This is a genomic window from Brevibacterium sp. SMBL_HHYL_HB1 (assembly GCF_018208375.1).
Classification (GTDB): domain Bacteria; phylum Actinomycetota; class Actinomycetes; order Actinomycetales; family Brevibacteriaceae; genus Brevibacterium; species Brevibacterium intestinavium.
In genome coordinates, this window is record NZ_CP062936.1 from 2,183,547 (window position 1) to 2,298,889 (window position 115,343).

Consider the following 115,343-nt stretch of genomic DNA (forward strand, 5'->3'; position numbering starts at 1 on the left):
TCTCGATGGGAGTTGAGGCACCGCTTTTCGCCGCGTATGCCCTCGAAGTGGCTCCTCCAGGCAGGGAAGCCTGGTACGCCGGAACACTTCAGGCATTCAGTCAGTTCGGGCTCCTGCTAGCTTCCACAGTTGCATTCGTCAGTTCGCTGGTCCTCGGAGGCGATCAGATGTCCGAGTGGGGCTGGAGGATCCCATTCATCTTCGGAGGACTGATCGGACTCTTCGTCATCTGGATGAGACGAGGTCTCCCCGAGTCTCTTCACGGAGATACTACGAATGAGAAGCCCCAGCAGTCGTCGAGAGACGTACTCCGTTCAACTGGCAAAAGCAAACTTGCCATCTGCACAATCATTCTCGTTGTTGGTGGAGCTCAGGTTTTGAATTACGGATGGGTCGCCGGTGTCCCTAGCGCCGCCGCGTCAGTGCTCAGCGAAGACGCTACTCTCATCTTCGGCCTGACGTCCGCAATGACGCTTGGTGTCCTGATCATGTCACCAATCGCCGGCCATATCGCTGATCGCTTCGGCGTCGGGCGAACCTTTGTGTGGTCTCGGTGGTTGTCAATTCCGTTCGTCTTCACTCTAGTGATCCTCTTCATGTGGCCATCAGGCGGCCGCCTCGCCGTCGTCATGGCAGCAGGAATCGTCCTACTGGCCTTCGCAATGGGAATCTTCAACGCAGTCACCAGCTCCCTTGTGCCTCAACACAGTCGTGTGACCAGCGTCGGCATCGGCCATGCTGTCGGAGTAGCCGTCTTCGGTGGCACAGCCTCCTACATACTCGTATGGCTGGCGTCGAAAGGAATCATTTGGGTTTTCCCGGTCTACGTTGCGCTGCTGTTGGCTGCAAGCGCCGTTCTCTACCGAATCACGTATAAACGCAACGGTCTCCACGGAGTTGAGTACGCCAAAACAGAATCTCGCAGTCAGCAAGACTCATCAGTGAACCATCAATTGAGTTCATAACCACGCCGACACCAGGGATTGAGAATATCGACTATGGGTGACTCAGAAAATCTAATTATCAATGGAATCAGTCTAGAAATTCGATAGGTAAAGACCCTTCAGTAGACCATCTCCATACAACCCCTACGATCCTGCGTCAGGATAGTCAGATACTATTCAATTTGGGCGCGCAGACAGGAAAGAACAGATGAAAGATATCACTGAAACAGTTACATGCCCACTCTCTGAAAGCGCTCGAGAAGCGTTCAAACACGTGAGTACAGCAACTCTAACCACACAGCTGTTTGGCCGGGGACTTCGCAATTCGCACCTCGAAGGATTGCGCGCGCTCAACCCTGCTAATCAGCGGATGGTTGGAGAAGCGTTCACTCTTCGCAGCATCCCCGCTCGCGAAGACATCGACGTCCTCGAAATATTCCAGGACTACGACCACCCGCAGAGAAAAGCCGTTGAGTCTGTCCCTGCCGGGTCCGTCCTCGTTGTTGATTCCCGTGGCAAAACACGAGCAGCGTCTCTCGGACACATCTTGGCAACTCGGCTCAAGACGCGAGGGGCTGCTGGCATCGTCACAGACGGAACGGTACGAGACGCGGAAGGGTTCGAAAACCTTGATCTGCCTACCCTTGCAAAAGGCGCGGCCGCAAGCACAAATTTGGCCATCCATCACGTCGTCGACATGCAAGTTCCTATCGGCTGCGCAGAGGTCGCCGTGTACCCCGGAGACATTATCGTCGGGGACAGAGATGGTGTTGTTTGCGTACCTCGGCACCTCGCCGAGGAGGTGGCAGCCGAAGCCCTGGAGCAGGAGAAGCTCGAGGCGTTCATCCTAGAAAAGATCGAAGCGGGCAACCCACTGCGGGGCACGTACCCTCCAGACCAAAACACAATGCAGGAGTACCGTGCCCAAGGTGAAGTCTAACCACAGGTTTCACTAACTAAACGGCAGAGCGCCCGGGCCAAACGGCTGCTGAAACCAGCAACTGGCCCGGGCGCTTTCTCGGAAGGTGTATCTCAAGTTAGTGACATCCGTTAAGCAAACACTTGAAAAGCAACGAACTCAACTTGGGCGATTCGAGAACTTGAGTGACACTCTAATTCCTCGAAGGCATCTTGGCACGGGCTCGCACTTCCATTAATCACAAACTTTGAGGGACGACATTCGACTGTCCGGAGGCGAAAAGCCTCACCTCACGACTGGCGGGCGACCCACACCGAAGTATGTGAGCCCTCGGACCACATCAGCCTGGAAAATTTGAGATATGAGTATACTGAACCTTGAGTGAGATGATCGAGACACTCGAACCATCTTCATGCACAGGGTGCCACTTTGACGTGCATCAGTAGAGAGCCCGACGGAGAAACTCATGACATCGGCACAACAACTTTTCGAACTTGGCCCGACGACCTCTAGTGTCGCGTTTCTGAAATTGGTTGAGGTTTCGCTTTCTCGAGGACTTGTTCAGGCGTCTTCGTCCACACAAAGGGGTGCTTGCGTTTGTTCCACCCAGTGATGAAAGCCCGAATCTTCGCGTTGAGATCCTTCACCGATGTGAACACGCCACGCTTGATCGCTTGGCGATCGATGATGCCGAACCAGACCTCCACGAGGTTCAGCCACGACCCCGACGTCGGGGTGAAATGCACATGAAACCGCGGATGCTCATTCAACCACTGACGCACTTCGACTGTCTTGTGAGTGGCGTAGTTGTCCAACACCAAATGCAGCTCCTGGTCCGGGTATGCTCGATCGATCTGACGCAGAAACGACAGAAACTCCTGCCGACGATGCCGAGGTTTCACCGCGCCGGTGACCTGTCCCGTAGCGACTTCGAGAGCGGCGAAGAGAGTTGAGGTTCCATGCCGGTGATAATCATGGGTGCGCTTCTCGGCATCACCCATGCGCATCGGCAGCAACGGTGCCGTGCGATCGAGGGCCTGGATTTGGGACTTCTCATCGACACTGAGCACCACCGCATTCTCCGGAGGCGCCAGGTACAAGCCGATGACATCGGTGACCTTCGCTTCCAGCTCGGGATCGGTGGAGAACTTGAACGTCTCGGCCTTCCATGGTTGGATCCCGTACTCGCGCCAGGCCCGAGCCACGGTCGCGTTGCCGACCTTCAGGTGTTTGCCCAACAGGCGCGATGACCAGTGAGTGACGCCGTACTTCTTCGGTGGCGGCATCAGGGTGGTCGTGACGATATCGAAGTGATCAAGCTGTTTCGGACGTCCTGAGCGAGGATCATCGCCGAGTCCGGCGATGCCAGATTCGCCATAGCGGGCCCGCCATTTCAGCACGGTCACCACGGATGCGCCGGTCAATTCGGCGATGCGTGTGTTCGCGAGTCCATCGGCGGCCAGCAACACGATTCGTGCCCGCTTGGCCAGGCCGGCCTTGATCGTCGAGGAGCGCACCCATTCCCGCAGGAGGTCCTCTTCGCCTTCGTGTAGAACAAGTGCTGGAGCAGGAGAATTCGCCATACCCAATTCTCGCAAACACACAACCATTCAGGAACTAACGACACGCGACACTAGGACGGACCTCGTCGCTGAAGCTATCAGGACAGCGATTCTTGATGGCACTTTTCGACCGGGTGATGTACTCGTAGAGCGGCAACTTGCCGAGCAGTACGGCGTATCGAAAACCCCTGTCCGTGAGGCACTGATCATGCTCGAGAGATCCCGCTTGCTGGTATCAAACCGCAATCGAGGCATGACAGTGCGGTCACTCGCGCTAAAGGAGATTCGGCACGTGTACGAGGAGCGCCTCCTCCTTGAACCATGGGCGCTATGCCGCGTTATCGATGACGGGGCAACTGACTTCTCTGATGCTTCCCGCGCACTGGAAGAATCGAACGTGCATGCCTCCGCCCGGGAACCGGGTGCCAAAGTCATCGCGAACCGTCGATTCCACCGCGCCTTATATTCCAAATGTGAGAACGAACTCGTGGTCGAAGCGCTCGACCGGCTGCAGGACCTCGTCGCATTCGCGGCGGTATCCGTCCTCTGGCCCGAGAAGGACACTAGCTATGACGAAGCCCAGGAGCACGAGAAGATTCTCAATGCGGCAGTCAGCGGGGACGGCGCTCTTGCCACGAAATTGTTGCGTGATCATATCCAGACGTCGATTACACGCGTTTCAGACACTGACTAGGCTGTTCGTATCTTCGGTACTGTGTACTGTCCGACATGCCAGCTTGCCACTTTTCTATGTCGCCTGACCGCCCAGGCCAAGAAGCAAACTGCTACTCCCCCTGTCCTCTGACTAGATTTGTCGGCCTAGAATGTAAAATCTGTGCCGACGGTGTCGGTTCAGATACCGTCGGCACAGACAGCCGAATACGTCAGCCGAACTGCTCCATCCACAGGTTGGCAATATCATCTCGGCGCGCGAACCAGACCTTACCCTTGCCCTGACAGTGCTCAATGAACTCTCGCAGGGCGTTCGTTCGTCCTGCCTGCCCGATGAGACGCGGATGGAGTCCGACCGACATCATCTTCGGAGCGCCTCGCTCCCCTTCGAGCCACAGCTCATCGAAACCGCGACGTGCGAACTCGAAGAAGTCGCCTGGCGCTTTCGTGCCCTGGATATCGTTGTAAGTCAGCGAGTACGGAACGACGAGATGGCGCTTTCCGTGCACTTCGGTGAAGTACGGAAGGTCATCGTTGTAGGCGTCTGAGTCGTAGAGGAAGCCGCCGTGCTCGACGACGAGTTCGCGCGTGTTCACGGAGGGACCGTAGCGGCAGTACCACCCATTGGGTGCCGACCCCCAGGTGGTCTTGAATGATTCGACAGCATCGTGAATGCGCTGCGCTTCTTCCTCGCGCGTCATCCTCCAGTGCTCTTCCCAACGGTAACCGTGAGAGACGAGGTCGTGGCCGAGATTACGCGCGGCCGTGGCGACGTCCGGGTTCATCTCGAACGCACGAGCGCAGGCGAAGAAGGTGGAGTTGATGCCGAACTCCTCGAACAATCTCAGCAGACGCCACACACCCACTCGGGAGCCGTATTCGTACATTGATTCGGTCGCCAGATCGCGGACTTCGTGTGGGAATGGATAGGCGACTTCAGCGATCGAATCGTTCTCGCCATCGCCGAGGAAGTGACTGTACTCGGATCCCTCTTCGTAGTTGACGACAAGGTTGACGGCCACATTGGCCTCTCCGGGGAACATGGGATGTGGTGGGTTCTCACCGTAGCCGACAAGATCGCGGATCGGGCCATTGGATTCGGTAGACATGATTCTCCTTGGTGTTCGGTGTGGTCAGTCAGTGGGGTCGAGTTCTTCGAATGAGCGATTGTGCGTCTCGGTGACGACGCGGGAGATGATGAGGATGCCGATGTAGATGATGACGACGATGCCGAAGGTCATGTATTCGTTGACATTCTCAAACAGGGCTGAGGCAGCCAGTGGGATCAGGGCTCCCCCGATGAAGCCGATGTTGACGACGACTGAGGTGCCCAGACCGCGGATCTTTGTAGGGAAGAGTTCAGGCGACCAGGTCCAGATTGTCGTGTTGACGACCATGACGCTGAAGTTGAACAGGAATCCGAGGAGCATGATGAGGAAGGGGCTCGTGGCGAAGAACGCGAAGAGGATAATCGTTACAGCCGCTAGGACTGAACCGATGGCGATCATACGTTTGCGCGGGAACGAATAGGCACCGATCGAAGCGAGGATCGCGCCGAGCAACCCGCCGATGTTCTGGACCATCGTGAAGGTCAGGCTGCCGCTGATCGAGTAGCCGCGGTCGACGAGGAGCAGTGGCATGACGAGCAAGATACTGAATTGAGCGCCCCAGGCGAGGAACGCCACGATCGAAAGCCCGATGGTGCGCTTGCGCTGCCCGGAGATGAACAAGTCGGAGACCCGACCGCTTTCCGAGACCTCAGCGGAAGCAGCATCCACTTCCGTGGCGCTGAAGTACTCGACCGCTTCGCCCGCAGTTCTCAAACGCATCTTGCCCTGCTCGAGTCGCGTCAGCGATGCGTTGAGTTCTGACGTCCGGTGCTTTTCCAGCAGAAACCGTGGCGTCTCGGGGAGATAGCGGCGGAAGAAGAAGACGAGCACTGCCGGGATGCCAAGCAGGCCGAATGCCCATCGCCACGCTTCATCTCCGGCTGAGATCATCGCGGCAAACGGTCCGAGAACGAAGATTGTGTAGGCGAACGCGATGAACATGCCGACGCCAGCGGAGATCGTGTTGAACAGAGAGACGAACAGTCCGCGAATGCGGGTGGGCGTCAGCTCTGATAAGTAGGTCAGTCCGACGGCGATCTCACCGCCGACGCCGATCCCCGTGATGATTCGGGCGACGGTGAGCATTTCGTAGTTCATCGAGAAAGCTGCGACAACTGATCCGAAAGAATAGATGCCGACGCTGACGGCGAGAACCGCACGGCGGCCCGCTCGGTCAGCGAGGTATCCCCCAGTGACTCCGCCGACGGCGATGGCCAGTAGGGTCGCGGTCGACAGCAGGGCGATGTCTTGGGCCGACGCGCCGAATGCTTCCTGCAGTGACGGGCCAAGTGAGGCAAGGATGAGCTGTTCCATGACCTCGAAGAGTCCGCCGGTCACGACCAGCAGCAGCGCGAGGTAATGGACTTTCGTCAGTTTGATTCCGTCGACTATGTCGCCTAATCGACTATGATTCTTATCGTGGTATGTCGTGTTCATGAGAACTCCATCGTTCGATTCAGTTGAATGCGATATATCCTCCCCGGCGGTACCCGGGGTTCCCCGAATAGCGAACTGGCAGGTTCGCTATTCGGGACCGGCACTTTCTTTCGATGTCCCGGCAGTCTGTGAATTCTGACAACCACTGACGCGGCCACCAATCGTTGCGATCTCGTGCGGATCCCCCGCACTGATCAGGTGTGGCGCTTCTCCGCGGAGGAGAAGACTTCAGTGTGGTGTGCTGCTGTCTGCCGGTCTGTTGGGGGCGGGAAAGCTGAAGACCGATACGAGAACCGACGCCCCCGTGTTACGCAGCGCATGTTTAAGGTCTGCCGGGATGTAGATCGCGTCGCCTTTGGAGAACTCCACAGTTCCCTCGGACGTGATCAGCTCGCCTTGCCCTTCAGCTACGAACATGACTTCCGCCGTGCTGTGAGCGAGTTCGGCCGTGGCTGGCTCACCTGCGTTCACCGCCGCAACGCCCAGGCATTGGCTAATTTCGGGAACGTTGATGTCGCTGAGTAGCATTGCAGATTCGCCGACCTGCCCCGAACTCGGGTCTAGTCCGGCAGAAGCCCGAACGGGCTGGTACTTCTGGTTCGTCATCGAACCTCCTCTTGTGTTGTGAATGCAATCAGGAGTGAGGCAGGATTCGTGATTTGTTCCTGCTCAGGTGGGTTTTCATGGTCGCGTAGGCAAGGTCGATATCTCCATTAGCAACTGTGTCGAGAACCTGCTGATGTTCTTCGTAGAGCCGGTGCCGATGATCGACATCTTGAAGTGAGAGCTGGTTGATCAGTGCCCAAAGTGGCTGGTTGTCGATGGAGATGACTTCGTAGGCGAGCTCTCCCAGCAGCTGATTGTCGAGAGCAGCGGCGAGTTCGAGATGAAACTGGAGCGCGAGTTGAGTGAACTCCGGTACGTTCTCGTCGACTTCGAGGAGCGCTCCGGCGTTTTCGTGAACCTTTCGTGCTCCGTCGATGGCGGCATGGCTGACGGCGAGTTCTCCGGCGATGCTCGGCTCGATGACCAAACGCGTATCGATGACATGTTCCGGGCGTGCACCGTATTGGAACTGTTCGGACGATTGCAGACGCTCGACTCTCGTCGAGATGTAGGTGCCGTCCCCGTGACGGACATCGATGACCCCGATCATGTCGAGGGCGAAGATTGCCTCGCGAACGGTGCTCCGGGAGGCGTTATAGCGTTCGGCAAGGTCTCGATCCGATGGCAGTTTCTTTTCCGTCCGACCGTCTTCGGCCTGAATTTCTCGTAGAAGATCCTGCGCGATCGGAATGTATCGCCGCTTCGGCTGCGCAACCTTGCTTGAGTGGTCGGATGACTTCATATCAAGAGGTTAGACCTATTCTCGAATGATCGTCAATAGCGCATGCGCGAACAACAGAAGCGACCCGCGACTGCGTGGCCCCAAACGCATGGGACACAATCGACCACCGTGCACCCCTGAAATGCCTTGCGCCCAAGCGCAATCGATCCTCAAGGACGTCCTTTGACTCCGAAGTCGAACTCCGCATAGGCTATTCAACGGATATACGAACTATCGTTTCTATATGCGAAAGACAGAGAGGTCATGTCGCGATACACAAGCTCGGGCACGCGCCCAAGACTCAAACGCTCATTGCTCCCATTGGCCGCCGGTGTGCTGCTGGCGGTCACGGCGACCGCTGGCTGTGCACCAGCGGAGAATCCGGGAAACCCAACCCTCAGCCTGGCCGACTCGTATTCGCCCAAGCACCCGTTCGGCAAGTACGGCGTCAGTGTCTTCCTCGACGAGCTCCAAGAAGGCGGCATCGACACCGAGTACTATCCGTCTGGTCAGATGGGGAATGCGGAAGATCTTGCCTCTCTCATTTCCACCGACAACATCGACATCGGTCCAGCGTCGGCTGCGTATCTGGAAGACAAACTTCCGCTGTCCAGCGTCGGCGACCTGCCGATGATGACGACAGATGCCTGCGTCGCCTCCGATTCGATGATGGACCTCCTCGACGAGGACGGGATCCTTTACAAAGAGGAGTACGAGGACCGCGGACTTCGACCGCTTTGGGTTTCGATCATTCCTGGATATGAAGTGATGACGGGCAATACCAAAGTCGAAGATCCCACTGACGTGCGTGGACTGCTCCTCCGCTCCTCGGGAGGTGCATTCGACGTCACGATGGAAGCCATCGGGGCATCAGCGGTGAGCATGTCGGCGGCTGATACCTACGAGGCGATGACACGTAACACCGTCGACGGAACGGCGATGCCATTCGTCAGCGTTCCCTCGTACAACCTCGAGCAGGTTGCAAGCTACTCGACCAAAGGCCTCAACCTCGGCTCAGTTGGCATCCCGTATGTCATTAGTGAACGCACCTGGGATGGGCTCACCTCGCAGGAACAGAGCAAAGTCACTGACGCCGCCGATCAGGCCCAGCAATCATTGTGCGCTGGTCTCAACAAGGAAAAGTCCGAAGCCGAATCACTGATGGAAGACGCCGGCGTCGAATTCACCCCGATCACCGGCGAAGCAAAAGATCAATGGACTGATGAACTGAGCCGCGCCAAGTCTGATTGGGCTAGCAGCCTCGATTCGGCTGGCCTCCCCGGCACCGAAGTACTGACCGAATTCGAGAAGGCGGTGACCAAGAATGAGCGAAATCGATCAAACTCCTGACCACTCCACTCATCGCTACGGCAGCATCCACACGGCGATCGTGTCCACATCAAAATGGTGTGCGATCGTCGCGCTCGCGCTGATCACTGTTCTCATGCTGGCTGAGGTCGTGCTTCGATACTTCGCTGGAAGCCCGCTGGGGTGGAACGTCTCGTTCATCGAAAAGGTACTGCTACCTGCCATCGTCTTCCTCGGCATGCCGTGGGGCTACGCGGTCAGCGCACACGTTGCCGCGGACATGCTGTATGAGCACCTTCCTGCCAATGTGCAATCAGCCGCACGTTGGCTGAGCCTCATCGTCGTCTTCGTGGGAATCGCCGCCCTGGCTATCGCAGGGACGATCACAATGTTCGAAGCGCTCAAGCACGGTGACATTCCGCCTCCGCTGTCATCCCAGCTGCCAATTTACAGCTGGATCTGGCAGGCATTCCTCCCGCTCGGGAGCCTGTTCACCGCTGTAGTCATTCTCTTGGAATCTAAGACCTTCCTCAAAGGCGGTGCAGCCTGATGCTAGTACTCACAATCACAGCACTCTTGCTGGCCCTCATCCTGCTCCGCATTCCGATCGCCTTCGCCATCCTGATCAGCGGAATCGTCGGCCTATTGGCACTCGGCGGACCTGCCGATGTCATCGGCGTCCTAATGACGATCCCACAAAGCGCAGTCAGCAATAATTCATTGGCAGCAATCCCGCTCTTCATCCTCATGGCGCAGTTCGTCCTCCACAGCGGCGCGCTCTCCAGCCTGTTCGACTCAGCAAAGGTCCTCGTTGGCCGAATGCGTGGCGGAACAGCACATGCAGCTGTCGGAGCCGGAGCGATCTTCGCTGCAGTCTCTGGATCATCCACGGCCGCGGCAGCGACACTTGCGCATACCTCAACCGGGGAACTCATTCGGCAGGGATACGACAAACGCCTCAGCGCCGGAGTCGTGGCCGCAGCAGGAACGCTAGCGGCCATGATCCCACCCAGCGTGCTCCTCATCTTCTACGCCATCACAGCCGAAGCAGGAGTCGGACCGACCCTCATCGCCGGAATCATCCCTGGCCTCCTCGTAGCCGTGGCACTTGTCATCACGATCACCATTTTGATCACCTTCAATTCGTCATCAGCTCCCCGAGGCGAAGCCAGCACCGGACGCGAGAAGTTCCGCAGTCTCGGCGGCCTCTTGCCGATTGCCGCACTCTTCATCCTTGTCGTCGGCCTCGTCTTCCTCGGTGTCACGACCGCAACCGAAGCCGCCGCAGTCGGATGCCTGGGTGCACTGGGACTGATGCTCGGCAAGAAGAAGCTCACGTGGGCGAACCTGACGAAATCGTTCGCTGAGGCGCTGAGCTCATCGATCATGATCTTGACGATCATCATGGCTGCCCACGTCTTCGGCCACTTCATCACTGAATCGCAGGTGACACCTCGTTTGGTCGATTCCCTTTCGGCGCTGCCCATTGCTCCGATCGTCATCGTTGCGATCATCGCCTTTGGCTACCTGATTCTCGGCTTCTTCATGGACCAGATGGCGATCATCGCGCTGACCGTGCCGGTGACTCTGCCGGTCGTGACAGAACTAGGATTCGATCCGATCTGGTTCGGAATCGTCGTCATTCTGCTGGCCGAAATCGGGCTGATCACTCCACCGCTCGGCCTCAATGTCTTCGTCGTCGCTCAAGCAGCCAGAATGCCGGTTGAGGATGTCTTCCGCGGCAGTGTTCCGTTCGTCTTCGCGATCTTGGCCGTCGGTGTCCTGCTCTTCGCCTTTCCGCAAATCGTCCTCATACTGCCAGAAATGATGGGAAGTCTATGACGCACACACAACCCGTGCAGAATACTCAGGTCAAAGGGCCGCTCGACGGACTGATAGTCGTCGAGATCGCCACGGTCATCATGGGCCCCCTGGCCGGAAGGCTCTACGCCAAACTCGGTGCAGAGGTCATCCACATCGAAGCTCCCAGCGGAGATGTCATCCGACGGTCCGGCCAATCCCGAAACCCCGGGATGACTGCCGCCGCGCTCAGCCTCGGAGACGGGAAGAAGAACATCACGCTCGACTTCTCAGACGCCGACGACCAGCACACGCTGAACGAACTCATCGGAATCGCCGACATCATCGTCACCAACTACCTCCCACGACAACGTCAGAAATATGGCTTCGACTGGGATTCCGTTGCTGAGATCAATCCGCAATGTGTTCTCATTACGGCACAAGGATTCTCTTCGAACAGCCCAGAACGTGACCGGCCAGCGTACGACGACATCATTCAAGCGGCCAGTGGTCTCAGCGATGTCTACCGCAAATCATTGGGCCGGCCTCAGTACGCTCCGTACGTCGTCGCCGACAAAGTCTGCGCCCTGTCGATGGTCTATTCCGGGCTCGCTGCGATCCACCGCCGCCATATCACCGGACTCGGACAGTGGGTCGATGTCCCCATGTTCGATGTCATGTCCGACTTCAACATGGTCGAACAGCTCAACGACTACACGTTCGAGCCTCCTCTGGGAGACGCTGGTTGGCACCGAACAATCAATCCAGCTCGGCGGCCGCACCCCACCACAGACGGATGGGTCTGCATACTGCCCTACAACGATCGACAATGGAGAGACTTCCTCGCCATTGATAATCCAACCGTCGCTGACGGAACTGTGCCTTATCCAACGAACCGCGACCGCAACGCCCATGTCGAAGAAACACAGACTCTCATTGCGGAATTCGCTGCTCACCGCTCGACAAGCGAAGTCATCAAGCTCTGCCATGACCACGACATCCCGGCCCAAGCAGTGAACAGGATCGAAGACCTCGTCGACGATGAATACCTCAAACGGCGCGGAACTGTGGAACGGGTTAATCACCCCACAGAAGGCAGCTATTGGCGAACCACACCAAACGTCGGCTATTCCGAGTCACCACTGCAGCCAGTCAATCTGGCGTCACCGGCCGACGGAGATCGCGAGGACATCATGACCCTCATCGAACAAAGGAGAAACAAATGACCAACAAATCGATCAAGCACTATGTCGGTGAGGAACTCGAAGCCTACACTCCGCCGCGCCACACATTGACATCAAATCTCAGGCTCTTGCCCGGTGACGATGCCAACGGCGCAGTCTCCGTCGTACGAGGAACAATCGAGCACGGCGGGTCTGCACTCCCCCACCGACATCTCAAGAGCACCCAATTCCTCCACATCCTCTCGGGCCGCTGCTCAGTCGAACTCGGTGCACAAACCCTCGAGCTGGGCGGAGGCGACTCAGTGCTGATCCCGACCGACGTCGTCCACCACGTCGAGGTCCTCTCATCAGAGCCACTGGAGCTCATCAACGTGTACTACCCCGCCCTTGCAGCCGACGACACGATCGAATGAACATGAAACGTCGGCCTGTGGCCGAGCGCGTCATCTAGGCTGGCTTCATGGTTGAGAAGCACCGGACGGTCAGCCGCGTCGTCGGCATCCTCGAGTTCGTCGTGCGTTCCCTCAACGGCGCGACACTTTCTGAGATCGCTGAGCATCTGGACGCTCCGAAGTCATCCGTCTACGGTTTCGTGCGCGGGCTCGAGGCAGAGGGCTACTTGAAGGAGAACGCGGCCGGGCACTTCGTCTTCGGCCTAGGCGCTCATACCCTGTTGGCGTCACAGGCGACTTCACTCGTCGAACTTGCGGCACCAGTGATGAACACGATCGGGAGCGAGCTCGGTGAAACCATCACCCTCGCCGTATTCCTCGATCACGAGCTGACCTACGTCCACTCGGTCCCGTCCAACCAGCGGATCGGCTACAACCCCGAGATGCACACCCGCCGACCGCTCTGGCCCACGAGTGCCGGCAAGATTCTTTTGGCTGCGTCTGATGCCCCAGAGCTAAAAACGCATGTCTTAGCGTCAGAAGACCTAAAGGCGGAGACCCTTGACGCCGAGATCGCATCAGTACGGAAAAGAGGCTACGGCCTCAACATCGGCGAAACAGTCGCTGATGTGTCCGCGTTCGCACTCGGGCTCAAAATCGGCTCGTCTTTGGCAGCTGCAATTACGGTCGGCGGTCCAAACGTCCGAATGCGGCCCCATATCGAAGAAATGGTCGATACTGTCCGTTCGGCAATCAGCAACAGCGGCCTCGATGTATGGGACTTTTCTATTAACGAGCCTGGGTAGGCATCGAAGTCCCCGTCGAACAGCACCAGTGCCGGTGGCAACAAGGTTTAACCATTGCAATGCATTATCGGGAACTCGATTCTCGAACCTGGAGATTCAGAGGAAAGGCTTGTGGATCGCTGGGAAGTCGATCTCCGCATATGCGCATCTCCAAAAGTTTGACGATTTGAGCCGCAGTCGCAGTTGTATCCATTCGAAGTCCTGTGATTGGTGGAGTTGCGTATTCCGCCAACGGCCCGTCCAATACTGTCGCCACCATAAAGTCCTTCGGAACGGTCAGCCCAAGCTCGGTGGCAGCGTTGAGTGCTCCAAGCGCGAACACACTAGAGGATGTCACAACCGCATCGGGACCATCACTCTGCAAGAGAAGTTCTCTGCACGCTTCTTCCGCCGCTACTTGACCCTTACGGTTATCGATCATGCGTAGCAGTGGCCTCGCTCCCCGTCGCGTTACTGTGCTCGTATACGTCCACAACAGAGATCGCCGGTAGTTGTTATCAGTCTGTCCGACGAGAGCAGCCAGCCGGCGGGCTCCGGCGTCAAATAGATGCTCAACAAGACTGGCAAATGATTTTGGATAGTCAAACCCTGCCCACCAGCGAAACTTTCGGCTTCCTGGATCAGGATCGAAAGCAACGGTTGGCGTACCGCGCCGTTCAAGTTCTTCCAGAGCCTCGTCCCTGAAGTTGGGATGCAAGACGACACAACCGTCTACCCGCGGACCGTGCTGTGCGAGCTCATCCACCTCCTGGCAAGTGAAAACTTTGAATCCCCTATTGAGACACGCGAGGGTGACTGAACCGGTAATCTCTGCAAATGAGGTCGTTCCGAACTGGAAGCCGCTCAGAGCCTCATCAGGGCGAACAAGCAGGCCCACAGTAGGTTTCCCTTGATGCGGTTTATAGCCGAGAGCCCATGCCGCTTCAAGGACGCACTGCCGGGTTGCATCCGAAACTGGACGATTTCCCGAATAGACCTGTGACACGGTCGCGGGCGAGACGCCGGCACGTCTGGCAACCTCGGTCATCGTCGATGACATCTGAATCTGGTCTTTACTAATCATCGTCCGAGTAGCTAGCTATTGATCTTATCCGTTGACATAAATGCTGTCTCTCGCAGGCCAAGCGAACATACTACAAGAACGAGCATTGCAAAGGACCCGTACAACGCGACGGAAATCGGATTCTGATCGCTGATGATCAGCAACCCAGTGGCGATGAAGGACGCCGATCCTCCACCTATGGCAGCACCGATTTGATACGACACAGACATCGCACTGTACCTGAATCGGGCCGGAAACTGCTCGCCGGTAAAGGCCGGGATCGGGCCCTGTGTAATTCCAGTGAGCAGGCCCGTGACGGCAAACGCAACGATCGCCCAACCGACATTTAGGGTTCCTACCAGGGGAAAGTACACGAAGAGGAAAGCGGCCGTAAGCACGCCTCCTGCAACCATGACCGGTTTACGCCCAATTCGGTCCGACAGAAGGGCGAAGGTTGGCGCACTCACGATGAGAACTGCACTGTAGGCGAGTTGGCCGGTCAGCGAGTCAGTCGAGCGATATCCGAGATTCGTAAGGTAAGAAAGGAAGAAGGTGAAGCCAATGTAGGCGATTGTGTTGTAGCCAAAACTGACACCCAGACCGAGGGCGATGGACTTAGGATCTCGTTTCACAGCCTCTACCAGTGGGATGTCTGCTTGAGACTCAGCCGCAGTTGGCTCGTGTGCGACGCTCGGCATCGACAGCCGAGCGAACAGACCGACAATCACAATTAGACCGCCGATCCAAAATGGAACTCGCCACGCGAATGAAACCAAGTCTCCATCAAATACGTAACTCACGATCGAAAAGACGCTTACTCCAATTAGTGTCCCTAAACCAATCCCCATGCTGGTGAAACTTCCCCAGAGGCCACGCTGGCCTTCTGGCGCATACTCCAAACCAAACAACGCGGCCCCGCCCCATTCACCGCCGGCAGCGAATCCCTGAACAAGGCGCAAGACAACGAGAAACACTGGTGCCCACAACCCCACGCTTTCGAAGGTCGGCAAGAGGCCGATTGCGAAGGTCGATACCCCCATAACAATCAATGTCATAATGAGCATCGATCGCCGTCCAATTCGATCGCCGAAGTGGCCGATGACGATACCTCCAAGAGGCCGTGCGACGAAACCAGTACCAAAAGCAGCGAATGCGTACAAAGTACCGATGAGCGGATCACTATTCGGGAAGAATACTTCGTTGAAGACTAGGCCAGCCGCGAGTCCGTAGATAAGGAAATCGTAGTACTCAAGAGCTGTACCGATTCCGGAGACGAGGAACGTCTTCACTGCGGACGGTCGCTTAACCGGTGCGGAATCATTCGTGGTTTCTAAATGAGACATCAGAGCCCTCCTTGGCCGACGATGGTCAATCGTTGTAGTGCTGACTAGTAATCGCTGAAGCGGGGTTGCCAGAATCGTCAAAGCCTGCAACATTTGGGCGCGCAAAATCCATTGTGAATGGCTCGTTTGATTGGGGTACTAGCTCAATGCCCAGATCAGTCAGACTGCTTGTCTTCTCGCCACACCCTTCGTGAACGAGGAGGCTCCGTCCGCTTGCGTCTATGCGCGGACGAGAAAGCGAATCAACCAGCGACAAACCACCATCAATTAGATTGATAATGATCTGGGCGACCGCGCTGATAATTCGTCGACCCCCTGAAGCCCCCACAGCAGCAATCGGCGTACCGTCGCGAGATAGAAGCGCTGGGCCCATATTCGCCAGAGCCCGTCCACCCGGGGTGATGCTGTTTGCCGCACCTGGTAATGCATTGAACCAGGCCATGGACGAGTCGAAAATGAGCCCAGTACGTGGGCACACTATTCCATTTCCAAAATGATTTGCAGCAGTGTGAGTGATTGCAACAGCTGTTCCGGCAGAATCGACAGCCGAGATATGAGTCGTTCCACTTGTCGGAGTTGTGGACGACCATGGCCGCCAGTCTGGCCGTGAATCCTCGTGGCCGCTATAAGGCCATGGATCGTGAATTGGCGTCGAGGCGAACGTCTGCCATGGAGCGCCATCACCCCAGCGGGCAACGTCAGTGCCTTTCAAGACTTCCATTGCCACAGCTTGACCATATTCAGCGCTGAGTAGACCGTGTGTTGGGACCGGTACTACTGCAGGGTCGCCCAACCAATGATAACGATCTGCAAAGGCGTGTCTCATCGTCAGAGCAAGAGCACGTAGGGATTCACCGCTTTCCCACGATCTTGTCTTTCGCGGATCGAGCGCTTGCCAGATGTTAAGGATCTCGAGTTCAGTAATTCCTCCCCCAGGCGCGGGAGGTACAGCGACGATGTGCCCACGGTAGTCAAGCGTCATCGCAGGTTTAATCTCGGGAGCCGCTGCACCAAGATCCGACATCGACAAGATTCCGCCCATTTCATTCGATGTTGCGACAAGACCTTGGGCGATCTCTCCATCGATCAGGGTTGCGGCACCCTTCTCTGCGACCGTGCTCAGCGTCGAAGCCAGCAACTCCTGACGAATCAGCGTGGCAGTGTCAAAGCTATGACCATAGTTGATACCTGATGAATGTCCCTTCGGCAGCCCTGCCCCGTCTAAGAAGATTTCTGCAGACATCGCGTCGCGACTTAGTCGTTGAAGGTCGCTAAGTGCACTGGTGAGAAACCATGAATCCGCCCGGAAACCGGCAGAGGCTGCTGTGATTGCAGGCGACAGCACGGCGTTCAAGGGGATTGTGCCGAATCGCTCGTGAGCGGCAACGAGGCCCAGTAGTGTGCGAGGGACTCCGGATGCCAAAGCGCCGTCAACATTGGCATTGTCTACCACCGGAGCAAGCCCGAGTACTGCTGAACTTGAAGCGCTAGGGTCAACATCGAACATCGTACTGGTGGCAGAAAGAGGCGCTTTGGGGCCAAAGTCAACAGACCACGGCTCTTCGCCCGGAGAGTGCACAAGCATGAACCCTGAACCTGCGAGGGTCGTTTCCGTCGGTTCAATTACGCCGGCGACAAGAGCCGCAGCTACAGCTGCGTCTACAGCATTTCCTCCCTTTTCCAACACACGCATTCCTGCCTGCACGCTCGTCTTACGAGGTGCGATTACGCTCCCAAGGGCATTTGCGTGCTCGGATACAGATACATTCGGTGGACGGTGAGTTTTCACGGAGTCACTTTCGATCGTCATTGACAGTGATGAACCTTGACTCTAGAAACGCCAGATACTGCGAACAACAGATTTTGCGTTTTTTGCGCACCTCTTCAGGCCCTGCAAGTTGCACGACAGACCTAGGCAGAGTTACGAGGGCAGTAAAATGCACCTTTAGCTAAGTTTCAATTTTGTTGTTCAGCGTCCAACGACGCCGGTCTACTCTACCTAGCCAAATAGTCGGTCACCTCGAAACCTCGAGTGAAAGTCGGCTTCAAACATCTGGGCGGGAAGCGTCAACATAAATGAACCCACTGAAACGAACTGCTGCCTACGATCTGCGCTCGGTGCGTTGGGTCGGCACTCACATGAAGTCGGTAGGGATTAAAAATCGCGGCGGCTCACGCGACACCTGGCACCGTCCATGCCCCGATAAGCGCAATTACCAGACACCCATTCGAGCCAGCGACCGCCCATCTCGTAGCCGAAGAGCGGGTGCTGGATTCCTGGGGCCACGGGCGACGCCAAGCACCCGCCACGCCTGCCGGTATCGTCTGCGCTACCCTGTGAGCTCTTCTACCCAGAGCCCGACGCCGAGCGGTCAAAACGCCAAGTGAGGTCTCGAACTCGCAGCGAGCGATACTAACCGCCCCACTCCTTTTGTGACACTACGGAGATTGTCGTCTTGCCTTCTCACGGCAGCTTGACTGTGAATGGCTGGCACGCTGACTCGCTCTACTCGATTGCGATCAGCATGACGTCCTTCGAAGTTCGAGCGTGCTCACCAGCAATATTGAGAATCTCGTCGAGTTCGTGGGTGACTCGAAAATCATCGACAGCGACTACCGCTCACAGTTGCATGTGCTCCTGGATGCTGAATTCGCAGGTGACCACTTCGAAGCGCGAGACATCGCTCTGAGTCCCATGGTCCGTCTGTCCGTGGTTCGGATTGTCGGCTCATCGTAATTGAGAGTGTAGAACCGGTCTGAAGCCACCGGACTCGAGCAGACACCTGGCGATGTAGTGGGTGATGTTACGGAACCCCAAAGCAGACCCGCGCAGATGTTCAAGCCTGCCGTTGATCGCTTCAGTCGGACCATTGGACGTTCCCGGTCGGGTGAAGAACGCCAGCACATCGGCAGCTCGGCGCTTCAGAGTCCGTCCCAACCGTTTGAGCTCGACCAGCTCTGTCGGCAGATTCGTCGTCAGTGCGTCGATGACCGTTCTCAAGAGCTTCTTGCCCTCGTTGCGGTCGGCGGTTCGGTAGGCGTTGACTATGTCTTGGTAAACAGCCCAGGTGACTTCGACTTCGGTGAAACTCGAATCGGCGAACAGGCCTGCGATCCTCTCCTGCTGCTTGGTCGTGAGCAGATCAGCGCCTGTGTGCAGAGTCCTCCTCGCTCGATACAAGGGGTCTTTCGCTCGTCCACGATGACCAGTGGTCTCCTGCTGAATACGACGACGAACATCATCGAGAGCATCACCGGCGAGCTTGACGACATGGAAGGGGTCCATGACTTCGACCGCATCGGGCAGTTCCTCGACCGAGGCTGTTTTGAAGCCGGAGAATCCGTCCATCGCGACGACGTCGATGCCATCACGCCAGTCCTTCGGACGGGCTTTCAACCACTGCTTGAACACCTGCTTCGACCGTCCGGGCATCATGTCGAGCAGACGTGCTGGGCCTGTTGCCTGGCTGATCGGGGTGAGGTCGATGATGACGGTGACGTACTTGTCGCCACGCCGAGTGTGCCGCCATACGTGCTCGTCGACACCAATGACGCTGACCCCGTCGAAACGCGTCGGGTCGTTGATCAACAACCGCTTACCTTCAGCGAGGATTGCGGAGTTCGCGGTGTGCCAGGACACGGCGAGTTTGCGTGCGATCACGGACACGGTGTCGTGGTCGATGACGAGGGCACGCAGCGCCCAGTCGAGGCCGGTTCGAGAGATCTTCGCTCGTGGGGGCGCCGCAGCAGTGGTGTCTTGACGCCATACGCGGTCGCACTCGACGCATTTGTAGCGGCGGAGGCGAATATGAAGCGTGGTCGGTCGGTGGCCGAAGGGTTCGTGGGCGAGACGGCGGACGACGGTATCGCGAACGATCCCGTGGCCACCACACCGTCGGCACCAGTCATCGGCAGTGTTGGGCCGGCATTCCAGGATGGCTTTGTGTCCGGTGATGTGTTGGCCGGTGCAGGTGAGGTCGAGGGTGTCGAGTCGGCAGAATGTCGTGAGGTCAGGGGTTGAGAAAGTAGGCTTGGCCACGTCGAGGTCTTTCGGATGGGTTGTGTGAGAACTTCCATCATCGGAAGACCTCGACATCTATCCGGGTAGCGACGCGCCGTGTCCTGGAATCACCGTTCTACACTCTCGTTTACGAAGAGCCGGATTGTCCGACCGAGGCTTCCGTACTACTTACAGCACCACGAATCTCAGCTAATCAAAACCCAAACCTCAGAAATCTTTACTTATGCATCAGTTCTCGGTAGCCTGCGTACAAAGGAGTTGATGTGATTCAAGACAACGATGTGGAATCCGAGCTCTCTGATTCGGGGACAGACTCGCCACGCATTGGAACTCGACTGCGCAAGAGACGTCAGGCTTTACGTATGACGCTCAAGCAAGTTTCCGAGAGCTCAGGACTTACCGAAGGATATCTGTCGCAGCTTGAACGCGGCGTGAGCACCGGAAGCATCAGCAGTCTTCAAAAGATCTGCGCTGCGACTGGGCTCGAAGTTGGGGAGCTCTTCAGCGAGCCGGACTCGACGGGCCCCAAAGTCACTCGGTTCCGAGATTCCGAAGGTTTCAGTTACGGCGTCAAGGGACGCAAGCTCCGGCTGACGCCGAATGAGTTCGACCACCTCGAAATGTTCGTCGGAGTGTTCGAACCCGGAGGTTCGACCGGAGCTGATCCGTACTCGCACGGATCGTCGGAAGAACTGATTCTTGTCATTGAGGGCCAAGTCGAGGTCACGCTCGGGTCACAAGTCTTTACACTTCACGCCCTCGATTCAATTCCCTTTTCCAGCAGCGTCCCTCACCGTGTCAAGGAAACGGGTGGCAACAAAGCCATCGTTCTCTGGGGCATGTCACCTCGCTCTTTCTGACTTCAAACAATCCGACCACAGTACAAGGAGGTACCCATGCGCATCGGTGTCGAATGCGGTGGTACGTTTACCGACCTCGTCGTCCTCGATGATGATGGACGACTGCGCTCAACCGACAAGGTATTTTCTACACCTGCCGACCCGTCAGAGGCAGTCAGAACCGCCCTTCATCGGCTTAACTCTCACCTGACCAACGGTGCAGAAATTCTCCACGGCTCAACAGTGGCGACGAACGCGCTGATTGAACGCAAAGGGGCACGAGTCGGGCTGATAGTCACCAGCGGCTTCAAAGACATCGTCTTCCTCCAAAGGCAAGACCGCGCACAGATGTACGATCTGAAGCTGGTCAAACCGGAGCCATTGGTCGCCAGAGCCGACATAATCGAAATCGACGAACGACTTAACGAAACGGGCGAACCGCTGCGGTCTATCGACGTCCAGCAAGCTCGTTCCGCAGTAAAGCGATTGATCGACCGTGGCGTCGACGCTATAGCCGTTTCACTTTTGCATTCCTACGCCAATCCTGATCACGAAGCAATCGTCGCCCAAATTGTCCATGAGCTTGCGCCCGAAATGACTATCGCACTTTCGTCGCAAAGCGCACGGGAGTTCCGAGAATATGAACGGACCACCACCACGACAATCGACGCGTTTCTACGACCACGCGTCGCTAACTACATTGACCGACTCACCGCTGATGTCGCCCAATTGGGTTCCCGCGCAATGCAGGTCATGCAATCTAACGGAGGAACGGTTCCTGCCCAGACTGCGAGCAGAAATCCCTTGACCATGTTACGTTCGGGCCCTGCTGCTGGCGTTGCGGGGGCTATTGCAGTTGCCGGTGCTATCGGGGAACAGAAGATCGTCACCATGGACATGGGAGGAACCAGCACCGATGTCGCTGTGATTCGGAACGGCGAGGCTGATCTCACAACTGAGACCGTTGCAGATGGTCTCCCAGTTCGAGTACCGATGGTCGACATTGTCGCGGTCGGGGCCGGTGGCGGTTCACTTGCAGACGTAGATAGCGGAGGACTTTTGACTGTCGGACCGCAATCGGCAGGAGCCGATCCGGGACCAGTCGCTTATGGGAGAGGCGGCACGCAACCAACTGTCACCGATGCCAATCTAGTGCGGGGCCTGCTTCGCCCCGAGACTTTCTTGGGCGGAAAGTCACAACTGAATCTCACCGCAGCCGAACAGTCGCTGGCTCAACTTGGAGAGCAATTGGGACGAACACCCAGCGAGGTCGCTGAAGACATCTTCCGCTTGGCATCAGTTCATATGGCCACAGCCATTCGAATGACAACAACCGAACGCGGACACGAAGTGTCCGAATATACATTGTGCGCATACGGCGGAGCAGGCGCGATGCATGCAGCGACAGTAGCCGATGAACTCAATATCAAGAAAGTCATAGTTCCGCCCTATAACGGACTCGCCTCCGCTTACGGACTACTGACTGCCGATTTTCGGCGAGAATTCTCTACCACACGCCTGACCAATCTCAGCCGGATTGATGACAACGGGCTCCGAAGCTTCCTCAACGATCTCAAGACCGAAGCCCTGGAACAATTGAAGAACGAAGACGCTATTTTGGAGTCAGCGACCTTCGTTTTCACTGCAGATATGCGATACGTCGGCCAAGGCTTCGAAGTTATTGTCCCCATCTCGGAGCCGGACTCGCCTAACGTCACACATCTGGCTGACTCATTCAGCGAAGTCCAAGAGCGGCGATACGGATTCGTCGACTCCAATAAGGACATTCAATTGGTAACTCTTCGCTTAACTGTCTCGGTGCCAGCTGAAAGCACAGCCCTACCGCGCGTCGAGATCATGAGCAATGACGATATGTACCAGCAGCCGATTGTCGAACACGGAAAGTCAGTATCAGCACAGTTCCGGAGGCGGAACGGACTTTCCATCGGCACCACAATTGACGGCCCGTCGGTCATTGAAGACGACACGTCAACGACCTACGTACCCACTGGCTGGGTAGCGACCGTTGACGACAATACCAATTTGATTCTGGAGCGTGATCACCGATGAAGTCCTCTGAAACTAGCCTGAACAGCGCACAGGACCTCAGCATTATCAAGGCGGGCATGGACGCCATTTGCCGAGAGATGGCAGTCAATTTGCGACGCTCAGCCATTTCGTCGATCGTCCGCGAAGCCAGAGACTTCTCCGTAGCTCTGACCGACGCACGAGGCGAAGTCGTTTCCCAAGCTGAATGTATTCCAATCATGACTGCCGGAATTGCGTTGGCGATGAAAGGCATAGACAAACGTTTCGACCTGTCGACGTTCACCGAGGACGACGCAATCTTGATGAACGATCCGTTTGACGGTGGACAACATCTTCAAGATATCTACCTATTCACGCCGATCATCGTCGAGGGTCAAGTCGTCGGTTTTGGCGCAACAACTGCCCACCACGTCGACCTGGGAGGAATGCATGCAGGAATCTCCACACAAGCCACTGAGATTTACCAAGAGGGCCTGAGGATACCCCTCTCAAAATTCTCAGTCTCCCGCGACTTCGAATCACCTCACGGATTCGTCCGTCAAGTCCTCGGTGCTAACGTACGAGTCCCAGACGCAGTGCTCGGCGACCTAAGAGCGCAATTCGCAGCCAATCAGACAGCGGTGCGCCGTCTCTCTGAACTTATGAACCGCCACGGGGTCGAAGAATGCTTAAACGCGATGGAGCAACTCAAGGATTACTCTGAACGACGATTCCGTGCTGCCATTGAACAGATCCCAGACGGTATCTATTCTAAGACGGAGTATTTTGACGGCACCGCCTATGGATTGAAAGACGTGCCGATCAATGCAACACTCGAAGTCGATGGAAGCGACATTCGCGTTAGCTTTGAAGGCACTGCCGGGCAGATCGCTGGAAACATCAACTGTCCCCTAGCCTCGACAATCTCCGCTGTTCAATCGGCAATTCGGTGTTCACTGCCGTCGACAGACATTGACTTCAATGAAGGATGCAATCGCCCGATCCACATTGATGTCCCCTACCGCTCGGTCCTCAATCCAGCGCCGCCAATGGCTGTGCGTTCGCGACTCACTCCTGCGTCTCGAGTATTCAATGCCATCACGGGAGCACTCGCGACAGCATACCCGGACAGCGCCACAGGAACAGGCTTCGACACAACAACTGCCATCACACTGGCTGCGCTAGATTCTCAAGGTAAGTATCAAGTGGCTCTCGAAATACTCGGCGGTGGCTGGGGCGGCTGTTCCGAGCACGATGGTGCAGATGCTCTTGACAACCCCATTTCGAATTGCGCGAATGCTCCAATTGAGGCCTTGGAAACTGATTACGACCACTTCTGGATTAGCGAATATGCGTTAGCCGACGGCTCTCAAGGCGGAGGACAATACTCCGGTGGAGCTGGAATTCGACGAACCTACGTAGCCAAACACGACGGTGTCAAGGTTGCAGGCTATTCGGATCGGCACCGACAAGGACCCGACGGAATCTTTGGCGGATTGTCGGGTGGAACCGGATCTCACACAATCATTCGAGCAGACGGAACAACGATGCGATTGTCGACGAACTATGAAGAAGTCCTCAACAAGGACGATCAGATCGTCGTCGTGACTGGAGGAGGCGGCGGTTACGGAACACCTGACTGACATATTGGCGGTCGACTAGTGGACCGTTGTGCCTTTCACGAACCTGCACCACGACCCTCATTGGAGAGGAAAACCATGACTTCATCGACTTCAACGAAGAAGCCGGTCTCGCTAAACCGAATCGGTATGTCGTCCTTCATCGGCACCACCATGGAGTGGTACGACTTCTTCATCTACAGTACGGCCGCGGCCCTGGTCTTTGACCAACTGTTCTTCCCGTCATTCGAACCACTCATCGGCTCGATTCTTGCGTTCTCCACTCTTGCTGGCGGCTATCTATCCAGGCCTATCGGTGCCATACTCCTTGGGCACTTTGGAGACAAAATCGGGCGAAAAGCTGTACTCGTCCTCACGCTCGTCGCTATGGGTGCCTCTACATTCCTCATCGGTCTTTTGCCAACGTTCGATACGATCGGCATTGCTGCACCCATCATTTTGGTAGTCCTTCGACTCATTCAGGGACTTGCAGTCGGCGGAGAGTGGGGCGGCGCTGTACTGATCGCCTCCGAAAACGCTCCGGAGGGCAAGAAGACGTTCTACGCTGCGTTTGCGCAGATGGGCTCGCCCGCGGGTTTACTGGTGGCCACATTCATCTTCACTCTTCTGCAAGACATCGTGCCGTCGGAACCCATGCTCAGCTGGGGTTGGCGCATTCCATTCTTGATTGCTGGCCTGCTCGTGCCAATCGGCCTCATCATTCGGCTCTCTGTCGATGACGCACCCGAATTCAAGGAAGCCTCACGTCGAGCTGAATCTAGCAAGATGCCTCTCCTCAAACTACTGCGTGAAGGATGGCGTGGACTCATCATCGGCACGGGAGCATTCCTCGGCGTATTCGCCACCTATTACCTGCTGACGACGTTCGTGATCACCTATGCAACCAAGACTCTGGGGATGAGTGCGGCAGTCGTCCTACCAGCAAACATCATCTCGGCAGTATTTGAAGCAGGTGGAATCGTGCTGGGAGTTTGGCTAGCAAAGAAGATCACAGCCAAGCACGTAGCTCTCTATTCAGCAATCGCGCTTGGGTTGTGGTCATGGCCGGCGTTCGCATTAATGAAAACCGCTGTGCCAATGAATCTATACATCGCTGTTGCAATCGCAATGATCTTTGTCGGGACGTCCTACGGTGTCCTAGCCGGTGAAGTAGCCGAACTGTTCACTCCAACACAGCGATACACCGGAATTGGCCTAAATTATCATCTATCTGGCGCACTCGGAGGAGGACTTGCTCCGGTAGCGGCGACGTCGATGCTCGCGGCAACTGGCTCGACCAACGGCGTGGTAATCGTGTGCGTGGTTGTCGCGGTCATCATGACTGTCTGTTGTGCGCTACTCCCCCAATCCAAAACAGCCAAAGTAGACCCTGTGGCGGAGTCCGAAGGAGCAAAAGCATGAATGGGACCATCAACGGTCAGCTCGGATTCTGGATGTCTAACCTGTCCGAAAGTTCTCGCCAAACGATTTCGCAATCGCTGCCGAGCACGACCGATTTGGCCATTGTCGGAGGCGGATACACAGGTTTGTGGGCAGCGTACTTCTATAAGACGCTCAACCCTGACCATGAAGTAACCATCTTTGAAGCAGAACAGATCGGTTACGGTGCGTCCGGGCGCAATGGCGGATGGGTCTCATCACTCGTGCCTGGCAATCGGTCGCGATTCGCGGCGAACAGCCCGCAGGGCCGAGGTGCCGCGATCGCAATGCAAAGAGAATTCATCCGAAGCGTTTCAGAAATCATGGAGACACTAGACCGGCTGGGTATCGAGGCAGATCAATCGTTCGACGGGATGTTGTCCGCAGCGCACACCGTTGCGGGCTTGAGCCGGCTACAGTCCAAACGAAAGGGTGACCTGGACTTCGGATACAACCCAGACGAAGTCATCGAGCTGACATCCGATGAGTTCCGCGATCGCATCAATATCGAGGGCGTACACGGAGGTCTCTACTACCCTGACGTCGCTTGCGTAGATCCCGCAAAACTAGTGAGGGGCCTAGCCAAGGTCGTGGAGGGCTTGGGCGTACGTATCGTAGAGCAAGCTCGAGTTACGCAAGTCCGCCGCCAGTGCATATCCGTCGACTCGACTCAAATTCTGGCGAAAAGAGTCTTTGTGTGTACCGAAGCATACTCTGGACCGCTGGTAGGAAATAGACGGCTCACTCCGATCAATTCGTCAGCGATTGCAACTCAACCTTTGCCGGCAGAAGCATGGGACAATATCGGTTGGAAGAAGAGATTCTGCCTCAACGATTCAGCGCACACCTTCATCTATGCGCAGCGAACCGCAGACGACAGGATAGTCATCGGTGGACGGGGATCTCCATACCGTTTTGCCTCGGGAACGGGCGGTCGGGGCGAGACGGCTCAAACGACCGTTGACCAGCTCTTGGGCAAACTTCGGAATTTCTTTCCATCCGTTGAGTTCCGTGCAGACTACGCGTGGTCTGGAGTTCTCGGAGTCACGCGGGATTGGAACGGATCCGTCTCGTTTGACCCGTCTACTGGCGTTGGACATTCTTTCGGCTACGCAGGGCACGGTGTCACTAGCGCATTCGTCGGCGGAAGGACCTTGGCCGAACTAGCATCGGGAGTGGAATCAGAAAGGACCGAGTTGGCTTGGGTGGACTACAGTTCTCGAAATTGGGAGCCGGAGCCAATTCGTTGGGCAGGGATTCATAGCATGTACTCGCTGTTCGGAATCGCGGACCGCTGGGAGGAGCGGCGCGATTCCACCAAGACTTCGCTGTTGGCTTCATTTGGCAGCCGATTGGCGGGCCTCCACGAATAGCGCTCCTTCGCGACCGACCTATACGACAAAACAATTGCAGTTTAGCCTTGATCCACCGATCTGCTTGATGTCCGGAGGTTCACTCGAATTTGAGCGCGGACGCGATGAGTGGGCAGGAGGCAGTGTCCCGGTCTCGCACCGGTCTCTTCCACACTGAGCTTCCCAGAGCCTCCTCCATGACTTTGGTCTCGGGCCCCTTTCCAAGGGCGGATCGGTCAGGCCGACATCGTCCGGGGCGGCCCCAACGCCGATTGCCATAACCGGGAGAATTCCCTCGCCCACGGCCAGGCTCTGGGCAGATGCAGGATCAGTTTCCTAGCCCGGTGAGCAATCCGGGCCGGAACCCCGATGATTCGTGTCCGCAGCGTCTGAGCGCGCACTTTGCTCATCCTGCCGCCGATGAGTCCGGCAGCAGCCCGCAGCAAGTTGTGAGTGATCGCTGCGATCGTCACCCAAGCGGCATTGGCGTTGAACACCCCGGAGGGCATATGCGCCAGCGCACCATTCTTCAGTTCCGCATTGATCTGCTCGATGATCGCGTGCTTGCGATGCATGCGATCAGCAACGACAGTGTCGAAACGGTCTTTGTCCACGGTGGTGAAGAACGCGTGGTGCCGGAACAAGTCGAACAGAGTGTCTTGTCCGGCAGCGCGTTTGGTTTCGTTGAGTTCTGGGATACGGCGGACCACCAGACGGCCCGTCGCCTGCAGGGACTTCTCCTTCGAAGTGAACGCGGTGAACGGGACTTCAGCGACTTCAGCCTTCGAAATCCAGACCCCGGACTCTTCGTCATAGAGGCTCATCGTAATTGAGAGTGTAGAACCGGTCTGAAGCCACCGGACTCGAGCAGACACCTGGCGATGTAGTGGGTGATGTTACGGAACCCCAAAGCAGACCCGCGCAGATGTTCAAGCCTGCCGTTGATCGCTTCAGTCGGACCATTGGACGTTCCCGGTCGGGTGAAGAACGCCAGCACATCGGCAGCTCGGCGCTTCAGAGTCCGTCCCAACCGTTTGAGCTCGACCAGCTCTGTCGGCAGATTCGTCGTCAGTGCGTCGATGACCGTTCTCAAGAGCTTCTTGCCCTCGTTGCGGTCGGCGGTTCGGTAGGCGTTGACTATGTCTTGGTAAACAGCCCAGGTGACTTCGACTTCGGTGAAACTCGAATCGGCGAACAGGCCTGCGATCCTCTCCTGCTGCTTGGTCGTGAGCAGATCAGCGCCTGTGTGCAGAGTCCTCCTCGCTCGATACAAGGGGTCTTTCGCTCGTCCACGATGACCAGTGGTCTCCTGCTGAATACGACGACGAACATCATCGAGAGCATCACCGGCGAGCTTGACGACATGGAAGGGGTCCATGACTTCGACCGCATCGGGCAGTTCCTCGACCGAGGCTGTTTTGAAGCCGGAGAATCCGTCCATCGCGACGACGTCGATGCCATCACGCCAGTCCTTCGGACGGGCTTTCAACCACTGCTTGAACACCTGCTTCGACCGTCCGGGCATCATGTCGAGCAGACGTGCTGGGCCTGTTGCCTGGCTGATCGGGGTGAGGTCGATGATGACGGTGACGTACTTGTCGCCACGCCGAGTGTGCCGCCATACGTGCTCGTCGACACCAATGACGCTGACCCCGTCGAAACGCGTCGGGTCGTTGATCAACAACCGCTTACCTTCAGCGAGGATTGCGGAGTTCGCGGTGTGCCAGGACACGGCGAGTTTGCGTGCGATCACGGACACGGTGTCGTGGTCGATGACGAGGGCACGCAGCGCCCAGTCGAGGCCGGTTCGAGAGATCTTCGCTCGTGGGGGCGCCGCAGCAGTGGTGTCTTGACGCCATACGCGGTCGCACTCGACGCATTTGTAGCGGCGGAGGCGAATATGAAGCGTGGTCGGTCGGTGGCCGAAGGGTTCGTGGGCGAGACGGCGGACGACGGTATCGCGAACGATCCCGTGGCCACCACACCGTCGGCACCAGTCATCGGCAGTGTTGGGCCGGCATTCCAGGATGGCTTTGTGTCCGGTGATGTGTTGGCCGGTGCAGGTCAGGTCGAGGGTGTCGAGTCGGCAGAATGTCGTGAGGTCAGGGGTTGAGAAAGTAGGCTTGGCCACGTCGAGGTCTTTCGGATGGGTTGTGTGAGAACTTCCATCATCGGAAGACCTCGACATCTATCCGGGTAGCGACGCGCCGTGTCCTGGAATCACCGATCTACACTCTCGTTTACGAAGAGCCAGGAAAGTTCAAGGATTGGGCGGCCGCCTTTGCCGCTACGGGGAACGATTCGTTTGTCGCCTACTCCACTCGATATGAGTCAACAGTGCCGCCGACTCCGCTCCCCTGGTCGAAATTCTGACCCCAGCCGGCCCCGTCGTTCTCCTGCCCTCGGTAGTGCGTCTCCACACCTGCCGAATGCAGAGCATTGATGAAGACGGATCCTGCGAACCCGGAGCCCGCCGTAGGGTCAGATGTTGACAGACGAAGCGGCTGAGCCGAGACGAGCCAGACGGCCGACAGAGAGGCCGCGGGCCAGCGAAAGGCTCGTGGTGTGGACGCCTGTAGCGATATCGCGCTGGTCACCTGCCGAAGACTCGTCTTCGCTGATGTTCCCCAGTACGTACTCGTGCGCAGGATGCGGAGAGTTCTGCTTTTGTGGTGTCGGTTTCACTCGCTTTCGTCCGGGCGCTCGACGTTCTCATCATCGCGTCCATCATCCATTCGAAGCCGCCGCGACTGGTAGAGGTACTGCCCGATCAGTCGGATGAACTCATCAGCGCGGTCGCTCTCACCAGTGAGCGCACCGGTGAGCTTGCCGAACGCGCCCTCGTTGAGCACAGCCGCATCTGTGAGCGTCTCGCGCAGCTCCGGCGATGCCATGAACTGGTCGAGAGCATTGTGGTCGATCTGATCAGCTATGCGGGGGTCCTCCTCGGCCATGCCGGCCGCGGCGCGGACGAACCCCTCGATCTGCGGGTCGGCGAACTCGGACCCGAACAGCTCGTTGATCTTCGACACCACCTCCGACAGCAGCACCTGCTGCGGGTCCTGGCGCGACACGTGCGATCCGAGACCCGTGATGCCCTGCAGGCCGGGCGTCTCCTGATCACCGGATAGCGCGATGTCGGCGCTGCCCTGGTCGATCTGTCTCACCCGCCGCAGCTCCAGACCGGACACGTCCACGTCCGCGTCAGCACCGTCGGTCGGCAACAGACGCACCAGCTGACGCAGGAACTCGGCGAGATTCTCGAGGTCGCTCGTGCCATAGTCGACTACCTGGGACATGAAGTCATACAGCCTGACATACGAGCCGCAGTCTTTCCGGAACGTGCGCAGCTCGTCGAGCGCTTCGCTGTCTTCGTCGGCCTCAGCCTCGTTCCAGCGGGCAACGAACTCGTCACGTGCCGGAGTCACAGCCGCAGCCAGCGCGGCATGCGACTGCTTCCGCGCCCACCATGCCTCCGCATAACGCTCGACATCGTTCGACGTGTAGATGCGCGCCTGAGCGAGCTTAGTCGCCAGCTGGTGGACGAGGTTTGGGTCGGTCTCCTTCTCCACGTGCGCCTCGAGGTAGTACGTCAGAAACGCCTCAAGGATGTCACCGGGATCGTTGACGAAGTCGAGGACGAACGTGCGGTCCTTCATCTCCCCTGACGGCGAACGGTACGTGCGGTTCAGGCGCGACAAGGTCTGCACGGCATGCACGTCCGGTAACTTTTTGTCGACATACATCGCGCACAACAGCGGCTGGTCGAAGCCAGTCTGGAACTTGTCGGCGACGATCATCAGCCGGTACTCGGGCCGTCGGAACTCGCGTGCGAGGTCGGAGCCAATGCCTGGATTCATCGAAGCCTCGGTCGCGTCCTCGATGCCGTAGTCCTCGTCGCTGAGTTTGCCGCTGAACGCAATGATCGACTGGTACGCGTACCCGCGCTGCTTGAGGTACTTGTCGGTCTCGATCTTGTACCGCAGCGCAGTCTGGCGAGAGTCGGTGACGACCATCGCCTTCGCATGCCCCTCTAGCAGATGCGCGACGTTGGCACGGAAATGCTCGACGATGATCTCGACCTTCTGGCCGATATTCGTCGGATGCAGTTTCGCGAACCGCATGATCTTCCGCGTCGCCGTCTTCGGATCCACAAGTGTGTCGTCGTCTGGGCCGATTCCCGTCGCGATGCCGGCAGCGCCCTGTTGCTCGATCTCAAACGCCGTCTTGTACGTCTGATAGCCGCGCAGGACGTCGAGGATGAAGCCCTCCTCGATCGCCTGCCGCATCGGGTAGACGTCGAACGAGACCGGCTTACCATCGTCACCGGGACGGCCGAAGAGCTGCTTTGTCTTCGCCTTCGGCGTCGCAGTGAACGCCACCAGCGATACGTTCCTCGCCCCGGCTCGTGCCGCCGTCTCCGCAGCGATCTGTCGTTCACGGTCGGCCTCGACGAGCTGGTTGATCACGTCCTGGCTGTCGAACTCGTCATCATCGGCGACCTCGCCACCTTCGGTGAGCACCTTCTTCAACTCCGCCGCCGTCTTGCCCGACTGAGAGGTATGAGCCTCATCGACAATCACCGCGAAGTTCTTCGTGCCCAGCGTCGTCTCCAGCAGGTCCTTGACGAACGGGAACGTCTGCAGCGTGACGACGATGATCAGCGACGACCCGGTCAGCGCGTCCAGCAGCGCTCGAGATTTCGAGCCCCCGGACCGGCGCACGGCGGCAGAGTCAATTACCGCAACGGCACTGCCGGTGTCATCGACCTGCTCGACAGCCTGCTGCAACTGGGCATCGAGGACACGGCGGTCCGAGACGATGATGACCTTGTCGAACACCTTCTCGTTCAACCGGTCGTGCAGGCGCGCGAGGCGATGGGCCGTCCACGCGATCGTATTCGTCTTCCCCGAACCGGCAGAGTGCTCAATGAGGTACCTGCGACCAGGGCCCTCATCGCCGATCGTGTCGACAAGCTTCTTCACCGCACGCCACTGGTGGTACCGCGGGAACATCAGCGCCGTCGAACGCTTGATCTTCCCCGTCGCCGGGTCCTCGTCCACGTCGGTCTTGAGGAACATCTGCGAACCGAGGACGGACAGGAAGTTCTCCCGCTGCAGCACCTCTTCCCACAGGTACGACGTCGCCGGTCCCGAGGGGTTGGCTGGGCTGCCTGCAGCACCGGTGTCTTCGTGGCCGCGGTTGAACGGCAGGAAGTGGGTCTTCTCCCCCGCGAGCCTCGTCGTCATGTGCACCTGATCGTCATCGACAGCGAAGTGCACCAGCGCACGAGTGCCGAAGCCCAGCAGCGGCTGGCCCGCCGGGTCACGATCCTTCCGGTACTGCGTGACAGCAGTTCGCCACTGCTGCTTGAAGAACGACTTCAACTCGCAGGTCGCCACCGGCAGACCGTTGACGAAGAAGACGAGATCAATCGACCGTTTGTCTCTTCGCTTCGGCGAAAAGTACACCTGCCGGGCGACGCGCAGCCGAACCTTCTGGTATTGCTCGGTCACCGTTTTGTTCAGCGACGTAGCCGGCTTGAATTGGCACATCCGGAAATGAGCAGTCGCCCCACGAGTGTGCGAGAACTTCCGACGCAGGACGTTGAGCGTTCCGCCGCCCGAACTCATCGGCGTGTCCAGCCTAGTGACAAGCGTAGACAACAGCGCCTCACGGTCAGCATGCTCGGCACCCGTACCGGCGCGCACGACCTTCGCGTACTCGTCCGGCTGGGTCTCGCTCAGCCACCAGAACACGTCCTCGGGCCAGACCGCTCGCTCAGCGTCGTAGCCGTCGTCGTTCGGGCTATAGAGCCAACCATGCGCACCGAGATATTCGGCGATCTCTACTTCGAGCGCTTCTTCGCGGGTTGCGTCTGGTGACGCCATTGTCTTCATCCAACCTTTCGTGCTGTACGTACGTCGAACTGCCCCGTCACTGCCGCCGTGATTAGCGCCGCACGGCGCTCCTTCGCCAGCACAATGTGTTCCTCGGCTTTGGCGATGAGGGAGTCGATGCGGGAGGCCTGATCTTCTATGTGCTTTACGATCGCCCGTTGTTCCTCGACTGGCGGCAAAGGTATGCGAATTCCAGCTGCGGTATGTTGATAGATCGTCTTATGGGTGGATCCGATCATCATGACACTGAACTCTTCTCGCATTGCACGAAAAACCTGCAACAAATACTCAGGAAGCAAAAGAGGGCTACAGATCCAGTTCCAGAAGTCTTGGCTCGTGGCCATGGGAACTGGCATGATACCCGAAAATCCGACTGACGCAGTTCTAGATAAAACGACTGTTCCAGAAGGAAGTAGTTCGGCAGCCGAATTCGAAAGCCCGAGAGAGCTGATCTGGCTACTCGTCTCACCAAGATAGGTTCGTTTTCCATCTCTGAGTTGCCAAACATCAGCCAAAGTAAACCACGGGATCGATGTGTTCTCCCAGTACTCAGGAACACTTCGACTCGGCGTATGCCCTGTCTTCATTTCAGCAACGCGTCGGATGTTCAAAACTTGCCAGGTCCTGGGAATCGCTTCTACCCAGGAAAGCCCGCTTGCCTTCAGCGAAGCACCATTCCGCAGTCCGCGCGTCACAGCGTGGAAGATCAGCCCGGCTCGCTTCTCCGCTAACAGCCCGATGAACTCCTCCTGCTTCTTCACGAGCGCGTCGATCTGGGCCGTCTCCTTGTCCAGGTAGTCGGCGATGGCGCGCTGTTCTTCAGCTGGCGGCCGCAACCAGGGTGCGGCGCTCAACTCCTCACGATTCACCTTGGGCATCTTTACGCGCATGGAGATCTGCGTTGTGAAATCTAGAAATGGACGCGAGAGCATGTAGTAGACCAGAAATCGAGAATCATCATTGGGATGCCGACTCGACATGGCATACATGTCTGCGCTACAGAGACAGTCCATCGGCGCTATGGCGACTTTGTTTAAGGCGGGTCGTATTTTGGAGTAGAGCACCTGCCCCTGGCGCGCAAAATATTTCCCGCTGTCCGCCCCTTGATCGCGCGCAGACACTATGTTCTTGATGCGTGCCGTTCCGCTTTCAATATGATTTGGTGCGATCAGTGGTTTAGATGCCCATGGTTCACTACGCGGATCGACAAGTCCGTCGTTAATTAGCATATGGCGTCCCATTTTGGAGCTCTGCCAGCTCTGCGTACTGTCGCTCATTCGAGTAGTACCACCGTTCAATTCCATACTCACGACTCAACCTCGCGTAGCAACCCCATGATTTCTCCAACAACGCGCTCGAGATCAGCGTCGATCTCTTTTAACGGCCGGGGCGGCACGTACTCGTAGAAGTGGCGCGTGAACGGGATTTCGTAGCCGGTCTTCGTCCTGTCCCAGGCGATCCACGCACCGGCGACATGGGGCTTCACTTCGGCGTCGAAGTACGCCTGCACAGTTTCCTCACACGCCTCGTGCGTCTTCGAGTGATCGCCCCAGCCGAAGGGGACGTTCTCGGTATCGCGCAGGTCAGGATTCGGCTCGAGCTCACCCTTGTTCTTGCCAGACTGAACTGCGCAGTAGTCGGCAGTCTCGTCGTGGACGCCGATGGTCTGCCACAGCTTCTTCCGCTGTGCCGGCGTGAGTCGAATGCCGTGGTCGCCGAGGTGGCGGCCGAGTTCCTTGTCGAACTTCTCCCTGTTCAGGTACACCTCGTCGCCGAACGCCTCGAGCGCAGCGGTGACCCCGTCGACCTTCGCCAGCGACTTCTGTTCAGCCACAGCACTGATCGCCTCGGGTGTGCACTGGAACCGCAGCTGCAACGGGCGTTCGACGGTGACCGTCCAGTACGCGAAGTCGCGCTTGTTGAACGTCTTCACCGGGACCTCGACGTCGTCCTCGCTGAGCGTGCCAGTGAAGGCACGGACAAGAGCGTCACGGTGCACGTCAGGGATCTCGTTCCTCTTTGACCCGATCGATTTGCGCAGCTTTGTGCCGAGCTTGGTCGCGTCGATCAGTTGGACCGTATCTTTGCGATCTGCTGGCTTCGCGTTCGACAGGATCCATAGGTAGGTCGCGATGCCGGTGTTGTAGAACATGTCGTTGGGCAGTGCCACGATTGCCTCTACGAGATCGTTCTCAAGCATGTAACCACGGATCTCCGACGGGCCGGAGCCTGCCCCGCCGTTGAATAGCGGTGAGCCGTTGAGGACGATGCCGGCCTTGCCGCCGCGACCGGTCTCGTCGACGTCGCGCATCTTCGAGGCCACGTGCAGGAGGAACAGCATCGCCGCATCGCCCACAGCCGGTAGTCCGGGTGCGAAGCGTCCTTGACCGCCGCAGGCATGCTCCGCCTTCACCTGGGACTCGACGGCTTTCCAGTCGGTGCCGAAGGGAGGGTTGGACAGGACATAGTCGAACTGACGGTCCTCGAACCGGTCTGTAGTTAGCGTGTCGCCCTGACGGACGTTGCTCGGGTCCTGGCCGGTGATGAGCAGGTCTGCCTTGCAGATCGCGTAGGTGCGCTTGTTGATCTCCTGCCCGTACAACGCAGTCGACGCGTCCGGGCTGAAACTGCGCAGGTGCTCGTCGGCGACGCTGAGCATGCCGCCGGTACCGACAGTCGGGTCATAGATTGACCGGACGGTTCCTCGACCACGAAGAGCATCCGCGTCATCGGCATAGAGGAGGTCGACGAGGAGGCGAACAACGTCGCGAGGCGTGTAGAACTGACCTGCGCCCTCGTTGGCCGACTCGGCGAAGCGGTAGATGAGGTTCTCGAACAGGTCGCCCATATCGGCGTTCGACACCGCGTCCGGCGACAGGTCAATGCCCTCGAAGTGCTGGGTCACCTGCGACAGTCGCTCGCGATTATCAAGCGTGCGGATGACGTTCTCGAAGTCGAAAGACTTGAACACGTCGAGGTTTGACGAGAACCCGCCGACGTAGTCGATGAGGTTTTCTGCGAGGTTGTCGGGGTCTTGGAGCGCTTTCTTCAGCGTGTAATTGCTCGTCGTCCAGAACGACAGGCCGGGGTTGTCGGTCGTGCGTGTCTTCAGCTTAAGGTGCGTGCGTCGCTGCTGCTCCCCTTCGTAACTGGCGACGATCTCCGCCATTAGGTCTCGATGCGGGGCCATGACGCATTCCAGCCGGCGGAGCACTGTGAAGGGAAGGATGACTGAGCCGTACTCGGATTCGGAATACGGGCCACGCAGAGTGTCGGCGACACTCCACACAAAACCTGAGAGAGCTGACACGATCTCGATTTCTCCTGGCAGACGAGACAAACGGGCGATTTGTCTCGATACTACCGGTGCGGTGTGACATGACGTCGAAGTAGCTCGGCGATGTCCTTGCGGCGGCCCTCTATAGCCTTCTCGCCCCCGGAAACACTGAGAGGCGACCTCCACGAAGCCACATCGTTTAGAGGACCTTCAGGCCATCAGCACCGAAAGCGTGGATGTGGAAGGCCCAGGCACGAGGGAAAGCTCTTCACGTGGGTAATCCAAGCTTGTCAAAGAAAGCTCTATTCCTCTCAGTGGCTGCGTTTATCAGCCCGTCGAAGCTGACGACTTCGATGTAAGCTTTGGCGGCATTGTTATAGCCGAAGTAACCAAGCCCATCGTGGGTGGGGCGCAGATCCGAGATCTCGCAACGCTCGATCATCTTCTCGGTTAGGTCGGCAATGATGTAACAAAATGCTGGCGGCTCTTGCGTCGGAGGGATTGGCCTTCCACTCGCGGTGGTCACCCCGCCCGCGCGAATCCGTTTGACGTAGTCGAGGCACTGCTGAATCGGGTTCTTGTCCTCGGTTGCGTCCTTGCGCATAGGCCGTTTGATCTCGACCACAACGATCGACGGCAGCGGCAGTTTCTGCCCCTCAGCAGCAAGCACAGGCGAGTCGATCAGCCGAGTCGCGAGAATGTCGGGCTCCTTCGTCGACTGGGACCCGGTGACTGGCATACTCTTCAATGTTTTGTCGGAGGCGAGGTAGTCGTGAAACGCAAGCCTCTCGTCGATGATCCACAGATTCGATCCATCGGCGGCGATGTCATTCGACTCTGTGCGCATCGGGACGATGAGAGAGTGAATTGCGTCTTCCCGGCTGTATTTGCCCTCCTTGTCGGCTCGGATCAGGCGACCGAGTAAGTCCAGAACCGTACGACGCCGCGCGACATACGCTGCTAGGTCGGATTGATTGATATCGCTAACCGTCGCGATGTATCCCGCAAGTCGCTCCGCGAAGTCATCTGCCGGGTCCGCCTGAGCCTCTGCGAAGATCTCCTGCCCTTTAGCGAACGCCTCCGATTCGATCTTCTGCAATTGTTGGTGAAGCTGAAGCTCGAGCTCCTGGTCCTTGGCTGATGGGTCGACAGTGATGCCGCGCGCTTCGATGGCGGCAAGCACAGGTCGATACCGCGGTGCGCGCTTAGTTACGAATTCGTGGACACGCCGTTTACCCTCCTCTCGTGCAGACGAAAGAGGGCCCTCCAAAATATTGGAAACCTCTTCGAGTACGGCTTCTCGGATGTCGTCAAGCGACAAGTCGTCGACGAGTGTCTGACCTGGGATCCGGTCGCTGATGTCAAATGCTGTCCGGTCCGATCGGACACGTTCGTCAAGGAAGTCCGAGGTCAAATAGCAGGCGTATACGAATTCCCCAGTGGATCCGTCCACAAGCCGACCGTGGAGTCCTGGCACCTTGCCACTCAGCTTCTCTTCAAGCACGACCCGGCTTGCCGCACACCAGTGCAGGCGCGGGACTGAATTCCGTGTCGTCACTTTCAGCCGGAGGTTGAGCATGTCGAACTTTCGACCCTTAACCTCGATCGTCGAAGGTGTCATTGCCGAGTCAACAAACTCGTCCATTAAGTCGGCCAGGGATATAGTCTCGTCTTCGTCAGCGACCGTGACGACAGGAGCGCCTCCCGGTCGGAGAAAGTACCAGATGCAGTGCTCAAAGATTTCACGTGCGATCGCGTCAACACCTTTAGGAGCGTTCTGCTGGAATGACTTCTTGAAGCCGTCAAGGCTAATGACCGATCCCGGGCTATCAAACCCTTCGGCATCTCCAGCGTGCTCGACCTCTTGAGCAATTGAGAACCGGAACTGACGACCTCGCAGTTTCCCGTCTTCGTCCTCGTAGGCGCTTCTGACAGACACCCGATCGAAGGCCTTGAGCCAAAGTAGTCGGCCAACACCGCGGCAGCCGAGGGCAGACTTGAAATCGCTGTCCAAAGTTTCGAAAGATGACATGTTCTCAGGAGTGAATCCCAACCCGTTATCAGAGACGTCAAAGCCAATGATCGGCTTCATGGGAGCTCGACCCGGACCCGTCTGGCCAAGGTCAAGTTCCTCTTGCAAGTCTCGGCGCACTTTCACCTCAATTCGGCCGACTTCGTCGGATCCGACTGGCCGCGCGTCGATTGCTTGAATACCGTTGACGATAGCTTCGAGCAAGGGGAGGAGTGCATGACTTTTGGGCAGGCTCGTGTTCCGGACTCTTCCTGCGAGTGATGTCATCAGAGCCACAATCGTTCCTCCTTTAACCGTTCCAGCGATCATACATTTGGGTACTGACTCGGAACTTGCGAGGACGATCCTCCGGGCATTCTGCGTAATCAAGATCCATCAATTGGCTCAATCTTAGGGTTCTGTGCCGTGCAACCTTCGCCTAGTCACCGCCAGTGTGCCCATATACAAATCAGTTGAATGCGATTCGTGTCCGTCCCTTAGCTCACACTGTCCTCATGGCTGAGGACTATGGCACAGCGACCTGGCGCTACTGGCAGAAGATCCACAACGATGCCTGTCCCCGCAGTACGTACCGTGCTCGCCCGCCGGTTCCAGTGCGTGCCCGACGATTTTTTGAGCATGACGGAGCCGTGTGGGTCGACGGCACCGCGACACGCCTCGCGTTCGACGGAGCCATCTTCGTCGAGAATACTGACCGACGATGCCAGACCATCGGTGTCTGGTTGTCGCCGGCCGACGTATGGTGGGCGGGCAAACCTGCTACTTGAACTTCTGCTGTGGCTTGTAGTTGAAGATCGACTCTCCAGGCCGATAGGGCTGACCAGCCGTCTCGCGTTCACGCCGTTCGTCCTTGCGTGACCACCGCATTCCGACGCGTACGCCTTGCGCGATGACGAGGATGAGTATGACGAGGCTGATTGCCCAGAGGATCAGCATTCCAATGAATGTTCCCATTGCTAGAGCTCTCCTGAGTAGTGGTGGAGTCTGACGGTCAAATCACATGTAGGGATCCCAAGAGTCATACTTCCCCTGAAGCTGTTCCATCGCCATCACAAAATCCTCGACTTTGCTGATGCAATCGTCGCTTGTCGAGCAGTCCTCAGGTAACGCTTCTCCGGCTTCGGAAGCCGCTGCGGCTGCGTCTTCGGTGGACTGCCAGATGCTCGCAATGGATTCTGGCGGATCTCCAAGGTAGACGAGTGAGTCTTCGTTCGTGGCGGAATCAAGTTCGAGCAGCTTGGTCTCGGCAATGAGACCACCGCTTATTAGGCTGAGTTCACAGGCCATGATGTCTGTGCCATCCGCGACGCCCATGGGACTGCAGTAGTTCTGCTCCCACGTCTCAAGCCAATCATCAACATCTCTGCGCCCCTCGGCGATGATCGACGCGAATTCCTCTGCTGCGGGGCCGGTTGATTCCGTCTCGGCCGCGGCCGGTGCCGCTGCTTCGGTGGTCTCTTCTGGCACGGAGCACCCGGTGATGATGAAGGTGGCAGCCACAATGGTGGCAAGGAGTTTCTTGGGCATGACCGGATCATAAGTCGTTTACGATTCAATCACACGGCTACTACCGGCTTAGTATCCAATTCGTTATGGACGTGTCCCAGGTCATGTGCTGCTGGCCAAAATACTCTGGTGAGAGTAAACAACAATCACGAGCATGACTGCCTCTCCCGCATCCTCAGCGCTCCAGCCCAACGACGGTCACGAGATACCAGTGCCTACGGAGTAAATAGACCCCACATCCTGAGCAAGATGCCGATCTCGGACAAACTAGCCCGCCCCTGAGGGCGACCTCATGCCACCGATTCGAACCCGGCAAGACCTCGCCAATCCTCCGCGACAGCCCGCAGACCCGAATTCTTGCCTACGCTCAGAGTAGTGACGACTACGGCGGCTAGTCTCGAGTAATTCTCAGCGCGCACGAAATAGCAACTGCGCACGCATCTCGCTCTTGCAGAGGGTCGACGAATGTCCGAATGCCCCAGAGTGACCCGAAGTCGCTGGAACGTTGACATCGTCGGTCGATGCCAATGAACACCCCGGCCCCTGCGGGCCACGCATTGCAAATGACGGCCATTCCTAAGCAGCCGAAAGGCATTGGGACACACACTCTTCAGTGACGGTCCGGCGCTTATAAACTGCCCATAGGCCTTTTAGCTATCCCGTCAGAGCGAGGAGAGACACCGAACCATCACAGAATTCTGGACTCAACTCGTTCGTAAATCTCGCACGCTCGACTCTCAAGTTCCTCCTTTAGCGCGCGCTTCCTCTAGTGCGAAATAGATCTCGTCATGCGCTCGGATCGAATCTGCAGCTCCGCCGCCCAGTTCCTCGGTGATGACGGAAAGAAGTACGTGGATAAGAGACGAAGCAGCCACTAACGAAGGAAAGTGGGAGCTCCCTTCGGCGGGGATAACCAGAACGTCATCAACATACGAGGTGAGCTGAGAGAAGCGCGTATCGGTAATGAGCATAACTCGAAGCCCCCTGGTTCTACCGACTCGTGCAATTGCCTCGAACTCGGCCGGCGTCCTCCAGAAGTTCATAATCAGGATTACGTCTCCAGGAGAGGCCGACGACATCGCCGTGTGTGCTGCCTTGCCGCCCCATCCGACAGGAACAGTGGTCAGGCCCATCCGAGCGCCGACGTGCGCAAACTGCGTGAGCGGACCTAGATAGCTTCCAGAGCCAAACAGCAGAATCGTCGCCAGTTGCCCTTCAACGTCGTGAAATCCCCGGATCAGGTTTTGCGCGAATCTGCAACATTCGTCGGAGTCGAGGGTTCGCTTAAGTGAATTAATAGTCATCGCATCGGTCGACAACGCTGCATCTATCACTGACCCTTCTCGTTCAGCATGAATATCTAGAAGCCCCGAGGCATCGAGGCCGGAAAGATAAAGCGCCCGTAGCTCTTGCTGAAGATCAGTCCACCCGTTGCATCCCAAGGTCTTTGCACTACGAACAACTGTCGCAGGGTCCACGCCGACGCGGTGTGCGAACTCGGCAATCGTTGCGGTGCTGGCATACTGCGGAGCCCCAGCAAGTGCTCGCACAACCCGCGATGACTGCTTTCCTAGACTCCGATCGCCGAGCTTCGACAAAATCCAGTCTTCGACTCGATTAAGCCCTTCACACGAGGAGACACGGCCATCTCCCCTCGAAACATTTTTTTGCATTTAACCCACTTTGCAATATAGCCTCAACCGTGTCACAGCGTAGTGCCCATCAGATGCTGAGGAATCAGGAATGACTTTTGACACCAGCACGATCAGCCGACCTCGAATCGGCGTGCGTACCCTCAATGTAATCGAGAACGTCGGCAATCGACTACCACATCCAGTGTGGCTCTTTGCCATCCTGTCGATTATTCTTGCCCTCGTCAGCGCGTTGCTCAGCGCTCTCGGAATGGTTGCGGTGAAACCTGACGGCGAGGCCGCTCCGATCAACAATCTCGCCAGTCTCGAAGGCGTCCGATTCGCTCTCTCAAGCGTCATCGACAATTTCATGGCGTTCCCACCCTTGGGAGTGGCTCTCGTCGCCCTGCTCGGATTGGCAGTAGCCGATCGGTCCGGCCTCATCACAGCATTTATGCGCCAATCATTGGCACGGGTCTCACCCCGTTTCCTCACGCCTGTCGTTGCCTTCACCGGTTCAGTCGCTCACGTCGCAGGTGACGCAGGATATATCATCCTGATTCCACTCGCCGGCATCATCTACCGGTCGATGGGCCGCAGCCCTATCACGGGCGCTCTCGTCGCTTTGGCGGCATTGTCCGGAGGCTCATCGGCCAGCCCGATCCTCATACCGAATGACGCCATATTCTCGGGATTGACTACCGCGGCCGCGCAGACGGTCGATCCAGACTATGTGATGACGCCAGTCGGCAACATCTACTTCACAGTGGTCTCTTCACTGTTCTTGACTCTGGTCATCACAGTCGTCGTCGACGGCTTCCTGTCGAAACGCATTGAACGCCGACTACCGATTGATGTCGACGCCGAAGAGTCGGCGCGACACGAACCCTTGTCGACCGCCGAGGTCAGGGGACTGCGCAATGTCGGGATCGCTTTGTCGGTCTACATCATCGGGCTCATCGTCGCGACCATACCCACGGGTTCACCTCTGCGCGGCGAAGACGGCGGTATCATCGACTCCGTCCTCATCGACAGCGTCGCCGTATTCCTCGCCCTCTTCTTCGCGATCGCGGGAACTGTCTACGGGATCTCCGTCAAAAAGATCCGCACCAGCGCAGACATCCCAGATCTTGCGGCCGACGGGCTCAAGGACATCACCCCGATCTTCGTCCTCTTCTTCGCCGTCTCTCAGTTCCTCGCCTACTTCAACTGGACAAACATCGGCACCCTCATCGCCACGAGTGGGGCGCACTTCCTCGAAGGCATGAACGCACCGAACCTCGTCATCTTCGGCGGCATGCTCCTCATCGTCAGCGTCATGAACTTCTTCATCACCAGCGGCAGCGCCCAATGGTCCCTCGTCGGACCAGTATTCGTCCCGATGTTCATGCTCCTCGACATCTCGCCCGAGACAACGACGGCCCTCTACCGCATCGCGGACTCCTGCACGAACATCATCACACCGATGAGCCCCTACTTCGCCCTCACTCTCGGAATCATGCGCGGATACCGCAAAGACGTCGGCATCGGCAGCCTGTTCTCACAGACGCTACCGCTATCAATCGCGCTATTCATCGTGTGGACTGCTGTCTTTGCGCTCTGGTACCTCATTGGCCTGCCCCTTGGTCCCGGCGCACCAGTCCGCTGAACATCCCACCTATCCAGCTAACCTTCGACCCGAAAGCACACCAGTGAACAGTTCTTCTCAACAGCCCTCCAAGACCTCAGCATGGAAGGTTACGCCTAGCGAGTACGCGCAAGATCGCGAATTCGACTTCGAGATCCCCACAGCACCGCAGTCGCTGTACATCCCAATGTCAGACGGTATACGACTTGCTTCCGATGTGTTCATACCGCAGGTCGACACAGGCGCGCCGGTACAGCCGCGCCCGACCATCCTCGTCTTCACTCCGTACTATCGCCGCTTCGCGAGCAAAGACGATCATCAGGGAAGCAGTGCTGAGCTGTCGCCCAACACTGCTCGCTACCGAGATCTCTTTGTGCCGGCCGGTTACAACGTAGTCGTCATCGACGTTCGTGGAACAGGGGCGAGCTTCGGCCATCGTGAGGGGTTCCGCTCCCCCAAAGAACGCAGCGACTACATCGAAGCCATCGAGTGGGTCATTGATCAGCCCTGGTCAGATGGTCGAGCCGGCATCACCGGAATCTCCTACCTCGGCGCTGCCGCCGATTTCGCCGCAAGCACCGGACACCCCGCGGTCAAAGCGATAGCACCGCTCTTCTCGGTCTGGGACACCTACGAGAACAACTACTTCCCCGGCGGAATCCAGCTCAACGACCTCATCGACTCCTACGCTCAAATGATGATCGGCCTTGACCAGGACGATAGAGAATCCATCCAACCATACGCAGCATATGCACACCCCAGCTTCAACGGGCCCGCCCCCGTCGACGCAGACACCGACGGTTCACTGCGTGACGCCGCGGTTGCCGAGCACAGGGCGAACTACCGTCATGCCGACATGATGCGCGAATTCGCCATGCGAGAGAAGCCATTGCCCTACGATCCGAACTACTCATCGGCGAGCTTCAGCCCATACGCCTATAGCGCTGGAACGAATCAGGATGTGGCCATCTATTCTGTCTCAGGATGGATGGACGGTGCCGGCTACGCCAACGGTGCACTGACACGTCATCTCACCCTGACTTCCAATCCACGGCACCTGCTGCTCGGTCCATGGGACCACGGCGCACGCAGCCACGTTTCTCCGTGGAGTCCCGATGGCGTTCCAGACGAATCGTGGTGGTACGACATTCTCCGGTTCTTCGACGAATATCTCTTCGGTATCGACACAGGCATTCGTCATGAAGATCCGATCCACTACTACACGATGCACGCCGAGCAATGGCACTCGGCTGACACGTGGCCTCCTGCCTCAGATAACATCGCCTTCGAACTCACCAGCAGCGGGAGCCTGAAAGCCGTAGACAGCACTCCCTACCACGACAACGACAAGCGCAGAAGAGGCGTTGACTCGGCAACCGTCGTCAACTACCCAGTCGACTTCGCGACCGGGACCGGGACGAATTCGCGGTATGAGCGCATCGCCGGCAAGAACCCTGGGCCGTACTATTCGGACTGGCAAGGGCGGACAAGCACCCACCTGTGCTTCGACTCCCCTCCACTCGACCGATCCGTTGAAATCAGCGGTCACGCAATGGCAAGCATTCTGCTGAGCAACGACCAACCCGACGGAAACATTTTCGTCTACCTCACCGAAGTCGAGTCAGACGGCACTGAGCGTTATGTCACCGAGGGCCTTCTCCGCCTCCTTCATCGGGCCGAAGCACAGAACCCGCCAGAGATTGCTACCAAATGGATCTACCGCTCTTTCAGAGAAGAGGACGCACACCCATTGACACCGGGCGTGCCGGAGCTCATCCGCATCCCGCTACTACCCACAGCCTGGCGGTTTGCCCATGGCAGCCGAATCCGGCTCTCTATCGCCGGCGCGGACAGCGACCATGCGACCCAGACCCCTCATGGTCGTCCGCCGCACTACTCCGTCATCGTCGGCGGACCATCGACACTGGTCATCCCAGTGGCAGAGCAGAGGTAAGCGACTGCTCCATGCCGCACTGCACGAAATCAGACCTGACAGCGAAAGAGCACTTTCTGATGCACTCACCCAATCCGCGCACAAACGCATACTCATCGATGATCGTCACTCCACAGCCCGAAGCCACCGACACCGGCGCGATGGTTCTAGACCACGGAGGCAACGTCGTCGACGCAGTTGTCGCAGCGGCACTCGTGCAAGGAGTCGTCGACCCACTCATGTGCGGCATCGGCGGAATGGCGGTCATCCAGATCGTCACGCCCGACGGTGAGCGCATCGTCATCGATGGACTCGGACAGAGCCCTGCAGCCGTGAGCCCGAACATGTGGCAAGCCGACCTTCTAGGTCCCACTCCCGATGGCTTCGGCTACAGAGTTAAGGACTTCGTCAACGAAACTGGTGCCCAATCCGTCATGGTGCCAGGCACGCTGAAAACGCTTGCATCCGTCCACGAGCGTTTCGGTTCGTTACCCTGGCACGATCTCTTCGACGAAGCTGTGAGGTACGCCGAAGAGGGTTGGCTTGTCCGACCACATCTCCAAACCCTCATGGTCCAGGACGAGACGAAGTATGGCCGCGTGAACTTCGACGACAAGCTCCTTTTCACCCCCGACGGCAAACGCATCTACGGAACGCACGGACGACCCCCACGACTGGGGGACACAATCACCAACCCCGAACTTGCCTCGGTCCTCACTCACATCGCCCAGCACGGAGCTGAGGAGCTCTACTCGGGTGAGCTTGCCACCATGATCGCCGACAGCATCGCGGAAGACGGCGGGCTCCTCACTCTCAACGATCTCAAGAACTACGAAATGCACGACCTCAACCCGGTGACAGGTTGGTACCGCGGGCTCGAACTGTCATTACCGCCGCAACCGGCAGGCGGAATCCAAACCATGGAGACCTTGGGGATCCTCAGCCACTTTGACTTATCTGAGATGGAACACAACTCCCCCGAGCACCTCGAAATCCTCATCGAAGCAATGAAATGCGCGCTTCAGGACAAGGAGAAGCTGTGGAACCGAAGTCGGTCGACTACCCGGGACTATCTCCGGCTACTCGACGAGTCGTACCTTTCACGAGCAGCCGCACGAATCACAGGAGGCGAGCGTGTGGATGTCGATGCCGCCCGTTACGAATCACCTCACACGACCCATCTCAGCGCGATGGATACCGATGGCTTCACCGTCGCCCTTACTCATACTCTCGGAAATCCTTCGGGTTACATTCCTCGGGGCCTTGGGTTCATGCTCAACGGCGGGATGAGTACATTTGATCCGCGCCCTGGAACCGCGAACTCGATCGCACCGGGTCGTAGGCGCAACACGACCTCGTGCCCAACTGTTGTATTCGATGGGTCAGAGCCGGTCATGAGCATTGGAGCGCCGGGGGCGTCCTGGATCACACCAGCGATCGTCCAAGTGATCTCGAACGTTTTCGATTTCGGTATGGGCATTCAGGAAGCGGTCTTCGCTCCGCGTGCGGTTTCAACATCGAACGCAGTCGACATCTCCAATCGCATACCCCGTAGCGCCGAGCTAGAACTATGCAGCCGAGGATACGAAGTACGTCGATCACCCCTCAGCTATGCATTCGCAGGCGTCCACGCCATCACGCTCTTCGACGGACAGCTGAACGGAGCAGCAGACCCGCAACGCGACGGTTATGCGGCCGGAGTCAAATAGCAGCAGGGCGGAGTCGCCGCGCGCCTAATACGACTGATTCCCGCCCGTCCAGACGACTCAACTCACCCCACGTTTACCCATCTTTTTCAGTGGAACCCCACGGAAACTACTGGAAACTAAACGAACCTCCGGAGCGCCATGTTCCGCGAAATCTAGGGTCAGACGGCACCCCACGGAAACTCACGAAAACTATGACTCCACATCGATTCAGTGTGGGTTCGAGTCCCACTGGGGGGACCACTGAAACAAGCGCTCACCTGCGGCGATGCAAGCGCAAGACGACTCCTTCAGACCGGCGTTCTTCAAACCCGCAATTCCCCGGTCAGATACGACTGTGCCCTGCCACCCGTTGCAATGCCTTCGCGCGCGAAAATACTTGTGTGCCATACAAGAGTTGTGTAGCATACAATTCAAGCTCGAAGATTCGCCCAAGGCAGGGAGATCATCATGGGACCGGAGCAGACGGCGACCACCGCAGCAGCCGCCCCCGGCACACAGCAGAACACCAGATCACGCTTGATCGAAAAGGCCGCGCGCCTGTTCGCCGAACGGGGGTACGACAAGACGTCCGTCGCTGACATCGCCAAAGCAGCCGACGCGTTCCCCAATCAGATCACACACCATTTCGGAGGCAAGGAAGCTCTGTTCGTCGAAGCCGCACGCTGCGCGATGCTCCGGACGGCCAAGCGCGCCGAAGACCGGTCTCGAGACACCGAGACGCCCGAATCACACGCCCGTTCGCTCATCTCCTACCTGCTGGGTCCGGGATCCGGGCCGGTCATGATGTTCGCCGAGGCCATGCTCCTCGCCCGCCGCACCCCGCGACTGCAGGACATCGTCAGCCGCACGTCCGCGGAGCTCTACCGCGCAGGCGAGTCCGCCATGGTCGACACCTTCATCAGAACCGGCTGGCAGGTAGGGGCAACTCCCGGAGCCATCACCCGAGGATTCTGGACAGCTGTTCTCGGCCTTGCCGTCGAAAAGGCGGCACTGGGCGAACAGTTCGACGACCGCAACGCCGAGGCCGTGGTCGTGATGCTCATGCGCATGAACGCAGCTGTCGAAAGCTCTGCGAACCGACCCGCCCGTCCCGACGAGGAGTCACGATGATCTCCGATGCCGAGGACGAGGGCAGCAGCACGGATGTCAGGATCGATCTCCACCACGTCCACCTCGTCACCGCCGACATCAGAGGATTCTGTGACTTCTTCACCACACATTTCGACGCCGAGGTGGTCTTCGACGACAGCATCGACGGTGATCGCAACGTCTTCCTCAGGATCGGCTCCGGACGGATCCATCTCTTCGAATCGAAGAACGCGCCCGCTCATGATCGAAACCTGTTCCACCACATCGGTCTTCTCATCGAAGATCTGGACACATTGGTCCACCGGCTCAGGGCAGGCAGTCGTGATGTCACCGACATCACCGCGGTGCCCGGAGGAGGGTTCGCCATGGTCACCGGACCCGACGGTCTGCTGATCGAACTCTTCGAGGTCACCTCCGAGGAGAGTCGACGCCACTTCGTCGACGACGGCTCCCCCGCTCCAGCGACAGAGCCCGCATCCGTCCGCGAACACTTCTAGGGCCCCGCAATTGCAATCGTCACCGACCGCAGAGGACATCCATGGGCACTGAACGCCGCGACTACGAAATCACCGCTGAGAACGGACAACCGCTCAACGCAACACGGCATGCACCAACCGATACCGGCACCGTTCGCGGTGCCGTCATTCTGGTCCCAGCCATAGCGACCCCTGCGCGTCACTACTATCCGCTCGCCGATTGGTTCACGCAGCAGGGATACGTCGTTCACACTTTCGACTACCAAGGATACGGAGCCTCGGCGAGAACTCCCCTGGCAGAGGTCGAAGCCGATATTCTCACCTGGGCCGATGATGCCGCAGTCATACTCGATCACGTCGCCGAGACCGAAGATTCGGTCCCGCTGCATTGGGTCGGGCACAGCCTCGGCGGCCAACTCCTCGCCTTCACCGACCACAGCAAGCTCACCCAAGCCACGATCATGTGCTCCGGCACCGGGTACTGGAAGCTCTCAGAGGGCAGGAACCGGGTTCTCGCGCCGGCTCTCTGGTACGCCATCGCAGCGACGACGACGCGCATCCGCGGCTACTTCCCGGGGAAGCGGCTGCGCATCCTCGGCGATCTGCCCGCTCCCGTCATGCGGCAGTGGGCGTATTGGTGCAAACGGCCGAACTACATGCTCGACATCCATTCGGAATTCGCCGACAACTTCGCGAGTCTGACGATCCCGCTGACGAGCATCTCGTTCACCGACGACGAGACCATGTCGGCACCTGCCACGAGGCAGCTCGAAAGCTGGTATGTCAACGCCCAGCTGGAACCGCGCCGCTATGAACCGAGTCAGCTGGGAGCCACACGCATCACCCATATGGGCCCGATCAAGTACCGCAATGCACACATCTGGCCCGAGCTCTTCGGCCACATCACTGCGGGAGGATCCGGCAACTGAGCCGACCCGCAGGTTCGGGTCACGAGCCGATGACGATGCCGGCGAGTTCAGCCCTGTGCGCATCGACGAGGTTCTCGGCCTCCACCGCCCATGCTTCGACCTCGGCGGTGGAGGCCTCCGGCCCAGGCGGCCGGGGCAGGAACAGGTCTCACAGCAGCCCGGAGTCCTTCTCCAGAGTGCTCAGGGGTTCACCTCGTGCAGGCTCAGGCATTGGGCGAGAGCTCCGTTCCGGCGCCTCGGCGGCGGATCGTCGGAATCCTGACCCCCGAACCGTCGGCCTCGTGACCGACGGGCGGCAGCGGTTTGCCGCACGGCAGGGTGCTGGCTGCGGGTGGTGCCGAGGCGGGTGCGCTCGCCGTGCCGGCAGCAGTCGTGGCGTCGCTCTGCGTCTGTGCGCCCTTCGCGTCGTCGGGCGCTGCATTGTCGAATGCGGCCAGATGGGCTGCCCGGTGGGCCTTGAGCTCATCGCGCAGCTGTTCGGCGCTGTCGGCGCCGACGATCTCGAATCCGCCGTCGACGATCATGTCGAGGTCCTCTTCTGCGGCCTGTCCCTCCGAGGTGAGGTAGTCGCCGAGGAAGAGGGAATTGGCCACATGCAGCGACATCGGCTGCAGCGAGCGCAGGTGCATCTCGCGGCCGCCGGCGATGCGCAGCTCCCGATCCGGGCACAGGAAGCGAACGGCGCACAGAATGCGCAGGCAATGCTGTGGGGTCAGCGTGTTGGTGCCCTCCAGCGGGGTGCCCTCGAAGGGGATGAGGAAGTTGACCGGGATCGAATCGGAATCGACGGCTTTGAGCGATTCAATCGTTTCGATGACCTGGTCGTCCGTCTCACCCAGGCCGACGATGAGTCCCGAACACGGAGAGAGCCCGGCGCCGCGAGCCTTGTCGACGGTGTCGACACGGTCGGCGAAAGTATGGGTCGAGCAGATGTCGGCGTAATGGGACTCCGCGGTGTTGAGATTGTGATTGTAGGCATCGACGCCTGCTTCTTTGAGTCGCTGCGCCTGTCCGTCCTTGAGGAATCCGAGGCAAGCGCAGACTTCGACGCCGGGAGTGGTGGACTTGATGTCCTCGACCATGCCCGAGACACGCTCGACGTCCCGATTCGACGGACCGCGTCCGGAGGCGACGAGGCAGACGCGCGAGGCACCTCCGGCCAGGCCGAATTCCGCTTGGCGTTTGGCCTCCTCCCGGGGCAGCCACGAGTACTTGAGTATCTCCGCTTCGGAGCCCAGACGCTGCGAACAGTAGCTGCAGTCCTCCGGGCAGAGGCCGGACTTGAGGTTGACGAGGTAGTTGACCTTGACGAGATTGCCGAAGTGCTCACGGCGCAGTCGGCCTGCGGCCGCGACGAGGTCGAGCAGATCCTCATTCGGAGACGCCAGGAGCGCCCGGGCGTCGGAGGCAGTGGCCGGGGCACCGGAGAGCACGCGGTGAGCGAGTGACGAGTAGCTATCCATATCGACATTATTGAACACTGTTCAGGAGAGGGCAGAATCGTTCCGTGCAGACGGTCGGGACGGGGCGGCGCAGCACAGCCGTCACCGAGCCCTCTCGCTTCCCGGCCGGGTTTGGGGCATGATCGACTCATGCCCATCCTTCTTCTCGACAGACGTCTCGAACCGCAGCGCATCGACGGGTTCGCAGACCAGGGGATTTCAGCTCTCGACGATTCGACAGCTCTCCCGGGCCCGGCCGTCATCGTCGAAGCCGTCGACCCTGCCCCGAAGGCGGCCGATCACACCCGGGAGAGCCGGCAGATCACCGGGCTCATCGCCTCTCGACCGCTCGCCTGCCGTGAGCAGCACGGGGATTGGGTCGAGATCGACACCGAAGCGGCCGACCACTGGACACAGATGACCGACGACCTGCGCCGACGCCTCATCGACGACACGCAGGCGAGCCTCGATGTCAACGAGTTCAAGCAGGCGACTGATGGTGCAAGCACATCGATCATCACGAACAACTGGGTCTATTCGGGCTCTCCTCGCGTGTATCGGATCGCCGGTCGCCTGCGAGACTTCGTCGCCGTCCTCGGCGACCTCACCCGCGGCTGAGCCCCGCACACCCCCGGCCTCAGACGCGACCGGGACTCGCCTGCTCCTCGGCTGCGCGACGATCCCGATTCTCGGAGATCGCGGCGACGTTCGCCTCCGCCCACCGCCGCAGCGCCGCAACGGGCTCCTGCAGGGACCGCCCGAGCTCGGTCAGCGCGTACTCCACCCGCGGAGGAGTCTCGGCGAAGACCTCTCGGGTCACGAGTCCGTCGGCGACGAGGGAGCGCAGCGTCGAGGTGAGCACTTTCGGGGTGATTCCGCCGATGGCCAGGCGGATCTCATTGAACCGCTTCGGTCCGGCGTCGAGGACGTCGACGATGAGCACAGTCCATTTGTCACCGACTCGGTCGAGCACGATTCGGGTCGGGCATTCGGGATCGAAGGCATCACCTTCCCAGCGAATTCTCATGGCCACAACCCAATAGTACCTTTGAGGTACTCGATTTCGCAAAGATACTGTGAGTCTGTCAGCACACGACGTTCATCGGGCATCGCTTCTGCAATGCCGAGAAAGGAAGAAGATGAAGATCGCACTCTTCGGAGCATCGGGAATGATCGGCTCACGCGTCACCGCCGAGGCGGCCTCCCGCGGAATCGAGGTCACCGCCATCACTCGTTCGGGCACTGAGGTACCGGACGCGGCCAGCTCGCTCGCCGGCGATATCGCCGATGCGGAGTTCGACGCGCGCATGGCCGATGCCCACGATGTCATCGTGTCCACGACCGGCCCGAGCCGCACCGGCGGAGACCACCGAATCTGGCTCGACGGCCTGTCGACTCTGGCGGAGGCCAGCGGCACCACACGCCTCTTCGTCGTCGGCGGTGCGGGCTCGCTGTTCGTCGGTGACACGATGCTCAAGGACACCCCGGGATTCCCGTCGGCCTACAAGGCCGAATCGGAGACCGGCACGCAGGCACTCGAACTGCTGCGCGCGGCGAACCCCTCGCCGTGGACGCTCATCTCCCCCGCCCCGGAGATCGCCCCGGGTGAGCGCACGGGCACCTACCGAACCGAGCTGGAAGTCCCGGCCGGCGATGCGATCTCTGCCGAGGACTTCGCTGTGGCCATGGTCGATGAGATCCTCGAGCCGAAGCACATCGACTCCCGGTTCACCGTCGCCAACTGAGCCCGACGGTCGCGCCAACTGGGCCGGTCCTCCGTCGCGACCTTGCCGGTGGCGTGCGCCCGTGCCAGTCAGTCCGCGGTCGCCGGCACCCGGGCGCACACGGACAAGCGCCGGGATGCATTTCTGCATCCCGGCGCTTGTCGCCTCATCAGGGCTTGCGACCGGATGGCACCCGGCTGTCAGTGCCTGAGATCAGGCCTTCGCGGCTTCCTTCTTCGGGACCGGCTTCGAGTTGGCAGCCTCGACGAAGTTCTTGCGCGGCACGTCGAGATCGGCCAGCGGCATGCTGTCGCGCCCGAGGACGGCATTGAAGAACCAGTTGCCGAAGACCTTGATCTTGCGGTCCACGGTCGGAATGGCGTAGCCGTGGTAGGCGCGGTGCATGAGCCAGGCGAGAAGCCCGCGGGCTTCGAAGTCGCCCATCTGCGAGACGCCCTTGTACAGGCCGAGACCCGCCACGGTGCCGATCGTCTTGTGGAAGTACTGCTTGAACTCGGTCTCTCCGCGCAGCGCGGCCAGCACATTGGCGGCCAGAACCGGAGCCTGGCGCACGGCGTGCTGGGCATTGGGCACGCAGAAGCCTGCCACTCCGCCGCCGGAGAGGTCGGGAACTGCGGCATTGTCGCCGGCTGCCCAGGCTCCTTCGACGACTCCGTCATCGCCTTCGACGCGCAGATCGGCGCGGACGGTGACATTGCCGCGCTCGTTGATCGGCAGGTCGGAGTCGATGAGCAGCGGATTCGCCTTGACCCCGGCCGACCACACGATGGTGTCCGCGTCGAATTCCTCACCGTTGGACAGTTTGATGTGCTTGTCCGTGCAGTCCTGGAGGAACGTCTCGAGGTAGACGTCGATTCCGCGCTCACGCATGTGCTCGACGACCCAGCGGGCCTGAGCCTCGCCGACCTCGGGCATGACGCGGTCGACGGCTTCGACGAGGACGAAGCGGACGTCGGCCTCGGTCAGGGTCTCGTACTGCGCGATCGCCGAACGGACCATGTCCTCGAGTTCGGCGAGAATCTCGATGCCGGCGAATCCGCCACCGACGAAGACGAAGGTCAGAGCCTTGCGGCGCTCCTCATCGTCTTCCATCAGCGAAGCATCGGCCAGACGGGAGAGGAAGTGGTCGCGCAGCGCCACAGCCTCTTCGATGCGCTTGAGGGCGATCGCGTTCTCCTTGAGGCCGGGAATCGGCAGCGCACGAGCGACCGAACCGGCAGCCAGCACGATGTGATCGTAGTCGAGCTCGAATGCCTCATCGTTCTCGGGCTCGATGGTGGCGAACTTCTCGGCGTGGTTGATCGACGTGACCTTCGCGGTGATGACCTCGGCGCCGGGCAGGTTGCGACGCAGCGGCACAACAGCGTGACGGGGTTCGATCGAGCCGGCTGCCACTTCGGGCAGGAACGGCAGGTAGGTCATGTACGGGTTGGGGTCGACCACGGTGACGGTGGCTTCGCCCCGACCGAGGTTCTTCAGCAGATTCTGAGCGGTGGTCAGGCCGAGGTAGCCGCCACCGACGACGAGGATTCGTGGACGCAGTTTCGAGTTTCTGATGAGTGCCATATGACCATGCTAGACCTTTGTGAAAACTTTCACGAATTGTTTCTCCACAGTGCTCGAACGCCCCAGATCAGAGCAGTTCCGGGCCCCGGCGTCAGCGTCGGCGGCGGAGGAAGAGGATCAGCGAGAGCACCATGAGGACAACCGTGGCCAGTGCGCCGGCAGCGAGGACCCCGAAGCCGAGAACGGGCGTCGGCTGGGAGGCGGCGACGTCGGTAGGTGCGACGGCCCGCGGGCTCTCGGTCTCATCCGGGGACGCGGTTTCGGTCTCCTGTGCCTCCGCCTCCCCGCGGCGGTGCATCGTCACCCAGTCGCTGAGCTCGTCCTCGGCGGAGGGAACGGTTTCGGGCACCGCGGCCTTGAGCGCTGCCTGCGGGTCGAGGCGCCCCGACCCGACGACCGGGTCGGGTTCGCCCTTCTTGCTCACGCCCTTGTGCCCGGCCACCGATTTCGCACCCGATTGCAGTTTCGCCCTCACCTCGTCGGCGCTGAGGTCCGGATCATCCGCCCGGATGAGTGCCGCGACTCCGGAGACGATCGGCGAGGCGAAGGAACAGCCCTGTCCCTCGGCGTAGCCGCCGCTGTAGTACGGGATCGGAATGTCCTCGGCCGGGCCCATGAGGTCGACCGCTGTGCCCGGAGCGGTGGAGTCCTCGAGCACCTTGCCCTTCTTGTCCAAGCCGCCGACCCCGATGACTCCGGGCACAGTCGACGGCGACCACGCCTGGGTCGCACCCTGGGAGGCGTTGCCGACGCAGGCGACGACGAGCACATCCTTCTCATAGGCATAGGAGAAGGCTTTGTCCCAGCTCTCCGGCCATCCCGGATCGTCCCAGCCCAGGGACATGTTGATGACCTTCGCACCCGAGTCGGCCGCCCAGCGGATGGCCTCATCGGCCTGCTCGCGGGTCGAACCGGACTCCTTCGGCCGATCGGGGCCCAGCCACATCGAGGCGGAGAGGACCTTCGCATCGGGGGCGACTCCGGTCGGCCCTGCACCGACGCCCTGCCCTGCGATCACACCGGCGACGGCCGTGCCGTGGTGGATGGTCGTCTTCCCGCCGATCGGGGTCGTGCCGTCCTTGCCGAGTCCGCTGAAGTCCTTGGCCTTGCTGACCACACCCTCGAGATCCTCATGGTCGGTGTTGACTCCGGAGTCGATGACGGCGACCTTGACGCCCTTGCCTGTGGTCGTCTTCCACAGTTTGTCGATGCCGTAGTCCTTGATGAACCACTGTCCGGGCCCGGCCTCGGGTGCGGCGATGACCGGATTCGTGGTGCCGACGACGAGCCCGAGGACGAGGGCGGTGACGGCAGCGAGTCTGGCCGCCGCTCTCACGACCGCGTCAGCGCCAGATCGAGCGCCGTCCCGTCGAGGATGTCGGTCTCGGAGATGCGGATGCCGAGTTCGCCGCCGCCGGCGCTCACCGCATGATCGAAGCGTGCGACGATGCGAGCGAAGAGCAGGGAGCCGGCGCCGATGACGTCGACGCGTCCCGGGTGCATGTACGGCAGGTCCGCGCGCGTCTGGCGGTCCATGGCCAGCAGTCTGCGCGACTCCTGTTCGATGTCGGCGACGCTGATGCGGGCACCGTGGATGCGTTCGCGCTGGTAGCTGTCGAGTCCGAGGATTCCCGCCGTCACTGTGGTCACGGTGCCGGCGACGCCGATGAAGGTGCGCGGAGCCGAGAAGTCGACGATCTGCGCGGCCTGGTCGAGCTGAGCATCGATATCGGCAACCGCCGTCCGGATCTGCTCCTCGTCGGGGGTCTCCACGGGCATGTGCCGCTCGGTCAGGCGCACGGATCCGATGTCGAGGCTGACGGCCGATTCGACGTCGTCGGTGCCGAGGACGAGTTCGGTCGAACCGCCGCCGAGGTCCATGACCGCGAAGGGGCCGTCGGCGGCACCGAGTTCGGCGGTGGCCCCGAGGAACGACAGACGCGCCTCCTCGTCGCCGGTGATGACGTCGGGAACGACACCGAGGATCGAGAAGATGCCGGCGAAGAAATCGTCGCGGTTCTTCACATCGCGACTGGCCGAAGTGGCGACGAATCTCAGCTTCTCCGGCTCGTACTCCGCGGCCACCTCGGCGAATTCCCTGGCCGCCGCGAAGGTGCGCTCGAGCGCCTCGGGAGCGAACTCGCCGGTCGCGTCGACGTCTTGGCCGAGGCGAACGATCCGAGTCTCACGGCGCAGGTCGGTCAGTGTGCCGTCAGCGGAGACATCGGCGATGAGCAGGCGCAGGGAGTTCGTCCCACAGTCGAAAGCGGCAACGCGCATGGTCGGGTCCTAGTCAGTCGGTTCGGTGGTGGCAGTGGCCTCTGTGGTGCCTGCGTTCCCGGTCTTCGCCGTCCCTGTCGGACCAGCGGCCCCGGCGGGTGTCTCGGCCACCGGCGGCACATCGTCCATGAACGACAGAGCACGGTCCCCGATCGGGTTGACGCCGGGTCCGGCGGCCAGCGAATGGCCGACGAGGGCGTGCAGACATTTGACTCGCGTGGGCATTCCGCCCGCCGAGTAGTCCTTGATCTCGTCCACCTCGGCCAGTCCGGCCGCGGAGCCGATCTCGGACCGGACCGCAAGATAGGCCCGGTGCGCGGCTGCGTAGGCACCGGCGAGGTCCTCGTCGGCGCTGAGCTCGGTCGTCCACTCGGCCATGATCCCCGAGGCTTCCAGACGTGAGCATTCGGCCACATAGGCCGGGTGGGTGAGGTAGAAGGTCGTCGGGAACGGGGACCCGTCCTCGAGGCGCGGCGCGGTCGCGACGACGAGCGGTTCACCGGAGGCACTGCGAGCGGCGATGCCGACGACTCCACGGGGAATGCGTCCGAGCTGCTCTTCCAGGATCGCGAAATCCGCCTCGGTGCACTCTGTGATCATCAGTTCTTCTCCACGGTATTGCCGACCTCTTGAATCGACTCCAGCAATTCAAGGTACCAGGCTTGTTTGCGAACAGGCCGATCCGACTCGGAATCTTCGTCGACGGCGTCCTGGTTGGTCACGATGACCGCATTCTTGCCCTTCTCCACGTAGTACTGATCCGCGCGGGCCTTCCTCTTGATGTAATCGGGATCCTTGAGGTTCTCGTTCTTCTCCTCGAGGTTGTCGACCTCGGCCTTCGTGGTCTCGATCTCCTGGTTGAGCGCGGCGATCTGCTGAGCCTGCTTGAGCGCCGAATTCAGAGGAGCGAGGAAAGCGAAGAGGACGATGGCGATGACGACGAGGAACATGCCGGTGCGCCAGGACATGCGGCGCCCACGCACTTCGGCGGAGGCATCGGTTTCGACGACCGGTTTCGGGCGTCGACGAGGGGAGGCTTTGCCAGGAGCCGATTTCGGGGCGCTTCTTCTGGGCTTGCTCGGAACCATGCTTCTTTCCTCTGCGACTGGGGATCGGGGAAGGGTGTCGCAACATCTCCAAGTCTGCCGTGTCCGCACTCGCCGCGCGAGGATTTCGGCCCCATGGCGTGTTCGATTCCGACCTCCGGCGGCCGCGCTGGCCCAGGTGAACCGCGTTGCCCGGCCGGCTCGCCCCGCATTGCGCACCGTTGGCGGCGCTCCCTTCCGCGAGTGGCTTCTCCCGCAGCCACCCAGGCATCCAGCACGGCTGGTGACATCTCCTCGTGCTCCTGCGGGGTGTTTCGTCTCTGCGGGTGCCGGATGGGCTCCAGCGTCCGATCAGCGCCTGCGAAATGGCACACGGGCGGCAGAGGCCGACAAGCAGCTATCCACAATAGTTATCCACAATCTCTACATAGCCTATTGTGCTTTGTTGCTATTTGTTGCAATTTATGGGCATGTACAAAATCCTGAGTGCCGAAGAGATCGTCCGGCTCGGTTTCAACCACGGCGACATCAGACGTGCGCGCTCCTGCTGCCTGCGCCGGCTGTCTCGCGGCGTCTACCTCGTCAAACATGTGTGCGACCAGGACTGCCACCGGCCCTTGTGGGCGAGCATCGGCGAGAAGGTCCACGGGGTGTTCGTCGAACACGGCGACATCCGTGACCAAGTGGCACGGCCCAAGGCCTCGGTGCTGGCTCGATTCGAACTGCGTTCCGACCAGATCACCGCCGCCGCGAAACCGCACCCGCCGGCCGAAGTCTTCTCACACATCTCCGCCGCCCTCATGCACAGCCTCCCGATCGCCTATCCCGTCACTCACCAGGTCGAAGTCGTCCGACCGGGCGACAACCGTCGGTTCGAGGCCATCAATGTCCGCGGCAACCGCATTCCCCGCGCCCATCGGACCGTCATCGGAGGCGTCGAGGTGACGACTCTCGAACGCACAATCATCGACGTCGCCCGCAGCTATAACCTCGACATCTCCGTGGCCATGCTCGACGATGCGCTCCACCGCGGGCTGACGACCGAAGCCAAGGTGCTCGAGACACTCGCACAGTGCATGGAGAAGCGAAACATCACGAAGGTGAGGTCGGCGATCGACCTCGGCGATGCGAGGCGCGAATCCCCCGCCGAGGCGATTGCCGCGGTCAGATTCTTCCAACACGGCATCACGGGGATGGAACCGCAGATCACGTTCCGCGCCGAATCGCTGCTCTCGGATGTCAGGGTCGACTTCTGCCACAGGCAAGCACGGCTGATCGTCGACATCGATGGCCTCGGCAAGATCTGCCTCGGCTCCGGAGTCCCGCGGAAGGAGCTCGAGAGGGAACGGCATCGCGAGCAGTGGCTGCGTGAGCGAGTGTGGCGGGTGATCCGTATCAGCTGGAAGGAGCTGTTCCAGGAGGCGAAGTTCGCAGAGATCAAGCGTGCCATCCGCGCTGCACAGAACGCACAGGCCTGATCCCCCTGCCCCGAACTGTTCCGCGCCCGCCGCTCCCCTCTCCGACCGCAGACGCCGAGGCGGGGCCGGGCGATCGAAGATGATCGTCCGGCCCCGCCTCGGAGTGTGCGGGTGGGAGCCCGTTCGCCCTGAGTGCGTGCGGCTGGGCAGCGCCGCGTCCGCCTCGGTGCGTGCCTGTGTCCGGCTCAGGCCTCGAAGCGCGGGAAGGCTCCGCGGCCGGCGTAGCGTGCGGCGTCGCCGAGCTGTTCCTCGATGCGCAGCAGCTGGTTGTACTTCGCGACCCGTTCGGACCGTGCCGGTGCGCCGGCCTTGATCTGACCGGCGTTCGTGGCCACGGCGAGATCGGCGATCGTGGTGTCCTCGGTCTCTCCCGAACGGTGCGAGATCATCGTCGTGTATCCGTGTGTCTGCGCCAGGGACACCGCGTCGAGGGTCTCGGTCAGGGTGCCGATCTGGTTGACCTTGACGAGCAGCGAGTTCGCAGTGGCGTTGTCGATGCCGCGCTGCAGGCGCTCGGGGTTGGTCACGAACAGGTCGTCGCCGACGAGCTGGACCTTCGAGCCGATCGCCTCGGTCAGTGTCGCCCAGCCGTCCCAATCGTTCTCGTCGAGGGGATCCTCAATGGACACGAGCGGGTACTCGTTCAGCAGCTGCTCGTAGTAGGCCGCCATCTCCTCGGCCGTCTTCCTGCCGCCTTCGAATTCGTAGACGCCGTCGTTGAAGAACTCCGAGGAGGCCACGTCGAGCGCGACCGCGATATCGCGTCCGGGCCGGTGACCGGCGATGTCGATGGCCTCGCAGATGAGGTCGAGCGCCGCGGCATTCGAATCGAGGTTCGGGGCGAATCCGCCTTCGTCACCGAGTCCGGTCGACAGTCCCCGGTCCTTGAGCACGCCCTTGAGCGCGTGGTAGACCTCGACGCTCCACTGCAGCGCCTCGTGGAAGCTCGCCGCCCCGATCGGGGCGATCATGAATTCCTGGATGTCGACGTTCGAGTCGGCATGGGACCCGCCGTTGAGGATGTTCATCATCGGCACGGGCATGACGTGCGCATTCGGGCCGCCGAGGTAGCGGTAGAGCGGCAGGTCCGCCGAGACCGCTGCCGCCCGAGCCACCGCCAGCGAGGTGCCGAGCATCGCATTCGCGCCGAGACGGGACTTGTTGTCGGTGCCGTCGAGCTCGATGAGCGCCTGGTCGACCAGACGCTGATCATCGCCCTCCAGGCCGACGATGACTTCGTGGACTTCGTCGACGACGGCGTCGACGGCCTGGGTCACTCCCTTGCCCAGGTAGCGTTCGGGATCCCCGTCGCGCAGTTCGACGGCTTCGAACTCTCCGGTCGAGGCGCCGGACGGAACGCCGGCGCGACCGACGGATTCATCGGCCAACAGCACTTCCACCTCGACGGTGGGATTTCCCCGGGAATCAAGGATTTCACGGGCGTTTGCGGCAACGATCTCAGCCACTGAGTACTCCTTAGCATTTGGTTTCACATGGGGAACATGTGCCTGCGCTTCAGCTTAATGCACCTTGCGGCCCGACAGGACCGAAGCCTCGATACCGATCCGCGGGCTCGAGCAGGCAGGCGCGCAGCCGCTCGGGTGTCGCCGGGTCCATTCCGTGTGTGAGCAGGTAGGCTTCCACGGCGCTGCCGCTCGCCGAGGCGGGGCCGTATTCGGCGTCGATATCGTCGAGGAGGCCGTGCATGAGTTCGGGAGGGGCAGCGGTGGCGGTCTCGGCGAGGTTGCCGGAGATCCCGGCATCGGCGAAGTTCCGGGTGATCGACTGCAGGAAGTCCCCGGACAGATGCGTGGAGGTGATCGCGTATTCGTCGATGATCTCGTCGCGGCCCACGCCGAGGAGGTCGAGCAGGAACGCTCCGACCACCCCGGTCCGGTCCTTGCCGGCGGAGCAGTGGAAGACCACACCCTCGGAGCAGGTCTCCGCCACCGTGTCGACCGCCTGTGCCAGCCGATGTCCGAAATGGGTGATCATGAGTTCGTAGATCCGTCCCAGAGAACGGTCGGTGAGATCCATCCCGGTCGCCTCGGAGGCGGCCCTCATCTCCTCGGGGCTGAGCGGCCGGCTGGGGAAGAAGTGGTCATCGAAGACGGGCAGCTCGATATGGTCGACTTCCAGTCCGTCGAGCGCATCGGGAAGCTTCGACCTCTCGCCGATGTCCCTGAGGTCGAGGACGGTGCGGATGCCGAGGGCACGGATGTCGGCACGGGACCGGTCGGTCAGCTGTGCCAAGCCGTCGGCGCGGAACACGTGCCCGGGGCGCACCGCGGAGTCCCCGGCCCGGGTGCGAACGCCTCCGAGGTCACGGAAATTGAAAGTGCCCTCGATACGGAGACGCTCCAGACTCATCGGTCACCGCCCTTTCCCCGCGCCGCGGTTCTCTCCTTCTCCTCTGCCTTGATCCGACGGTATTCACGTTCCACGTCCTCGAGCGAGGCCGGCTCGTCACCGTCGTCGAAGGCCAGGGGATGTCTGCGGATGAGCTTGTCCTCGAGACCGTCGATGACAGCGGCCAGGCTGTGGCCGTAGTCGTGCCCTCCGCTCTCGTCGAGCAGGGCGGAGTGGAACAGCACCTGGTAGAACACATCGCCGAGCTCGTCGACCACCGCCGCACGGGTGTCCTCGGTCGGTGCGGCGGTGTAGTCCTCAAGCGCTTCGATGAGCTCTTCGGTCTCCTCGCGGGCGTATCTCTCCAGGCTGCGGTGGTCCTGCCTGCTCGACCACGGGCAGCGACGCCGCAGCGTCGCCATCGCCGCGACCACATGTTTGGTCGTGGGCTCATCCACGAAACGTCCTCCTGCTGACACGAACGGCCCCCACCGCCACCGCGGTGAGGGCCCGATCGCTGATCACTTCGAGAATTTGTCCTTGACCGAGTCTCCGAGGTCCTTGACCGACTCACCGACATCCTTGGCCTTGGCCTTGATCTGATCGGTGGCGCCGTCGGCCTTGAGCTCGTTGTCATCGGTGATGTCGCCGATGGTCTCCTTGGCGCGTCCGCCGAGGTCTTCGGCCTTGTTCTGGAACTTGTCGTCAACACCCATGGCACGTCTCCTTCATCGATTGCTGTGTCGATTGCATTGTCGAATGCTGCAATGCTGCGGATTGTTCCGTGCTTCGCACTCTACGCCACTTCGCCTGCGGACAGGCGGAGTCGAAACGGATATGCACGGGCTTCTCAGCTCTGCTCCTGCTTCGCGGTCTCCGGGTCCTCTGCGGCCTCCGACTGGACGACGGGCACGATGGCGTCGAGGAACTGGTGGGCCCAGCGCAGGATGTCCGAGTCGGTCATCTCCTTGGCATCGAACCCGGTTCCCGCCACCGGCTTGGGCACGAGCACGGACCGCAGCGCCGGTTTGAGCAGCGACTTCGGGTAGAGGCGTTTGAGCCTGACGACCTGGGAGTCGGCGAGCTCGAGCGGGCCGAAGCGGACGAAATTGCCCTGCATGACGATGTCGTTGACGCCCGAGGCACGGGCACGGATGCGCAGTCTGGCGACATCGGCGAGCACGGTGACGGACTCAGGATAGGGCCCGTAGCGGTCGACGAGTTCGTCGAGGACTTCCTGCAGCTCGGCCTCGTCCGCTGCCGCTGCGAGCTTCCGGTACGCCTCGAGGCGCAGCCGCTCATGGGCGACGTATTCGGCCGGCAGGTGGGCGTCGACGGGCAGTTCGATGCGCATGTCCGCCTCGGGCTCGGTGTCCTCACCGCGGAACTTCGCCACGGCCTCGCCGACGAGGCGGACGTAGAGGTCGAACCCGACTCCCTCGATGTGACCGGACTGCTGACCGCCGAGCAGATTGCCGGCCCCGCGGATCTCGAGGTCCTTCATCGCCACCTGCATCCCGGCGCCCAGCTCCGTGTGCGCGGCCAGGGTGGTCAGACGGTCGTGGGCGGTCTCGGTCAGCTGTGTGTCCGGCGGATAGAGGAAGTACGCATAGGCGCGTTCCCGTCCGCGGCCGACTCGCCCGCGCAGCTGATGGAGCTGGGAGAGTCCGTAGCGGTCGGCGTTGTCGATGATGAGGGTGTTGGCATTAGCGATGTCGATGCCGGTCTCGACGATCGTGGTACACACGAGCACGTCGTACTTCTTCTCCCAGAAGTCGACGATGACCTGCTCGAGGCGCGACTCGTTCATCTTGCCGTGAGCGATGGCGATCCTGGCTTCGGGCACCAACTCGGCGATGTGCCCGGCCACGGACTCGATGTCGCGCACCCGATTGTGGATGTAGAAGACCTGGCCCTCCCGCATGAGCTCACGCCGGATGGCGGCTTTGATCTGCTTGTCCTCACGCCTGCCCACATAGGTCAGCACCGGGTGCCGCTCCTCCGGCGGCGTGGCCAGGGTCGACATCTCGCGGATGCCGGTCACCGCCATCTCCAGGGTTCGCGGGATCGGAGTCGCCGACATCGCGAGGACATCGACGTTCGTCCGCAGCGCCTTGAGCGTCTCCTTGTGCTCGACGCCGAAGCGCTGCTCCTCGTCGATGATGACCAGACCGAGTTCCTTGAATCGCACCTCACCGCTGAGCAGCCGGTGGGTGCCGATGACGAGGTCGAGCTTGCCGGCGGCAAGATCCTCCTTGACCTTCTCCGATTCCTGTTTGGTCTGGAACCGTGAGAGCGCTGCGAGGGTGACGGGGAAGCCCGAATAGCGTTCGGCGAAGGTCTCGAAGTGCTGCTGGACGAGCAGCGTCGTCGGCACGAGCACGGCCACCTGCTTGCCCTCCTGGATCGCCTTGAAGGCCGCGCGCACCGCGATCTCCGTTTTGCCGTATCCCACATCGCCGCAGATGAGGCGGTCCATGGGAACCGTCTTCTCCATGTCCGCCTTGACCTCGTCGATGGTGGTCAGCTGGTCGGCGGTCTCGACGTAGTGGAAGGCGTCCTCGAGTTCCCGCTGCCAGGGGGTGTCCGGGCCGTAGGCGTGGCCGACGGTGGCCTGTCTGGCCGAATAGAGGCGGATGAGCTCGCCGGCGATCTCCTTGACGGCCTTGCGCGCCTTGGCCTTCGTCGTCTGCCAGTCCGCCCCGCCCATCTTGTTGAGGTTCGGGCTCTCACCGCCGACATACCGGGTGACCTGGTCGAGCGCATCGCTGGGCACATAGAGGCGGTCCCCGGGCTGTCCCCGCTTGGCGGGGGCGTATTCGATGATGAGGTATTCGCGGGTGTGCTTGTTCGCTCCCCGTCCGGTGGTCCGCTGCGTCATCTCGACGAACCGGCCGACACCGTGCTGGTCGTGGACGACGTAGTCGCCCGGAGACAGGTTGAGCGGGTCGACCTGATTGCGTCTGCGGCGGGTCGGCAGACGCCGCATGTCCCGCGTCGAGGTCGCCGCCGCCCGTCCGAGGACATCGGCTTCGGTGAGCACGGCGAGTTTGAGGTCGTCGAAGACGAAGCCGCCGAAGGACGCGGCCGTGGTCACGGTTACGAGAGCCTCGGGCAGATCAGTGGGGTCGTCGACGAAGCTGGCGGGCACCCCGGCTTCGGAGAACACCTCGACCATCCTCCTGCCCGGCCCCGGCCCCTCCGTGAGCACGAGGATGCGCCACTTGTCGTGGATCATGTCCTTGAGGTCGGACAGGATCGCTTCGACGTCACCGGCGTAGCCCTTGGGGATGCGGGCCGGCACCGAGAAGATGTTCTCTTCCGGACCGGCCAGTTCCTCGTCGGTGGCGAACCCGCCGATCTCCCACCAGGCCAGACCGATGAGGCGAGCGCCCTCCTCCATCTCGGCCACCGTGCGGAAGCTGGCGGCGGACAGGTCGATCGGGGCCTCTCCCCCGGCCGAGGCTCCTGCCCAGGCGGCTTCAAGGAATTCGTTCGTGGTCTCCACCAGGTCCGCGGCACGAGCGGAAACCCGTTCGGGTTCGGTGATGATGATCTTCGACTCCGCCGGCAGCAGCGCGATGATCGGCTCCATCCCGTCGGCGAGCACGGCGGACAGGGACTCCATGCCTTCAACGGCGACGCCGCCGGCGATCTTCTCCAGCATGTCGGCGGCGCTGGGCACGGTCTCGGCCAGCTCGGCGGCCCGGGCCCGGACCGAATCGGTCAGCAGCAGCTCCCGGCACGGCGGAGCCGACAGGCCGACCGGCTCGTCGTCCTCGTCTGCCGGAACGGAGCGCTGATCGCTGACCGAGAACTCGCGGATCTCGTCGACCTCGTCGCCGAAGAACTCCACGCGCAGCGCCCGCTCCGCCGTGGCCGGGAAGATGTCGACGATGCCGCCGCGGACGGCGAACTCGCCCCGCTTGGAGACCATGTCGACCCGCGAATAGGCGAGTTCGGTCAGCCGCTCGGACAGCTCGTCGATCTCACATTCGTCGCCGACGGCCAATTCCACCGGTTCGATGTCGCCGAGGCCCTTCGCCAGAGGCTGGAGGAAGGCTCGCACCGGGGCGATGATGAACGTCAGTTCGCTGCCCGGGCGGGGATGGGCCAGGCGTCGGAGCACCTCGAGGCGCTGGCCGACGGTGTCCGATCGCGGGGACAGCTTCTCGTGCGGCAGCGTCTCCCAGCTGGGGAAGATCGCGACCGTCGAGGCCGGGACCCAGTCGGCCAGGGCCTGGGCCAGGTCCTCGGCCTCACGCGTGGTGGCCGTGACGATCAGCTGCGGCGCCGAGGCGGCCGTATCCGCTCCTGCGGAACCCTCCTGAGCATCGGCTCGATCAGATGCGGCTGCCGCCGTGACGGTCCGGCGCAGAATCGAGGGCCACAGTCCTCTGACGGCATCGATCGTCCCCCCGCTCGTGCTCGGATCGTTGAAGGCATCGACGAGTCCGGTGATGGTGGGGTTCTGGCGTGTGAGATCGAGTCCTTTGAGCACCCGAACATTCTAGGCCACGCCGATGACACGCCGCGTTCGCCCCGGACACCGGTGGGCCGACGAGCGGAAGCGACGGAAACGTGTGAGGATATATTCATGTCCAAGATGAGAACCGTCCTTGCAGGGTTGGCCGCCTCGGCGCTCCTGCTCACGGGCTGCACCGGTGAAGCCGACGATGACATCGAAGTCGCCGAGCGGTGGGACTTCCACACCCGTCCCGATCTCGGTCCGCCGAAGGTCGACATCGACTCCGGTGAATTCCCCGACGACAACGGGAACCTCGAAACGTTCCTCGCCCCGAAGGGGCAGACGAAGACCGATGACAAGTCCTGGGTCGGAGGCCTCATCCTCGACGCGGCGGGCGATCCCATCTGGGTGCGCGAGAACTCCGGGACCCTGTGGGATCTGCGCGTCCAGGAGTATCAGGGCGAACCCGTGCTCACCTGGTGGGAGGGGCTGGCAGAGACACCGCACACGGCCGGCGAGGTCGTCATCCTCGATGACTCGTACCAGGAGATCGCCCGGGTGGGCATGGGCGGAGAACTGCCCAAGGACAGCTCGGATCTGCACGAGACGACGATCACCGATGACGACACCATGTTCCTGCTCTCCTACGTCAAGACGCAGACGGACCTCAGCGAGGTCGGCGGAGACGCCGACGGCTGGGTGTGGGAAGGAGTGGTTCAGGAAGTCGACATCGCCACCGGCGAGCCGCTCTTCGAATGGCGTTCCCTCGACGATGTCCCGGTCGAACAGTCGGAAGCCGAGTTCAAGGACGGTGAGGGCACAGAGGACGAACCCTACGACTACATCCACCTGAATTCGGTCAGTGAGGACGACGACGGCTCCTCGCTGCTGGTCTCGGCCCGCAACACGCATGCGGTCTACCAGCTCGATCGGAAGACGGCCGATCTCAACTGGGTGCTGGGAGGCAAGGCCTCGGACTTCGAGATGGGCGAGGGGGCGACCTTCGCCTGGCAGCACGATGCCCAGCGTCGGTCCGACGGCACCCTGACGCTGTTCGACAACCATGCCGCCCCGAGGCTGGGCGACACGCGGGGGCTGCGGCTCGACGTCGACGAGGAGGACAAGCGCGCCGAGGTGGTCACCGAGTATCCCGCTCCCGATGACCGGTCCTCCGGCAGTCAGGGGAACTTCCAGGAGCTCGACAACGGCAACGTCGTGCTCGGCTGGGGGTCGCAGCCGTTCGTCTCGGAGTACACGAAGGACGGGAAGCTGCTGACCGATATGACCTTCACCGGCGGGTCGAACTACCGCGCCTACCGCTTCGACTGGCACGCTCAGCCGACCGCGCCGCCGACCGCGACCGAGTCCGAACCCCAAGCGGGAGTCACTCGCATCCACATGAGCTGGAACGGAGCCACCGAGGTCGCCTCCTGGCGGGTCCTCAGCGGTGACGACGAGGACCATCTGAGTGAGAACACCGAGGTCGAGCGCACCGGGTTCGAAACCGCGGCCGACATCGCCCCGCACGGTTCCAAGATCGTCGTCGAGGCGCTCGACGCCGACGGCCGACATCTCGCCTCGACCCGGGTGGGTCCGCGGTCCGGCTGAGGCGGATCGCGGGACACCCGGGTCTGAGACCCCAGCAGCACGCGGTGAATGGCGGTTCGGCGAAGAACATATCGGGAAGATTACGGGACTAACGGAACGATCACGTTTGCCCGACGGGCCCGATTTTTCGGGGTTCTCCAAGCTTCTTCACCCACAATTGAGCCATGAGCTCCAACAATTCCCCTCGTTTCTCCGCTGAGGAATCCCGAATCCTCTTCGGCTCCGACTCCGGCTCCTCCCCCTCCGGCCGCAGCTCGCACCCGCCGGTCGCGCACCTCAACACCAGCGTCGACCGCAATCACCATCTGTCGAAATTCGTTCCGGTGCTCGCGCTGCTGGCCCTGATGTGGGTCCTCGAGATCGTCGACACGCTCATTCCGCTCGATCTCGACGCCTTCAGTCTGCAGTCGTGGAATGCGCTCTCGCTCTACGGCCTCGTCACCTCTCCGCTGCTGCATTCGGGCTTCAGCCATCTCGTGGCCAACTCGTTCCCGTTCCTGCTGCTGGGCATCGTCATCGCCGTCGAAGGATCACGACGGTTCTGGCAGGTCGCGGGCATCACTGCGCTCAGCTCCGGACTCGGGGCGTGGCTGACCACTCTGCCGGGACAGCACATCATCGGCGCCTCGGGCGTCGTCTTCGGCTTCTTCGGCTATCTGGCCGTACGCACCTGGTTCACCGATGACATCCTGCGCAAGATCATCTACTTCGTCATCGGCCTGTTCATCTTCGTCACGTACGGCGCTTCCATGGTCTTCGGCATGCTGCCTCAGACCAATGACATCTCCTGGCAGGGGCATCTCTTCGGCTTCGCCGGAGGCATCTTCGCCGCTTGGCTCCTCCACCGCAGACGCCCGAGCGCGGAACGACAGAAGTGAGTCCCTCGCGGCCGGACCGAGGCCGCGCCGCAGCGGTCAGCGCTCCCCGAGGCGGCACCGCCGCAATGCCGCTCAGCGTGAATGGAACTTCTGCTGCACGGCTTCGAGACCATCGTTGATGAGCAGTTCGACGGCATCGGCGAGGTCGGAGACGAACATCGGCAGCGTGGCCCTCTCGTCCTTGGAGAACGGCCGCAGCACGTAGTCGGCGGTGTCCTGCCTCCCCGGAGGCCGCCCCACACCTGCGCGTACGCGCAGATAGCTCTTCGTCCCCAGCACCGCAGTCATCGAGCGCAGACCGTTGTGTCCGCCCTCTCCCCCGCCGAGCTTGGCCTTGACGACGTCGAAGGGCAGGTCCACGTCATCGTGGACGGCGATGATCCGCTCGGTGGCGACGCCGTAGAAGTCGGCCAGCTGCCGCACCGGGCCGCCCGACTCGTTCATGTACCCTGTCGAGGTTCCGAGAACCACCCGGGGACCGGGCAGCCCCGGAATGCTGCCGGTGGGCAGTCGGCCGGTGCCGACGTTCGACCGCAGCTTCGTCCGGGTCAGAGAGGTCCCGATCCGAGAAGCGAGTTCGGCGACGACCAGCTGTCCGATGTTGTGACGGGTCGCTTCGTACTTCGGTCCGGGATTGCCCAGGCCGAAGACCAACCATGCCTCGTTCGTCATTGCCGTCCTCTGCTCTTGTCTGACTCATGTGCGGCTCGTCTGTGCCCGCCGGCGGGGCGGGTGCCGGCGTTGGTCCGCCCGCCGGGCGGGTGCCGGCGCTGGTGGTGCCTGCCCGCCGGGCAGGTGCTGGGGCCGAGACGATTTCGGTGGGCCGCCTCTCCGACGACCCACCGAAATCCGTATTCAGTCTGCGCTCGTCACAGCCGATTCGCTGTGACGAAGTGGGATCACTCCTCTTCGGAGGCCTCTTCCGCGCCCGACTTCTCGTCGGCTGCGGCTTCCTCGGTCGCAGCCTCGGCGGTCTCTTCCTCGGCATCCGACTCGAGATCCATCTCGATCTCTTCGGAGACGTTGACGATGAGCAGCTCTTCGTCGGCGACGAGCTCGACGCCGGCGGGCAGCTCGACCTGTCCGGCCAGCAGGTGCTCACCGGCGGGACGGCCCTCGATGGAGACCTCGATGAGTTCGGGCAGCTTGGTCGCATCGGCCAGGACGGCGATGGTCGACTCCTCCTGCGAGACCATGGTGCCGGGAGCGGCTTCGCCGACGACGTGCACGGGCACGTCGACCTCGATCTTCTCACCGCGCTTGACGATGATCAGGTCGAGGTGCTCGATCTCACGGCGCACGGGCTCGATCTGCACGTCACGAGCGATGGCCAGGACGTTCTTGGCCCCGTCGGCGCTTTCGATCTCGAGCAGCGCGTTGGCGTGCTTGAGCGCCAGCATGGTGGCATGGCCCTCGAGCGACACGTGAATGGGATCTCCGCCATGACCGTAGATGACCGCGGGGATGCGGCCCGAGCGGCGGATGCGGCGCGCTGCGCCCTTGCCGAACTCAGTGCGGGCTTCGGCCAGAAGTTTGAAGTCAGCCATTTTCTCTCCTTCGTGGTGAACTTGTCTTCGAGCACCACGGCGAAACAGCCTGGATCCGCTGCGAACGGAGAGCATCGAACTCGTTCGGTTCGTCGGACGTCGGCCGCGTCGATCACGGAGACCGCAGTCTCCCTCGCCGAGGCAACCAGACTAGTCTACGACACCGTCGACGACGGCACCAAGTCGACTCGTGACGGCCTCGGCGCAGGCATCGATTCCGGTTTCGGTCAGCAGGATGTCGAAGTGATTCGTCCCCTGCACGTCGATGACGCTCAGATGCGGCCACTGCCGCGCGTAGTCGGCGACGAGCTCGGGCGGATAGAGGCCCGGTTCCGAGGCGACGAGATCACGTTCGGCGTAGAGGAACATGACCTCGGACTGGGACGGCTGATCAGCCATGATCGTCTCCAGCGCTCGACGATAGTCCGCGCCGGTGTACATATCCGCGGAGTCGGCCTGCATCACCTCGACCGAGGTGGAAGGCTGGAAGGAATGGTCGTCCTTGGCCGCCAGATCGTAGACGAAGCTCTCCGTGGCCACGGTGTCGAGACCATCGACGAAAGCGGGGTGTGCGGCGAAGAACGCCAGATACTCCTCGACCGTCGAGAAGCTCATCGACAGCCTCTCCGCTGCGGGACCGAGGACGGCCGCGATGAGATCGTCGGTGTCGAGGTCCTCGTCGTTGAGGTCGTCGACGGGGTGCCCGCTGCTCGGCTCGTCCAGAGGCAGAGGCAGGCCGCCGTCGATGAGCACGGGACCGCGGAAGGTTCGCGCCGCCTCGGCGCCGGTGGTCCGGGACTCGGCGGCCAGGGTCATCGCCACGAATCCGCCCATGGAATGGCCGACCAGGGTCACCGGTCCGTCATCGGCGAAGGCATCGACGGCGGCGCGCACGTCCCGAGCATGAGCGCTCATCCCGAACGGTCCGGGCAGCGTCCTCGAATCCGCGCGTCCGCGCAGATCGAGTCCGATGACGCGCACACCGGGCAGGGCGGAGACGAGACCGGCGAAGAAGAGGTGGTTCGAGGTGATCCCGTGGATCACGCACACCGTGGGCACGGGTCCGGGGCCGGAGGTCACGGGCTCCCACACGCCGACGGACAGCCGCCCGCCCTCCACGTCGACCCGGTACCGGTTGTAATCGTGTGACGACATCGTCGCGGATCCCTTCGCTTAGGTGTTGTCTCCATTGTAGAGCGAACTGCACTCGGACACGACGGGGCCCCGAGCCGATCGTCGGCTCGGGGCCCCGTGTGTGCGGATTCCGGCCCGCACCGCCGCTGCTAGCGGCTCAGACCTCGAAGAGGCTGGTGACCGATCCGTCTTCGAACACTTCGTGCACGGCCCGGGCGATGAGCGGGGCGATCGAGAGCACGGTGAGCTTGTCGAAGACCTTGTCCTCGCTCAGCGGCAGGGTGTTGGTGACGATGACCTCTTCGGCCACGGAGTTCGACAGGCGTTCGACCGCGGGTCCGGAGAACACGGCGTGGGTCGACACGACGATGACGCCCTTCGCTCCGGCGGCCATGCAGGCGTCGGCCGCCTGGACGATGGTCCCGCCGGTGTCGATCATGTCGTCGACGAGCACACAGGTCCGGCCCTCGACCTCACCGACGACGCGGTTGGCCTTGCTCGCATTGGGCTGGGTGATGTCGCGGGTCTTGTGGATGAAGGCCAGCGGGACTCCGCCCAGCGAATTCGACCAGTTCTCGGCGACTTTGATGCGGCCGGCATCGGGAGAGACCACGGCGAGATCGCCGGGATACTTGTCCTTGACGTAGCCGGCGAGGATCGGCATCGCGATGAGGTGGTCGACCGGACCGTCGAAGTATCCCTGGATCTGCGCGGTGTGGAGGTCGACGGCGATGATCCGGTCGGCACCGGCGGTCTTGTACAGGTCGGCGACGAGGCGGGCGGAGATGGGCTCGCGTCCGCGGTGCTTCTTGTCCTGCCGTGCGTACGGGAAGAAGGGAGCGATGACGGTGATCCGCTTGGCCGAGGCGCGCTTGAGGGCGTCGACCATGATCAGCTGCTCCATCAGCCACTCGTTGATCGGCGCACAGTGCGACTGGAGGACGAAGACGTCGCTGCCGCGGACCGACTCGGAGTACCGGACGTAGATCTCCCCGTTGGCGAAGTTGTAGATATCGGTGGGGAGGAGCTCCGTCCCCAGATTCTCCGCGACTTGTTCGGCGAGTTCGGGGTTCGCCCGACCGCTGACCAGGACGAGCTTCTTATCACCCGTCGTCGTTATCTCATTCACTAATCCGTTCCCCTTCGGACGCGTTTTCGGCTGCCTGCGCTGCAAGCGTACCGGGACGATTTGTCTGGACCCAGCCCTCCAGGTTGCGCTGCGGAGCCACGGAGATGGCCAGCGCTCCTGCAGGAACATCCTTGCGCACCGTCGTGCTCGCACCCGAGTAGGCGCCATCGCCCACGGTCACAGGGGCGACATACATATTGTCCGAGCCCATGCGTGCATGCTTGCCGACGACGGTGCGGTGCTTGTTGACACCGTCGTAGTTGACGAACACCGAGGCGGCGCCGATGTTCGTGCCCTCGCCGATGTCGGCATCACCGACATAGGACAGGTGCGGGACCTTGGCGCCGGTGCCGATGTCGGAGTTCTTCGTCTCCACGAAGGTGCCGATCTTTCCGGACTCGCCGAGGCTGGTGCCCGGACGCAGGTAGGCGAAGGGGCCGACGCTGGCCTCGGCGCCGATGACGGCGAGTTCGCCGTGTGTGCGCACGATGTGCGCCCCGGCCCCGACCTCGGTGTCCTTGAGGGTGGTGTCCGGTCCGATGACGGCGCCGGTGGCGACGTCCGTGGCGCCGAGCAGCTGTGTGCCGGGCAGGATCGTCACATCCTGACCGATCGCGACATCGACGTCGATCCACGTGGTGTCCGGGTCGATGATGGAGACTCCGGCGCGCATGAACTTCTCGCACTGGCGGCGGTTGAGCTCCTTGCCCAGGTTGGCCAGCTGGACGCGGTCGTTCGCTCCTTCGACCTGCCACAGATCGTCGGTGACGGTGGCCGCCACCGCCCGGCCGGCCTGACGGGAGAGGCCGATGACATCGGTGAGGTACTTCTCTCCCTGGGCGTTGTCGGTCGTCAGGGACGCCAGTGCCTCCTTGAGCGCGACGGCGTCGAAGGCGTAGATGCCCGAGTTGATCTCGCTGATAGCGCGTTCGTCCTCGTTCGCGTCCTTCTCTTCGACGATGCGCAGCAGCGCTCCGGAGGAGTCGCGGACGATGCGGCCGTAGCCGGTCGGGTCGTCGACCTCGGCCGAGAGCACCGTCACGGCGTTGGAAGATGATTCATGGACCTCGACGAGGTCGTTGATGGTCTCCGTCGTCAGCAGCGGAACATCGCCGTAGGTGACGACGACCGTGCCGCTGATGTCCTCCGGCAGCTGGGTCAGCGCGCATTCGGTGGCGCGGCCGGTGCCCGGGACCTCGTCCTGATCGGCGATGAGCAGGGAGCGCTGAGAGGCCAGAGGCAGGGAGTCCAGATGGGCGACGAGCTGCTCGCGTTCGTGTCGGACGACGACGACGAGGTGGTCGGCACAGGTGCCGTCGGCGGCCGACACGGCGTGGTGGAGCAGGGAACGACCGCCGATGGGATGCATCACCTTGGGAAGAGCCGATTTCATTCGGGTGCCTTGGCCCGCGGCCAGTACGATGACGGCGGTCGGACGCGTCTGCGACATAGTTGAATCCTTCGCATGTCGGTTGGGGCCAGCTCCGCCCATAGGATTCGAACCTATACTGCACGGCTCCAAAGGCCGGCGTGCTGCCATTACACCAGGGCGGAACAGCGTGCACCAGTTCAGGGGCCCGCGCTCACGAGACACCATCATGCCACTACGATTAATTCTATGGAAATTCTACGCGAGATCCTTCTGACCCTGCATCTGGTCGGAATGGCGATCATCGTCGGGGGCTATTTCACTGTCATCCGCTCCCCCAAGGTGCTCTCCGGAATGCTCCACGCGTCCTATCTCCAGCTCATCACGGGACTGCTGCTCGTGGGCATCGCGGAGATGGGCGACGGGGACGTCAACCATGTGAAGATCGGCATCAAACTGGTCGTGGCGATCATCGTCACCGTCTTCGCGTTCATCGGCAGCAGGAAGCAGAAGGCCTTCACCGCTGCAGGCCCCGAAGCATCGGCCCCCGCCGAGGGCACCGCTGCGACGGCGGTGAAGAATCCGTCGGCGACGATGGCGCATCTGACGTTCGCGTTCACGATCATCAACCTCATCGTGGCCGTCTTCGTCCACTGACCGACTCGGCTCTCCTGACGGCGGCCCGGATGCCCAGCACGCGGTATCCGGGCCGCCGTCAGCCGTGTCCGCGAGGGCCGTCGGCTCCGCTCGCGGGCAGAATCGTCCCGTGTCCGGCCCGGACGGTATCGTTGTGGACGACATGACTGCTGCATCTGAACACCTCGACCATGCCGCCGGCGCCGACCCCCGAGCGGCCGAACTCCTCACCGGGCTCAACCCGCGACAGCGCGAAGCCGTGATGCACACCGGGTCCCCGCTGCTCATCGTCGCCGGAGCAGGGTCGGGCAAGACCACTGTTCTGACCCGCCGCATCGCCTATGCCCTGGCCACGGGGCGCGCTCATCCGGGCGAAGTCCTGGCGATCACCTTCACGAACAAGGCCGCCAGGGAGATGGCCGAACGCGTGTCCTCCATCGTCGGCCCGGCCTCCCGCGCCATGTGGGTCTCGACGTTCCACTCCTCGTGCGTGCGGATCCTGCGTCGGGAGGCGAGGGTGCTGGGCCGGAACACGAACTTCACCATCTATGACGCTCAGGACGCCCAGCGCCTCGTCTCGCAGATCCTCAAGGAACTCGGCCTCGACACGAAGAAGTACACCCCGCGAGCCATTCTGCATCGGATCTCGAACCTCAAGAACGAGCTGCAGACCCCCGACGACTTCACTCCCCGCCCGAACAATCCCGCCGACGAGGTGCTCGCGGACGTCTTCAAGCGCTACACCTCCCGACTGCGCCTGGCCAATGCCTTCGACTTCGACGACCTCATCTCCGAGACCGTCCACCTCTTCGGCGCCTTCCCCGAGGTCGCCGATTCCTACCGGCGGCGGTTCCGGCACATCCTCGTCGATGAGTACCAGGACACGAACCCGGCCCAGTACGCGCTGATCAAGGCCCTGGCCGGCGACGGCGCCGGCGGTGCGTCGGGAGCCGAACTCACCGTCGTCGGTGATGCCGACCAGTCGATCTATGCCTTCCGCGGTGCCACGGTGCGCAATATCGTCGAGTTCGAGAAGGACTTCCCGAACGCGGAGACCATCCTCCTCGAGCAGAACTACCGTTCGACGCAGAACATCCTCGACGCGGCGAATGCCGTCATCTCCCACAACGAGGACCGCAGGGAGAAGAAGCTGTGGACCTCCGAGGGAACGGGTGAGCAGATCGTCGGCTGGGTGGCCGAGAACGAGCAGGCCGAAGCACGGTTCATCGTCGACCGCATCGACGATCTCATCGACGACGAGAACTACCGGTACGGCGACTTCGCCGTCTTCTATCGCACGAATGCCCAGTCGCGGGCCATCGAGGACGCCCTGGTCCGCTCGGGCATTCCCTACAAGGTCGTCGGCGGCACCCGCTTCTACGAACGCAAGGAGATCAAGGACGCCCTGGCCTATCTGCGGGTGGTGGCCAATCCCGATGACGATGTCAATCTGCGCCGCATCCTCAATGTGCCCAAGCGCTCCATCGGCGACCGCACCGAAGGCCTCATCGCGGACTTCGCCGACCGGGAGGGCATCAGCTTCCATACGGCCCTGGGACGGCTCGAGGAGATTCCCCATCTGAGCTCTCGGGCTCTGACCTCGGTGCAGAAGTTCTACGATCTCATGCAGGACCTCGCCTCCACCGCCGAATCGTCCCCGCTGTCGCGGGTGATCGAGGCGATCCTCGAACAGTCCGGCTATCTCGAATCGCTGCAGAAAAGCACCGATCCGCAGGACGAGTCGCGGGTGGACAACCTCGCCGAACTCGTCGCCGTGGCCGAGGACTTCGTCGCCTCCCGTGAGGCCGCCGCGACATCCGAGGCGGACACCGACACGGAAACGGACGACGCTTCCGCCGCCGCGGCGGAGGAAGCTCCCCCTGCTCCCGGCGTCGGAGTCGCAGCCATCGACCAGTTCCTCGAACAGGTGGCGCTGGCCTCGGACACCGATCAGATCCCCGATGCCGAGCTGGGTCAGGTCACGCTCATGACGCTGCACACGGCCAAAGGGCTGGAGTTCCCCGTCGTCTTCCTCACCGGACTCGAGGACGGTGGATTCCCGCATTCCCGGTCGTTCGAGAACCCGCTGGAGCTGTCCGAGGAACGGCGCCTGGCCTATGTCGGACTCACACGCGCCCGCCAGAGGCTGCTGCTGAGCCGGGCCGAGACCCGCAGCATGTGGGGCCAACCGCAATACAACCCGCCGAGTCGGTTCCTGTCCGAGATCCCGGAGGACCTCATCGTCTGGGAGAACACAGGCAGCTTCTCCGGTGGGTTCTCCGGCGGCTTCGGGTCCGGCTATTCCTCGGGACATTCGGGAACCTCACGCGGATTCGGTGCAGGCCGCGGCACATCCTCGCGGTCGGGTGCCGGCTCCTCGGCACCGGCGGCCGGTTTCCCCAATCGGATCCGTCCCAACCGAGAGGTCATCTCCGTCGAGGTCGGAGAGAAGGTCTCCCACGAGTCCTTCGGCCTCGGCACCGTCACCGAGGTCAACGGGGTCGGGGACAAGACGGTGGCTGTGGTCGACTTCGGTTCTGCCGGTTCGAAGCGACTGCTGCTGCGCTACGCTCCGATCGACAAGCTCAACTGACCGTCCCGGCGGCTCGTTGAACCGCCGACCTGGTCGAAGCACTCACCTGGTTGAAGCGCCCGCCACGAAGAAGGCGCCGAGGGGAACTCTCGTTCTCCTCGGCGCCTATTCCATGCCGGACGCGGCTATGGAGTGAAGATCATTCGTTGCCAAGCTTGTCATCGGCTGCGTCGCGACCCTTGTTGATCTGGTCTTCGAACTTTCCGCCGGTGACATTGTTGGCGGCGTCAGCAGCCTTGTCCAGGCCCTGGTCGCTGATCTGCTCACCCTTATCGCTATTCATGGCGTCCTTGGCTTTATTGGTCAGATCGTCCAGTCCCATACTGTCTCCTTTCATCGGAAAAGGTTCGAAGCGAACCTTCTGACGCCATCACCCTGCCACTTATTCCGTCGTTGCGACACCGCGATGTCCCGTTTCTCAGAGAATGCACATAAAATTGCGCAGCACGAGCACGGGCACAGGACTCCTTGACCATGGTCGTCAGCGGCGTCATGGAATCACCGGGACGGCGGGATGAGGAATGCCAGGCCGACCAGCAGCACCGCGAACAGGAGGCAGGTGGTGATGTCGACGGCCTTCGAGCGGTTGGTCCACACCTCGTTCCACGGTGGGGGCATCGCCCTGAACCCGGCGAGACCAGCCGGCACGGCGGCCAAGACGACGGCGCCGAGACGGAAATCGATGAACGAGCAGGCCGCCGCGGCGATGGCCGCCAGGAGGCATCCGAGCAGCACCCAATCACGGCGGGTGGGATGCGCGTACCTGCGCTTCCAATAGATCCACCGCTTGGCGATCGGCCCTCTCCCCCGCCGTGCGTGGCGAGGGTGAGGTCGCTTCATCTCAGTGGAAGAAATGACGGCTCCCGGTCAGGTACATCGTGATCCCGGCCTGCTGAGCGGCGGCAATGACCTCGTCGTCGCGGATCGATCCGCCCGGCTGCACCACGGCGGTGACTCCGGCGTCGATGAGGATCTGCAGACCGTCGGGGAACGGGAAGAAGGCATCGGAGGCGCCGACGGCACCGGCGGCGCGTTCGGCACCGGCACGCTCGACGGCCAGCTTGGCCGAATCGACTCGGTTGACCTGTCCCATGCCCACACCGACCGAGGCCCCGCCCTTGGCGAGCAGAATGGCGTTGGACTTCACGGCCCGGCCGGCCTTCCAGGCGAACTCGAGGTCGGCGAGGATCTCCGGCGTCGCGGGCTTCCCGGCGGCCAGGGTCCAGTTCTCCGGCCGGTCGCCCTCGGCCTGGAACGCGTCGCGGTCCTGGACGAGGAATCCGCCGGTGATGGGTTTCATCTCGGACGCGGCGAAGTCGACCTCACCGAGTTCGAGCAGGCGCAGGTTCTTCTTCGTCGACAGGAGCTCGAGAGCCTCGGCGGAGAACGAGGGTGCGGCCAGGCACTCGGTGAAGATCGGCTTGATCGATGCGGCCAGTTCAGCGTCGACTTCACGATTGGTGGCGATCACCCCGCCGTATGCCGAGAGCGGATCGCATTCGTGGGCGGCCTTGTGCGCGGCGGCTGCGGTGTCGGCGACGGCGATGCCGCAGGGGTTCGCGTGTTTGACGATGGCCACGGCCGGCTGGTCGAAGTCGAAGGCCGCACGGATCGCGGCATCGGTGTCGGTGTAGTTGTTGTACGACATCGCCTTGCCGCCCAGCAGCGTGGCACAGGCGATGCCGCGGGTGCCGTCGGAGTAGACCGCTGCGGCCTGATGCGGGTTCTCCCCATAGCGCAGATCCGCGATCTTCTCTCCCGTGACTCCGGCGAAGGCCGGCTGGTCGGCCTCGTCGCCGTCGCTGTCTTCCGCACCGCTGAGTTCGGCGGCGAACCATGAGGCCACCGCGGTGTCATAGGCGGCGGTGTGGGCGAAGGCCCGTGCGGCGAACTCCCGCCGCGCGGCGACACCGAAGCCCTCGCCGGATGCGGCCTCGATCACGGCCGAATAGTCGGCCGGATCGGTGACCACCGCGACGGTCGGGTGGTTCTTCGCTGCGGCGCGGACCATCGAGGGTCCGCCGATGTCGATCTGCTCCACGCAGTCGTCGAAGCCCGCACCGCTGGCGACGGTGTCGGAGAACGGATAGAGGTTGACGATGACGAGGTCGAAGGGCTCGATCCCGAGCTCGTCGAGCTGACTCCGATGGTCCGGCTTGCGGGAGTCGGCGAGGATGCCCGCGTGCACCCGCGGGTGGAGGGTCTTGACCCGCCCTTCGAGACATTCGGGGAACCCGGTCAGGTCTTCGACCTTCGTCACCTCGGCCCCCGCCTCGGCGATCTTCGCTGCCGTCGAACCGGTCGACACGATCTGGACTCCGGCGGCGTCGAGTCCGCGAGCCAGGTCCTCCAACCCGGTCTTGTCATAGACGCTGATCAGCGCTCTCCTGATCGCGCGGGTTCCTGTCACAGATCCTCCTTGAGGTTCGTTCGCCGGTCGATTCTTCGCCCGGCTGGGGTCAGTTTGCAGCCGTCGCCGAGGCGGCATATCCGCGGACATGCCGACCGTCGATGACGAGATCGGAGTGGGCGAGGTGGGCCAGCAGACGCACGAGCTCTTCCCTCTCAAGGGCCTTGATGCGTTCGTGGACGGTCTCTTCGGTGTCGTCATCGCCGATGGGCACGGCGTACTGGGTGATGATCGGGCCCGTGTCGACGCCGGTGTCGACGAGGTGGATGGTCCCGCCGGTCAGCTTCACTCCGTGGGCGAGTGCGTCGCGGACTCCGTGCGCTCCCGGGAACGACGGCAGAAGCGCCGGATGGGTGTTGATGATCCGGTTGGAGAACGCCTCGACGAAGCTCGGGCCGAGGATGCGCATGAACCCGGCCGACACCACCCAGTCGGGTCCGAGTTCGGCCACTGTCCGCCGCAGCTGTTCGTTCCAGGCCTGTCGGTCGGCGAAGTCCTTCGGCCGGACGACGAAGGTCGCAACATCGTGGGCGCGGGCCCGGTCCAGGACTCCGGCCGTGGACGAATCCGAGCCGACTGCCAGGATCTCGACTCCGCGCGTTCCAGCGGCGAATGCGTCGATGACTGCCTGAGTGAGGGTACCGGAGCCTGAGGCCAGAAGAACGATGCGCACGCGCCCATTCTAACGTCTGCGTCTCTGCTGTGCGCTCGCGCGGCCAGCCACCGGACACGGCCCGCCGAGGCATTTGTCAGTCGTCTGTGAGAAACTGGCACAGTGACGCCACCAAACAGCACCGAAGAGAAGAAGGCACCGACTCCCGACGAGGAGAAACAGGCCGCTCCGGCACGACACGGGCTCGTCCTGATCCTGCTGATCCTCGCCTCGGTGCTGACGTTCACCTACCAGCTGCCGTTCAAGCTCGCCGCCATCGGCTTTGCGATCGCGGCGATCGTCTGGTCGGTGAAGTACATCGTCGCCGTGGTGAAGACGAAGCAGCGAAGGAACATGTCGTTGGGCATCCTCGGCGGTCTGCTCAGCCTCTATCTCGTCTTCTCGACGATGTCGTCGGTCATCCTCTGGCCGGTGCAGTCCAAGTACGAGGAGTGCCTGCGCGATGCGATCACCGAGCAGGCTCAGCTGACGTGCACCAGCGACTACCAGACCGGACTCGGTGACTGGTTCAAGCAGATCACCGGACAGGACCTCGATCTGCCGGGCACGCAGTGAGTGAAATGGGTCCGGCCCCGTCCGTTGCCGACTGATCCCGTCCCCCACTCCCGGCTGATCCCGTCACCTCCCAGCTGAAACCACGTCGCCGAGATCCCGCTGCAGAGGCTCGGTCGCGCCGCTCTCATCGGCTCTCGTCCTCATCCCAGTGCACGGGGCTCCCGTCGTCGGCCTGCAGCGTGGAGAGTCTGATCAAGAGCAGTCCGATGGCCATTCCCACACCGATCCAGACCGTGACGACGACTGCCGAGGTCAGGGCCGAGGGTCCGAAGTCGGACAGACTCAAGGGCCCCAAGGCCCCGCCGGAGAAGAGCGCGAGGATCTCGAAACCGACGAAGACGATGCCGGCGGCGATGCCGATGCCCGACCATGAGCCTTCGAGCACTTCGCGGGCTCGGTCCCGTCCGAGGATGGTCGCCAGCAGGCCGAGGACGATGAGAACCGCCGGCGCCGCCATCGTCCATGCCGGGTAGTCTCCGCTGAGCAGCTGCAGCACCGGAACATCGGGCACCGGCACGGTGGCCGCGTGCAGTGCCGAACTCGTCTCCGCTCCGCCCAGGCCGACGCCGGAACCGGCGCTCCACGACAGCGCCGAGTAGAGGATGCCCGGGGCGAACAGCAGCTGGACGATGAGCAGGCCGACACCGGCGGCGACCGGTGAGCTGTAGACCTGCAGCGACACGGACACATCGTCCCAGCGGAGGACGATGCCGACGGCGAGGATGACCACGGCCGCTGCCAGTGCACCCCAGAGCAAGCGGCGCGCCAACCTGCATCCGAGATCCCAGATCTCGTCGAGCCCCCGCAGCCCCGGAATATCAGCCACGCCGCGGACCCGGAGGAATCCGAAGCCCACGGCAGAGACGAGGAAGAGGAGGAGACGCAGGATTCCCAGAGGAGTCACCGTCGCCTGTCCGACCAGGATCGCGAAAGCCAGCAGCGGGCCCGCATACACCACGGCGAAGGTCCCCAGAGCCGTGGCCATGATCGTCCACCAGTCGCCGCGACCGTCCACATCATCGTCGGGCGCATCGGCTGCGATGCCGTCGACGAGGCGGCAGGCAGCCGCGGCCACGAGCGACCACAGTCCGAGCGTGATCAGGCTCGGTGCCACGGAGAAGTCGAACCCGAGGGTCGAGACGCTGAGGCCCGAGACCGATGCCCACAGTGCGAAGGCCCACTCGGGAATCACCGAATACGGCAGCTGTGAGCCGAGCCCGACGATCCAGCACGCCGTCGCCACGACGAAGGCGGCCGGTACGACGATGAGGTCGATCTTCACGACTTCCAGCAGAACTGTGAAGATCGTTCGACGGAGGGGGCGGAGGTGAGGAGAAGTGCGCATCACTTCCATTTTCACTGACGTCGGGCCTGCTTTTCGGTATTGACAGCGCGATTCCTCGTTCTGGGAAGTACAATTGCGCCAGGACAGGCTTGTACACGCAAAGGATGAATCCAACGATGAGCAACGGGAACGATCACCCCAATTTCCCGCCACCACCCAGCGAGCCTCCGGAGACCGGCCGATCGACGCCTCGTTCGGAGGATCCGAAGGACGAGGGCGTCGAGGGTTCGACAGCCTCGGACACCACCGAGGAGACGCAGGCAATGCCCGCTCCCGATTTCGACGAGGACCCGGCGGCCGGCCCGGAGCCGTCCGAAGGTTCGACTGGGCCCGATGACCAGGCGCCCCCGCTGCACACCCCCGACCAGGGGGCGGATGGCTCCGATGCCGAGGCCCCGGACCGGCCCACCGTGGCCCCGGCCGCTTCGCAGCAGAACCAGGCAACGCGGCACTCCGATCCGTCGGCCCAGAACGGCGGACCCTCCGGCTCGAATCAGTCGGATGGGACGTGGGCCGGCCCACCGGCGGGCCCATACCCGGGTGCTCCGAATCAGGCCGACCAGTATCAGAGCAGTCCGTATCAGAACGCGTCCGGCCAGGGCGGCTCCGCGTATCCGGGCGGACAGGGCCAGCCCGGTCAGCACCAACCGGGGCAGTACCAGACCGGCTCGGGTCCGGACGAGGGGCGCACCGGCTCGGGTTCCGGACAGTCCCAAGCGATTCCGCAGCCGGCCCCGGCCCCGGGCTTCGCCGGTTCTCAGGCCGCGGCGACCCGCGCCGATGCACGACCGGAGAAGAAGAGCAAGCTTCCGCTCTTCATCACACTCGGTGCGGTGGCCCTCGTCGCCGTCCTCGTCCTCATCGGCTTCCTCGTCGTCGGCAGCGTCAACAAGAACAACTACGGTCCCGACAAGGTGGCCGAGGACTATGTCGCCGCGCTGAACAAGGGAGACTTCGCTGCGGCGGAGAAGATCGCCGCCTCACCGCGGCCTGAGGGCACGAACGTCGATCTGCTGTCGAAGGAATTCACCGACGCCTCATCGGCGAAGATCGACAAGGCGAAGGTCGAATCCTCCACCGTCGACGGAGACAAGGGCACCGTCGTCGTGTCCTACGAACTCGACGGCACTGCCTACAACGTGGAGCTGTCGGCGAAGAAGGACGGAAAGCAGGACCTGTTCTTCGACAAATGGAGCCTGACCGGCCCCGAACTCAACGTCGTCTCCCTCGACATTCCCGCCGCCGACGGCCTGACCGTCAACGGCGAAGAGTACAAGGCGAAGTCGGGCACCACCTCTTTCGCCGTCTATCCGGGCAGCTATGACTTCGAGATCCCCTCGAGCAAGTGGGTCTCCGAGGCCTCGGACACGGCCCAGGTGAACTTCCCGAAGGCCTTCACCCCGGGCGGGGAGCCGAAGGAGGGTCAGGTCGCCCCCACCACCCTCAACCTCGACCTGTCGCCGACGAAGGCATTCAAGAAGGAAGTGCAGAAGCAGGTCGAGGCCGAGCTGAAGAAGTGCTTCGACAACAAGAGCATCGAGCCCAAGTGCGATTTCATCAAGTTCGATCCCTCGGAGATCCCGGTCGGCGGTTCGGACAAGAAGCTCGACGATCTGGCGAAGAAGGACACCGCGAAGTGGGACATGAAGGAGATGCCCAAGGTGAAGGCCAGCTTCGGTGCGGGCGATACCAACACCGGTTCGTTCTTCACTGAGAAGCCGGGCAAGTTCGACTTCACCGTCGATGGCAAGAGGGCCGGGTCCTCATACTTCTCCAACGGCAATTCGCTGTCGGTCTCCGGCAGCGTGAAGGTCGACGGCGACAAGCTCTCGGTCGAGTTCTTCGACTTCTGACCGGCGGTGACCCGCCGAACCGGCGGGATCGACCCTGTCCTTCCAGTCGGGTCGGTCCTGCTGGTCGGAGGTTTCAGCCCATCGCGGCCCTGGCCGGCGTCTCCAGACCGGTTGCGGTCTCGAACCAGGCTCCGGCGGCCATGACGAATTCGTCAGCGAAACGACGTCCGGAGATCTGGGCGCCGATGGTCCGGCCATCGGTCATGAACCCGGCCAGGACGGTCGCTGCCGGCTGTTCGGACATGTTCAACGGCATGGTGAAGCCGATATGGCCCATCGGCTCGTGCACCTCGGGGTAGGGCATCGGCTGTTCGGCCGGGAATGCCGGGCCGGGAGCGGTGGGAGAGATCACGAGGTCGAGATCGGCTGTGGCCGCGATCGTGCGCCGCCTGATCTCCTGCACACTGTGGTAGCAATCCATCAGCTGAACTCCGCTCACATCGGCTCCGTCCTGGGCCCACTGCTGGATATAGGGCAGGATGAGGGCCTGTTCCTCGACCGGCAGCGCCTTGAGATCGGCCCAGGACCGCACCCGCCAGAACAGATCCATGTCGTGGAGCAGACCGTCGTCGATGAACGGTTCGACCGAGACGATCGTCGCCCCGGCGTCAGCGAAGCGCTCGGCCGCCTCGGCGATGGTGGACCGGATCTGCGCGTCGACGGCCACCCCGCACCCGGCGTCGAGGTGCAGACCGATGCGCAGCCCCCGCGGGTCGAACCCAGCACCCGATCCGCATTCCGGATGATGGCGCGGATCGTCGACGGCGAAGCGAGGAAGTCGGGAGTAGTCCCGATCATCGGGAGCGGAGATGATGTCCATGACGGCTTTGACATCGGACATCCTGCGCGCGAGCGGCCCGGCGCACCGACCGAGATAGGGTGCGTCGAGCGGGACCCGACCGAAGCTGGGTTTGAGTCCGGCCAGGCCGAGCCATGTGCACGGCAGGCGGATCGAACCGCCGATATCGGAACCGATATGGATGGGGCCGTACCCGGCGGCGGCCGCCGCTCCGGCTCCGGCGCTCGAACCGCCGGTGGTGAGTTCGGGGTTCAGCGGAGAACGGGTCACTCCGTGAAGGGAGGAGACTCCCGAGGACAGCATGCCCCAATCGGGCATCGTCGTGGAACCGACGATGACGGCGCCGGCTTCCTCCAGCCGCTGCGTGATCGGGGCGTCGTGATCGGCGATCGGGACCTCGGCCCACGCATGCCCGCTGGGAATGGGCACCCCGGTTCGGGCGATGTTCTCCTTGATCGTCACCGGCACACCGTCGAGGTCGCTCAGGGGGCGGCCCTCGCGCCACCGGGCGGCGCTGGCCACGGCCGCGGTTCGGGACCGTTCGTCATCGCGGTGGCACAGAGCGTTGATGACCGGTTCGCATTCGTCCATTCTGGCCACCACGGCACTGTGCGCCTCGATGGGGTCGAAGTCCCCTCCGGCGAATCCGGCCGCCAGCTCGGCCGCGCTGTGATCGGCAAGCGAGATCGTGCTCACGTGCTGCCCTTTCTCTCGATGGTTCTGTGACGGTGATGCTCGGTCGGCTCAGCCGGTTGCGGCGAGCGCCTCGGCCAGGCTCGGGGTGGCGGCGATGAGGCGGGAGGTGTAGTCCTCCTGGGGGTTCGCGTAGATGTCCTCCGTGGCGCCGGACTCGACGATCCGGCCGTCCTTCATCACGATGACCTCCGAGCACAGGTGTCTGACGACGCCGAGGTCGTGGGAGACGAACAGGAGGGTCAGCGCATAGTCGTCGACGAGGTCGGTGAGCAGGTTGAGCACCTGGGCGCGCACGGACACGTCGAGGGCGGAGACCGGTTCGTCGGCGACGAGGATCTGCGGTCGGGTCACCAGGGCGCGGGCGATGGAGATCCGCTGCCGCTGACCGCCGGAGAACTGGTGCGGATAGCGACTCAGCGATTGCGCGTCGAGGTCGACGGCTTCGAGCATCGACTCGACCCGTGCGAGCCGCTCGTCCCTCTCGACGCCGGCCGCGACGAGAGGCTCGGCGACGATGTCCGCGACTCGCATCCGCGGGTCGAGCGAGGCGAAGGGGTCCTGGAACACGATCTGCAGGTTCTCCCGCAGAGCTCGCAGCGCCTGCGCACCAGCGGCCTCGACTCGGATGTCGCCGACCCGGACGTGGCCGGTGGTGGGACGATCGAGGCCGGAGAGGATGTTCAGCAGCGTCGATTTGCCCGAGCCGGATTCTCCCACGATGCCAAGACGCGCTCCGGCGCCGACCCGGAAGTCGATCCCGCCCAGGGCGGTGACACTCGATCGCCGTCGGCCGAGCAGTCCCCCGGCTCTGAATACACGAGTGACATCGGAAACCTCGATCAGCGCAGACGCGTCGCTGGCCGAGGCGGCCACGGGCTCTGCCTCGGGCGTGTCCGTTCCGCATTCGGCCCCGCCCATGCGGGTTTCTGACGCAGCCGGTCTCCGAGCGCCCGGCGCAGATGAGCGCGTCCGATCCTCGTCGATCACCGGTATCTGCGGACCCGTGTAGGCCAGTGCCGTCTTGAGCGTGAACAGTCGACCGTCGTCGTCGGTAGCACCGAGGTCCGACGACGCGAGCAGTCCGCGCGTGTATTCGTGCTCGGGTGCGGAGAAGATCTTCTCGACGGGTCCGGTCTCGACGATGCGGCCGCGGTACATGACGATGACCCGGTCGCAGAGGCCTGCCACGACGGCCAGGTCGTGGGTGATGAACAGCAGACCAGCCTGGACTGCTGCCACCCGTTCGGCGATGAGGTCGAGCATGTGCCGCTGCACGGTGACGTCGAGTGCCGTGGTCGGTTCATCGCAGATGAGCAGTCGCGGGGAGTTCGCCAGGGCGATGGCCAGCATGACCCGTTGGCGCTGTCCGCCGGACAGCTGGTGCGGGAACGCGAACCGTGCACTGTCGGGCTCGGGCATGTGCACGTCGTCGAGCAGCTGGCGCACACGTGTCGGCACGTGTGCGCGAGCCGTCTTGCCGTGGATGCGCAGCACCTCGGCGATCTGCTCGCCGATGCGCATGAGCGGGTTGAGTGCGCTCATGGGTTCCTGGAAGACCATGGACACGATGTCCGAGCGCAGCCCGGCCAGGGTCTTCTCATTCGCGTCGAGGAGGTTCCCGCTGTGGCCCTGCAGTCCCACCTGGCCCTGCACGTGCAGCTCTTCGGGCAGCAGTCCCATCACCGATTGGGCAGTCAGTGATTTGCCTGATCCGGACTCCCCGATCAGCCCGACCCTCTCCCCCGCCGCCAGGCTCAGACTCACATCGTCGAGCACAGGGTCCTGCGCACCTGCGGGGGTGATGGTCAGGTTGCGGACCTCGAGCAGATTCTCAGACACCACGGGCCTCCATCTTCGGATCGAACCGGTCTCGCAGCCCATCGCCCAAGAGATTGAAGCCGAGCACGGCGAGGGCGATGAACAGTCCCGGCCAGAGGGCGAGTTCGGGGTGGATCGACAGGAACTGCTGGGACTCCTGGAGCATCCGGCCCCAGGAGGGAACCGGGGCCTGCGTGCCGAGACCGAGGAAGGACAGCCCCGCCTCGGCCAGGACGGAGATCGCGAAGGCCACCGAGGCCTGGACGATGACCATGCCGGCGATGTTCGGCAGCACATGGACGACGGCGATGGCCGGGGTCCTGCGGTTCGATGCCCGGGCCGCGCGCACGTATTCGGACCCGAGCACCTGCAGGGTCCCGGACCTGGCCACGCGGGCGAACCCGGGAATCGCGGCGATGCCGACCGCCACCATGGCCGGGCCGGTTCCCGGTGAGTAGACGGCGGCGAAGATGATCGCCAGCAGCAGGGCGGGGAAGGCCAGGAGGATGTCGTTGGCGCGCATGATGACCGCGTCGATCCACACGCCCCACGGCTGCTTCGCGAAGATCGCCGACATGATGCCGATCGGGGTGCCGATGAGCAGGGCGATGCCGACGGCGACGACGCCGACCAGCAGGGTGATCCGTGCCCCGTACATCACCCATGTCAGCGTGTCGCGACCGAACTTGTCGGTGCCCAGCGGATGGGCGGGGCTGGCCGACTGGAGCCGCGCGATCGGGTCGATGTCACTGGGGCCGTAGGGCGTCCAGAGGAAGGAGACGAGCGCGAGACCGACGATGAGGACGACGAGGCCGCCGCCGATGGCCATCGACGCGTTGAGACGCAGCTTCGAGCGGCCGGGACCGGTGTCCGTCGCGCGTGCTGGAACGGTCGGGCCCGGTGCCTCGACGTCTGCGAGGTCGCGGGGGCTGTGAGCACCGGTGGGGCTGTCGCTCATGCGGCGTTCCTGATCCGTGGGTCGACGACGGGCACGAGCACGTCGACGATGAGGTTGATGATGAGCACCAGCAGGACGAGGACCATGACGATGCCCTGGACGGCGATGAGGTCGCGGTTGGCCACTGCTCGGATGAGTTCGGATCCGATGCCGGGCAGGACGAAGATCTGTTCGATGATCACCGCTCCCACCAGCAGCGTCGCCAACTGGACCCCGGCGACGGTGATGACGGGGATCGCGGCATTGCGCAGTCCGTGCGCGAACAGAGCCTTCGTGCGGGTCAGTCCCTTCGCGCGGGCGGTGCGGATGAAGTCCTCGCGCATGACGTCGAGGACGGCTGAACGCACATACCGGGTGAGGATAGCGGCCTGGACGAGAGCCAGTGACACGACCGGCAGGACGAGGCGGAGGAGGAATCCGCCGACGCCCTCGACCGGCGCCATCCATCCCTGGGACGGGAACCAGCCGAGGGTGAGTGAGAAGATGATGACGAGGATGATGGCGGCGAGGAAGTTCGGGATCGCGATGCCGATCTGACTCGCCGCGGAGATCGTCACGCCGATCCAGGTGCGGTGTTCGACGGCGGCGAAGGTGCCCAGAGGCACGGCGATGAGGATCGACAGGACGATCGCGGAGATGACGAGGATCGCAGTGACCTGCACGCTGTCGACGATGACGGGGGTGATCTCGGCTCCGGTGACATAGGAGGTGCCGAAGTCTCCCCCGGCCATGCCGATCATCCAGTCGAAGTAGCGGATCGCCGGCGGACGGTCGAGCCCGTACTGGGCTTCGAGAGCCGCCACCGCCTCGGGGGTGGCGTTGGTGCCCAGCGCCACCTGCGCCGCGTTTCCCGGCAGGAGGCTCATCAGGGCGAAGACCACCACCGAAGCGACGATGAGTGAGAGCGCGAACTGTGTTGCGCGGCTGATCGCGTAGGTGAGCATCGATCCGTGTGGTCAGTTCCAGCTCAGGTCGGCGATCCTGAACGCATCGGAGACCCGATTGGCCGGGATCCCGGCGATATCGGACTTGGCGAGAACGAGGTTCGGGAACAGGAACAGGAAGTCCGAAGCCGCGTCGTCGGTGATCGTTCGCGCGATCTCCTTCATCCCGGCGATGTAGTCCTCTTCCGTTCCGGTGTCGGCCTTCTCGGCGATCTTCTTGATCTTCGAATCGTCGTAGCCGATGTAGTAGTCCTTCGAGAACACCGTGAGGATGTCCCTCGGTTCGGCGTGGTTGATCACCGACATGTCGAAATCATGTTCGGTGAACGTCTTGTCCAACCACACGGCCGGGAACTCCTGGGTCTTGATGTTCGCTTTGAGCCCGACCTCTTCGAGCTGCGCGGACACGATCTCGGAGATCGCTTTGGCATAGGGCAGGTTCGGCACGGTGAATGTGAACTCCTCCCCCTCGATGCCGGCTTCGTCGACGAGCTCTTCGGCCTTGTCCGGGTCGTACTTCCACACCCCGGTGAGGTCTTCGTAGTAGGGATCGGTCGGCGGCACCATCGAACCGATGAGCTCACCGTATCCGGCCCACGCGGTGTCGAGGACGGCCTTGCGGTCGATCGCGTGCATGACGGCTTCGCGGGCCGTCTTGTCCTCGAAGATGCCCTCCGCATTGTTCATCGACAGCACGACTTCACCGTTCGTGGTGCCGGACACGATCTGGTAGTCGTCGCTCTGGAACTCCCCTGCCAGTTCGGGGGCCTGCAGATTGGAGACGAGGTCGATCTCTCCCGACTTCAGTGCGTTCGAGGCCGAGACCGCGTCCTTGAAGTACTTGAAATCCACGGAATCCAGTGCCGGCTGCTCACCCCAGTAGTCGTCCCTGGCGGCGAACTCGATCGATTGGCCGCGGGTGAACTTCTCGATCGTGAAGGGTCCTGTGCCGATGGCCTCGTTGGCCAGGTCCGTCGTGCCCTCGGTGTCGAAGACGGCACCGACGAGGCTGGTGAGATTGAACAGCCAGGTGTTCGACGGCTTCTTCAGTTCGATCTCGACGGTGGTCTCGTCCGGGGTCTCGATGGACTCGACGATGTCCATCTTCGACTTCAGTTCGTTCTTCCACTCGTCCTGCACCCGCTCATAGGAGAATTTGACATCCTCGCTGGTCAGGTCCGCGCCATTGGAGAACTTCACCCCTTCTCGCAGATCGAAGGTGTAGGTCCTGCGATCATCGGACAGCGACCAGTCCTCGGCCAGGCCCGGTTGGATCTCCCCCTCGTCGTCGAGGCGGACCAGGGACTCGTAGACGTTTTCCATCAGCGCTTCGGGGATCGCCACGCCCGAGGTGGAGGTGAAGTCGAGGTTGACCGGTTCGGCGGTGAACGCGATGGTCATCGAGTCCTTCTGCTCCGCATCGCCGGAGTCCGATGCTCCCGCCGAACAGGCCGTCAGCAGCAGGCTCGTGGCGGCTGCGGCCGCCACCCACGTCATGATGCGCGGAGTCTTCATCGTTCTCCTCGAATTCGCCGACCGACGAGGGGTCGTTCACCAACACTCAAGCATCGCCAGTGTATCCGATGTTCTCACCTGGCGAAGCGTTCATGTTCGCATGCTGGAGACTGTGAAGGACGGCGTTCACAGGCGCGGCTGTTCGGCCAGGATCGCGGCCAGGGAGTCGAAGGCGAGGCGTCGATGGGAGCGGGAGTTCTTCTCCTCCGGACTCATCTGCGCGGCCGTCGACGTCGATCCCTCGGGCAGGAAGATCGGATCGTAGCCGAAGCCGTTCTGCCCCGCCGGCGCGGTGGCCAGACGTCCGGGCATGACGCCCTCTGCAGTGAACTCACGGCCATCGGCGGTCACAGCCGCGGCGGCGCAGCGGAACTGTGCGCCGCGGTGCTCGTCGCCGATGTCGCTCAGCTGCGCCAGCAGCAGTTCGAGGTTGGCACGGTCATCGCCGTGCCGTCCCGCCCAACGGGCGGAGAAGATGCCCGGTGCCCCGCCGAGGACGTCGACGCTGATGCCCGAGTCATCGGCGATGGCGGTGCGCCCGGTCGCCGCGGCTGCGGCGCGGGCCTTGATCAGGGCGTTCTCGGCGAACGTCACTCCGGTCTCGGCGACATCGCGAAGTCCCGCTTCGGCGGCGGTGAGCACAACGGTGTCGGCGCCGAGGACCGGACCGAGGATGGCCAGCAGCTCACGCTTCTTGCCCTCGTTGTGAGTGGCCAGGACGAAGGTCGTCATCCTGCGAGCACCTCGGACTGGATGCGGGTGAGCTCGGCGCAGCCGAGTCCGGCCAGATCGACGAGACGACCGAGTTCGTCACGGTCGAAGGGTGCGCCTTCGGCCGTGCCCTGGACCTCGACGAACTTTCCCGAGCCGGTCATGACCACATTCATATCGGTCTCGGCCCGCGAATCCTCGACATAGGGCAGGTCGAGCAGCGGCTGACCGTCGATGATGCCGACGCTGACGGCGGAGATGGAATCGACGATCGGGTTGTGGGCGGCGGGAATGAGGCCGGTCGAACGCCCCTTGTCGATGGCTTTGGCCAGCGCCACATAGGCGCCGGTGATCGAGGCTGTGCGGGTGCCTCCGTCGGCCTGGAGGACATCGCAGTCGAGGACCAGGGTGTTCTCTCCGAGCTTCTCCATGTCGATGACGGCGCGCAGGCTGCGACCGATGAGGCGGGAGATCTCATGGGTGCGGCCGCCGAGCTTCCCCTTGACCGACTCACGGGTGCTGCGTGAGTCGGTGGCCCGCGGCAGCATGGCGTATTCGGCCGTGACCCAGCCGCGGCCCTCACCCTTGAGCCAGCGAGGCACACCTTCGGTCAGCGAAGCCGCGCAGAGGACGCGGGTATTGCCGAACTCCACGAGCGCGGACCCTTCGGCGGTGTTGATCCAGTCGGGGGTGATCCTGACCTCACGGAGTTCGTCTGCCTGACGTCCGTCTGCGCGCACTGTCTGCCTCTTTCGTATCTCGGTTGCGGTTGCGGGTTCTGGTGCGGGGTCGACTGCGGGCACTGAACTCACACGGTCCAAGTGGCACCGGGTTTGGCGAGTTCGATGGGGCCGCGGAACTCGCCGGCCGCCTCACCGCGGACGATCGAGCAGTCGGTCCAGATCGGGATGTGGGTGAGCACGAGCGCGGACGCCTCGGCGTTCTGCGCCACACGGCCGGCGCGTTTGCCGGTCAGGTGGATTCCGCGGGCGGTGTCCCGGTCCTCCTGGAACGCGGCCTCGCAGAGGAAGAGGTCGGCACCTGAGGCGGCGGCGACGAGGTTGTCGCATTCGTCGCTGTCGCCGGAATAGGTGATGACGCGTCCTGCTGCATCGGTGATGCGCAGTGCGTAGGCCTCGACGGGATGGTCGACGAGGAAGGACTCGACTGTGAGCGTTCCGATCTGGTGTCGGCTGCCGTGGTCGAGGTCGGTGAAGTCGAAGGCATGGTCGAAATTCGAATCGTCTCCGCCGTTGGCTACCGGAGACCGACCCGGATCGGTGTAGTAGGCCCGGGTCAGCCGTTCCTTCGCCCCGGGTGGGGCGAGGACCGGGGTGCGGGTGCGGATCGTGCCGGTGTCGGAGACGTCGCCGTTGAAGAACTTCGGGTCGAAGCGGTGTTTGACGTAGAGCCCGGTCAAATCCATGCAGTGGTCGGGATGGAGGTGGCTGAGCACGATGGCCGAGATCCGGTCGGTGTCGATCGTCTGCTGCAGAGGACTCAGCGCCCCGGATCCGAGGTCGAGGACGATGCGGGTGGGTGTGTCCTCGTCGCTTTCGATGAGGTAGCAGCTGGCGAGCGCTGCCCGACCGGGAAAGGATCCGGCGGTGCCGATGGCGGTGAGCTTCATTCGTCGTCGTCCCCTTGCGTCCGCGACAGCAAGGTCGTTGTCAGTCGGTCCTGAATCCAGGTCAGGAAGTCGTACAGGGTCAGGGTGAGGTCTTCGGACTCGGAGAGATCCTCGCGGTGGGCGTATTTCTCTTCCTGTGCTTCCTCGGTGTCGATGCCGAGCCGGACGGCGAGGACCAGTCGCAGATCGTTGAGACCCTTCATCCAGGCCAGGACCTCGTCATGGGTCAGGGTGATGTCGTTGCCCTTGCTCAGCCCCAGCAGCACGATGCGCACATTGTGGGCCTTGGCCTGTTTGAGGTCGAACTCCGTGAGTCGGCGGAACTCCGCCGAACGCTCCTCATCGTCGGGGTCGACGTCGGGCAGCAGCCTCAGCAGCGCCGGATCGACCGGACGGGGCCGGTCGACGAGACCGAGGCGGGCCTCCCAGTTCTCCGAATCCGGTCGGTCCGTCTCCTCGTCTCCGTCTTCGTTCAGCAGCGCGGAGAGGTCGGTAAAGACGGTGAGCATCAGAGAGCGTTCGTTGTCTTCGAGTCTGAGGACGACATCGTCCCCGCGTGCGTCGATGGCGGCCATGTGTCAGTCGGATCCTGAATCGGGTTGGCACGCGGCCCACAGGCCGTATTCGTGCATCGCTTGCGTGTCTCTCTCCATGGCTTCGCGACCTCCGGTGGCGACCACGGAACGGCCGTTCTCATGGACCTCGAGCATCAGCGCGTGGGCCTTGTCCTCGGAGTATCCGAAATAGCTCTGGAACACGAAACTGACATAGCTCATGAGGTTGACCGGGTCGTTGAAGACCACGGTCTTCCAGGGCTTGGCCAGATCTTCGGCCGGCCGGACGTCGACCTCCGGCTCGAGAACTGGTGTCGTTGGATTGCTCACGTTTCCAGCTTACGGCAGAACAGTGACGCTGTCGTGACGTAAGATCGCGCCTATGAGTGATCTCACACGCACCGATTCGACGGCATTCTTCACGGATCAGTACGAATTGACCATGGTGCAGGCCGCCTTGGAATCGGGGGCCGCTCACCGCAGGAGCCTCTTCGAGGTGTTCGGTCGCACCCTTCCCCCCGGTCGCCGCTACGGAGTCGTCGCCGGCACCGGTCGGATCCTCGAGATGATCCGCGACTTCCGCTTCGATGATGCGGAGCTGTCCTTCCTCAGCCGGGAGAAGATCGTCGATGAGCGCACCATCGACTGGCTGGCGAACTACCGTTTCTCCGGCACGATCCGCGGCTATGCCGAGGGTGAGGTCTATTTTCCCGGATCGCCGCTGCTGACGATCGAATCGACGTTCGCCGAGGGTGTCATCCTCGAAACGCTCATCCTCTCGGCCATGAACTACGACTGCGCCGTCGCCTCGGCGGCCTCCCGGATGGCGCAGGCGGCCAGTGATCGTCCCTGCGCGGAGATGGGCGGGCGGCGCACGAACGAACACGCCGCGGTGGCGGCGGCCCGAGCCGCGGTCATCGGCGGTTTCGCCTCGACGTCGAATCTGGCCGCCGGGCTGAAGTACGGTCTGCCCACCATCGGCACCTCGGCGCATTCATTCACCCTCCTGCATGACTCCGAGCGCGAGGCGTTCGCCGCGCAGCTGAAGTCGCTGGGCACCGATACGACGCTCCTGCTCGACACCTATGACGTCGAGGAGGCCCTGGCGGTGGCCGTCGACCTCGGCGGTGTCGAACTCGGCGGTGTGCGGATCGATTCCGGTGACCTCATCGAACAGGCCAGGGAGGTCCGGGACGGACTGGACCGCCTCGGCGCCCACGACACGACGATCACCGTCACGAGCGACCTCGACGAGTATGCGATCGCCGCGCTTGCGGCCTCTCCCGTCGACTCCTACGGGGTCGGCACCCGCGTCGTGACCGGTTCGGGTGCTCCGGCCGCGGGCCTGGTGTACAAACTGGTGGCCCGGGCCGACGAGGCCGGAGAGTGGACATCGGTGGCCAAGCATGCGACAGGCAAACCCTCCCGCGGCGGGCACAAGGAGGCGCTGCGCCTCATCGATGGTGCGATCGCCGTCGAGGAGGCCGTCGGAATCCCCTCGCTGCCCGACGACCTCGGTGAGGGCCGCCGGTTGAGCGTCGATCTCGTCGTCGATGGTGAGGTCGACGAGTCATTCGTGGGTACGGCCGGTGTGAAGAAGGCCTGTGCCCGTCACGACGAGTCCCTGGCCGAGCTGCCGCGCTCGGCGCGTCGGCTGCAGGACGGTGAACCGGCCATTCCCACCGTCTTCTACTCGGACTGAGCGGCCTCTGCTCTCAACCGGCGCCGTCTGCTCGGCCTGAGGCCCTTCTGCTCGGAGTGAGCGCCCCGCCGGCATCGGATCCGGGCGGGGCGCTTCTGCGCTCGGCGCACGACGGGGCCCGTGTCCGATTTCTCGGGCCGGGGATCATTTGCGGCCGATGAACCAGCCCTGCAGCTTCTTGATCCGGGCCTGGATCTGTTCCCGCGTGGCCTGAGCCACGGCCGGTCCCCCGCAGGCCCTGCGCAGCTCGACGTGCACGTTCTGGTGCGGAGTCCCCGTACGCCTGGCCCAGGCCCCGACGAGGCTCTGGAGCTGATTGCGCTCTTCCTTCATCGCCCGGTGCTCGAGTTCGCTCGTGTCCGGCTCGGGTGCCGGTGCCGTCGAGGTCTTGCGCTTGGCCTGCCGCGCCTGCTGGGTGCGCAGCAGTTCGTGGACCTGCTCGGGTTCGAGCAGCCCGGGGATCCCGATGAAGTCGAGTTCGTCTTCGGATCCGACGGCCCCGCCGGTGCCGAATTCGCCGCCGTCGAACAGGACGCGGTCGAACAGTGCTTCGGCGCCGAGGGCTTCGAAGGAGCCGAGCTGATCGGATGAGGCGCCCTCGTCCCGGTTCGCCTGTTCCACCGCCTGGTCGTCGAAGACGACGACGTCGTTCTCGTCGTCGTTCTTCGGCCGGTCGAGAGCGTGATCGCGTTCGGTCTCCATCGTGTTCGCCAGAGCCAGCAGCACGGGCACCGAGGGGAGGAACACCGAGGCGGTCTCCCCGCGTTTGCGGGCCCGTACGAAACGTCCGATGGCCTGTGCGAAGAACAGCGGTGTCGACGCCGAGGTCGCATAGACGCCGACGCACAGGCGCGGGACGTCGACGCCTTCGGAGACCATGCGCACGGCGACCATCCACCGGTCGGTGGAGTTCTGGAACTGTTCGATCCTCTCCGAGGCTCCGGCCTCATCGGACAGGACCACCGTGGGCTTCTCTCCGGTGATCTCGTGCAGCCGCTTGGCGTAGGCGCGTGCCGCTTCCTGGTCGGTGGCGATGACGAGGCCGCCGGCGTCGTGAACGGTGCGACGGACCTCGGTGAGTCGGATGTCCGCGGCCTTGAGAACGGCCGGGATCCAATCGCCCTTGGGATCCAGCGCGGTGCGCCAGGCCTGGGCATTGATGTCCTTCGTGGTCTCCTCACCGAGGACATGCGACATCTCGTCGCCGGCCTTCGTTCGCCACTTCATGGCTCCGGCATAGGCGAGGAACAGCACGGGACGGACGACGGAGTCCTTGAGGGCACGACCGTATCCGTACGAGTAGTCCGCCACCGAGGTGTAGATGCCGTTCTCGTCGGGAGCGTAGGTGACGAACGGGATCGGTGAGGTGTCCGATCGGAACGGGGTTCCGGTCAGGGAGAGACGGCGCACCGCGGGCCCGAAAGCCTCACGCACCGCATCCCCCCAGGACAGGGCGTCACCTCCGTGATGGACCTCGTCGAGGATGACCAGTGTCCGGCCGGCAGCGGTCCGGTTGTGGTGCAGGACCGGCTTCGCCGCCACCTGCGCATAGGTCAGGGCCACACCGTGGTAACCGGGAGCGTGCTTGCCCTGCGAATTCTTGAAATTCGGGTCGAGTTTGATGCCCACGCGCGCGGCCGAGTCGGCCCACTGCACCTTCAGGTGTTCGGTCGGAGCGACCACCGTCACCCGATTGACGATCTTTCGGGCCAGAAGCTCTGCGGCCAACCGCAGAGCGAACGTGGTCTTGCCGGCGCCCGGGGTGGCGACTGCGAGAAAGTCCTTCGGCTGTTTCTTGAAGTAGAGTTCGAGAGCCTCCGCCTGCCAGGCACGCAGCTTCCCTGCCGTTCCCCATGCGGCGCGCTCGGGAAAGGCCGGTGGCAGTTGTTCAGCAGCGGAGGTCCCTGGTGTTCCTGGTGTTTCTGGGAGACGTTCCGCGGACATCTACTCCTGCGGTCCTTCGGACATCGACTCGTAGATCTCTTTGCACCGGGGGCAGATCGGGAACCGTTCGGGGTCGCGGGTCGGGACCCACACCTTTCCGCACAGGGCGATCAGCGGAGTTCCCGTCACCATGGACTCCATGATCTTGTCCTTGGGTGCGTAATGGCTGTATCGCTCGTGGTCTCCGGGCTCGACAAGCTGCTCGGACTGCTCGCGCTCGATCGTTGATGAACCGCTTGAAGCTGGAATGGTCATGGCTCCATTGTAGTTCCCTAGAATGTGAGTCATGGACCAGGCCCACGACGATTCCCTCACAGAACGGTACAGGGAGCTCAGCGATGACATCGCCGCGGCGGTCGCCGTCGTCTCTGCCACGCGCGGCAAGGCGATGCATGCGATCACCGTCGATTCCTTCCTCGACGTCTCCTACGACCCGCCGACCATGGCGGTGAGCATCTACTCCGGGTCGCGCATGATGGAGACCCTCGAAACGAGTTCGCACTACGCGATCTCCCTGCTCAATTCGGATCAGAAGGACATCTCCGAGCGCCTCGGTGCGCCCGGTCAGCCGCTGTACGGCTCGCTGACGGGCATTGACACCTTCCCCGCCCCGCAGGCGGGCCAGCCGGTGCTCACCGAGGCCCTTGCCTGGTTCGAGCTCGAACTCACCGAGGTGCTCGAGGTCGCGACCCACAGCATCGTCGTCGGTGAGGTCGTCTCGCTGGGGGCGGGCAGAGACGCCGGTACGAGTCGTCCGCTGCTGCGGTGGCGGAAGGCCTACGGAACCATGGGGCGCCGCTGAGACTGCGGCGTCGCCTCCCCGTGGCATGAGACGAGCCCTTCGCAGCCGAATCGCATGAGCGATCCGCCCCCGAAGGGCTCATTCCTCGGTCGGCTGCGTCGACGGCCGATGGGTCGGTCGTCGGCGGGTTCAGCCGGTCAGACGACTCCCTGGGCGAGCATCGCCTCGGAGACGCGGATGAAACCGGCGATATTGGCTCCGGCGACGTAGTCTCCGGGCGACCCGAATTCCTCGGCAGCGGCAGCGCAGCTGTCGTGGACATCGCCCATGATCTCGGCCAGACGTGCCTCGGTGAAGTCGAAGTCCCAGGAGTCGCGGCTGGCGTTCTGCTGCATCTCCAGGGCGCTGGTGGCCACTCCGCCGGCGTTCGCCGCCTTGCCCGGGGCGAACAGGACGCCTGCGTCGGAGAAGATCTTCACGGCTTCCGGGGTGCAGGGCATGTTCGCGCCTTCGGCCAGCGCGATGAGACCGTTCTTGACCAGAGTGGCAGCCGAGTCAGCGTCGAGTTCGTTCTGAGTCGCGCAGGGCAGGGCGACATCGACTTCGGCGTCCCAGACGTTTCCGCCCTCGTGGTAGCGGGCCCGCCCGCCTCGCTGTTCGACGTACTCGGAGATCCGCCCGCGCTCTTCGAACTTGATGCGCTTGACGATCTCCGTGTCGATCCCGTCCGGATCGTAGATGTATCCGGAGGAGTCGGACATCGTGATGACCGTGCCGCCGAAGGCGGTGACCTTCTCCGCGGCGTAGACTGCGACGTTTCCGGATCCGGAGATCGACACGGTGCGTCCGTCGATGTTCTTCTTCGCCGCGGCGAGCATGTCCTTGAGGAAGTAGACCACGCCGAAACCGGTCGCTTCAGTGCGGACCATGGAGCCGCCGTAGGACAGGCCCTTGCCGGTGAGGACGCCGGCTTCGTAGGAGTTCGCCATTCTCTTGTACTGCCCGAACAGGTAGCCGATCTCCCGGCCGCCGACGCCGATGTCGCCGGCGGGGACGTCTCGGTACTCTCCGATATGGCGGGACAGTTCGGTCATCAGCGATTGGCAGAAGCGCATGACCTCACGGTCGCTGCGGCCCTTCGGGTCGAAGTCCGCGCCTCCCTTGCCGCCGCCGATGGGCAGCCCGGTAATCGCGTTCTTGAAGATCTGCTCGAACCCGAGGAACTTGACGATTCCGAGGTTGACCGAGGGGTGGAAGCGCAGTCCGCCCTTGTAGGGGCCCAGAGCCGAGTTGAACTGCACACGGAAAGCGCGATTGATCTGGACGACGCCGGAATCATCGATCCAGGGTACGCGGAAGATGATCTGCCGCTCAGGTTCGCACAGACGCTCGAGCGCCGAGAGTTCCAGGTATTCGGGGTGCTTGTCCACGACCGGGCCCAGGGAATAGAGGACTTCCTGTACCGCTTGGTGAAACTCCGACTCTCCGGGATTGCGCTGGAGCACAGTGTCGAAGATTGGCTGCAGTGATGGATGTAGGCTCATGAGCACAAACATACCGTGACCCGGATAACGGGATTTCAAGCGACCGGATTATGGACACGACTGTCCGGTCACTGCATTTGGGATAAAGGTTCCGAACGGCAATCACGGACCTGTCAAAGACGACGAGGGGACGTTCAAATATGCTCATCGACAGTATCTGGCCACCTTATGCACTGCACCTGCAATGCGCGGATATGGAGCTCTCACCCGTGCGAGACGCCGACCTGCCGGAGCTGGCGGAGATCGCTCGAAACGGCGTGCGTCGCGATGGTGTCCAGGCGTTCCCCGCCGATTGGGACACCGGCAGCCCGGAACAGATCACCCGCAGCCTCGCGCAGTACCATTGGGCGACACGCGCCGGTCTCACCGTCGAGCGGTGGACGATCGAGTTCACGGTCAGAGTCGCAGATCGAGTTGTCGGCGTTCAGGGAGTCTCCTCGGACCGATACCCCCTGACGCGCACCGTGTCGACGGGCTCCTGGCTGGCGCCGGAGGAGCAGGGACGTGGGTTCGGCACGCGTATGAGGTCGATGGTCATCGATGCCTTCGCCCGCCATTTCGGCACCCACCGGTTCGATACTGGCTACATCGCAGGCAACGATGCCAGTCGGAGGGTCTCGGAGAAGCTCGGCTACTCCCCCAATGGCCATCGACGCCTCATCAGCCAAGATGGTGCGCCGCGGACCGAACATCAGCTGGTTCTCTTCGCCGCCGACTACGAGCACACGGATGATGAGGTCATCGTCACCGGCGCCGAGGCTGTTCGCCGATTCCTCGGCCTCGAACAGGATCCAACGGTCGCACAACGCCCATGAATAAAAAAGCACCCATGAATACAAGAAAGGGCCCCGTCCAACACGAACAGGGCCCTCCCCACAAAAATAAATGCGGCAGTCACCTACTCTCCCACAACCACCAAGTTGCAGTACCATCAGCGCGAATGGGCTTAGCTACCGGGATCGGAACGGTTAACCGGGCGTTTCCCCACCACTATCACCACCGCAAAACCAACAGACCACCACACCCAACACACCAGTCAGGCGGTAGCAGTCCAAGAACCGCACAGCGAACGCGAACACCACAAACAATGCAACCACCCCACACAAAAGGGGGTCTTGCCACCAACGAGCACACCACACACTCACGCACACACCAACCCAAAAAGGTCAATGAGTGATCGGTGTATTAGTACCAGTCAACTCCACACATTACTGCGCTTCCATACCTGGCCTATCAACCCCATCATCTATAGGACACCTCTCCCCACACAAATGTGGGCTGGAAATCTCATCTCGGAGCAGGCTTCCCGCTTAGATGCTTTCAGCGGTTATCCATCCCGAACGTAGCCAACCAGCCATGCTCCTGGCGGAACAACTGGCACACCAGAGGTTCGTCCGTCCCGGTCCTCTCGTACTAAGGACAGGCCTCCACAAATTTCCTACGCACGCAGCGGATAGGGACCGAACTGTCTCACGACGTTCTAAACCCAGCTCGCGTACCGCTTTAATGGGCGAACAGCCCAACCCTTGGGACCGACTCCAGCCCCAGGATGCGACGAGCCGACATCGAGGTGCCAAACCATGCCGTCGATATGGACTCTTGGGCAAGATCAGCCTGTTATCCCCGAGGTACCTTTTATCCGTTGAGCGACCACGCTTCCACAAGCCATGGCCGGGTCACTAGTCCCAGCTTTCGCTCCTGCTCGACACGTCCGTCTCACAGTCAAGCTCCCTTGTGCACTTACACTCGACACCTGATTGCCAACCAGGCTGAGGGAACCTTTGGGCGCCTCCGTTACTCTTTAGGAGGCAACCGCCCCAGTTAAACTACCCATCAGGCACTGTCCCTGAACCCGATCAGGGTCCGAAGTTCAGGAATCCACTATGGTCAGAGTGGTATTTCACCGATCGACTCCACCCCAACTAGCGTCAGGGCTTCCCAGTCTTCCACCTATCCTACACAAACCACACCGAATCCCAATACCAAACTATAGTGAAGGTCTCGGGGTCTTTCCGTCCTGCTGCGCGTAACGAGCATCTTTACTCGTAATGCAATTTCGCCGAGTTCGTGGTTGAGACAGCAGAGAAGTCGTTACGCCATTCGTGCAGGTCGGAACTTACCCGACAAGGAATTTCGCTACCTTAGGATGGTTATAGTTACCACCGCCGTTTACTGGGGCTTAAATTCTCCGCTTCACAGAACGAATCCTGTTAACGGGTCCTCTTAACCTTCCAGCACCGGGCAGGCGTCAGTCCGTATACATCGACTTACATCTTCGCACGGACCTGTGTTTTTAATAAACAGTCGCTTCTCTCTGGCCTCTGCGACCACCACCAGCACATCCCCAAGCCAGTTGGGTTCACCGGGATGGTCCCCCTTCTCCCGAAGTTACGGGGGCATTTTGCCGAGTTCCTTAACCACGATTCTCTCGATCACCTGAGTATTCTCTACTCGACCACCTGTGTCGGTTATAGGGTACGGGCAACACACACCCTCACGCCGATGCTTTTCTCGGCAGCAGAGGATCACCAGATCACCCCACCGACAGTGGGGCGCCCATCAGCTCTCACACTTACTGTGGGGACGGATTTGCCTACCCCACGTGCTACAACCTTAGACCGTGACAACCATCGCACGGCCTGGCTACCTTTCTGCGTCACACCACACGCTTACCGACTCCACACTCAGGTCCCACCCCGCACACCAAACCAGGCATCCGAAGATGCCCAGGGCGTTTGGGACGGTTAGTCTCATGTGTTTTGGTACTGTCGGTTGTGTGTCGGTACCAGAATATCAACTGGTTATCCATCGACTACGCCTGTCGGCCTCGCCTTAGGTCCCGACTTACCCAGGGCGGATTAGCCTAGCCCTGGAACCCTTGGTCATCCGGTGGACGGGCTTCTCACCCGTCTTTCGCTACTCATGCCTGCATTCTCACTCGAGACGCCTCCACCACTCGTTCACACGGCGACTTCACCAGCGACTCGACGCTCCCCTACCCAACACCACACCATTACGGCGACCGTGGTGCTGCCACAACTTCGGCGGTGTACTTAGCCCCGCTACATTATCGGCGCTCAATCACTTGACCAGTGAGCTATTACGCACTCTTTCAAGGATGGCTGCTTCTAAGCCAACCTCCTGGTTGTCTTCGCAACTGAACATCCTTTCCCACTGAGCACACGCTTAGGGGCCTTAGTTGATGGTCTGGGCTGTTTCCCTCTCGACAATGAAGCTTATCCCCCACTGTCTCACTGCCACGCTCAACCTTGACTGGCATTCGGAGTTTAGTTGACGTCAGTAACCCGGTAGGGCCCATCAGCCATCCAGTAGCTCTACCTCCAGCAAGAACCACGCAACGCTGCACCTAAATGCATTTCGGGGAGAACCAGCTATCACAGAGTTTGATTGGCCTTTCACCCCTAACCACAGGTCATCCCCTCCATTTTCAACTGAAGTGGGTGCGGGCCTCCACGCGCTCTTACACACGCTTCACCCTGCCCATGGCTAGATCACTCCGCTTCGGGTCTAGGACACGCGACTCAAATCGCCCTATTCGGACTCGCTTTCGCTACGACTACCCCACAACGGGTTAACCTCGCCACGCACCGCTAACTCGCAGGCTCATTCTTCAAAAGGCACGCCATCACAGCTGCTACGGCTGCTCTGACGGATTGTCAGCACATGGTTTCAGGTACTCTTTCACTCCCCTCCCGGGGTACTTTTCACCATTCCCTCACGGTACTATCCGCTATCGGTCACCAGGAAGTATTTAGCCTTACCAGGTGGTCCTGGCAGATTCACACGAAATTCCACGAGTTCCGTGCTACTCGGGCACACGCACACTGCAGAAGCATCCATGTTTCGTCTACGGGACTCTCACCCACTCCGGTCCTGTTTCCCACCAGGTTCGACTACACAAACACCACCACAGACCAGTCATGCTGAACCGGACCATGCACGCCCCACAACACCCCCACAGCAACACCAGCACGCTTGACACTGAAAGGGTTTAGGCTCCTCCGGGTTCGCTCGCCACTACTACCGGAATCATTGTTATTTTCTCTTCCTGCGGGTACTGAGATGTTTCACTTCCCCGCGTTCCCCCCACGCACCCTATACATTCAGGCACGGGTCACCACCCTTGACGGTGGCGGGGTTTCCCCATTCGGACATCCTCGGATCAACGCCCGTTTATCGGCTCCCCGAGGCTTATCGCAGATTTCCACGTCCTTCATCGGCTCCTGATGCCAAGGCATCCACCATGCGCTCTCACACACTCACCACCCCATAAGGGTCAGCTCCATGTGTGCGCGAAATGTATCAAACACACTCGTATTCGATGACAAGAAAATCACATTACATAAACAACACAAAAATGTTGTTGATGCTCGCGTCCACTATACGATTCTCAAACCACTACCAAACACCACCAACCAGCAGCCACGAACCCGTGACCACCACCTGGCAGGTCGGTCTATCAGCAGAAACCACACCCAACACAGGGCTTGTGATTCCAGGACCCAATAACGTGCCTGTCCCAACCCACCCGACACCCACCCCCTGGGGCAGAAACCCCAGCCAGGCAGCATCGACGAGCAAGCAGTTGTGATGTTCCACCCATGAGCACCCAACACCACCACGAACGGGTGATCAATTGGGGTTCTGATGTGTGCTCCTTAGAAAGGAGGTGATCCAGCCGCACCTTCCGGTACGGCTACCTTGTTACGACTTAGTCCCAATCACCAGTCCCACCTTAGACGGCCCCCTCCACAAGGGTTGGGCCACCGGCTTCGGGTGTTACCGACTTTCGTGACTTGACGGGCGGTGTGTACAAGGCCCGGGAACGTATTCACCGCAGCGTTGCTGATCTGCGATTACTAGCGACTCCGACTTCACGTAGTCGAATTGCAGACTACGATCCGAACTGAGACCGGCTTTAAGGGATTCGCTCACCCTCACAGGCTCGCCTCTCTCTGTACCGGCCATTGTAGCATGCGTGAAGCCCAAGACATAAAGGGCATGATGATTTGACGTCATCCCCACCTTCCTCCGAGTTGACCCCGGCAGTCTCCTATGAGTTCCCACCATCACGTGCTGGCAACATAGAACGAGGGTTGCGCTCGTTGCGGGACTTAACCCAACATCTCACGACACGAGCTGACGACAACCATGCACCACCTGTACACCAGCCCCAAAGGGAGCACCTGTTTCCAAGCGTGTCCGGTGTATGTCAAGCCTTGGTAAGGTTCTTCGCGTTGCATCGAATTAATCCGCATGCTCCGCCGCTTGTGCGGGCCCCCGTCAATTCCTTTGAGTTTTAGCCTTGCGACCGTACTCCCCAGGCGGGGCACTTAATGCGTTAGCTACGGCGCGGAAAACGTGGAATGTCCCCCACACCTAGTGCCCAACGTTTACGGCATGGACTACCAGGGTATCTAATCCTGTTCGCTCCCCATGCTTTCGCTCCTCAGTGTCAGTCACAGCCCAGAGTCCCGCCTTCGCCACCGGTGTTCCTCCTGATATCTGCGCATTTCACCGCTACACCAGGAATTCCAGACTCCCCTACTGCACTCTAGTCAGCCCGTACCCACTGCCCGCGCAACGTTAAGCGTTGCGTTTCCACAGCAGACGTGACCAACCACCTACGAGCTCTTTACGCCCAATAATTCCGGACAACGCTCGTACCCTACGTATTACCGCGGCTGCTGGCACGTAGTTAGCCGGTACTTCTTCTGCAGGTACCGTCACCTTACGGCTTCTTCCCTGCTGAAAGCGGTTTACAACCCGAAGGCCGTCATCCCGCACGCTGCGTCGCTGCATCAGGGTTTCCCCCATTGTGCAATATTCCCCACTGCTGCCTCCCGTAGGAGTCTGGGCCGTGTCTCAGTCCCAGTGTGGCCGGTCGCCCTCTCAGGCCGGCTACCCGTCGTCGCCTTGGTAGGCCATTACCCCACCAACAAACTGATAGGCCGCGAGCCCATCCCCAATCGAAAAAACTTTCCACCACCAACCATGCGGCCGGTGGTCATATCCGGTATTAGACCCAGTTTCCCGGGCTTATCCCGAAATCAGGGGCAGGTTACTCACGTGTTACTCACCCGTTCGCCACTCATCCACCCCCAGCAAGCTGAGGGCTTCAGCGTTCGACTTGCATGTGTTAAGCACGCAGCCAGCGTTCGTCCTGAGCCAGGATCAAACTCTCCATAAAAAATTATGTTGCAGAATGAATCCCAGCAAGACAGCCAACCCGACCACGGGGGTGATCGAAGCTGGCCCAATAAATAGTCTCACCAGAAAAACAAACAATTTCTGGCATCACAACTAGTTCAAACAAACACGCTATTGGATTCTCAAACCACAAACACACACCCATCACCGCAACCCAAACAAGGCCACGTACACTGGGGGCATCCGTTTCTGTTTGCACTTCTCGTCTTGCGACTCGCCGTGCCGGCGGATGTCTACTCTACATCGTTGCGTCGACCCGCGCAACTCGAAGTTCATCTTCGATTCGCCCGAATCGCCCCCGATCAGAGCGACCGTCACCGTTCCTTGCGGCTCGGCAACCCGGTCAACAATACACACCTCGACACCTGTGCGCAAAACGCACCCGATCGCACGCCCACCCACCCCGCAGACCCGGCTCGAATACGGGCTCCGGCCCGCCTCGGCGAAGGTCCCGTGCGCATCTTCAGGCGACCGGCTCCACGAGTTCCGGGGAATCATTGCGCACATTGCCCACAGCTCTGCCGACCCGGTGCCGGGTCACACTGGCCGGATCCACGTGAGCCAGCGTCGAACTCAGCAGGTCAGGGACATCGTTGCTGAGCACTGCCGGATCGATCCAGTCATCGATGCGGTCGCGTCCGAGGAAGACCGGCATCCGGTGATGGACATCGCTGAGGTGTCCGGCCGATTCCATGGTCAGAATCGTCGTCGAGACCAACCAGGTGGCATCCGGCTGCTTCCAGAACTCGAAGAGTCCGGCCATGAACAGAGGATCATCGCCGGCAGCGCTCATCATCCACGGCTGTTTGCCGTCCTCGGTGGTCTCCCATTCGTAATAGCCCGGGATCGGCAGTGCACAGCGTCGCCGTCTGATCGCCTGCCGGAACATCGGCTTGTCGAGCACGGTCTCCGAGCGAGCGTTGAATGCCTTGAACCCGATCTTGACGTCCTTGGCCCACGCGGGGACCAGGCCCCAAGATGCGGTTTCGAGTCGCCGGTGCAGCTGCCCCTCGTCATCGAAGCGTTCGACGACGATCGGCACGAAAGACCCAGGCGGCACGTTGAAGCGCGGCACGAAGTCGTAGGACACGACGTCCAGCCGTAGCTCGTCGGCGAGATCCGCCGGGTCGAGAGACATATTGAGTCGACCGCACATGCGCCCATCTTCTCATTTCACTACACTGTCGACAATGGCGGCAGAAGAGAATACAGCGACCAGATTCGACCCGATCGAGGAGTCCCGGCGGCAGTGGCTGGCCCATGGCTGGGACGAAGCAGCCGATGGCATGACCACGGTGATCTCGGTGATGAGGATCCACCAGCTCTTCCTCGCCCGCGTGGACGCAGCGCTCAAGCCCTTCGCCCTCACCTTCTCCCGCTACGAAGTCCTCACCCTGCTGTCATTCACTCGTTCGGGCACCTTGCCGATGTCGAAGATCTCCGCCCGGCTGCAGGTTCATGCGACATCGACGACGAATTCCGTCGACCGCCTCGAAAAGGCCGGCCTCGTCGCCCGGCGCAGCCATCCGGACGACCGCCGAACCACTCTCGTCGACCTCACCGAGGCAGGACGTGAGCTCGCGGCCGAGGCCACGACCGCACTCAACGCCGAGGTCTTCACCTCACCCGACTTCTCCGAAACCGATCTCGGCTCCCTCCTGCCCCACCTCGAAAGCCTGCGCTCGGGACTCGAAGACCGGAGCTGAATCGGCAACGGCCTCCATCCGATCCGCCTCGGGCCTGCCGCCGCAGAAATTAGTTGGACGTCCAAGTATTCCGGACGTATTGTGGAGTCGGTCACCCTATTCACGTCCGATCACTGGAGGAACCATGTCCCGCAGCACAGCAGCTGCCCTGCCCTTCGGACTCACCGACGAACAGCAGACCGTCTCCGGAATGGTCCGTGAGTTCGCCGATACCGAAATCGCCCCTCATGCACTCGAATGGGACGCCGAGCACCACTTCCCCGTCGACGTGATCAAGAAGACCGCCGACCTCGGCATGGGCGGCATCTACGTGAGCGAAGAGGCCGGCGGAACCGGCATGGGCCGGATGGATGCGGCGCTGATCTTCGAAGCGATGTCGACCGCATGCCCCTCCGTGGCTTCCTACATCTCCATCCACAATATGGTCGCGTGGATGATCGACAAGTTCGGAGACGCCGAACAGAAGACCAAGTACCTCGCCCCGCTCGTCGCGATGGAGCACCTCGGCAGCTACTGCCTGACCGAGCCCAACGCCGGGTCCGATGCCGCTGCGCTGCGGACCTCGGCCAGAGAGGACGGAGACTCCTATGTCCTCAACGGGGTCAAGCAGTTCATCTCCGGTGCCGGTTCCTCGGAGACCTACCTCGTCATGGCCCGTTCGGGCCAGGACGGCGCACGGGGGATCTCCGCCTTCATCCTCGAGAAGGGCATGGAGGGCCTGAGCTTCGGCCCGAACGAACAGAAGATGGGCTGGCGCGCTCAGCCGACCCGGCAGGTGATCATGGAGAACGTGCGCGTGCCCAAGGAGAACCTCCTCGGCGAGCCGGGCCAGGGATTCAAGATCGCTATGTCCGGCCTCGACGGCGGCCGTCTCAACATCGGCGCCTGCTCGCTCGGCGGCGGGCAGGCGGCGCTGGAGAAGGCCGTCTCCTATATGGGCGAGCGTCAGGCATTCGGCACCGAACTCGCCGGATTCCAGGCTCTGCGCTTCGAAGTCGCACAGATGCAGGCCGACCTCGAAGGTGCTCGCTCCCTCCTGTGGCGGGCCGCGAACGCCTACGACTCCGGCGATCCCAACACCTCGCTCCTGTCCGCGATGGCCAAGCTCAAGGCGACCGACACCGGTTTCGACGTCGCGAATCGGGCCCTCCAATTGCACGGCGGATACGGATATCTGACAGAGTATGGAATTGAGAAGCTGGTTCGTGACCTGCGAGTCCACCAGATTCTGGAAGGCACCAACGAAATCATGCGCGTGATCATCTCGCGCAAGAGCACAGGAGTGGGCTGATATGGCAGATACTTCGGCACAACCGGCGGACGACTCCGTCATCACCTCGGTTTCCAACGGGGTGGGCCGAATCGAACTCAACAGACCGAAGCTGATCAATGCGCTCAGCCAGGACATGGTGGGCGCCATCGATGATGCCCTGAGCGCCTGGCGCGATGACGATTCGGTCTCCCTCGTCCTCGTCACCGGCCGTGGAGAGCGCGGCCTGTGCGCGGGCGGCGATATCAAGGCCGTGTACAACGACATCGTGGCCGGCAGCGACGAGAACGCGAAGTTCTGGAACCGCGAGTACAAGATGAACTTCGCGATCTCCGAATTCCCCAAGCCCTATGTCGTCATCATGAACGGCATCACCATGGGCGGTGGCGTCGGCATCTCCGGCCACGGTTCGCACCGCATCGCCACGGAATCGACGAAGGTGGGCATGCCGGAGACCGGGATCGGCCTGTTCCCCGACGTCGGTGGCACGCACCTGCTGGCCAACTCCCCCGGCGAGCTCGGCACCCATCTCGCACTGACGGGACAGCCCGTCGGCGCCGGTGCCGCGATCGCCCTCGGACTCGCCGACCGCTTCGTGGCCGATGCGCAGATCCCCGATCTCATCGCCGATCTGACCGCCGGGCAGGACCTCGACACCGTCCTCGACAGGTATGCCGCCGAAGCGCCCGCCAATGAGCTCGCCGAGGCGGCCGACTGGATCGATGAATGCTATGTCGGCGACAGCGCCGAGGACATCGTCGCAGCCCTCGCCGCACACGAGAGCCCCGATGCCCAGGCCGCCGCCGAGGTCATTCGGAGCAAGGCCCCCACCTCGGTGAAGGTGACCCTGGCCGCGCTGCGCAAGGCCGCAGGCATGACCCTGGCCGAAGTCCTCGAACAGGACTACCGCGTCGCGGTCGCACTCACCGAACGGCCCGACCTCAAGGAGGGCATCCGCGCTCAGGTCATCGACAAGGACCGCAACCCGCAGTGGAGCCCGGCGACCCTGGCCGAGGTCAGCGACGAAACCGTCGAGACCATCCTCACGACCGACCACGAAGAGAAGGTGTTCTCATGAGCGAATACGAAACCATCCTCACCGATGTCGACTCCGGCGTCGCCACGATCACCATCAACAGGCCGAAGGCGCTCAACGCGCTCAACCTGCAGGTGCTCACCGACATCACCGATGCGGCCGCCGCGTTCGACGCCGATGACGAGGTCAAGGCGATCATCATCACCGGCAGCGACAAGGCCTTCGCCGCCGGTGCCGACATCAAGGAGATGTCGAACCTCGACTTCGCCACTGCGTACAAGGCCGACTGGTTCGCCGGCTGGTCGCGACTGACCGATGTGCGCAAACCGATCATCACCGCCGTCGGCGGCTTCGCCTTGGGCGGGGGCTGCGAGCTCGCGATGATGGGCGATATCCTCATCGCCTCGACGAAGGCGAAGTTCGGTCAGCCCGAGATCAACCTCGGCGTGCTGCCGGGCATGGGCGGATCGCAGCGGCTGACCCGCGCCATCGGCAAGGCGAAGTCCATGGACATGTGCCTGACCGGCCGGATGATGGACGCCGAGGAGGCCGAACGCTCGGGTCTCGTCGCCCGGATCGTCGAACCCGAGCAGCTGCTCGTCACGGCCAACGAGATCGCGCAGACGATCGCCGGCAAGTCCCGGATCGCCTCGGCGATGGTCAAGGAAGCCGTCAACACGGCTTTCGAGACGACTCTCGAGCAGGGGCTGCGCTACGAACGCCGCCTCTTCCACTCCACGCTGGCCACGAACGACCAGTCCGAAGGCATGGCCGCCTTCGTCGAGAAGCGGGACCCGAACTTCTCGGATTCCTGACCGCGGCCCCGGCCCGATCCATGGCGCAGTCCCCTCTTCGGGGTCTGCGCCATGGTCGTCTTCGGGCGACTGTGGCCGATATCGCATTTATCAAACGTTCGGTTAAAGTGGGGGGCATGCATTCATCTACCCAAGGAGGCACCGTGAACTCTCTTTCCGACCTGCTCTCCCAACTGCGCCTGCCCGTCTTCGGCTCCCCCATGTTCATCGCCTCGGGGCCTGAGCTCGTCAAGGCCCAGTGCCAGGCGGGAGTCGTCGGCTCCTTCCCCAGCCTCAATGCCCGACCGGCCTCAATGCTGACCGATTGGCTCGACGAGATCGCCGAATCCAACGCCGCATTCACTTCGGCCAATCCCGAGCGGCCGGCCGCCCCGTTCGCGGTCAACCTCATCGTCCATCGTTCGAACAATCGCCTCGAGGCCGACCTCGCCGAGGTGGTCCGCCACCAGGTGCCGATCGTCATCACCTCCCTGGGGGCCCGTGAGGAGGTCAACGAGGCCGTCCACTCATACGGCGGAATCGTCCTCCACGACGTCATCAACAACCGGTTCGCCCACAAGGCGATCGAGAAGGGCGCCGATGGCGTCATCGCCGTGGCCGCGGGAGCCGGGGGACATGCCGGAGCGCAGTCGCCGTTCGCACTCGTGCAGGAGATCCGAGCCTGGTTCGACGGTCCTCTGCTGCTCTCCGGCGCCATCGCCCACGGCCGGTCGGTCCTGGCCGCCCTGGCCGCGGGTGCCGACTTCGCCTACATCGGTTCGGCCTTCCTGTCGACGAATGAGGCCAATGTCGTCGACGACTACCGTCGGATGGTCGTCGAGTCGGGCGCCGAGGACGTCGTCTACTCGAGCTACTTCACCGGCGTCAAGGGCAACTATCTGCGCGGCTCGATCATCGCCTCGGGCCTCGACCCGGACAATCTGCCCGAGGCCGATCCGTCGAAGATGGACTTCGGCTCCGACCCGAATTCGGAGGCGAAGGCCTGGCGCGACATCTGGGGCTCGGGTCAGGGCATCGGGGCGCTGGGCACGCAGCAGTCGACCGCGGAACTCGTCGACGCCCTCGCCGTCCAGTTCGATGCGGCGAAGCAGCGGCTGTCGGCACATCTGGTCTGAGCCCGACTGCCCGCGATGGGCCCGACTGCCCGGCAGTGGGCAGCCGGGCTCATCGACGCCGGGGCGGCTCAGATGGTCGAGATGATTCCGCGTTCGGTCAGGCGTGAGGCCAGCCCCGCCCCATCGGGAGCATAGATCCACGGCACGCCCTGACCCCGGCCGTGGCGCTTCGACCGGCCTCCTGCCCACACTGCCTCGCCGACGGTGAGCTGCCGGATGGCCACGGCGGCGACGTTCTCCGGGTGGTTCTCGACGAACTCCCCGTAGACCTCCTCGTCCTTCTGCCCGTCATCGCCGATGAGCAGCCACTTCATCCACGGGAACTCCCGGGACAGGCGCTCGAGCGTATTGCGTTTGTGCTCCTTGCCCGAGCGGAAGACTCGCGTCGTCGTCGGCCCCCAGTCCGTCAGCAGCAGAGGGCCCATCGGGTAGAGATTGCGGGAGAGGAAGCGCTTGATCGTCAGCGCCGAGTTCCACGCTCCGGTCGACAGATAGATCATCGGCGTCGCCGGTCGCATGAAGGTGATCCGGTCGTAGAGGACCGCCATGCCCGCGACCGGCGAGCGGGCATGCTCGCTGAGCACGAAGGTGTTCCACGCGGCCAGGAAGGGCCGGGGCAGCGAGGTCACCATGACCGTGTCGTCGATGTCGGAGATGATGCCGAAGGTCGAATCCTCCCCGATGATGCGCACCGCCGCGGAGTCGACCAGCGATCCGTCGGTCCACAGTTCGATCTCCGTCTGGCCCGGCTCGAAGTCGCCCGGGATCACTGTGTCGATGATGCCGCCGCGATCCGAGGTGACCATGTGCTCTTCGTCGTTGACCCGCACCCACGCCGTGTCATTGGGCAGAGGCACATTGACGAAGGACTTCCACCCGCGGATGCTCGCATGGACATCGGCCGCCGGCTGACCGCTGGGCGTGAGCACCAGACGCCCGAGCACACGCACCCAGCCGGTGCCCCCGTACGTGTCATAGGCGATGACCGTGCGCTGGTAGCTGTGGTCGGTGGCCCGGTTCTGGATCCACTCGTTGAACCGGTCCTCCACCCGTGCTGCGGTGTGGAGCATGTCCGGTGTGAGGTTGAGCGGCCCGTCCTCCGGCTTCTTGCCCATCACGATCAGATGAAGCCGATCTTGTCGTAGACCTCGCGCAGGGTCGCGTCGGCGATCTCGCCGGCCTTTTCGGCACCGCGATCGAGGATAGCCTGCAGCTCGGCCCGGTCCTCGAGCAGCTCCAGCACGCGCTCGCGCACCGGGTTGAGGGTTCCGACGGCCACCTCGGCGAGGTCGACCTTGAGGTGTCCGTACATCTTGCCCTGGTACTCGGCGACGATCTCATCGATGGATCGGGAGGTCAGCGAGGAGTAGATCGTCAGCAGGTTCGACACACCGGGCTTGGCCTCGGGGTCGTAGGCGATCTCTGTGCCGTCGTCGGTGACTGCGGACTTGATCTTCTTCGTCAGCGTCTTCGCATCGTCGAGGATGTCGATGCGGCCCAGCGGGCTCGGCTGCGACTTCGACATCTTCGCGCCCGGATTCTGCAGGTCGAAGATCTTCGCGGTGGCCTTGAGGATCTGCGCCTCGGGGACGACGAAGGTCTCACCGAAACGATAGTTGAAGCGTTCCGCGAGGTTGCGGGTGAGTTCGAGATGCTGACGCTGGTCCTCACCGACAGGCACGAGCTGCGGGTTGTACAGCAGGATGTCGGCGGCCATGAGCGCCGGATAGGTGAGCAGGCCCAGAGACACGTGCTGCTGTTTGGACGATTTGTCCTTGAACTGCGTCATCCGGCTCGCCTCACCCATCGACGTGGTGCACTCGAGCACCCAGGACAGCTGCGGGTGAGCCGGCACCTGGGACTGGACGAAGATCGTCGACTTCTCCGGGTCGAGACCCGCGGCGATGAACTGCGCAGCCGTCCGCAGCGTTCGCTCGCGCAGATCGGCGGGGTCCTGCTCGACGGTGATCGCGTGCATGTTCGCGATGAAGTAGAAGGCATCGTGGGATTCCTGATGCGTCACAAACTGCTGCAGCGCGCCGATGTAGTTGCCGAGATGGAGAGAATCGGAGGTGGCTTGGATACCGGAGACCGTGCGCGGCAGTGAAGAGTTCGTCATAGTCCTATGATGCCATCCTCGCGTCCCTGCGCTGGTATTCGCCCCCTTGCCCGGTGCCCGCAATCATCGCGTGTGTTCGGTTGAGACTCCGTGCGGGTTCAGGCAGAGACGGACGACAGATCGTAGTCGATGACCAGCGGCGCGTGATCCGACCACCGCTCGGCCCAGCTGTCCGCCTTGTCCACACTGGCCTTGACCGCGGCTTCGGCCAGCGCCGGAGTGGCCATCTGGTAGTCGATTCGCCAGCCGGTGTCGTTGTCGAAGGCCTTGCCCCGCATCGACCACCAGGTGTAGGGGCCGTCGACATCGCCGCTGAGCCTTCGATGGACATCGACATAGCCGACCTCACCGAAGAAGCCGTCGAAGTAGGCGCGTTCCTCGGGCAGGAACCCGGCCTTCTTCCTGTTGGCCTTCCAGTTCTTCAGATCCCGTTCGGTGTGGCAGACATTGAGGTCACCGGTGACGAGCACGTGATCAGCGCTCTGCGCCAACTGCGGCATCCGTTTGGTCATGCGGTCGAGGAACCGGTACTTGTCGTCCTGTTTCGGGGTGTCGACCTCACCGGAATGGACATAGGCGGATACGAGGGTCAGCAGCGATCCGTCGCCGAGGCGGTAGTCCGTTTCCAGCCAGCGTCCGGCCCGATCGAAATAGCCGTCCTCGCCGAGGCCCTCCCGCACGGACTCGGGTTCGGACCGGGCCATCACGGCCACGCCCGCTCGCCCCTTCGCCTCCGCGTCATGGCTGACCGTGGTGTAGCCGGTGTCCTCGAGAACGCCGAGGGCGATGTCGTTGGCGGCACGCACCTCCTGAAGGGTGATGAAGTCCGGTTTCGCGGCATCGACCCAGGTGGGCATCCCCTTTCTCCATGCTGCGCGGACTCCGTTGACGTTGACTGAAGCAATCCGAATCATGTGACCTATGATGACATGGGCGCACTACTCTTCAGGGACTGGGCGTTATAGAGTGAGGGAAAGTACGAATATTTCAGGAGGCGCAATGGCCGTTGACGAGCCGATCGACATCGAGCAGCTGAGCATCAGTCCGCTCGATGAAGTCGACGCCCGCGAGATGCGAGAGTTCCTGCTGGGAGCACAGAAGAATTTTTGGGGTGACCGCGACCTCAGCAGGGACCACGATGCCTATTGGTTCCGTCAGTTCGTGACCTCCGGGCTGGTGGCTCGCTACCGCTCAGAGATCGTCGGCTATCTGCTGGGCGTGATTCCGCATGACGGACCGGCCTACATCCACCTGGTGGCCGCCCGCTCCGATTTCCGGCATCAGGGCATCGGTCGCCACCTCTATCAGCACTTCATCGACCGTGCGCGCGAACTCGGCGTGGCTTCGGTGCAAGCGACGACGAAGCCGGAGTCCTCGGGTGCGATCTCGTTCCACTCCTCGCTCGGCTTCAGCGGCGAACTCATCGAAGACTATGCCGGTGTGGGAGACCCGCGGGTGTTCTTCGAACTCAAACTGGCCGAAGAGTAGTCCAGACGGAAGAACCCCCGGCAGACACCGGTCATGATTCAGGGCCCCGAACTCGCGTTCGGGGCCCTGAATCGTTCGGCACAGTGTTCGGGTTCGCCGTCGTGGGCGCGGCGAACGGTGCCGACGCAGCGAATGCTCAGTCTCGGGCGGCTCTCACGGCGGTGTCGACGACGTTCTTGAGCAGCAGGGCCCGAGTCATCGGGCCCACTCCGCCGGGATTCGGCGAGACCCAGGCGGCCACCTCGGCGACGGCCGGATCCACATCGCCGACGATCTTCGACTTGCCCGTCTCCGGATCGGTCTCACGGGAGACTCCCACGTCGAGGACGATCGCTCCGGGCTTGACGGCTTCGGCCGTGACGATCCCGGCAGAACCGGCGGCCGCGACGATGACATCGGCCTGGGCCAGCAGTTCGTCGAGGTTGCGGGTGCCGGTGTGGGTCAGCGTCACCGTGGCATTGTGCTCACGCCGGGTCAGCAGCGCCCCGATCGACCGCCCCACGGTCACGCCGCGGCCGATCACCACGACGTGTTTGCCGTTGAGATCGATCCCGTTGCGCGTCATCAGCTCGATGACTCCGCGCGGTGTGCACGGCAGCGGTGTGGTGATCTCGGAGTTGACGTTGAGCACCAGCCGGCCGAGGTTCGT

Annotated in this window: 96 protein-coding genes, 1 tRNA gene, 3 rRNA genes and 1 pseudogene (2 of these 101 cut by a window edge); 39 read left to right on the plus strand and 62 right to left on the minus strand. The window is 61.9% G+C overall.

Annotated features, from left to right (window positions below):
- Together IG171_RS10135 and IG171_RS10140 are read left to right on the plus strand one after the other, a co-directional pair.
- Positions 1-965 carry the 3' portion of an MFS transporter gene (locus IG171_RS10135; protein WP_212127348.1) on the plus strand. The gene continues 13 nt to the left of window position 1, outside the view, so only the last 965 of its 978 coding nucleotides appear in the window; its start codon lies off the left edge, out of view; the stop codon is at positions 963-965.
- Between the two features lie 187 nt (positions 966-1,152).
- Positions 1,153-1,884, plus strand: a complete 732-nt coding sequence (locus IG171_RS10140; protein ID WP_212127349.1) for a ribonuclease activity regulator RraA — start codon at positions 1,153-1,155, stop codon at positions 1,882-1,884.
- A gap of 488 nt (positions 1,885-2,372) precedes the next feature.
- Here IG171_RS10140 and IG171_RS10145 read toward each other — a convergent pair whose 3' ends face one another.
- Complete coding sequence (locus IG171_RS10145; RefSeq protein WP_249204326.1) at positions 2,373-3,446, minus strand: IS630 family transposase; 1,074 nt, start codon at positions 3,444-3,446, stop codon at positions 2,373-2,375.
- Positions 3,447-3,717: 271 nt separating this feature from the next.
- Between IG171_RS10145 and IG171_RS19055 the strand changes: the two genes are divergently transcribed.
- Positions 3,718-4,119, plus strand: a complete 402-nt coding sequence (locus IG171_RS19055) for an FCD domain-containing protein (RefSeq protein WP_249203593.1) — start codon at positions 3,718-3,720, stop codon at positions 4,117-4,119.
- Positions 4,120-4,309: 190 nt separating this feature from the next.
- Here IG171_RS19055 and IG171_RS10155 read toward each other — a convergent pair whose 3' ends face one another.
- The 4 genes from IG171_RS10155 to IG171_RS10170 all read right to left on the minus strand — a co-directional run bounded on the left by IG171_RS10155 (position 4,310) and on the right by IG171_RS10170 (position 7,991).
- Positions 4,310-5,206 (minus strand): polysaccharide deacetylase family protein, encoded by an 897-nt coding sequence (locus IG171_RS10155; RefSeq protein ID WP_249203602.1) that lies wholly within the window; start codon positions 5,204-5,206, stop codon positions 4,310-4,312.
- A 24-nt stretch (positions 5,207-5,230) separates the two neighbouring features.
- A complete protein-coding gene (locus tag IG171_RS10160; protein ID WP_212127351.1) occupies positions 5,231-6,643 on the minus strand; it encodes an MFS transporter in 1,413 nt (470 codons plus the stop codon).
- A gap of 228 nt (positions 6,644-6,871) precedes the next feature.
- A complete protein-coding gene (locus IG171_RS10165) occupies positions 6,872-7,249 on the minus strand; it encodes a cupin domain-containing protein (RefSeq protein WP_212127352.1) in 378 nt (125 codons plus the stop codon).
- Between the two features lie 28 nt (positions 7,250-7,277).
- Positions 7,278-7,991, minus strand: a complete 714-nt coding sequence (locus IG171_RS10170) for an FCD domain-containing protein (protein ID WP_212127353.1) — start codon at positions 7,989-7,991, stop codon at positions 7,278-7,280.
- Positions 7,992-8,234: 243 nt separating this feature from the next.
- On the opposite strand from IG171_RS10170, the gene dctP reads away from it, so the two are divergent.
- From dctP to IG171_RS10200, 6 genes are read left to right on the plus strand one after another with little or no spacing between them, the layout of a single operon-like run.
- Positions 8,235-9,320: a TRAP transporter substrate-binding protein DctP gene (dctP, locus tag IG171_RS10175; protein ID WP_212127354.1), complete on the plus strand. Its 1,086-nt coding sequence runs from the start codon at positions 8,235-8,237 to the stop codon at positions 9,318-9,320.
- Complete coding sequence (locus tag IG171_RS10180; protein WP_212127355.1) at positions 9,295-9,828, plus strand: TRAP transporter small permease; 534 nt, start codon at positions 9,295-9,297, stop codon at positions 9,826-9,828. The genes dctP and IG171_RS10180 overlap by 26 nt, the downstream gene beginning before the upstream one ends.
- A 26-nt stretch (positions 9,829-9,854) precedes the next feature.
- Complete coding sequence (locus IG171_RS10185; protein WP_249203603.1) at positions 9,855-11,120, plus strand: TRAP transporter large permease; 1,266 nt, start codon at positions 9,855-9,857, stop codon at positions 11,118-11,120.
- Positions 11,117-12,304 (plus strand): CoA transferase, encoded by a 1,188-nt coding sequence (locus tag IG171_RS10190; protein WP_212127357.1) that lies wholly within the window; start codon positions 11,117-11,119, stop codon positions 12,302-12,304. The genes IG171_RS10185 and IG171_RS10190 overlap by 4 nt, the downstream gene beginning before the upstream one ends.
- Positions 12,301-12,675, plus strand: a complete 375-nt coding sequence (locus tag IG171_RS10195) for a cupin domain-containing protein (RefSeq protein ID WP_212127358.1) — start codon at positions 12,301-12,303, stop codon at positions 12,673-12,675. The genes IG171_RS10190 and IG171_RS10195 overlap by 4 nt, the downstream gene beginning before the upstream one ends.
- Positions 12,676-12,722: 47 nt before the next feature.
- On the plus strand, positions 12,723-13,460 hold the full coding sequence (locus IG171_RS10200; protein WP_212127359.1) for an IclR family transcriptional regulator: 738 nt from the start codon (positions 12,723-12,725) through the stop codon (positions 13,458-13,460).
- Between the two features lie 64 nt (positions 13,461-13,524).
- Here IG171_RS10200 and IG171_RS10205 read toward each other — a convergent pair whose 3' ends face one another.
- From IG171_RS10205 to IG171_RS10220, 4 genes are all read right to left on the minus strand, one after another.
- Positions 13,525-14,523 (minus strand): LacI family DNA-binding transcriptional regulator, encoded by a 999-nt coding sequence (locus tag IG171_RS10205; protein WP_212127360.1) that lies wholly within the window; start codon positions 14,521-14,523, stop codon positions 13,525-13,527.
- Positions 14,524-14,534: 11 nt separating this feature from the next.
- Positions 14,535-15,845 carry an MFS transporter gene (locus IG171_RS10210; protein WP_212127361.1) on the minus strand — a complete coding sequence of 437 codons (1,311 nt, stop codon included), beginning with the start codon at positions 15,843-15,845 and terminating at the stop codon, positions 14,535-14,537.
- A gap of 25 nt (positions 15,846-15,870) precedes the next feature.
- Complete coding sequence (locus IG171_RS10215) at positions 15,871-17,655, minus strand: gamma-glutamyltransferase (protein WP_212127362.1); 1,785 nt, start codon at positions 17,653-17,655, stop codon at positions 15,871-15,873.
- 918 nt (positions 17,656-18,573) lie between these two features.
- The gene (locus IG171_RS10220) at positions 18,574-19,884 is read right to left on the minus strand and encodes an ISL3 family transposase (protein WP_212127363.1); all 1,311 of its coding nucleotides are present in this window, start codon (positions 19,882-19,884) and stop codon (positions 18,574-18,576) included.
- 245 nt (positions 19,885-20,129) lie between these two features.
- Here IG171_RS10220 and IG171_RS10225 point away from each other — a divergent pair, with 245 nt between their 5' ends.
- From IG171_RS10225 to IG171_RS10245, 5 genes are all read left to right on the plus strand, one after another.
- Complete coding sequence (locus IG171_RS10225) at positions 20,130-20,726, plus strand: cupin domain-containing protein (RefSeq protein WP_212127364.1); 597 nt, start codon at positions 20,130-20,132, stop codon at positions 20,724-20,726.
- Positions 20,727-20,762: 36 nt separating this feature from the next.
- Positions 20,763-22,775 carry a hydantoinase/oxoprolinase family protein gene (locus IG171_RS10230; protein ID WP_212127365.1) on the plus strand — a complete coding sequence of 671 codons (2,013 nt, stop codon included), beginning with the start codon at positions 20,763-20,765 and terminating at the stop codon, positions 22,773-22,775.
- Complete coding sequence (locus IG171_RS10235; RefSeq protein ID WP_212127366.1) at positions 22,772-24,376, plus strand: hydantoinase B/oxoprolinase family protein; 1,605 nt, start codon at positions 22,772-22,774, stop codon at positions 24,374-24,376. The genes IG171_RS10230 and IG171_RS10235 overlap by 4 nt, the downstream gene beginning before the upstream one ends.
- 75 nt (positions 24,377-24,451) lie before the next feature.
- Positions 24,452-25,774 (plus strand): MFS transporter, encoded by a 1,323-nt coding sequence (locus tag IG171_RS10240; RefSeq protein WP_212127367.1) that lies wholly within the window; start codon positions 24,452-24,454, stop codon positions 25,772-25,774.
- Positions 25,771-27,165, plus strand: a complete 1,395-nt coding sequence (locus IG171_RS10245; RefSeq protein ID WP_249203604.1) for an FAD-dependent oxidoreductase — start codon at positions 25,771-25,773, stop codon at positions 27,163-27,165. Before IG171_RS10240 ends, IG171_RS10245 begins: the two co-directional genes overlap by 4 nt.
- 215 nt (positions 27,166-27,380) lie before the next feature.
- On the opposite strand, the pseudogene IG171_RS10250 reads toward IG171_RS10245, so the two are convergent.
- The 6 genes and pseudogenes from IG171_RS10250 to IG171_RS10275 form a co-directional block, all read right to left on the minus strand.
- Positions 27,381-27,965: pseudogene (locus IG171_RS10250) on the minus strand (transposase); the annotation flags it as partial.
- Positions 27,965-29,275, minus strand: coding sequence for an ISL3 family transposase (locus IG171_RS10255; RefSeq protein ID WP_212127363.1), 1,311 nt, complete (start codon positions 29,273-29,275; stop codon positions 27,965-27,967). The pseudogene IG171_RS10250 and the gene IG171_RS10255, both read right to left, overlap by 1 nt.
- A gap of 550 nt (positions 29,276-29,825) precedes the next feature.
- Entirely contained in the window at positions 29,826-33,044 is a 3,219-nt protein-coding gene (locus tag IG171_RS10260) for a DEAD/DEAH box helicase family protein (protein WP_212127368.1), read from the minus strand.
- Positions 33,041-34,321, minus strand: coding sequence for a restriction endonuclease subunit S (locus tag IG171_RS10265; protein ID WP_212127369.1), 1,281 nt, complete (start codon positions 34,319-34,321; stop codon positions 33,041-33,043). Before IG171_RS10265 ends, IG171_RS10260 begins: the two co-directional genes overlap by 4 nt.
- A gap of 29 nt (positions 34,322-34,350) precedes the next feature.
- The gene (locus tag IG171_RS10270; protein ID WP_212131633.1) at positions 34,351-36,354 is read right to left on the minus strand and encodes a class I SAM-dependent DNA methyltransferase; all 2,004 of its coding nucleotides are present in this window, start codon (positions 36,352-36,354) and stop codon (positions 34,351-34,353) included.
- A 235-nt stretch (positions 36,355-36,589) separates the two neighbouring features.
- Positions 36,590-38,557: an ATP-binding protein gene (locus IG171_RS10275; protein ID WP_249203605.1), complete on the minus strand. Its 1,968-nt coding sequence runs from the start codon at positions 38,555-38,557 to the stop codon at positions 36,590-36,592.
- A 290-nt stretch (positions 38,558-38,847) separates the two neighbouring features.
- Between IG171_RS10275 and IG171_RS10280 the strand changes: the two genes are divergently transcribed.
- A complete protein-coding gene (locus IG171_RS10280) occupies positions 38,848-39,120 on the plus strand; it encodes a hypothetical protein (RefSeq protein WP_212127370.1) in 273 nt (90 codons plus the stop codon).
- On the opposite strand, the gene IG171_RS10285 is transcribed toward IG171_RS10280, so the two are convergent.
- The 3 genes from IG171_RS10285 to IG171_RS10295 all read right to left on the minus strand — a co-directional run bounded on the left by IG171_RS10285 (position 39,113) and on the right by IG171_RS10295 (position 41,532).
- Positions 39,113-39,307, minus strand: a complete 195-nt coding sequence (locus tag IG171_RS10285) for a hypothetical protein (RefSeq protein WP_212127371.1) — start codon at positions 39,305-39,307, stop codon at positions 39,113-39,115. The two genes, IG171_RS10280 and IG171_RS10285, sit on opposite strands and share 8 nt — an antisense overlap.
- A gap of 42 nt (positions 39,308-39,349) precedes the next feature.
- Positions 39,350-39,880 (minus strand): hypothetical protein, encoded by a 531-nt coding sequence (locus IG171_RS10290; RefSeq protein WP_212127372.1) that lies wholly within the window; start codon positions 39,878-39,880, stop codon positions 39,350-39,352.
- Positions 39,881-40,596: 716 nt separating this feature from the next.
- Complete coding sequence (locus tag IG171_RS10295; RefSeq protein ID WP_212127373.1) at positions 40,597-41,532, minus strand: MurR/RpiR family transcriptional regulator; 936 nt, start codon at positions 41,530-41,532, stop codon at positions 40,597-40,599.
- 70 nt (positions 41,533-41,602) lie between these two features.
- Here IG171_RS10295 and IG171_RS10300 point away from each other — a divergent pair, with 70 nt between their 5' ends.
- The 6 genes from IG171_RS10300 (at position 41,603) to IG171_RS10325 (ending at position 49,253) form a co-directional block, all read left to right on the plus strand.
- A complete protein-coding gene (locus tag IG171_RS10300; protein ID WP_212127374.1) occupies positions 41,603-43,138 on the plus strand; it encodes an AbgT family transporter in 1,536 nt (511 codons plus the stop codon).
- Between the two features lie 43 nt (positions 43,139-43,181).
- Positions 43,182-45,071, plus strand: a complete 1,890-nt coding sequence (locus IG171_RS10305; protein WP_212127375.1) for a CocE/NonD family hydrolase — start codon at positions 43,182-43,184, stop codon at positions 45,069-45,071.
- Positions 45,072-45,169: 98 nt separating this feature from the next.
- Positions 45,170-46,759 carry a gamma-glutamyltransferase gene (locus IG171_RS10310; protein WP_212127376.1) on the plus strand — a complete coding sequence of 530 codons (1,590 nt, stop codon included), beginning with the start codon at positions 45,170-45,172 and terminating at the stop codon, positions 46,757-46,759.
- Between the two features lie 447 nt (positions 46,760-47,206).
- A complete protein-coding gene (locus IG171_RS10315; RefSeq protein WP_212127377.1) occupies positions 47,207-47,869 on the plus strand; it encodes a TetR/AcrR family transcriptional regulator C-terminal domain-containing protein in 663 nt (220 codons plus the stop codon).
- Positions 47,866-48,345, plus strand: coding sequence for a VOC family protein (locus IG171_RS10320; protein ID WP_212127378.1), 480 nt, complete (start codon positions 47,866-47,868; stop codon positions 48,343-48,345). The genes IG171_RS10315 and IG171_RS10320 overlap by 4 nt, the downstream gene beginning before the upstream one ends.
- A gap of 41 nt (positions 48,346-48,386) precedes the next feature.
- The gene (locus tag IG171_RS10325) at positions 48,387-49,253 is read left to right on the plus strand and encodes an alpha/beta fold hydrolase (protein ID WP_212127379.1); all 867 of its coding nucleotides are present in this window, start codon (positions 48,387-48,389) and stop codon (positions 49,251-49,253) included.
- A gap of 203 nt (positions 49,254-49,456) precedes the next feature.
- On the opposite strand, the gene bioB is transcribed toward IG171_RS10325, so the two are convergent.
- Positions 49,457-50,716 carry a biotin synthase BioB gene (bioB, locus tag IG171_RS10330; RefSeq protein ID WP_212127380.1) on the minus strand — a complete coding sequence of 420 codons (1,260 nt, stop codon included), beginning with the start codon at positions 50,714-50,716 and terminating at the stop codon, positions 49,457-49,459.
- A gap of 129 nt (positions 50,717-50,845) precedes the next feature.
- Here bioB and IG171_RS10335 point away from each other — a divergent pair, with 129 nt between their 5' ends.
- Entirely contained in the window at positions 50,846-51,313 is a 468-nt protein-coding gene (locus IG171_RS10335) for a hypothetical protein (RefSeq protein ID WP_212127381.1), read from the plus strand.
- Between the two features lie 19 nt (positions 51,314-51,332).
- Here the strand turns inward: IG171_RS10335 and IG171_RS10340 are convergent, their stop codons facing one another.
- The gene (locus IG171_RS10340) at positions 51,333-51,722 is read right to left on the minus strand and encodes a helix-turn-helix domain-containing protein (RefSeq protein ID WP_212131635.1); all 390 of its coding nucleotides are present in this window, start codon (positions 51,720-51,722) and stop codon (positions 51,333-51,335) included.
- A gap of 112 nt (positions 51,723-51,834) precedes the next feature.
- Between IG171_RS10340 and IG171_RS10345 the strand changes: the two genes are divergently transcribed.
- Entirely contained in the window at positions 51,835-52,440 is a 606-nt protein-coding gene (locus IG171_RS10345) for an NAD(P)H-binding protein (protein WP_212127382.1), read from the plus strand.
- Positions 52,441-52,632: 192 nt separating this feature from the next.
- Here IG171_RS10345 and IG171_RS10350 read toward each other — a convergent pair whose 3' ends face one another.
- From IG171_RS10350 to IG171_RS10370, 5 genes are all read right to left on the minus strand, one after another.
- Positions 52,633-54,006, minus strand: a complete 1,374-nt coding sequence (locus IG171_RS10350) for an NAD(P)/FAD-dependent oxidoreductase (protein ID WP_212127383.1) — start codon at positions 54,004-54,006, stop codon at positions 52,633-52,635.
- Positions 54,007-54,097: 91 nt separating this feature from the next.
- On the minus strand, positions 54,098-55,342 hold the full coding sequence (locus tag IG171_RS10355; RefSeq protein WP_212127384.1) for a S8 family serine peptidase: 1,245 nt from the start codon (positions 55,340-55,342) through the stop codon (positions 54,098-54,100).
- Positions 55,339-56,286 carry a Ppx/GppA phosphatase family protein gene (locus IG171_RS10360; protein WP_212127385.1) on the minus strand — a complete coding sequence of 316 codons (948 nt, stop codon included), beginning with the start codon at positions 56,284-56,286 and terminating at the stop codon, positions 55,339-55,341. The genes IG171_RS10355 and IG171_RS10360 overlap by 4 nt, the downstream gene beginning before the upstream one ends.
- A 9-nt stretch (positions 56,287-56,295) precedes the next feature.
- Positions 56,296-56,886 carry a DUF501 domain-containing protein gene (locus IG171_RS10365; protein ID WP_212127386.1) on the minus strand — a complete coding sequence of 197 codons (591 nt, stop codon included), beginning with the start codon at positions 56,884-56,886 and terminating at the stop codon, positions 56,296-56,298.
- On the minus strand, positions 56,886-57,374 hold the full coding sequence (locus tag IG171_RS10370; RefSeq protein ID WP_212127387.1) for a septum formation initiator family protein: 489 nt from the start codon (positions 57,372-57,374) through the stop codon (positions 56,886-56,888). Before IG171_RS10370 ends, IG171_RS10365 begins: the two co-directional genes overlap by 1 nt.
- Before the next feature lie 428 nt (positions 57,375-57,802).
- Here IG171_RS10370 and IG171_RS10375 point away from each other — a divergent pair, with 428 nt between their 5' ends.
- Positions 57,803-58,810 (plus strand): DUF559 domain-containing protein, encoded by a 1,008-nt coding sequence (locus IG171_RS10375; RefSeq protein ID WP_212127388.1) that lies wholly within the window; start codon positions 57,803-57,805, stop codon positions 58,808-58,810.
- Between the two features lie 185 nt (positions 58,811-58,995).
- Here the strand turns inward: IG171_RS10375 and eno are convergent, their stop codons facing one another.
- From eno to mfd, 5 genes are all read right to left on the minus strand, one after another.
- Entirely contained in the window at positions 58,996-60,276 is a 1,281-nt protein-coding gene (gene eno, locus IG171_RS10380; RefSeq protein WP_212127389.1) for a phosphopyruvate hydratase, read from the minus strand.
- 49 nt (positions 60,277-60,325) lie between these two features.
- Positions 60,326-61,180 (minus strand): tyrosine-protein phosphatase, encoded by an 855-nt coding sequence (locus IG171_RS10385; RefSeq protein ID WP_212127390.1) that lies wholly within the window; start codon positions 61,178-61,180, stop codon positions 60,326-60,328.
- Positions 61,177-61,617 (minus strand): MazG nucleotide pyrophosphohydrolase domain-containing protein, encoded by a 441-nt coding sequence (locus tag IG171_RS10390; RefSeq protein WP_249203607.1) that lies wholly within the window; start codon positions 61,615-61,617, stop codon positions 61,177-61,179. Before IG171_RS10390 ends, IG171_RS10385 begins: the two co-directional genes overlap by 4 nt.
- A gap of 63 nt (positions 61,618-61,680) precedes the next feature.
- The gene (locus tag IG171_RS10395) at positions 61,681-61,875 is read right to left on the minus strand and encodes a CsbD family protein (protein ID WP_212127391.1); all 195 of its coding nucleotides are present in this window, start codon (positions 61,873-61,875) and stop codon (positions 61,681-61,683) included.
- Between the two features lie 134 nt (positions 61,876-62,009).
- Positions 62,010-65,660, minus strand: a complete 3,651-nt coding sequence (gene mfd, locus IG171_RS10400; RefSeq protein WP_249203608.1) for a transcription-repair coupling factor — start codon at positions 65,658-65,660, stop codon at positions 62,010-62,012.
- 96 nt (positions 65,661-65,756) lie between these two features.
- On the opposite strand from mfd, the gene IG171_RS10405 reads away from it, so the two are divergent.
- Entirely contained in the window at positions 65,757-67,235 is a 1,479-nt protein-coding gene (locus IG171_RS10405; RefSeq protein WP_212127392.1) for an arylsulfotransferase family protein, read from the plus strand.
- A 164-nt stretch (positions 67,236-67,399) separates the two neighbouring features.
- Positions 67,400-68,113, plus strand: coding sequence for a rhomboid family intramembrane serine protease (locus tag IG171_RS10410; protein ID WP_212127393.1), 714 nt, complete (start codon positions 67,400-67,402; stop codon positions 68,111-68,113).
- A gap of 72 nt (positions 68,114-68,185) precedes the next feature.
- On the opposite strand, the gene pth is transcribed toward IG171_RS10410, so the two are convergent.
- The 6 genes from pth to IG171_RS10440 form a co-directional block, all read right to left on the minus strand.
- Positions 68,186-68,785, minus strand: coding sequence for an aminoacyl-tRNA hydrolase (gene pth, locus IG171_RS10415; RefSeq protein WP_212127394.1), 600 nt, complete (start codon positions 68,783-68,785; stop codon positions 68,186-68,188).
- Between the two features lie 227 nt (positions 68,786-69,012).
- Positions 69,013-69,660 (minus strand): 50S ribosomal protein L25/general stress protein Ctc, encoded by a 648-nt coding sequence (locus tag IG171_RS10420; RefSeq protein ID WP_212127395.1) that lies wholly within the window; start codon positions 69,658-69,660, stop codon positions 69,013-69,015.
- Positions 69,661-69,810: 150 nt separating this feature from the next.
- Entirely contained in the window at positions 69,811-70,815 is a 1,005-nt protein-coding gene (locus IG171_RS10425) for an alpha/beta hydrolase (RefSeq protein WP_212127396.1), read from the minus strand.
- A 136-nt stretch (positions 70,816-70,951) separates the two neighbouring features.
- Positions 70,952-71,923 (minus strand): ribose-phosphate diphosphokinase, encoded by a 972-nt coding sequence (locus IG171_RS10430; RefSeq protein ID WP_212127397.1) that lies wholly within the window; start codon positions 71,921-71,923, stop codon positions 70,952-70,954.
- Complete coding sequence (gene glmU, locus IG171_RS10435) at positions 71,916-73,373, minus strand: bifunctional UDP-N-acetylglucosamine diphosphorylase/glucosamine-1-phosphate N-acetyltransferase GlmU (protein ID WP_212127398.1); 1,458 nt, start codon at positions 73,371-73,373, stop codon at positions 71,916-71,918. The genes IG171_RS10430 and glmU overlap by 8 nt, the downstream gene beginning before the upstream one ends.
- A gap of 32 nt (positions 73,374-73,405) precedes the next feature.
- Positions 73,406-73,477: transfer RNA gene (locus tag IG171_RS10440), tRNA-Gln, on the minus strand.
- 64 nt (positions 73,478-73,541) lie between these two features.
- On the opposite strand from IG171_RS10440, the gene IG171_RS10445 reads away from it, so the two are divergent.
- Together IG171_RS10445 and pcrA are read left to right on the plus strand one after the other, a co-directional pair.
- A complete protein-coding gene (locus tag IG171_RS10445; RefSeq protein WP_212127399.1) occupies positions 73,542-73,949 on the plus strand; it encodes a hypothetical protein in 408 nt (135 codons plus the stop codon).
- Between the two features lie 142 nt (positions 73,950-74,091).
- Positions 74,092-76,521, plus strand: a complete 2,430-nt coding sequence (pcrA, locus tag IG171_RS10450) for a DNA helicase PcrA (protein WP_212127400.1) — start codon at positions 74,092-74,094, stop codon at positions 76,519-76,521.
- Positions 76,522-76,660: 139 nt separating this feature from the next.
- Here the strand turns inward: pcrA and IG171_RS10455 are convergent, their stop codons facing one another.
- The 4 genes from IG171_RS10455 to purN form a co-directional block, all read right to left on the minus strand.
- Positions 76,661-76,843: an antitoxin gene (locus IG171_RS10455; protein WP_212127401.1), complete on the minus strand. Its 183-nt coding sequence runs from the start codon at positions 76,841-76,843 to the stop codon at positions 76,661-76,663.
- A 176-nt stretch (positions 76,844-77,019) separates the two neighbouring features.
- Positions 77,020-77,361, minus strand: a complete 342-nt coding sequence (locus IG171_RS10460; protein ID WP_212127402.1) for a hypothetical protein — start codon at positions 77,359-77,361, stop codon at positions 77,020-77,022.
- Position 77,362: 1 nt separating this feature from the next.
- The gene (gene purH / locus IG171_RS10465) at positions 77,363-78,931 is read right to left on the minus strand and encodes a bifunctional phosphoribosylaminoimidazolecarboxamide formyltransferase/IMP cyclohydrolase (protein ID WP_212127403.1); all 1,569 of its coding nucleotides are present in this window, start codon (positions 78,929-78,931) and stop codon (positions 77,363-77,365) included.
- 49 nt (positions 78,932-78,980) lie between these two features.
- Positions 78,981-79,604 (minus strand): phosphoribosylglycinamide formyltransferase, encoded by a 624-nt coding sequence (purN, locus tag IG171_RS10470; protein ID WP_212127404.1) that lies wholly within the window; start codon positions 79,602-79,604, stop codon positions 78,981-78,983.
- A gap of 102 nt (positions 79,605-79,706) precedes the next feature.
- Here purN and IG171_RS10475 point away from each other — a divergent pair, with 102 nt between their 5' ends.
- Positions 79,707-80,159 (plus strand): hypothetical protein, encoded by a 453-nt coding sequence (locus IG171_RS10475; protein ID WP_212127405.1) that lies wholly within the window; start codon positions 79,707-79,709, stop codon positions 80,157-80,159.
- A gap of 124 nt (positions 80,160-80,283) precedes the next feature.
- Here IG171_RS10475 and IG171_RS10480 read toward each other — a convergent pair whose 3' ends face one another.
- Positions 80,284-81,504, minus strand: a complete 1,221-nt coding sequence (locus tag IG171_RS10480) for a DUF6350 family protein (RefSeq protein WP_212127406.1) — start codon at positions 81,502-81,504, stop codon at positions 80,284-80,286.
- Between the two features lie 116 nt (positions 81,505-81,620).
- Here IG171_RS10480 and IG171_RS10485 point away from each other — a divergent pair, with 116 nt between their 5' ends.
- Entirely contained in the window at positions 81,621-83,357 is a 1,737-nt protein-coding gene (locus tag IG171_RS10485) for a hypothetical protein (RefSeq protein ID WP_212127407.1), read from the plus strand.
- A gap of 73 nt (positions 83,358-83,430) precedes the next feature.
- Here IG171_RS10485 and IG171_RS10490 read toward each other — a convergent pair whose 3' ends face one another.
- From IG171_RS10490 to clpS, 10 genes are all read right to left on the minus strand, one after another.
- Positions 83,431-84,852: an amidase gene (locus IG171_RS10490; protein WP_212127408.1), complete on the minus strand. Its 1,422-nt coding sequence runs from the start codon at positions 84,850-84,852 to the stop codon at positions 83,431-83,433.
- Positions 84,853-84,900: 48 nt separating this feature from the next.
- Positions 84,901-86,691 (minus strand): ABC transporter ATP-binding protein, encoded by a 1,791-nt coding sequence (locus IG171_RS10495; RefSeq protein WP_212127409.1) that lies wholly within the window; start codon positions 86,689-86,691, stop codon positions 84,901-84,903.
- A complete protein-coding gene (locus IG171_RS10500) occupies positions 86,684-87,499 on the minus strand; it encodes an ABC transporter permease (protein WP_249204329.1) in 816 nt (271 codons plus the stop codon). Before IG171_RS10500 ends, IG171_RS10495 begins: the two co-directional genes overlap by 8 nt.
- A 125-nt stretch (positions 87,500-87,624) precedes the next feature.
- Positions 87,625-88,572, minus strand: coding sequence for an ABC transporter permease (locus IG171_RS10505; protein ID WP_212127411.1), 948 nt, complete (start codon positions 88,570-88,572; stop codon positions 87,625-87,627).
- Between the two features lie 12 nt (positions 88,573-88,584).
- Positions 88,585-90,087: an ABC transporter substrate-binding protein gene (locus IG171_RS10510; protein WP_212127412.1), complete on the minus strand. Its 1,503-nt coding sequence runs from the start codon at positions 90,085-90,087 to the stop codon at positions 88,585-88,587.
- 126 nt (positions 90,088-90,213) lie between these two features.
- Positions 90,214-90,819, minus strand: coding sequence for an RdgB/HAM1 family non-canonical purine NTP pyrophosphatase (gene rdgB / locus IG171_RS10515; RefSeq protein ID WP_212127413.1), 606 nt, complete (start codon positions 90,817-90,819; stop codon positions 90,214-90,216).
- Positions 90,816-91,538 carry a ribonuclease PH gene (gene rph / locus IG171_RS10520; protein ID WP_212127414.1) on the minus strand — a complete coding sequence of 241 codons (723 nt, stop codon included), beginning with the start codon at positions 91,536-91,538 and terminating at the stop codon, positions 90,816-90,818. Before rph ends, rdgB begins: the two co-directional genes overlap by 4 nt.
- Before the next feature lie 68 nt (positions 91,539-91,606).
- Positions 91,607-92,428: an MBL fold metallo-hydrolase gene (locus IG171_RS10525; RefSeq protein WP_212127415.1), complete on the minus strand. Its 822-nt coding sequence runs from the start codon at positions 92,426-92,428 to the stop codon at positions 91,607-91,609.
- The gene (locus IG171_RS10530; RefSeq protein ID WP_212127416.1) at positions 92,425-93,003 is read right to left on the minus strand and encodes a DUF2017 family protein; all 579 of its coding nucleotides are present in this window, start codon (positions 93,001-93,003) and stop codon (positions 92,425-92,427) included. The genes IG171_RS10525 and IG171_RS10530 overlap by 4 nt, the downstream gene beginning before the upstream one ends.
- 3 nt (positions 93,004-93,006) lie before the next feature.
- On the minus strand, positions 93,007-93,312 hold the full coding sequence (gene clpS, locus IG171_RS10535; protein ID WP_212127417.1) for an ATP-dependent Clp protease adapter ClpS: 306 nt from the start codon (positions 93,310-93,312) through the stop codon (positions 93,007-93,009).
- A 52-nt stretch (positions 93,313-93,364) separates the two neighbouring features.
- Between clpS and IG171_RS10540 the strand changes: the two genes are divergently transcribed.
- A complete protein-coding gene (locus IG171_RS10540; protein ID WP_212127418.1) occupies positions 93,365-94,684 on the plus strand; it encodes a nicotinate phosphoribosyltransferase in 1,320 nt (439 codons plus the stop codon).
- 144 nt (positions 94,685-94,828) lie between these two features.
- Here IG171_RS10540 and IG171_RS10545 read toward each other — a convergent pair whose 3' ends face one another.
- Entirely contained in the window at positions 94,829-96,628 is a 1,800-nt protein-coding gene (locus IG171_RS10545; RefSeq protein ID WP_212127419.1) for a DEAD/DEAH box helicase, read from the minus strand.
- Positions 96,629-96,916, minus strand: coding sequence for a DUF3039 domain-containing protein (locus IG171_RS10550; protein ID WP_249203609.1), 288 nt, complete (start codon positions 96,914-96,916; stop codon positions 96,629-96,631).
- On the opposite strand from IG171_RS10550, the gene IG171_RS10555 reads away from it, so the two are divergent.
- Positions 96,915-97,430 (plus strand): flavin reductase family protein, encoded by a 516-nt coding sequence (locus tag IG171_RS10555; RefSeq protein WP_212127421.1) that lies wholly within the window; start codon positions 96,915-96,917, stop codon positions 97,428-97,430. The genes IG171_RS10550 and IG171_RS10555 overlap by 2 nt on opposite strands.
- Positions 97,431-97,567: 137 nt before the next feature.
- On the opposite strand, the gene gdhA is transcribed toward IG171_RS10555, so the two are convergent.
- Positions 97,568-98,914 (minus strand): NADP-specific glutamate dehydrogenase, encoded by a 1,347-nt coding sequence (gdhA, locus tag IG171_RS10560; RefSeq protein ID WP_212127422.1) that lies wholly within the window; start codon positions 98,912-98,914, stop codon positions 97,568-97,570.
- Between the two features lie 194 nt (positions 98,915-99,108).
- Between gdhA and IG171_RS10565 the strand changes: the two genes are divergently transcribed.
- Positions 99,109-99,729: a GNAT family protein gene (locus IG171_RS10565; protein WP_249203615.1), complete on the plus strand. Its 621-nt coding sequence runs from the start codon at positions 99,109-99,111 to the stop codon at positions 99,727-99,729.
- A 70-nt stretch (positions 99,730-99,799) separates the two neighbouring features.
- On the opposite strand, the gene rrf is transcribed toward IG171_RS10565, so the two are convergent.
- The 4 genes from rrf to IG171_RS10585 all read right to left on the minus strand — a co-directional run bounded on the left by rrf (position 99,800) and on the right by IG171_RS10585 (position 106,283).
- Positions 99,800-99,918 (minus strand): 5S ribosomal RNA (gene rrf, locus IG171_RS10570).
- A gap of 161 nt (positions 99,919-100,079) precedes the next feature.
- Positions 100,080-103,200, minus strand: a 23S ribosomal RNA gene (locus IG171_RS10575).
- A 397-nt stretch (positions 103,201-103,597) separates the two neighbouring features.
- Positions 103,598-105,125, minus strand: a 16S ribosomal RNA gene (locus IG171_RS10580).
- Together the 16S, 23S and 5S rRNA genes form the textbook arrangement of a ribosomal RNA operon.
- 483 nt (positions 105,126-105,608) lie before the next feature.
- Positions 105,609-106,283 (minus strand): SOS response-associated peptidase, encoded by a 675-nt coding sequence (locus IG171_RS10585; RefSeq protein ID WP_249203617.1) that lies wholly within the window; start codon positions 106,281-106,283, stop codon positions 105,609-105,611.
- 52 nt (positions 106,284-106,335) lie between these two features.
- Between IG171_RS10585 and IG171_RS10590 the strand changes: the two genes are divergently transcribed.
- From IG171_RS10590 to IG171_RS10610, 5 genes are all read left to right on the plus strand, one after another.
- Entirely contained in the window at positions 106,336-106,851 is a 516-nt protein-coding gene (locus tag IG171_RS10590; protein ID WP_212127425.1) for a MarR family transcriptional regulator, read from the plus strand.
- A gap of 124 nt (positions 106,852-106,975) precedes the next feature.
- Positions 106,976-108,142, plus strand: a complete 1,167-nt coding sequence (locus tag IG171_RS10595) for an acyl-CoA dehydrogenase family protein (protein ID WP_212127426.1) — start codon at positions 106,976-106,978, stop codon at positions 108,140-108,142.
- A 1-nt stretch (position 108,143) separates the two neighbouring features.
- Positions 108,144-109,199, plus strand: coding sequence for an enoyl-CoA hydratase/isomerase family protein (locus IG171_RS10600; RefSeq protein WP_212127427.1), 1,056 nt, complete (start codon positions 108,144-108,146; stop codon positions 109,197-109,199).
- Positions 109,196-109,972: an enoyl-CoA hydratase gene (locus IG171_RS10605; protein WP_212127428.1), complete on the plus strand. Its 777-nt coding sequence runs from the start codon at positions 109,196-109,198 to the stop codon at positions 109,970-109,972. The genes IG171_RS10600 and IG171_RS10605 overlap by 4 nt, the downstream gene beginning before the upstream one ends.
- A 143-nt stretch (positions 109,973-110,115) precedes the next feature.
- The gene (locus IG171_RS10610; RefSeq protein ID WP_249203619.1) at positions 110,116-111,087 is read left to right on the plus strand and encodes a nitronate monooxygenase family protein; all 972 of its coding nucleotides are present in this window, start codon (positions 110,116-110,118) and stop codon (positions 111,085-111,087) included.
- Positions 111,088-111,155: 68 nt separating this feature from the next.
- Here the strand turns inward: IG171_RS10610 and IG171_RS10615 are convergent, their stop codons facing one another.
- The 3 genes from IG171_RS10615 to IG171_RS10625 form a co-directional block, all read right to left on the minus strand.
- Complete coding sequence (locus IG171_RS10615) at positions 111,156-112,205, minus strand: phosphatase domain-containing protein (protein ID WP_212127430.1); 1,050 nt, start codon at positions 112,203-112,205, stop codon at positions 111,156-111,158.
- 2 nt (positions 112,206-112,207) lie between these two features.
- Complete coding sequence (trpS, locus tag IG171_RS10620) at positions 112,208-113,206, minus strand: tryptophan--tRNA ligase (RefSeq protein ID WP_212127431.1); 999 nt, start codon at positions 113,204-113,206, stop codon at positions 112,208-112,210.
- A gap of 98 nt (positions 113,207-113,304) precedes the next feature.
- Positions 113,305-114,063, minus strand: coding sequence for an exodeoxyribonuclease III (locus IG171_RS10625; protein ID WP_249203621.1), 759 nt, complete (start codon positions 114,061-114,063; stop codon positions 113,305-113,307).
- A gap of 142 nt (positions 114,064-114,205) precedes the next feature.
- Between IG171_RS10625 and IG171_RS10630 the strand changes: the two genes are divergently transcribed.
- A complete protein-coding gene (locus IG171_RS10630; RefSeq protein WP_212127433.1) occupies positions 114,206-114,694 on the plus strand; it encodes a GNAT family N-acetyltransferase in 489 nt (162 codons plus the stop codon).
- Between the two features lie 136 nt (positions 114,695-114,830).
- On the opposite strand, the gene IG171_RS10635 is transcribed toward IG171_RS10630, so the two are convergent.
- Positions 114,831-115,343: the 3' portion of a bifunctional methylenetetrahydrofolate dehydrogenase/methenyltetrahydrofolate cyclohydrolase gene (locus tag IG171_RS10635; RefSeq protein ID WP_212127434.1), read on the minus strand. Its footprint extends 372 nt past the window's final position; only the last 513 of its 885 coding nucleotides appear in the window; the start codon falls outside the window, past its right edge; it ends in the stop codon at positions 114,831-114,833.

Excerpts from the sequence above, each read along its gene's own strand:
- IG171_RS10320 (WP_212127378.1), top strand. The coding sequence starts at position 47,866 with ATGATCTCCGATGCCGAGGACGAGGGCAGCAGCACGGATGTCAGGATC.
- IG171_RS10370 (WP_212127387.1), bottom strand. The coding sequence starts at position 57,374 with ATGGTTCCGAGCAAGCCCAGAAGAAGCGCCCCGAAATCGGCTCCTGGC.
- IG171_RS10585 (WP_249203617.1), bottom strand. The coding sequence starts at position 106,283 with ATGTCTCTCGACCCGGCGGATCTCGCCGACGAGCTACGGCTGGACGTC.
- dctP (WP_212127354.1), top strand. The coding sequence starts at position 8,235 with ATGTCGCGATACACAAGCTCGGGCACGCGCCCAAGACTCAAACGCTCA.
- IG171_RS10155 (WP_249203602.1), bottom strand. The coding sequence starts at position 5,206 with ATGTCTACCGAATCCAATGGCCCGATCCGCGATCTTGTCGGCTACGGT.
- IG171_RS10290 (WP_212127372.1), bottom strand. The coding sequence starts at position 39,880 with ATGCCCAAGAAACTCCTTGCCACCATTGTGGCTGCCACCTTCATCATC.
- IG171_RS10260 (WP_212127368.1), bottom strand. The coding sequence starts at position 33,044 with ATGAAGACAATGGCGTCACCAGACGCAACCCGCGAAGAAGCGCTCGAA.
- IG171_RS10505 (WP_212127411.1), bottom strand. The coding sequence starts at position 88,572 with ATGCTCACCTACGCGATCAGCCGCGCAACACAGTTCGCGCTCTCACTC.
- IG171_RS10625 (WP_249203621.1), bottom strand. The coding sequence starts at position 114,063 with ATGCCCACCTGGGTCGATGCCGCGAAACCGGACTTCATCACCCTTCAG.
- IG171_RS10405 (WP_212127392.1), top strand. The coding sequence starts at position 65,757 with ATGTCCAAGATGAGAACCGTCCTTGCAGGGTTGGCCGCCTCGGCGCTC.
- IG171_RS10550 (WP_249203609.1), bottom strand. The coding sequence starts at position 96,916 with ATGACTCACATTCTAGGGAACTACAATGGAGCCATGACCATTCCAGCT.
- IG171_RS10630 (WP_212127433.1), top strand. The coding sequence starts at position 114,206 with ATGGCCGTTGACGAGCCGATCGACATCGAGCAGCTGAGCATCAGTCCG.
- IG171_RS10565 (WP_249203615.1), top strand. The coding sequence starts at position 99,109 with ATGGAGCTCTCACCCGTGCGAGACGCCGACCTGCCGGAGCTGGCGGAG.
- IG171_RS10140 (WP_212127349.1), top strand. The coding sequence starts at position 1,153 with ATGAAAGATATCACTGAAACAGTTACATGCCCACTCTCTGAAAGCGCT.
- IG171_RS10480 (WP_212127406.1), bottom strand. The coding sequence starts at position 81,504 with ATGCGCACTTCTCCTCACCTCCGCCCCCTCCGTCGAACGATCTTCACA.
- IG171_RS10285 (WP_212127371.1), bottom strand. The coding sequence starts at position 39,307 with ATGGGAACATTCATTGGAATGCTGATCCTCTGGGCAATCAGCCTCGTC.
- bioB (WP_212127380.1), bottom strand. The coding sequence starts at position 50,716 with ATGGATAGCTACTCGTCACTCGCTCACCGCGTGCTCTCCGGTGCCCCG.
- IG171_RS10325 (WP_212127379.1), top strand. The coding sequence starts at position 48,387 with ATGGGCACTGAACGCCGCGACTACGAAATCACCGCTGAGAACGGACAA.
- IG171_RS10300 (WP_212127374.1), top strand. The coding sequence starts at position 41,603 with ATGACTTTTGACACCAGCACGATCAGCCGACCTCGAATCGGCGTGCGT.
- IG171_RS10210 (WP_212127361.1), bottom strand. The coding sequence starts at position 15,845 with ATGTCTCATTTAGAAACCACGAATGATTCCGCACCGGTTAAGCGACCG.
- IG171_RS10595 (WP_212127426.1), top strand. The coding sequence starts at position 106,976 with ATGTCCCGCAGCACAGCAGCTGCCCTGCCCTTCGGACTCACCGACGAA.
- IG171_RS10385 (WP_212127390.1), bottom strand. The coding sequence starts at position 61,180 with ATGAGTCTGGAGCGTCTCCGTATCGAGGGCACTTTCAATTTCCGTGAC.
- IG171_RS10235 (WP_212127366.1), top strand. The coding sequence starts at position 22,772 with ATGAAGTCCTCTGAAACTAGCCTGAACAGCGCACAGGACCTCAGCATT.
- IG171_RS10545 (WP_212127419.1), bottom strand. The coding sequence starts at position 96,628 with ATGTCCGCGGAACGTCTCCCAGAAACACCAGGAACACCAGGGACCTCC.
- IG171_RS10410 (WP_212127393.1), top strand. The coding sequence starts at position 67,400 with ATGAGCTCCAACAATTCCCCTCGTTTCTCCGCTGAGGAATCCCGAATC.
- IG171_RS10350 (WP_212127383.1), bottom strand. The coding sequence starts at position 54,006 with ATGGCACTCATCAGAAACTCGAAACTGCGTCCACGAATCCTCGTCGTC.
- IG171_RS10205 (WP_212127360.1), bottom strand. The coding sequence starts at position 14,523 with ATGATTAGTAAAGACCAGATTCAGATGTCATCGACGATGACCGAGGTT.
- IG171_RS10360 (WP_212127385.1), bottom strand. The coding sequence starts at position 56,286 with ATGCGCGTTGCCGCTTTCGACTGTGGGACGAACTCCCTGCGCCTGCTC.
- IG171_RS10190 (WP_212127357.1), top strand. The coding sequence starts at position 11,117 with ATGACGCACACACAACCCGTGCAGAATACTCAGGTCAAAGGGCCGCTC.
- IG171_RS10485 (WP_212127407.1), top strand. The coding sequence starts at position 81,621 with ATGAGCAACGGGAACGATCACCCCAATTTCCCGCCACCACCCAGCGAG.
- IG171_RS10160 (WP_212127351.1), bottom strand. The coding sequence starts at position 6,643 with ATGAACACGACATACCACGATAAGAATCATAGTCGATTAGGCGACATA.
- IG171_RS10265 (WP_212127369.1), bottom strand. The coding sequence starts at position 34,321 with ATGAGCGACAGTACGCAGAGCTGGCAGAGCTCCAAAATGGGACGCCAT.
- IG171_RS10180 (WP_212127355.1), top strand. The coding sequence starts at position 9,295 with ATGAGCGAAATCGATCAAACTCCTGACCACTCCACTCATCGCTACGGC.
- IG171_RS10525 (WP_212127415.1), bottom strand. The coding sequence starts at position 92,428 with ATGAAGCTCACCGCCATCGGCACCGCCGGATCCTTTCCCGGTCGGGCA.
- IG171_RS10170 (WP_212127353.1), bottom strand. The coding sequence starts at position 7,991 with ATGAAGTCATCCGACCACTCAAGCAAGGTTGCGCAGCCGAAGCGGCGA.
- IG171_RS10500 (WP_249204329.1), bottom strand. The coding sequence starts at position 87,499 with ATGGCCATCGGCGGCGGCCTCGTCGTCCTCATCGTCGGTCTCGCGCTC.
- IG171_RS10445 (WP_212127399.1), top strand. The coding sequence starts at position 73,542 with ATGGAAATTCTACGCGAGATCCTTCTGACCCTGCATCTGGTCGGAATG.
- pth (WP_212127394.1), bottom strand. The coding sequence starts at position 68,785 with ATGACGAACGAGGCATGGTTGGTCTTCGGCCTGGGCAATCCCGGACCG.
- IG171_RS10245 (WP_249203604.1), top strand. The coding sequence starts at position 25,771 with ATGAATGGGACCATCAACGGTCAGCTCGGATTCTGGATGTCTAACCTG.
- IG171_RS10340 (WP_212131635.1), bottom strand. The coding sequence starts at position 51,722 with ATGAGAATTCGCTGGGAAGGTGATGCCTTCGATCCCGAATGCCCGACC.
- glmU (WP_212127398.1), bottom strand. The coding sequence starts at position 73,373 with ATGTCGCAGACGCGTCCGACCGCCGTCATCGTACTGGCCGCGGGCCAA.
- IG171_RS10460 (WP_212127402.1), bottom strand. The coding sequence starts at position 77,361 with ATGAAGCGACCTCACCCTCGCCACGCACGGCGGGGGAGAGGGCCGATC.
- IG171_RS10165 (WP_212127352.1), bottom strand. The coding sequence starts at position 7,249 with ATGACGAACCAGAAGTACCAGCCCGTTCGGGCTTCTGCCGGACTAGAC.
- IG171_RS10230 (WP_212127365.1), top strand. The coding sequence starts at position 20,763 with ATGCGCATCGGTGTCGAATGCGGTGGTACGTTTACCGACCTCGTCGTC.
- IG171_RS10145 (WP_249204326.1), bottom strand. The coding sequence starts at position 3,446 with ATGGCGAATTCTCCTGCTCCAGCACTTGTTCTACACGAAGGCGAAGAG.
- IG171_RS10295 (WP_212127373.1), bottom strand. The coding sequence starts at position 41,532 with ATGCAAAAAAATGTTTCGAGGGGAGATGGCCGTGTCTCCTCGTGTGAA.
- IG171_RS10310 (WP_212127376.1), top strand. The coding sequence starts at position 45,170 with ATGATCGTCACTCCACAGCCCGAAGCCACCGACACCGGCGCGATGGTT.
- IG171_RS10605 (WP_212127428.1), top strand. The coding sequence starts at position 109,196 with ATGAGCGAATACGAAACCATCCTCACCGATGTCGACTCCGGCGTCGCC.
- IG171_RS10365 (WP_212127386.1), bottom strand. The coding sequence starts at position 56,886 with ATGATCACAGAGTGCACCGAGGCGGATTTCGCGATCCTGGAAGAGCAG.
- IG171_RS10335 (WP_212127381.1), top strand. The coding sequence starts at position 50,846 with ATGCCCATCCTTCTTCTCGACAGACGTCTCGAACCGCAGCGCATCGAC.
- IG171_RS10555 (WP_212127421.1), top strand. The coding sequence starts at position 96,915 with ATGGACCAGGCCCACGACGATTCCCTCACAGAACGGTACAGGGAGCTC.
- IG171_RS10215 (WP_212127362.1), bottom strand. The coding sequence starts at position 17,655 with ATGACGATCGAAAGTGACTCCGTGAAAACTCACCGTCCACCGAATGTA.
- pcrA (WP_212127400.1), top strand. The coding sequence starts at position 74,092 with ATGACTGCTGCATCTGAACACCTCGACCATGCCGCCGGCGCCGACCCC.
- IG171_RS10540 (WP_212127418.1), top strand. The coding sequence starts at position 93,365 with ATGAGTGATCTCACACGCACCGATTCGACGGCATTCTTCACGGATCAG.
- gdhA (WP_212127422.1), bottom strand. The coding sequence starts at position 98,914 with ATGAGCCTACATCCATCACTGCAGCCAATCTTCGACACTGTGCTCCAG.
- IG171_RS10280 (WP_212127370.1), top strand. The coding sequence starts at position 38,848 with ATGGCTGAGGACTATGGCACAGCGACCTGGCGCTACTGGCAGAAGATC.
- IG171_RS10420 (WP_212127395.1), bottom strand. The coding sequence starts at position 69,660 with ATGGCTGACTTCAAACTTCTGGCCGAAGCCCGCACTGAGTTCGGCAAG.
- IG171_RS10425 (WP_212127396.1), bottom strand. The coding sequence starts at position 70,815 with ATGTCGTCACACGATTACAACCGGTACCGGGTCGACGTGGAGGGCGGG.
- IG171_RS10600 (WP_212127427.1), top strand. The coding sequence starts at position 108,144 with ATGGCAGATACTTCGGCACAACCGGCGGACGACTCCGTCATCACCTCG.
- IG171_RS10590 (WP_212127425.1), top strand. The coding sequence starts at position 106,336 with ATGGCGGCAGAAGAGAATACAGCGACCAGATTCGACCCGATCGAGGAG.
- IG171_RS10375 (WP_212127388.1), top strand. The coding sequence starts at position 57,803 with ATGTACAAAATCCTGAGTGCCGAAGAGATCGTCCGGCTCGGTTTCAAC.
- IG171_RS10240 (WP_212127367.1), top strand. The coding sequence starts at position 24,452 with ATGACTTCATCGACTTCAACGAAGAAGCCGGTCTCGCTAAACCGAATC.
- IG171_RS10345 (WP_212127382.1), top strand. The coding sequence starts at position 51,835 with ATGAAGATCGCACTCTTCGGAGCATCGGGAATGATCGGCTCACGCGTC.
- IG171_RS10315 (WP_212127377.1), top strand. The coding sequence starts at position 47,207 with ATGGGACCGGAGCAGACGGCGACCACCGCAGCAGCCGCCCCCGGCACA.
- IG171_RS10530 (WP_212127416.1), bottom strand. The coding sequence starts at position 93,003 with ATGGCCGCCATCGACGCACGCGGGGACGATGTCGTCCTCAGACTCGAA.
- IG171_RS10455 (WP_212127401.1), bottom strand. The coding sequence starts at position 76,843 with ATGGGACTGGACGATCTGACCAATAAAGCCAAGGACGCCATGAATAGC.
- IG171_RS10195 (WP_212127358.1), top strand. The coding sequence starts at position 12,301 with ATGACCAACAAATCGATCAAGCACTATGTCGGTGAGGAACTCGAAGCC.
- IG171_RS10200 (WP_212127359.1), top strand. The coding sequence starts at position 12,723 with ATGGTTGAGAAGCACCGGACGGTCAGCCGCGTCGTCGGCATCCTCGAG.
- rdgB (WP_212127413.1), bottom strand. The coding sequence starts at position 90,819 with ATGACGACCTTCGTCCTGGCCACTCACAACGAGGGCAAGAAGCGTGAG.
- IG171_RS10395 (WP_212127391.1), bottom strand. The coding sequence starts at position 61,875 with ATGGGTGTTGACGACAAGTTCCAGAACAAGGCCGAAGACCTCGGCGGA.
- IG171_RS10510 (WP_212127412.1), bottom strand. The coding sequence starts at position 90,087 with ATGAAGACTCCGCGCATCATGACGTGGGTGGCGGCCGCAGCCGCCACG.
- trpS (WP_212127431.1), bottom strand. The coding sequence starts at position 113,206 with ATGACGAACTCTTCACTGCCGCGCACGGTCTCCGGTATCCAAGCCACC.